This is a genomic window from Amycolatopsis sp. NPDC004747 (genome assembly GCF_053601335.1).
In genome coordinates, this window is record NZ_JBSGBQ010000041.1 from 1 (window position 1) to 88,175 (window position 88,175).

At 71.7% G+C, this 88,175-nt stretch carries 85 protein-coding genes, 1 tRNA gene and 1 pseudogene; 53 read left to right on the plus strand and 34 right to left on the minus strand.

The genetic code is table 11. The features are described 5' to 3' along the window. Positions 1-177 precede the first annotated feature (177 nt). Genes ACWEGE_RS40855 through ACWEGE_RS40865 form a run of 3 tightly spaced genes read right to left on the minus strand, consistent with a single transcriptional unit; the run spans position 178 to position 1,914 of the window. Positions 178-1,065, minus strand: a complete 888-nt coding sequence (locus ACWEGE_RS40855) for a VOC family protein (RefSeq protein WP_449665862.1) — start codon at positions 1,063-1,065, stop codon at positions 178-180. Continuing rightward, positions 1,058-1,582: an RNA polymerase sigma factor gene (locus ACWEGE_RS40860; protein ID WP_449665863.1), complete on the minus strand. Its 525-nt coding sequence runs from the start codon at positions 1,580-1,582 to the stop codon at positions 1,058-1,060. The genes ACWEGE_RS40855 and ACWEGE_RS40860 overlap by 8 nt, the downstream gene beginning before the upstream one ends. Continuing rightward, positions 1,579-1,914, minus strand: a complete 336-nt coding sequence (locus ACWEGE_RS40865; RefSeq protein ID WP_449665864.1) for a hypothetical protein — start codon at positions 1,912-1,914, stop codon at positions 1,579-1,581. The genes ACWEGE_RS40860 and ACWEGE_RS40865 overlap by 4 nt, the downstream gene beginning before the upstream one ends. Before the next feature lie 85 nt (positions 1,915-1,999). On the opposite strand from ACWEGE_RS40865, the gene ACWEGE_RS40870 reads away from it, so the two are divergent. Beyond that, positions 2,000-2,851 (plus strand): helix-turn-helix domain-containing protein, encoded by an 852-nt coding sequence (locus tag ACWEGE_RS40870; protein WP_449665865.1) that lies wholly within the window; start codon positions 2,000-2,002, stop codon positions 2,849-2,851. 18 nt (positions 2,852-2,869) lie between these two features. Continuing rightward, positions 2,870-3,067 carry a DUF397 domain-containing protein gene (locus ACWEGE_RS40875; protein WP_449665866.1) on the plus strand — a complete coding sequence of 66 codons (198 nt, stop codon included), beginning with the start codon at positions 2,870-2,872 and terminating at the stop codon, positions 3,065-3,067. Here the strand turns inward: ACWEGE_RS40875 and ACWEGE_RS40880 are convergent. Further along, complete coding sequence (locus ACWEGE_RS40880) at positions 3,033-4,457, minus strand: MFS transporter (protein WP_449665867.1); 1,425 nt, start codon at positions 4,455-4,457, stop codon at positions 3,033-3,035. The genes ACWEGE_RS40875 and ACWEGE_RS40880 overlap by 35 nt on opposite strands. Before the next feature lie 102 nt (positions 4,458-4,559). Between ACWEGE_RS40880 and ACWEGE_RS40885 the strand changes: the two genes are divergently transcribed. From ACWEGE_RS40885 to ACWEGE_RS40905, 5 genes are all read left to right on the plus strand, one after another. Continuing rightward, the gene (locus ACWEGE_RS40885) at positions 4,560-5,399 is read left to right on the plus strand and encodes a helix-turn-helix transcriptional regulator (RefSeq protein WP_449665868.1); all 840 of its coding nucleotides are present in this window, start codon (positions 4,560-4,562) and stop codon (positions 5,397-5,399) included. A gap of 66 nt (positions 5,400-5,465) precedes the next feature. Next, positions 5,466-6,572 carry a sensor histidine kinase gene (locus tag ACWEGE_RS40890; RefSeq protein ID WP_449665869.1) on the plus strand — a complete coding sequence of 369 codons (1,107 nt, stop codon included), beginning with the start codon at positions 5,466-5,468 and terminating at the stop codon, positions 6,570-6,572. Further along, complete coding sequence (locus ACWEGE_RS40895; RefSeq protein ID WP_257922838.1) at positions 6,569-7,237, plus strand: response regulator; 669 nt, start codon at positions 6,569-6,571, stop codon at positions 7,235-7,237. Before ACWEGE_RS40890 ends, ACWEGE_RS40895 begins: the two co-directional genes overlap by 4 nt. A 204-nt stretch (positions 7,238-7,441) precedes the next feature. Next, complete coding sequence (gene gmd / locus ACWEGE_RS40900; protein WP_449665870.1) at positions 7,442-8,437, plus strand: GDP-mannose 4,6-dehydratase; 996 nt, start codon at positions 7,442-7,444, stop codon at positions 8,435-8,437. After that, the gene (locus ACWEGE_RS40905; protein WP_449665871.1) at positions 8,434-9,348 is read left to right on the plus strand and encodes an FkbM family methyltransferase; all 915 of its coding nucleotides are present in this window, start codon (positions 8,434-8,436) and stop codon (positions 9,346-9,348) included. The genes gmd and ACWEGE_RS40905 overlap by 4 nt, the downstream gene beginning before the upstream one ends. Positions 9,349-9,352: 4 nt before the next feature. Here the strand turns inward: ACWEGE_RS40905 and ACWEGE_RS40910 are convergent, their stop codons facing one another. The 6 genes from ACWEGE_RS40910 to ACWEGE_RS40935 form a co-directional block, all read right to left on the minus strand. Then, the gene (locus tag ACWEGE_RS40910; RefSeq protein WP_449665872.1) at positions 9,353-11,728 is read right to left on the minus strand and encodes a glycosyltransferase family 4 protein; all 2,376 of its coding nucleotides are present in this window, start codon (positions 11,726-11,728) and stop codon (positions 9,353-9,355) included. Beyond that, complete coding sequence (locus ACWEGE_RS40915; RefSeq protein ID WP_449665873.1) at positions 11,725-12,861, minus strand: hypothetical protein; 1,137 nt, start codon at positions 12,859-12,861, stop codon at positions 11,725-11,727. Before ACWEGE_RS40915 ends, ACWEGE_RS40910 begins: the two co-directional genes overlap by 4 nt. Positions 12,862-12,885: 24 nt before the next feature. Continuing rightward, on the minus strand, positions 12,886-14,163 hold the full coding sequence (locus tag ACWEGE_RS40920; RefSeq protein ID WP_449665874.1) for an alginate O-acetyltransferase AlgX-related protein: 1,278 nt from the start codon (positions 14,161-14,163) through the stop codon (positions 12,886-12,888). Then, entirely contained in the window at positions 14,160-16,538 is a 2,379-nt protein-coding gene (locus ACWEGE_RS40925; protein ID WP_449665875.1) for a glycosyltransferase, read from the minus strand. Before ACWEGE_RS40925 ends, ACWEGE_RS40920 begins: the two co-directional genes overlap by 4 nt. A gap of 1 nt (position 16,539) precedes the next feature. After that, positions 16,540-17,760, minus strand: coding sequence for a hypothetical protein (locus ACWEGE_RS40930; protein ID WP_449665876.1), 1,221 nt, complete (start codon positions 17,758-17,760; stop codon positions 16,540-16,542). A gap of 108 nt (positions 17,761-17,868) precedes the next feature. Next, positions 17,869-19,041, minus strand: a complete 1,173-nt coding sequence (locus ACWEGE_RS40935; protein ID WP_449665877.1) for a hypothetical protein — start codon at positions 19,039-19,041, stop codon at positions 17,869-17,871. A gap of 215 nt (positions 19,042-19,256) precedes the next feature. Here ACWEGE_RS40935 and ACWEGE_RS40940 point away from each other — a divergent pair, with 215 nt between their 5' ends. The 4 genes from ACWEGE_RS40940 (at position 19,257) to ACWEGE_RS40955 (ending at position 22,958) form a co-directional block, all read left to right on the plus strand. Beyond that, positions 19,257-21,038 (plus strand): hypothetical protein, encoded by a 1,782-nt coding sequence (locus ACWEGE_RS40940; RefSeq protein ID WP_449665878.1) that lies wholly within the window; start codon positions 19,257-19,259, stop codon positions 21,036-21,038. A gap of 98 nt (positions 21,039-21,136) precedes the next feature. Further along, positions 21,137-21,760, plus strand: coding sequence for a hypothetical protein (locus ACWEGE_RS40945; RefSeq protein WP_449665879.1), 624 nt, complete (start codon positions 21,137-21,139; stop codon positions 21,758-21,760). A gap of 223 nt (positions 21,761-21,983) precedes the next feature. After that, positions 21,984-22,523: a DUF2716 domain-containing protein gene (locus ACWEGE_RS40950; protein ID WP_449665880.1), complete on the plus strand. Its 540-nt coding sequence runs from the start codon at positions 21,984-21,986 to the stop codon at positions 22,521-22,523. Between the two features lie 33 nt (positions 22,524-22,556). After that, complete coding sequence (locus ACWEGE_RS40955) at positions 22,557-22,958, plus strand: immunity 7 family protein (RefSeq protein ID WP_449665881.1); 402 nt, start codon at positions 22,557-22,559, stop codon at positions 22,956-22,958. A gap of 243 nt (positions 22,959-23,201) precedes the next feature. On the opposite strand, the gene ACWEGE_RS40960 is transcribed toward ACWEGE_RS40955, so the two are convergent. Beyond that, positions 23,202-23,274 (minus strand) — tRNA-Gly (locus tag ACWEGE_RS40960). A 187-nt stretch (positions 23,275-23,461) separates the two neighbouring features. On the opposite strand from ACWEGE_RS40960, the gene ACWEGE_RS40965 reads away from it, so the two are divergent. The 11 genes from ACWEGE_RS40965 (at position 23,462) to ACWEGE_RS41015 (ending at position 35,199) form a co-directional block, all read left to right on the plus strand. Then, on the plus strand, positions 23,462-25,066 hold the full coding sequence (locus ACWEGE_RS40965) for a sigma-70 family RNA polymerase sigma factor (RefSeq protein WP_449665882.1): 1,605 nt from the start codon (positions 23,462-23,464) through the stop codon (positions 25,064-25,066). 128 nt (positions 25,067-25,194) lie between these two features. Continuing rightward, positions 25,195-25,635: a DUF983 domain-containing protein gene (locus tag ACWEGE_RS40970; RefSeq protein ID WP_449665883.1), complete on the plus strand. Its 441-nt coding sequence runs from the start codon at positions 25,195-25,197 to the stop codon at positions 25,633-25,635. A gap of 12 nt (positions 25,636-25,647) precedes the next feature. Then, positions 25,648-26,508, plus strand: coding sequence for an Fpg/Nei family DNA glycosylase (locus tag ACWEGE_RS40975; RefSeq protein ID WP_449665884.1), 861 nt, complete (start codon positions 25,648-25,650; stop codon positions 26,506-26,508). Positions 26,509-26,607: 99 nt separating this feature from the next. Beyond that, entirely contained in the window at positions 26,608-27,933 is a 1,326-nt protein-coding gene (locus ACWEGE_RS40980) for a sensor histidine kinase (RefSeq protein WP_449665885.1), read from the plus strand. A gap of 19 nt (positions 27,934-27,952) precedes the next feature. Beyond that, positions 27,953-28,798 (plus strand): S49 family peptidase, encoded by an 846-nt coding sequence (locus ACWEGE_RS40985; protein ID WP_449665886.1) that lies wholly within the window; start codon positions 27,953-27,955, stop codon positions 28,796-28,798. A 157-nt stretch (positions 28,799-28,955) separates the two neighbouring features. Further along, a complete protein-coding gene (locus ACWEGE_RS40990; RefSeq protein ID WP_449665887.1) occupies positions 28,956-30,341 on the plus strand; it encodes a glycoside hydrolase family 16 protein in 1,386 nt (461 codons plus the stop codon). 82 nt (positions 30,342-30,423) lie between these two features. Beyond that, a complete protein-coding gene (locus ACWEGE_RS40995) occupies positions 30,424-31,257 on the plus strand; it encodes a LytR/AlgR family response regulator transcription factor (RefSeq protein WP_043788731.1) in 834 nt (277 codons plus the stop codon). A gap of 14 nt (positions 31,258-31,271) precedes the next feature. Continuing rightward, the gene (locus tag ACWEGE_RS41000; RefSeq protein ID WP_449665888.1) at positions 31,272-31,805 is read left to right on the plus strand and encodes a hypothetical protein; all 534 of its coding nucleotides are present in this window, start codon (positions 31,272-31,274) and stop codon (positions 31,803-31,805) included. A 30-nt stretch (positions 31,806-31,835) separates the two neighbouring features. Further along, entirely contained in the window at positions 31,836-33,626 is a 1,791-nt protein-coding gene (locus ACWEGE_RS41005; RefSeq protein WP_449665889.1) for a sodium/solute symporter, read from the plus strand. Positions 33,627-33,799: 173 nt separating this feature from the next. Further along, the gene (locus tag ACWEGE_RS41010) at positions 33,800-34,159 is read left to right on the plus strand and encodes a rhodanese-like domain-containing protein (RefSeq protein ID WP_043791039.1); all 360 of its coding nucleotides are present in this window, start codon (positions 33,800-33,802) and stop codon (positions 34,157-34,159) included. 2 nt (positions 34,160-34,161) lie between these two features. Further along, a complete protein-coding gene (locus tag ACWEGE_RS41015) occupies positions 34,162-35,199 on the plus strand; it encodes a DUF4328 domain-containing protein (RefSeq protein ID WP_449665890.1) in 1,038 nt (345 codons plus the stop codon). On the opposite strand, the gene ACWEGE_RS41020 is transcribed toward ACWEGE_RS41015, so the two are convergent. After that, a complete protein-coding gene (locus ACWEGE_RS41020; protein WP_449665891.1) occupies positions 35,196-35,786 on the minus strand; it encodes a TetR/AcrR family transcriptional regulator in 591 nt (196 codons plus the stop codon). The two genes, ACWEGE_RS41015 and ACWEGE_RS41020, sit on opposite strands and share 4 nt — an antisense overlap. A 95-nt stretch (positions 35,787-35,881) precedes the next feature. Here ACWEGE_RS41020 and ACWEGE_RS41025 point away from each other — a divergent pair, with 95 nt between their 5' ends. Together ACWEGE_RS41025 and mca are read left to right on the plus strand one after the other, a co-directional pair. Continuing rightward, entirely contained in the window at positions 35,882-37,231 is a 1,350-nt protein-coding gene (locus ACWEGE_RS41025; RefSeq protein WP_449665892.1) for a DHA2 family efflux MFS transporter permease subunit, read from the plus strand. After that, positions 37,228-38,070, plus strand: a complete 843-nt coding sequence (gene mca, locus ACWEGE_RS41030) for a mycothiol conjugate amidase Mca (protein ID WP_449665893.1) — start codon at positions 37,228-37,230, stop codon at positions 38,068-38,070. Before ACWEGE_RS41025 ends, mca begins: the two co-directional genes overlap by 4 nt. Positions 38,071-38,224: 154 nt before the next feature. Here mca and ACWEGE_RS41035 read toward each other — a convergent pair whose 3' ends face one another. After that, positions 38,225-39,391, minus strand: a complete 1,167-nt coding sequence (locus tag ACWEGE_RS41035) for a cytochrome P450 (protein WP_449665894.1) — start codon at positions 39,389-39,391, stop codon at positions 38,225-38,227. Between the two features lie 53 nt (positions 39,392-39,444). Here ACWEGE_RS41035 and ACWEGE_RS41040 point away from each other — a divergent pair, with 53 nt between their 5' ends. The 4 genes from ACWEGE_RS41040 (at position 39,445) to ACWEGE_RS41055 (ending at position 42,748) form a co-directional block, all read left to right on the plus strand. Continuing rightward, positions 39,445-40,326 (plus strand): DUF5926 family protein, encoded by an 882-nt coding sequence (locus ACWEGE_RS41040; RefSeq protein ID WP_449665895.1) that lies wholly within the window; start codon positions 39,445-39,447, stop codon positions 40,324-40,326. A 524-nt stretch (positions 40,327-40,850) separates the two neighbouring features. Further along, the gene (locus ACWEGE_RS41045; protein ID WP_449665896.1) at positions 40,851-41,204 is read left to right on the plus strand and encodes a DUF952 domain-containing protein; all 354 of its coding nucleotides are present in this window, start codon (positions 40,851-40,853) and stop codon (positions 41,202-41,204) included. Positions 41,205-41,414: 210 nt separating this feature from the next. Further along, the gene (locus tag ACWEGE_RS41050) at positions 41,415-41,927 is read left to right on the plus strand and encodes a SigE family RNA polymerase sigma factor (RefSeq protein ID WP_449665897.1); all 513 of its coding nucleotides are present in this window, start codon (positions 41,415-41,417) and stop codon (positions 41,925-41,927) included. Beyond that, on the plus strand, positions 41,924-42,748 hold the full coding sequence (locus ACWEGE_RS41055; protein ID WP_449665898.1) for a hypothetical protein: 825 nt from the start codon (positions 41,924-41,926) through the stop codon (positions 42,746-42,748). Before ACWEGE_RS41050 ends, ACWEGE_RS41055 begins: the two co-directional genes overlap by 4 nt. Before the next feature lie 81 nt (positions 42,749-42,829). Here ACWEGE_RS41055 and ACWEGE_RS41060 read toward each other — a convergent pair whose 3' ends face one another. The 3 genes from ACWEGE_RS41060 to ACWEGE_RS41070 all read right to left on the minus strand — a co-directional run bounded on the left by ACWEGE_RS41060 (position 42,830) and on the right by ACWEGE_RS41070 (position 45,574). After that, positions 42,830-43,384, minus strand: a complete 555-nt coding sequence (locus ACWEGE_RS41060) for a ferritin (protein WP_449665899.1) — start codon at positions 43,382-43,384, stop codon at positions 42,830-42,832. A 149-nt stretch (positions 43,385-43,533) separates the two neighbouring features. Beyond that, complete coding sequence (locus tag ACWEGE_RS41065; RefSeq protein WP_449665934.1) at positions 43,534-44,721, minus strand: arginine deiminase; 1,188 nt, start codon at positions 44,719-44,721, stop codon at positions 43,534-43,536. 40 nt (positions 44,722-44,761) lie between these two features. Continuing rightward, positions 44,762-45,574: a CPBP family intramembrane glutamic endopeptidase gene (locus tag ACWEGE_RS41070; RefSeq protein ID WP_449665900.1), complete on the minus strand. Its 813-nt coding sequence runs from the start codon at positions 45,572-45,574 to the stop codon at positions 44,762-44,764. A gap of 22 nt (positions 45,575-45,596) precedes the next feature. Here ACWEGE_RS41070 and ACWEGE_RS41075 point away from each other — a divergent pair, with 22 nt between their 5' ends. Continuing rightward, positions 45,597-46,058: a PPOX class F420-dependent oxidoreductase gene (locus ACWEGE_RS41075; protein WP_003076947.1), complete on the plus strand. Its 462-nt coding sequence runs from the start codon at positions 45,597-45,599 to the stop codon at positions 46,056-46,058. Here the strand turns inward: ACWEGE_RS41075 and ACWEGE_RS41080 are convergent. Beyond that, on the minus strand, positions 46,050-46,844 hold the full coding sequence (locus tag ACWEGE_RS41080) for a DUF2470 domain-containing protein (protein ID WP_449665901.1): 795 nt from the start codon (positions 46,842-46,844) through the stop codon (positions 46,050-46,052). The genes ACWEGE_RS41075 and ACWEGE_RS41080 overlap by 9 nt on opposite strands. A 150-nt stretch (positions 46,845-46,994) precedes the next feature. On the opposite strand from ACWEGE_RS41080, the gene ACWEGE_RS41085 reads away from it, so the two are divergent. Next, positions 46,995-48,020: a hypothetical protein gene (locus ACWEGE_RS41085; RefSeq protein ID WP_449665902.1), complete on the plus strand. Its 1,026-nt coding sequence runs from the start codon at positions 46,995-46,997 to the stop codon at positions 48,018-48,020. On the opposite strand, the gene ACWEGE_RS41090 is transcribed toward ACWEGE_RS41085, so the two are convergent. Next, positions 47,987-48,238 carry a hypothetical protein gene (locus tag ACWEGE_RS41090; protein ID WP_449665903.1) on the minus strand — a complete coding sequence of 84 codons (252 nt, stop codon included), beginning with the start codon at positions 48,236-48,238 and terminating at the stop codon, positions 47,987-47,989. The genes ACWEGE_RS41085 and ACWEGE_RS41090 overlap by 34 nt on opposite strands. 202 nt (positions 48,239-48,440) lie before the next feature. On the opposite strand from ACWEGE_RS41090, the gene ACWEGE_RS41095 reads away from it, so the two are divergent. After that, positions 48,441-49,694, plus strand: a complete 1,254-nt coding sequence (locus ACWEGE_RS41095; RefSeq protein ID WP_449665935.1) for an MFS transporter — start codon at positions 48,441-48,443, stop codon at positions 49,692-49,694. On the opposite strand, the gene ACWEGE_RS41100 is transcribed toward ACWEGE_RS41095, so the two are convergent. The 3 genes from ACWEGE_RS41100 to ACWEGE_RS41110 form a co-directional block, all read right to left on the minus strand. After that, positions 49,642-50,379 carry a hypothetical protein gene (locus ACWEGE_RS41100; RefSeq protein WP_449665904.1) on the minus strand — a complete coding sequence of 246 codons (738 nt, stop codon included), beginning with the start codon at positions 50,377-50,379 and terminating at the stop codon, positions 49,642-49,644. The two genes, ACWEGE_RS41095 and ACWEGE_RS41100, sit on opposite strands and share 53 nt — an antisense overlap. Beyond that, the gene (locus ACWEGE_RS41105; protein ID WP_449665905.1) at positions 50,379-52,187 is read right to left on the minus strand and encodes a substrate-binding and VWA domain-containing protein; all 1,809 of its coding nucleotides are present in this window, start codon (positions 52,185-52,187) and stop codon (positions 50,379-50,381) included. The genes ACWEGE_RS41100 and ACWEGE_RS41105 overlap by 1 nt, the downstream gene beginning before the upstream one ends. An 80-nt stretch (positions 52,188-52,267) precedes the next feature. Then, positions 52,268-53,440: a homogentisate 1,2-dioxygenase domain-containing protein gene (locus ACWEGE_RS41110; protein WP_449665906.1), complete on the minus strand. Its 1,173-nt coding sequence runs from the start codon at positions 53,438-53,440 to the stop codon at positions 52,268-52,270. An 85-nt stretch (positions 53,441-53,525) separates the two neighbouring features. Here ACWEGE_RS41110 and ACWEGE_RS41115 point away from each other — a divergent pair, with 85 nt between their 5' ends. Together ACWEGE_RS41115 and ACWEGE_RS41120 are read left to right on the plus strand one after the other, a co-directional pair. Beyond that, positions 53,526-54,380: a hypothetical protein gene (locus ACWEGE_RS41115; protein ID WP_449665936.1), complete on the plus strand. Its 855-nt coding sequence runs from the start codon at positions 53,526-53,528 to the stop codon at positions 54,378-54,380. Continuing rightward, positions 54,377-55,018 carry an IclR family transcriptional regulator gene (locus tag ACWEGE_RS41120; RefSeq protein ID WP_449665907.1) on the plus strand — a complete coding sequence of 214 codons (642 nt, stop codon included), beginning with the start codon at positions 54,377-54,379 and terminating at the stop codon, positions 55,016-55,018. The genes ACWEGE_RS41115 and ACWEGE_RS41120 overlap by 4 nt, the downstream gene beginning before the upstream one ends. On the opposite strand, the gene ACWEGE_RS41125 is transcribed toward ACWEGE_RS41120, so the two are convergent. Further along, the gene (locus tag ACWEGE_RS41125) at positions 55,015-55,671 is read right to left on the minus strand and encodes a DUF998 domain-containing protein (protein WP_449665908.1); all 657 of its coding nucleotides are present in this window, start codon (positions 55,669-55,671) and stop codon (positions 55,015-55,017) included. The two genes, ACWEGE_RS41120 and ACWEGE_RS41125, sit on opposite strands and share 4 nt — an antisense overlap. 56 nt (positions 55,672-55,727) lie before the next feature. Beyond that, entirely contained in the window at positions 55,728-56,315 is a 588-nt protein-coding gene (locus ACWEGE_RS41130; protein WP_449665937.1) for a TMEM165/GDT1 family protein, read from the minus strand. 187 nt (positions 56,316-56,502) lie between these two features. On the opposite strand from ACWEGE_RS41130, the gene ACWEGE_RS41135 reads away from it, so the two are divergent. The 5 genes from ACWEGE_RS41135 to ACWEGE_RS41155 all read left to right on the plus strand — a co-directional run bounded on the left by ACWEGE_RS41135 (position 56,503) and on the right by ACWEGE_RS41155 (position 64,953). Beyond that, a complete protein-coding gene (locus ACWEGE_RS41135; RefSeq protein WP_449665909.1) occupies positions 56,503-57,462 on the plus strand; it encodes a S41 family peptidase in 960 nt (319 codons plus the stop codon). Positions 57,463-57,542: 80 nt separating this feature from the next. Further along, positions 57,543-59,012, plus strand: a complete 1,470-nt coding sequence (locus ACWEGE_RS41140; protein WP_449665910.1) for a cytochrome ubiquinol oxidase subunit I — start codon at positions 57,543-57,545, stop codon at positions 59,010-59,012. 228 nt (positions 59,013-59,240) lie between these two features. Beyond that, positions 59,241-60,248, plus strand: a complete 1,008-nt coding sequence (gene cydB, locus ACWEGE_RS41145) for a cytochrome d ubiquinol oxidase subunit II (protein WP_449665911.1) — start codon at positions 59,241-59,243, stop codon at positions 60,246-60,248. Next, a complete protein-coding gene (gene cydC, locus ACWEGE_RS41150; RefSeq protein WP_449665912.1) occupies positions 60,245-63,463 on the plus strand; it encodes a thiol reductant ABC exporter subunit CydC in 3,219 nt (1,072 codons plus the stop codon). Before cydB ends, cydC begins: the two co-directional genes overlap by 4 nt. Before the next feature lie 59 nt (positions 63,464-63,522). After that, positions 63,523-64,953, plus strand: a complete 1,431-nt coding sequence (locus ACWEGE_RS41155; RefSeq protein ID WP_449665938.1) for a histidine kinase — start codon at positions 63,523-63,525, stop codon at positions 64,951-64,953. A gap of 241 nt (positions 64,954-65,194) precedes the next feature. On the opposite strand, the gene ACWEGE_RS41160 is transcribed toward ACWEGE_RS41155, so the two are convergent. Continuing rightward, complete coding sequence (locus tag ACWEGE_RS41160; protein ID WP_410562524.1) at positions 65,195-65,821, minus strand: response regulator; 627 nt, start codon at positions 65,819-65,821, stop codon at positions 65,195-65,197. Positions 65,822-66,105: 284 nt separating this feature from the next. Here ACWEGE_RS41160 and ACWEGE_RS41165 point away from each other — a divergent pair, with 284 nt between their 5' ends. Together ACWEGE_RS41165 and ACWEGE_RS41170 are read left to right on the plus strand one after the other, a co-directional pair. Beyond that, a complete protein-coding gene (locus ACWEGE_RS41165; protein WP_449665913.1) occupies positions 66,106-66,591 on the plus strand; it encodes an excalibur calcium-binding domain-containing protein in 486 nt (161 codons plus the stop codon). After that, positions 66,588-67,238 (plus strand): class F sortase, encoded by a 651-nt coding sequence (locus tag ACWEGE_RS41170; protein ID WP_449665914.1) that lies wholly within the window; start codon positions 66,588-66,590, stop codon positions 67,236-67,238. The genes ACWEGE_RS41165 and ACWEGE_RS41170 overlap by 4 nt, the downstream gene beginning before the upstream one ends. Here ACWEGE_RS41170 and ACWEGE_RS41175 read toward each other — a convergent pair. Next, positions 67,208-69,466 (minus strand): helicase-associated domain-containing protein, encoded by a 2,259-nt coding sequence (locus tag ACWEGE_RS41175; RefSeq protein WP_449665915.1) that lies wholly within the window; start codon positions 69,464-69,466, stop codon positions 67,208-67,210. The two genes, ACWEGE_RS41170 and ACWEGE_RS41175, sit on opposite strands and share 31 nt — an antisense overlap. 14 nt (positions 69,467-69,480) lie before the next feature. After that, complete coding sequence (locus ACWEGE_RS41180) at positions 69,481-70,296, minus strand: excalibur calcium-binding domain-containing protein (protein WP_449665916.1); 816 nt, start codon at positions 70,294-70,296, stop codon at positions 69,481-69,483. Positions 70,297-70,403: 107 nt separating this feature from the next. Here ACWEGE_RS41180 and ACWEGE_RS41185 point away from each other — a divergent pair. The 3 genes and pseudogenes from ACWEGE_RS41185 to ACWEGE_RS41195 all read left to right on the plus strand — a co-directional run. Next, positions 70,404-70,757: pseudogene (locus ACWEGE_RS41185) on the plus strand (3'-5' exonuclease); the annotation flags it as partial. 95 nt (positions 70,758-70,852) lie between these two features. Beyond that, positions 70,853-71,863, plus strand: a complete 1,011-nt coding sequence (locus tag ACWEGE_RS41190; RefSeq protein ID WP_449665940.1) for a 3'-5' exonuclease — start codon at positions 70,853-70,855, stop codon at positions 71,861-71,863. 51 nt (positions 71,864-71,914) lie between these two features. Continuing rightward, positions 71,915-72,250: a DUF3024 domain-containing protein gene (locus ACWEGE_RS41195; protein WP_449665917.1), complete on the plus strand. Its 336-nt coding sequence runs from the start codon at positions 71,915-71,917 to the stop codon at positions 72,248-72,250. Here ACWEGE_RS41195 and ACWEGE_RS41200 read toward each other — a convergent pair. Next, positions 72,247-72,564, minus strand: a complete 318-nt coding sequence (locus ACWEGE_RS41200) for a nucleotide pyrophosphohydrolase (protein WP_449665918.1) — start codon at positions 72,562-72,564, stop codon at positions 72,247-72,249. The two genes, ACWEGE_RS41195 and ACWEGE_RS41200, sit on opposite strands and share 4 nt — an antisense overlap. Positions 72,565-72,699: 135 nt before the next feature. On the opposite strand from ACWEGE_RS41200, the gene ACWEGE_RS41205 reads away from it, so the two are divergent. The 3 genes from ACWEGE_RS41205 to ACWEGE_RS41215 all read left to right on the plus strand — a co-directional run bounded on the left by ACWEGE_RS41205 (position 72,700) and on the right by ACWEGE_RS41215 (position 76,705). Further along, a complete protein-coding gene (locus ACWEGE_RS41205; RefSeq protein WP_449665919.1) occupies positions 72,700-73,620 on the plus strand; it encodes a nitrate- and nitrite sensing domain-containing protein in 921 nt (306 codons plus the stop codon). A gap of 88 nt (positions 73,621-73,708) precedes the next feature. Further along, positions 73,709-75,034 carry a hypothetical protein gene (locus ACWEGE_RS41210; protein WP_449665920.1) on the plus strand — a complete coding sequence of 442 codons (1,326 nt, stop codon included), beginning with the start codon at positions 73,709-73,711 and terminating at the stop codon, positions 75,032-75,034. A gap of 165 nt (positions 75,035-75,199) precedes the next feature. Further along, entirely contained in the window at positions 75,200-76,705 is a 1,506-nt protein-coding gene (locus ACWEGE_RS41215; RefSeq protein ID WP_449665921.1) for a hypothetical protein, read from the plus strand. A gap of 4 nt (positions 76,706-76,709) precedes the next feature. Here ACWEGE_RS41215 and ACWEGE_RS41220 read toward each other — a convergent pair whose 3' ends face one another. The 3 genes from ACWEGE_RS41220 to ACWEGE_RS41230 form a co-directional block, all read right to left on the minus strand. Continuing rightward, positions 76,710-76,865 (minus strand): hypothetical protein, encoded by a 156-nt coding sequence (locus ACWEGE_RS41220; protein ID WP_449665922.1) that lies wholly within the window; start codon positions 76,863-76,865, stop codon positions 76,710-76,712. 220 nt (positions 76,866-77,085) lie between these two features. Further along, positions 77,086-78,018, minus strand: coding sequence for a type I pantothenate kinase (gene coaA, locus ACWEGE_RS41225; protein WP_360277318.1), 933 nt, complete (start codon positions 78,016-78,018; stop codon positions 77,086-77,088). A 114-nt stretch (positions 78,019-78,132) separates the two neighbouring features. Next, positions 78,133-78,753, minus strand: a complete 621-nt coding sequence (locus tag ACWEGE_RS41230) for a macro domain-containing protein (protein ID WP_449665923.1) — start codon at positions 78,751-78,753, stop codon at positions 78,133-78,135. A 98-nt stretch (positions 78,754-78,851) separates the two neighbouring features. On the opposite strand from ACWEGE_RS41230, the gene pheA reads away from it, so the two are divergent. From pheA to ACWEGE_RS41245, 3 genes are all read left to right on the plus strand, one after another. Then, entirely contained in the window at positions 78,852-79,760 is a 909-nt protein-coding gene (gene pheA, locus ACWEGE_RS41235) for a prephenate dehydratase (RefSeq protein WP_449665924.1), read from the plus strand. Continuing rightward, positions 79,757-80,374 (plus strand): histidine phosphatase family protein, encoded by a 618-nt coding sequence (locus tag ACWEGE_RS41240; RefSeq protein ID WP_449665925.1) that lies wholly within the window; start codon positions 79,757-79,759, stop codon positions 80,372-80,374. The genes pheA and ACWEGE_RS41240 overlap by 4 nt, the downstream gene beginning before the upstream one ends. A 117-nt stretch (positions 80,375-80,491) precedes the next feature. Continuing rightward, a complete protein-coding gene (locus tag ACWEGE_RS41245; protein ID WP_449665939.1) occupies positions 80,492-81,130 on the plus strand; it encodes a DUF4232 domain-containing protein in 639 nt (212 codons plus the stop codon). Positions 81,131-81,162: 32 nt separating this feature from the next. Here the strand turns inward: ACWEGE_RS41245 and ACWEGE_RS41250 are convergent, their stop codons facing one another. The 4 genes from ACWEGE_RS41250 to ACWEGE_RS41265 all read right to left on the minus strand — a co-directional run bounded on the left by ACWEGE_RS41250 (position 81,163) and on the right by ACWEGE_RS41265 (position 84,490). Continuing rightward, positions 81,163-81,639 carry a hypothetical protein gene (locus tag ACWEGE_RS41250; protein WP_449665926.1) on the minus strand — a complete coding sequence of 159 codons (477 nt, stop codon included), beginning with the start codon at positions 81,637-81,639 and terminating at the stop codon, positions 81,163-81,165. A 40-nt stretch (positions 81,640-81,679) separates the two neighbouring features. Continuing rightward, positions 81,680-82,945 carry an MFS transporter gene (locus ACWEGE_RS41255; protein ID WP_449665927.1) on the minus strand — a complete coding sequence of 422 codons (1,266 nt, stop codon included), beginning with the start codon at positions 82,943-82,945 and terminating at the stop codon, positions 81,680-81,682. 166 nt (positions 82,946-83,111) lie between these two features. Then, on the minus strand, positions 83,112-83,462 hold the full coding sequence (locus tag ACWEGE_RS41260; protein ID WP_449665928.1) for a metallopeptidase family protein: 351 nt from the start codon (positions 83,460-83,462) through the stop codon (positions 83,112-83,114). Further along, entirely contained in the window at positions 83,462-84,490 is a 1,029-nt protein-coding gene (locus tag ACWEGE_RS41265) for a septum formation family protein (protein ID WP_449665929.1), read from the minus strand. Before ACWEGE_RS41265 ends, ACWEGE_RS41260 begins: the two co-directional genes overlap by 1 nt. A 95-nt stretch (positions 84,491-84,585) precedes the next feature. Between ACWEGE_RS41265 and ACWEGE_RS41270 the strand changes: the two genes are divergently transcribed. The 4 genes from ACWEGE_RS41270 to ACWEGE_RS41285 are packed head-to-tail and all read left to right on the plus strand — an operon-like array spanning position 84,586 to position 87,765. Next, positions 84,586-85,182, plus strand: a complete 597-nt coding sequence (locus ACWEGE_RS41270; protein ID WP_449665930.1) for a hypothetical protein — start codon at positions 84,586-84,588, stop codon at positions 85,180-85,182. Beyond that, entirely contained in the window at positions 85,183-86,349 is a 1,167-nt protein-coding gene (locus ACWEGE_RS41275; RefSeq protein ID WP_449665931.1) for a glutathionylspermidine synthase family protein, read from the plus strand. 37 nt (positions 86,350-86,386) lie between these two features. Then, a complete protein-coding gene (locus ACWEGE_RS41280; RefSeq protein WP_449665932.1) occupies positions 86,387-86,836 on the plus strand; it encodes a DUF350 domain-containing protein in 450 nt (149 codons plus the stop codon). A 23-nt stretch (positions 86,837-86,859) separates the two neighbouring features. After that, complete coding sequence (locus ACWEGE_RS41285) at positions 86,860-87,765, plus strand: haloalkane dehalogenase (RefSeq protein ID WP_449665933.1); 906 nt, start codon at positions 86,860-86,862, stop codon at positions 87,763-87,765. Positions 87,766-88,175 lie beyond the last annotated feature (410 nt).

Consider the following 88,175-nt stretch of genomic DNA (forward strand, 5'->3'; position numbering starts at 1 on the left):
GGCACGATTGCGCGGCGGGCACGGCTCTCTCACACGATCATGGGACTTCGACAATCACATGATCAACGAGAGCCGTGCCCGCCCCGCAACCAGGTCAAAAGACTTTGCCGGGGCCCTGCCGGAGAGGGTGAGGGCTTGAGAGCTGAGCCAGACAGGCCGCCGAGAATTCGGCGAGTTTCACCTCCCGGGCTTCTCCCACAGCCAGAACTCGATGCCCTGGTTGTCGGTGCAGTCGGCGGTGGTCCCGTACGGGTGGGTCTCGACCTCGCCCGCCTGTCCGCCCTGCTCCCGCACCCGCACGAGAGCCGACGCCAGGTCGTCCACCGCGTACATCAGCTTCCAGCCCACCTGCCGGTCCCCGGCCCAGAGCCCGCCCTCGAGCCCCGGCCCCGAGAACCCCCACGCGTCCGTCGTCGAACCCGGGGTGAACTGCCAGCCCAGCACCGCGCCGTAGAACGCCTTCGCCGGCGAAGCTTCCGGTACCTGGAACGTGAAGTACATGGCCTCGCCGTGGCGGGCCGGGCGGGGGCCGGCGGCCGGGGTGGCCGCCTGGGACACCAGCCAGCGCTGGCCGAACGGGTCGCGGAACGAGCCGCCGCGGCCGTACGGCGAATCGGTCACCTCGCGGATCAGCGTCGCGCCCAGCTCCAGGGCACGGGCCACCGAGACGTCGACGTCCGGCACCTCCACCCGCACCGACGCGCCGCCCTCGCGCGGGGCCACGTGGCCGATCTCCGGGTACTCCTCGGCGAGCATCAGCACCGCGTCGCCGATGGCCAGCTCCGCGTGCCCGACCCGGCCGTCGTCCATCAGGATCGGTTCGCCCCGGCGGACCGCGCCGAAGACCTCGACGTAGAAGTCGAGGGCCGCGCGGGCGTCGGGCACCGCGAGGTAGGGCGTCAGCGAGCGCAGCGACGCGGCGGCAGCGGGTGCCTCTGAGGTGGTCGTCATATCGGCTCCGTTCAAGATGGCGCGACGCAGGTCGTCGCGCAGTTCGGCGGCGAAGTCCGGGTCGGGCGCGACCCGCTCGGAGGGACGGCGAAGCGCGTCGAAGGGCTCAGGCACCGCGACCCTCCTTTTCTTCGTAAGCGCGCCGGAACGCGGCACGGGCCCGGACGAGCAACGCCTCGGTGGCGTGCACGCTGCGCCCCAGGTGGCCGGCGACCTCGGGGACGCCGAGGCCGTCGACGTACCGCAGCGTCAGCGCCGCCCGGTGGTGCGGCCCCAGCGATTCGAGCACCTGTCTCGCGCGCAGGGCGTCGAGCTGCTCGTCCCACGGGTCCTCGACGTCCGGCTCGCTGTCGTGCACGAGCCGCAGTCCGCGTTCCTCACGTTCCTTGCGCCGCCAGTGGTCGGCGAGCTTGTGCCGGGCGACGCCGATCAGCCACCCGGTGCTCACTGGAGGTGCGTACTCCTTGCGACAGGCGGCGACCGCCCCGAGGAACGTCTCGGACGTCAGCTCCTCGGCGAGCGTGCGGTCACCGCACCGGGACAGCAGGTACCCGTAGACCTCCGGCAGCGCGGTTTCGTACAGCCCGAGCAGCGCGAAGGCCGGGTCCGGTCGTACCCGAGGTTCCGTCACACCTTCATAGTCGTCCGGCGGCCGGGTTTTCCGACGGGTGAACTTCCGGGATTTTCCGGCGGCCAGTTCACCCGGACGGTGACAACGTGCTCCCGCCGTTCCGGGAAGAGCCGGTAGATGCTGACGACGAACGTGCCGGGCCGCGCCCGCTTCCGGAACAGGTAGTCATGTGCGCACGCGGTCCCGTACCGGACGGTCCAGCCCCGGTACCGATCACTGCGGTGCTCCAGGACGAACCCCATGTCGTCGACGAGCTCGGTGTATTCGAGCACCCGCTCCCGCCCGGCTTCACGCCGGTACTCCAGCTCGTGCGGATAGCCGTACCTGTCCATGACCAGCACGTTCTCGCCGCGAATCCGGGCGACACGGCTCGCATGCGGGAATCCCGGATCGGATTGCCCACCTTACGATTCGTGGTTGACCGACAGCGAGGGGTGTTCCATGGACCGGCCGGCCAAGCCGAACTACCGGCGCCGCCAGCTCGGCCGCACCCTGCGCAAGCTACGGGAGGCGGCCGGGCTCAGCCAAGAGGACGCCGGCCGCCCGCTCCGGTTCTCCACTTCGAAGATGAGCCGAATCGAACAGGGGTACATCCCGGGCTACAACGACTTTCTCGCCCTGCTCGACCGCTACGGAATCATCGCCTCGGACTACGACGAGTACGTGCGGATGTTCGACTACGCCAAGGAGAAAGGCTGGTGGCACGCATTCGGGCTGAGCGACCGCGGGTTCGTGAGCGTGGAGGCCGAGGCTTCGCGGATCCGCAACTACCAGCTGGGTTTCATCCCCGGGTTGCTCCAGACCGAGCCGTACATGCGCGCGACCTTCGCCGGTGCTCGGGACCCGTTCGAGGGGAGCAAGTTGGAGGCTGAGATCCAGGTTCGGCTGCGCCGCCAGCTTCGGCTGGTCGATTCCCCGCGGCTGGAGCTGCATGCGGTGATCGACGAGTCGGTGATTCGTCGCGAACCCTGCGATGTCGCGCAGCTGCGCCACCTTCTCGACGCCGGGGAACTGCCGAACGTCCGCTTGCAGGTTCTCCCGCAGGCCGCGGGATCGCATGACGGGCTGTACAGCAACTTCATCATCGCGAGCTTCCCCGACAAATCCGAACCGGACTTGGCTTACGTCCAGTACGGATTCGGATCGCTGCAAGTCGAGAAGGATGCCGAGGTGCGCGCTGCTAGCCTGATGTTCGACCATCTCGCCGATCTGGCACTGGACCAGGAAGACTCGCGTACGTTCATCGCCGGGGTCCTCGCCGAGATGTAAACCGACGGAGAGGCGACCGTGGACTGGCGTAAGAGCAGCTACAGCGGCGGGTCCGGCAGCAACGATGATTGCGTCGAGGTTGCCTTCACCAGCGCCACCATCGCCACCCGGGACTCGAAAGCCCCCGCGGCCGGGGCACTCGAAGTGCCGCCGGCCGCGTGGTCCGCCTTCCTCGCCGCCGTCACACCCGCGGGTCCGGCAGCCGCCGTCCGGTGATCGCGACCACCACCGCCAGAACCGCCACCACGCCGATCACCAGCGCGAATGCCTCGCGCGAACCCAGCGATCCCGACAGCGCCGCGTACAAGCTCCCCAGCGTCGCCACGCCCAGGGCCAGCGACGTCTGCTGATTGGTCGTCATCACGCCGGACCCCACTCCCGCCAGGTCCGTCGGCACGTGGGACAGCACGATCCGGAACAGCGTCGTCATCGCCAGCGCGTTCCCCACGCCGATCGCCACCATCGACGGGGCCAGGTCCAGGATCGTCACGTGTGGCCACGCCGACAGCGTCGTGCACAGCAGCGCCACCATGCCCAGCGCCGTGATCGCGCCGCCCACCGGGACGACCTTCTGGCCGTACCGCGCCACCAGGCGGCTGCTCAACATCGACACCGTGAAGTACGCGACCGCCAGCGGGGTCAGCGCGCCGCCCGCGCCCAGTGGGCCGAAGTGCAGGCCCTCCTGCAGCGTCATCGCGAACACGAACATGAACGAGCCGAACGCGGCGAAGAACGGCACGGCCACCATCAGCCCGCGACGCACGCTCGGCAGCCGCATCACCGTCGGGGGCAGCAGCGGGGTTCCGCCGAGACGCTCCAGCCGCCGCTCGACGTGCACGAACGCCGCCGCCGCGAACGGAAACAGGGCCAGCAGCGCAATGGTCCAAACCGGCCAGCCCAGTGCGCGGCCCTCCATCAGCGGAACCAGCAACGACAGCAGCGTCACGGCCAGCAGTGCCGTACCGAGCCGGTCGACGCCCAACGGGTTGTGCGCGCGGCTTTCCGGCAGCTTGCGGGCCAGCACCAGCACCACCAGGCCGATCGGGACGTTCACCAGGAAGATCGGCCGCCAGCCGGTGCCCCACAGGTCGGCCGCCACCAGCCCGCCGCCGAGCAGCTGGCCGACCACCGTCGAGATGCCGCCCGTCGCGCCGAACAGGCCGAGCGCGCGCGACCGCCGCTCGCCCGAAGTCGTCGCCTGGATGATCGACAGCACCTGCGGCAGCAGCAGGGCCGACGCCGCCCCCTGCGCGGCGCGGGCCACCACCAGCGTGCCGGCCGTCGGGGCGATGCCGCAGGCCAGGGACGTCAGCGTGAACAGCCAAAGGCCCGCGATGAACAGCCGCCGCCTGCCGAACGAGTCGCCGAGGCGGCCGCCGACCACCAGGAGCACCGCGTACGCGATGCCGTAGGCCGCCACCACCAGCTCCAAGGTGGCGGTGGACGCGTGGAGGTCGGCATCGATCGTCGGCAGCGCGACGTTGACGATGAAGAAGTCGATGATCGGCAGTGCCGCCCCCAGCAGCACCGTGACCAGGCCGGCGGGGGTCAATCCCGGCCGGGCGAGGGCGCCGGTGGTGCTCGGCGCAAGGGAGGTCGTGGTCATGAGTACTACGATCGGCCCGCCGGGAAACTGGTACCAGTTGTTGTTTATCCAGGTACCGGCCACTACCTGGTACCAGGTTCCAGGGCGTGTCATCCTGGCACCATGACCACCGCCGTCGATTCCGGCCTTCGCCGCCAAGAGCTGGCGAGGTTCCTGCGCAGCCGTCGCGAGCGGATCACGCCCGAGCAGGTCGGCCTGCCGATCGTGGGCCGCCGCCGGACGCCGGGGCTGCGCCGCGAAGAGGTCGCGCAGCTCGCCGGCGTCGGGGTCACCTGGTACACCTGGCTCGAGCAGGGCCGGGACATCAACGCGTCCGAGCAGGTCCTGCAGGCGATCGCCCGCACCCTGCGGCTCGACCCGCACGAGCACATCCACCTCTTCCGGCTGGCCGGAGCACCCGAGCCGGAAAGGGAAAAGGACTGCCAGGTCATCACGCCGGCGATGGAGCTCATGCTGAAGAAGCTGGAGCCGTACCCGGTCGCCATCCGCAACGCGCGCTGCGACCTGCTCGGCTACAACCGGGCCTACACCTGGCTGATGGGTGACGTCGACGCCATCCCGTTCGGCGACCGCAACACGCTGGTCCAGTGCCTGCTCAACCCCGAGTGGCGCAAGCGGATGCTCGACTGGGACGCGAACATCCCGCGCGTGATCGCGTCCTTCCGCGCGGCGATGGCGGACCACGTGGCCGAGCCGGCGTGGAAGCAGCTGGTCAAGCGGCTCAAGGCCGAGTCGCCGCTGTTCGCCGAGCTGTGGCCGCACCACGACGTCAACTCGGAACCGATCCGCACCAAGCGGTACCTGCACCCGGACGTCGGGCTGCTGCAGTTCAACTTCACCTACCTCTACTACGGCCGCCGGTCCGAGATCACCATGTCGACCTACACCCCGGCCGACGAAGAAACCGCGGCGAAGCTGCCGCTCGTGTTCGACCGAGACTGACGACGTACGCCGGCCGTGCGCTCCGGGACGGACGCGCGGACCGGCCGTGACCGGTAGTTTCGCCGCATGAGAAGGCCTCCGTGGGCAGGACGCCTGGCGCGCACCGTCGTCGTCGGGGTCTTCGTGATCGGAGCGACCAGTGCGTCGTCGCGGTGGCAGCCCGGGGCGTCGCCGCTGACGCCGCTCGGTTTCGCGTGGCTCGCCGCCACCGTCCTCACGCTGCTGCTCGTCCACCGCTTCCCGCTGACGCTTTTCCTGGTCGCGTCCGCGTCCGCGTTCGGCTACTACGCCTCCGGTCTGCCAGGCGGGCCGGTCATCCTGGTACCGACCGTCGCGTTGTTCGTGCTGACGCGGCAGCGTGGACCGCTCACCGCCGGCATCACCGGCGCCTCGGCGCTCGCCGCCGCCTACGTCGTGCACGTCGTCATGACCAGGTCGTTCGCGTTGGAGACCGGAGTCGCGTTCATCGTCGTCTGGCTGATTGCCGTCATCGGGGTCGGGACGGCCGTCCGGTACCAGCTCGACGCGCTCGCCGCCCGCCGCGAACAGGCCGACGAGCACCGCCACCGGCTCGCCGAGCAGGAGCGGCTGCGCATCGCCCGCGAGGTCCACGACGTCGTCGCGCACAGCCTGGCGATGATCAACGTCCAGGCGGGGGTGGCCGCGCACGTCGCCGACCGGCGGCCCGAGCAGGCCAAAGAGGCACTGCTCAACATCAAGGCGGCCAGCGCCTCCGCGCTCAACGACCTGCGCGCGACCCTCGCCGTGCTGCGCTCGGGGCAGGACAAGGCGCCCGCGCCGAGCCTCGCCCAGGCCGGCGAGCTGCTGGACCACGCCCGCGACGCCGGGCTCACGGTCGAGGTCCACGGCGAACCCGGCGACCTCCCGGCGCCCGTCGACGCCGCCGCCTACCGGATCCTCCAGGAGTCGCTGACCAACGTCGTCCGGCACGCCGACCAGGCGAACCACGTCGAGGTCCGGTTCCAGCGAAAACCGGGGACGTTCACGCTGCGGGTGCGCGACGACGGCCGCGGCACCACCCAGCCGGCCCCGGGCCACGGCCTGCGCGGGATGGGCGAACGCGCCGCCGCGCTCGGCGGGCGGTGCACCGCCGGGCCGGTCGAGAGCGGTTTCGAAGTGTGCGTCGAGCTACCGATCGAGGGGGAAGCATGATCCGCGTGCTGCTGGCCGACGACCAGGTCCTGGTCCGCGCCGGGTTCCGCGTGCTGCTGGAGACCGAAGACGGCTTCGAGGTCGTCGGTGAGGCCGGCGACGGTGAGCAGGCGGTCGCCGGTGCGGTCGAGCACCGGCCGGACATCGTCGTGATGGACGTCCGGATGCCCGGTGTCGACGGCCTCGAAGCCACCCGCCGGATCACCGCGAACCCGGACCTGGCCGGGACGAAGGTGCTGGTGCTGACCACGTTCGACGTCGACGAATACGTCTACGAAGCCCTGCGTGCCGGCGCCAGCGGGTTCCTGCTGAAGGACACCGAGCCGGTCGAGCTGCTGCGTGCGCTGCGGGTCGTCGCGAGCGGGGAGGCGCTGCTGGCGCCGACGGTCACCCGGCGGCTGATCCAGGAGTTCGTCGGCCGCCCGGAGAACCGGCGCATCGACACCAGCGCCGTCCGCGAGATCACCGACCGCGAACGCGAGGTGCTCGGCCTGGTCGCGGGCGGGATGTCGAACGACGAAATCGCCGCCCACCTGGTCATCTCGACGGCGACGGCCCGCACCCACGTCAGCCGCATCATGACGAAGATCGGCGCGCGCGACCGCGCCCAGCTGGTGGTGCTGGCCTACGAATCCGGGCTCGTCACACCGCGTCGCCCCGCCTGACCCGGCGCACCACGCGAACCGCGCGCACCAGGAACACCACGGCGAGGACGCCGACCAGGCCGATCCAGATCACGGCGCCTCCTCTCCCGGCCGATGCTCTGCTCAGAGGGCGTCCGGGAGGGGGAGGGCGTTCGCCGACACGGCGGAAGTCACACCTTCGGGCTAACCTGATCGACCGCGTGGTCACCCGGCTATCCTCAGCGGGTGCGTCGTGCGTTGATCACCGGTATCACCGGTCAGGATGGCCAATACCTCGCCGAGCTCCTCCACGAGCAGCAGTACGAGGTCTTCGGCCTGGTCAAGGGGCAGAACAATCCCCGGATCGACATGATCCGCGCGGAGTACCCGTTCGTCGAGATCGTCGAGGGCGACCTGCAGGACCTGTCCAGCCTGGTCGGGGTCCTGGAGCAGGTGCAGCCGGACGAGGTCTACAACCTCGGCGCCATTTCCTTCGTCGCCTTGAGCTTCAAGCAGGCCGAGCTCACCGCGAACGTCACCGGGCTCGGGGTGCTGCGGCTCCTCGAAGCCGTCCGGATGGTCGGCGGCAGCCAGAACAACCCCATCCGCTTCTACCAGGCCTCCAGCTCCGAGATGTTCGGCAAGGTCCGCGAGTCGCCGCAGACCGAGGCCACGCCCTTCTACCCCCGGTCGCCCTACGGCGTCGCGAAGGTCTTCGGGCACGACATCACCGTGAACTACCGCGACAGCTACGGGCTGTTCGCCTGCTCGGGCATCCTGTTCAACCACGAGAGCCCGCGCCGCGGCATGGAGTTCGTCACCCGCAAGGTGACCAACGCCGTCGCGCGGATCAAGCTGGGGCTGCAGGAAAAGCTGATGCTCGGCAACCTCGACCCGCGCCGCGACTGGGGCTTCGCCGGTGACTACGTCCGCGCCATGTGGCAGATGCTGCAGCAGGACGAGCCGGGCGACTACGTCGTCGCGACCGGCCGCACGCACAGCGTCCGCAACTTCGTCGACCTCGCGTTCAAGCACGCCGGCATCGACGACTGGGAGCGGTTCGTCGAGCAGGACCCGCGGTTCTTCCGGCCCGCCGAGGTCGACCTCCTGGTCGGCGACGCCACCAAGGCCCACACCGAGCTGGGGTGGAAGCCGGAGGTCGGGTTCGAGGACCTGGTCGCCATGATGGTCGACCACGACCTGCGGCTCGAAGCCGCGAAGGCCGGGATCTCGCTGCCGTGATCTCCTACGCGCAGAACGCGGAGGACGTCGTCCTGGCCCGGGTCTTCGCCGGCCAGGCCGCCGGCCGCTACGTCGACCTCGGCGCCGGGTACCCGGTGCTGGACTCGGTCACCAAGCACTTCTACGACCTGGGCTGGCGCGGGATCAACGTCGAGCCGGAACCGACGCTCGCCGCCGAGCTCGACCGCGCCCGCCCGGAGGACGTCAACCTGCGGGTCGCCGTCGGGGCCCGGCCGGGAACCACCGTGCTGCACGCGGTCGACGGCCAGTGGGGCCGGTCGACGGTCGACGACTCGCTCGCCGCGCGGTACCGCGAGGACTGGGCGATCCGGGACATCGAGGTGCCGGTCGTGACGCTGGCCGCGCTCCTCGACGAGCACCCCGGGCCGGTCGACTTCCTCAAGATCGACGTCGAGGGTGCCGAGCGCGCGGTGATCGAAGGGGCCGACTGGAGCCGGCACCGGCCGCGGGTCGTGCTCGTCGAGGCGACCGAACCGGGCTCGCCGAAGCCGGCCCACCACGGGTGGGAGCCGATGCTGCTCGACGCCGGTTACCGCTGCGCGCTCTTCGACGGGCTGAACCGCTTCTACGCCCAGTCCGGCGACGCGGACGCACTGGCGGCCCTGTCGGCGCCCGCGAACATCTTCGACGACTACGAGCCGTACGCGGTGGTCCAGCTGCGGGAAGAGGCCCGGCAGAGCCGTCCCGCCGAAGTCGCCTACATCCGGCGGCTCGAGGCAGCCGTCAAAACGGCCGAAGAAGGGCGCGCCGAGCTGGGTGAACAGCTCGAGGACCACCGGCGGGAGCTGGAGCAGGCCCGGCGTCAGGCGGAGGAGACCCGCCGTCGTTCGGCGGCACTGGAACACCGCGTCGCCGAACTGGAAGCCCAGCTCGACGCGCGGCGTTCCTGAAAACTCAGTTCCGCACCTTCACCGGCACGCCGTCGCGGGCCAGCTCGGCCAGCCGCTCGGTCATGATCCGCCCGACCGCCGCCGGGCTGCACCAGTCCCGGATCGCCTCGATGGCCTTCGCGCCCATGCGGGCCCGCAGCCGCGGGCTCGCGGCCAGCTTCCGCAGCCAGCGCGCGGCCTGGTCGACGTCCGGCTCGGCCCACAGCTGGCCGACGGTGTACCAGTCGCCGAACTCGGCGCCGAACCGGTGGTCGTGCTTCGAAATCGGGCGGACGTCGTAGCCGACCACCGCGGCCGAACCCGGCGGCATGAAGTCGATGTTGCCGCCGAACCCGGTCGCCACCACCGCCTTCCCCATGGCCATCGCCTCGGCCATCCCGAGCCCGAACCCTTCCGAGCGGTGCAGTGACGTGTACACGTCACAGGTCGCCAAGAGCGTGTCCATGTCCTCGCGGGACATCTCGCGACGCAGCAGCGTCCCGCCCACCGAGGCGACGGCCGCGCTCAACGCGGTGTCCAGCTCGGGGAAGCGCTCCAGGTTGTTGGCCTTGAGCACCAGGTGGGCCTTCGTGGCGCGGTCCTCGGCCGGGAACGCCCGGCGGAAGGCCTCGATCACCGCCCACGGGTTCTTCCGGGCGTCACTGGAGGACGCGCTGAAGGTGAACAGCACGATCAGGCCGGTCTCGGGCAGGTCGAACTTCGCCCGGTTCCCGGCGATCGCCGGCGCCTGGGGGACCACGCTCGGCACCACGGTGATCGGGATGTCCGTGACCGTCCGGAAGGAGTCCGAGACGAAGGACGAGAGCACCCACAGCTCGTCGATCCCCGGCAGGTGGGGCATCGCGTGCACCGGGGGTTCCGGCAGTTCCCACGCCCACAGGCCGATCGTGTAGCGGTCGAGCGCGTGCTCCGGGATCAGCTGCCACTCGTTGACGTTGACGATCCACAGGTCGACGTCGAACTCCTTGCCGCGGCGCAACGCGGCGACGTCCGGCGGCACCGGGATCGAACGGTAGGGCGCCTGGCTGTTGAACTCGGTGAAGGTGAGGTTCGCGCCGGCCGCGGTGAGGGCCTGGACGTGGCGGCGAGCGGACTCGGAAAGGCCCGTGGTGGCCCGGACGTCGGCGAAGACGTTCACCCCGGGCGGTCGCCGCACCTCGGACACCGGCGCCGCGAGGCTGTGCCCCGCTTCGATCGCCGCGGCGTAGCCCCGCGCGGCGATCGGCCAGGTCGCGTTCTGGCGCACCCATTCGCGCGCGAGCTTGCCGGCCGCGCGCAGCTCCTCCGGCCACAGCACCGCCCGCTCGAGCAGCCGGTACAGCTCCGCGGCTTCGCCGGCCGGGTCGGTCGGCACGGTCCAGCAGAACGACTCGTCGAAGTGGCGGTGCTGCGGCAGGTCGCTGGTGAGCACGACGCGCCCGGCGCCGAACGCCCGCATCATCGTGCCGCTGGTCTCGCCCGCGGTCGGCCAGCGCAGGCTGATCACGGCGTCCGAGGCCAGGACCAGGTCGTCGAACCGGGGCTCGGCAGGCGACAGTTCGACGTGGACGGATTCGGCGAAGCCGCTCCGGTCGATCGTTTCCCGCAGCTGAGCCAGCAGCGACGCGTCGCCGGCGTGCCCGGCGACCAGCAGCCGCGCGTTCGGCCAGCGGCGGCGCAGCTCGACGAAGGCCAGCACCGCCGCGGTGATCCGCTTGTGCCCGGCCAGGCTGCCGAAGACCCCGAACACGACCTGGTCTTCGGTCCACCCCAGCGCCGACCGGACCGGTCCGCGGCGGGCTTCGTCGAGCAGGGTCGCGCCGTGCGGCACCGCGTGCACCGGCACACCCGGGTAGCGGGCCCGCAGGAACTCCGCCGTGTGCGGGTCGTGCACGAGCACCCCGCGGCTGCCGGTGACGAGCCGGCGTTCCATGGTCAGGGTCGCGTGGTCGAGCGTCTTGACGCCGTCCACCTCGATGGCCGGCATGCCGCGGAGCAGGGCCAGGTCGTGCGAGTGGCCCCAGATCGGGCCGTGCGCGTACCGGACCTCCCGGCGGAACTCGTCCGTGTCGACCCCGCCGGCCAGCCCGGCGTGGAGGTCGAGCAGGGAGGGGTCGTGGAGCACGACGAGACCGGGCCGGGCCACGGCCTGCCGGTAGATCCAGGCGTGGACCCCGGCGTGGTTGCCGATCTGGTAGATCGGCAGGCCGCCGGTCTCCTCGTCCGGGCTCAGCAGCGGGACGCCGCTGGGCACCTGGGCCGTCGCCGCGGATCCGGTCACCGCGGCGACGTCCGTCAGTTCGGCCAGCGCCTCGAGCAGGTGGTGGCTGTAGTCCGCGATGCCGCTGGTCTGCGGCGGCAGCGGGCTCCACAGCACGGCGCGGTGGTGTGCGGCTTTCATCGGCGGGCGATCAGGCACAGGCGCTCGTCCAGTCCGTGCGCGGCCTCGGCCGCGCGGACCTCGACCTCGGCGAAGCCGGCCGAATCGGCGAGGAACCGCAGGTAGACGGGGTCCAAGGGCTTGCGGGCGAACGGGTCCAGCCGGAAGTCCGCCGCCGCGTCCGGGCCCGGTGTCTCGACGAGCAGGACGCCGCCGGGCTGCAGCGCGGCGGCGGCCAGGTCGGTGAAGCGGGCGAGCGTGTCCGGCGCCAGGCGTTCGGCGAACCGGAACGCGGTCACCGCGCCCAGCGAACGGGCCGGCTGCCCGGCGAGCGCCTCCAGCGCGTTCTGGGCCGCGACCTCGAAGCCGAGTTTCGCGCAGTGCCGCCTGACCAGCGCGTTGTCCGACGCGGCCGTGTGCGGCAGCCCGGCCGCGCGCAGGACCTCGAGCCATTCGCCCCGGCCGGCCGCGACGTCGAACACGGGTCCGGTGGCGCCGGCGTCCCGGGCGGCGGTGATCAGGGGGAGGTGGTTCCGGCGGGCCTCGCGCACGCGGTCCGCAGGCCCGTCGAGCAGCTCCGAGAGCGCGAGTTCGAGGAACGACTCCCGGTCGGCGACGTCGGCGGCGACGTCCTCCACCGCCGTTCCGGCACGGACCCGGTCGAGCGCGAGGTCCAGCTGCGCGTGGCGGAGCCGGACGTCCGCCGACGCCGAAGCCGAGGCGGCTGCCTGCGCCTCCAGCGCCTTCAGCCGCTGGTCGGTGTCCTGGCCGGTCTCCTCCGTCTCCGCCTGGCGCAACCGCAGCTCGCCCAGCTCGGATTCGAGCCTGCCCAGGCCGGAGTACAGCCGCTGGTTGAGCCCGGCGGTCATGGTCTGGTCGTGCCGGCGCAGCTGCTCGACCTCGTGGGACAGCTGCTGCTGGTTGACCAGGTCGCGCGGGCCCGCCAGCTGGTCCTGGTGGTCCCGGAGGAGCTGGTGGACCGCGTCGAGCGCGTCACGAACGGCGAGGTTGGCTTCGATCTGCCACTTCACCTGGCGCTTCCACAGGAAACGCATCGCCAGGCGGCCGAGCAGGTCGCTCTTGCGCAGCGGCAGGTGCAGTTCGCGGTGTTCGTCCAAGCGGGCCAGTGCGGCGGCCACGCGGTCAGCTGACATGTGGTTTCCCCGGGGTAGGTTCAGTCATCGGGCAAGCTTGCCGGCGATGTTCTGCTGCACCGGCGGCAGCAGGAGCGACACCGCGCCGGAGGCGAATCCGCGTTCGGTCAGCTCGATGACCACGACGTCGCTGCGCTGCAGCAGGTTCCCGATGGCTTCGCCGCCGTCGTGGTCGGCCGTGCTCGTGTGGAGCGCGGTCAGGTCGCCGAAGGCCGCGGCGAGGTACGGGAGGGCGCGGATGGTGAACGAGTCGCCGATCCACGCCGTGCGCAGGCCGTAGGTCCCGTCGCCACTCGTGCTGTCGGTGTGCACGGGGGTGACGTAGTCGTTGGGCATCGGCCGGGTCCGGTCGGTCTTGCCGTCCGGCATCAACGCGTAGTGGGTGCCCTCGGTGACGCCGGTCCGGCCGATCAGCGGCGGCAGGTCCGCCGGCAGCTGCCAGTCTTCCTTCGGCTGCAGCCGCCACTTCGCGCTGATCCCCGGCCGCAGCTTCTCGGCGACCGCGCGGACGGCGGTGATCGCGCCTTCGTCGGACCAGTGCGCGTCCTGCGGACCGTAGAGCGCCTCGCCCTTGCGGTTCGCCCAGTCCTGCATCGGGCCGCGCACGTCGATCATGAAGTCCTCGGCGTCCACCCGGCGCCAGAACTCGTCGGCCACCTTGTCGCGGCAGTCCTTGCCCAGGTAGCTGCCGGGCAGGTGCTGCGGGACCATGCCGATCTTGTCGGGCGCGACGACGACCGCGAACTGCCGTCCCGACGCCTCGACCGCGTCGCGGAAGGCGCGCAGGCGGGCGAACGTGGTGTCCAGGCTGACCGTCTGCACGCAGTGGCTGGTGGCCTCGTCGCCGAGGTAGAGCCAGCCGTCCTTGCCCTCGATGACGTCGGGGAACTGACGCGGGTCCAGCTTGGCCGGCGCGGTGTCGGCGGGCACCTGCAGCGGACCCTGCTGGTTCTCCTGGTGCAGCGGCGGCGGCTCGCCGAACACCCCGCGGCTGATGCCGTCGGCGGCGTGCACCGCCTGCTCGCGGAACACCAGGTGGTCGGTCGTCCACTGGCTCAGCTGCGGGAAGAACGACCAGCCCTGGCCGATGCTCGGGAACGGGGTGAGCTTGCGGTTCTCGAACTCGGACGGCCGCGCGCCGAGGATCGCCGACAGGGCGGGGGTGGCCAGGAAGATCGTCGCGCACACCAGCGCGGTCAGCTGCCTGCGGCCGTGGCGCGGCCGGTACAGCGCGTGTTCGCGCGGGAGGAAGGCTTCGTAGACGGGCGGCATCGTGGGCTTCGGCCCCTGCGTCCTGGTCACGCCGTCACCCCCAGTCTTCTGGCCGCGGCGCGGACCGGCCGGAGCACCCTCCGGGCGCCGGCGACCAGCGGGTGCCGCGGCCGGGGCGCGCGCCCGGCCAGCCAGGCCTGGTGGGCTTCGGTCAGCCGCTCACGCAGCCACGTCGCGGCGGCCGGCGTCGACCGGGTCCGCAGGATGTGCGCGCGGGCGGCCTGCCCCCGCCGCCGGGCTTCGTCGCGGTCGTCGGCGACCGTGCGCATCGCCGCGGCCGCGACGTCGAGATCCGGGTCGGCCCAGCGGCCTTCGGGCTGGTAGGGCGGCCACCCGGGGCCGACGTCGGTCATCGTGGCGGGCACCGGCCAGCCGTGCTCGGGCCCGAAGAACTCGGTCGTGCCCGAGTAGTCGGTGGCGATCACCGGTATCCCCCTGACCATCGCCTCCGCGACGGTGAGCCCGAAGCCCTCGCTGCGGTGCAGCGAAACGTAGGCGTCGGTCCTGGCATACAGGGCGCCGAGTTCGGCCACGGTGAGGTAACGCTCCAGGAGCTCGATCCTCGGGTCACCGCCGATCGCGCGACGCAGCCGCTCGACGGCGGGCGTGTTCAGGTGCCCGTTCGTGGCCTTGAGCACGAGACGGACGTCTTCGCGGCCGGGGAAGGCGCGGTGGAACGCCTCGACGACACCCCACGGGTTCTTCCGGCCACCGGTGGAGTTGAAGTCGAAGATGAAGAGGAACTGCGTCCAGGGAGCCGGTTCCCGCACGGGTTCACCGGGGTCCGGCACGGGCACCGGAATGGTCCGCACCGGGACCGGCGAGTGCGCCGCGATCGCCCGGGTGGCGAACTCGCTGGGCGTCCAGATCTCGTCGACGAGCGCGAACCCGTCGTGCATCGCCGCCGGGAAGTCCTCCAGCTCCCACGCCCACAGCCCGATCCGGTAGCGGTCCGCGCCGGTGTCCGGGTGGGTGTCGAGGATCAGCCGGGTGAAGTCCGAGTTCACGGTGAGCAGGCTGACGCCGAACCGGGGCACGCCGACGTCGTCCGGGGCCGCCAGGCCGGTGCGGACCGAGCCGGACAGCGAGTGCTCCTCGACGACCGACACCATCGGCACGCCGGCCGCGGCGATCGCCCGCTGGACCACCCGGGCCATCTCGCCGAGCCCCAGCTCGGCGGTCAGGTAGCCGGCGACGTTGACGCCGAAGTCGTCCACCGGGGGCACCGGTGACGGCGGCTCGGCAGGCACCGCCCACGCCGGCAGCAGGCCTTCCTCGACCCCGTAGGTGGCGCACCACTGCCGGAAGGCCGCGCGCTGCGCGCCGCGCGGGTGCGGGAACACCGCCTGCAGGTCGACCCGGGCGAGCCAGACCGCGGCGGCCAGCCGGGTCAGCCCGGTGGCGGCGTCCAGCGGCGACGCGGGCTCGGTCAGCCACTGCCGGAACGCCCGGCCGCCGTCGTCGCCGAACGGGTGCGGCGGCAGCTTGCCGGCGACCCGGCCGAGCGGGTCTGGCGTGTCGCGGAAACGTTCCGCGTCGGTGAGCGCGTCGTGGTAGAGCTGCCGCATCACGCTCGTGATCGGGGTGCCGTCGGGCAGCTTGGCGAACGGCGAACCGCCGTGCCCGCCGGTCCCGATGCGGTCGCCGTAGCGTTCGCAGAGTTCGCGCAGCACCGGGTCGGCGGAGAGCCGGACCCGCGGCCGCCGCCGGCAGTCGGCGGTCAGCAGCCACGGCGTTTCCGGGTCGTAGCCGCGGAACGCGAGGAACTTCAGCCCGATCGCCGGGCGCTCGTGCAGGTTCCAGTAGCCGACGGCGAGGCCGGGGTCGCGCACGACGAGGTGGTCGAACACGCCGGCCAGGAGGTCGGGCCACCGCCACGTCGGCTCGGTCCGGTGCGGCGCGCGGCGGCGGGCCAGGTCGGCCCAGTGATCGAGGAACGGCCGGGCGCCCTGGCCGGCGGCGAGGAACCCGTCGAAGACGCCGGGGACGTGCTCCGGTTCCAAGCCGTCCTGCGGCAGCGGTTCGAGCAGGGCCGCCGCGACGACGAGCCCGTGGCCGTCCGCGAGCGCGGCGACGTCTTCGAACGGCGCGTGGACCTCGACGTCCGGGTCGAGCAGGACCACCACGTCCGCCCGGTCCAGCAGGCTGCGCACCAGCAGCGGCCGGAGGACGTCCACGAGGTCCGCGCCGGCGTGGCAGGTGACCAGCCGGTGGTACTCGTCGGGATCCAGGCCGAGCTCGGCGGGCGCCGCTTCGCCGTCGGCGACGAGCACGGTGAAGCCGTGCTCGGGGTGGTGCGCGCGGTAGGACTCGGCGAGCACGTCCGCGACGGCTCGCCGATCCCGGGTGACGACGGTGCAGGCGGCGAACCGTGGCGCGGGATCTCCGGACCGGTTCCCGGCCATGTCAGCCGGTGACGGGCAGCTCGGTCAGCTGCTTCGCGAGGATCTCGTCGAACACCTTCGAGACGGTGGCCAGGTCGGGACCGTCGACGTGGACGCGCACGACGGTCTGCTTGTGCACGTAGTGCACGCGGACCAGAGCCGTGCCGTCCTCCTTGACGAGCTGCATGACCTCCACGCCGGGGGGCGCGGTGCCGGTGTACTTGACGAGCTTGAACTTCACCTGCTGCTCGGTGAGCCCTTCGACGGCGTTCGTCGCGTTGGCCGCGCCGGCCGTCTTGAGGGTGAGCACGACCGCGGTGGCGCCGGAGGGCAGCTTCGACACCGACTGACGCGCGCTGGTCACCTTCGCGTCGTTGAGGGCGTTGTACTCGCCCTCCGTGAGCACGTTGGCGGCCTTGAGCTCGTCGAAGCTCCCGAAGTTGGTCGTCGAGAGGACGTTCCCGGGCAGCTTGGCGATCTCCAGGTCGTCCTTCGGCTTCTGCGTCGGCGACGGCGGCGCGCTCGAGGACTGCGCGACCGGCGGGTTCTTGCCGTCCGAGTTGCCGGAGAACAGGAAGTACCCGCCGACGCCGAGGCCGGCGAGCACGACGACGGCGAGGACGATCACGAGGACCTTCTTGCCGCCCTTGGCCGGGGTGGTCTCGAACGACGGCTCCGGGCCCTGCGCGACCCAGTTCGTGTCGGCCGGGAACTCGGAGCCGCCCCACGGGGTGCTCGTGTCCTGGCTCGGCGCGTTCCAGGGCATCTGCTGCTGGCCCTGCGGCGGGTGGTACTGCGGTGTCTGCTGGGCGGGGAACCCGCCGGAGCCCTGGCCCTGCGGCCGGTACCCGCCGGCGACCGACTGCGGCGGCACGCCCGGCACGACCTGCGTGCGTTCGGCGTCGCCGGGCTGCCCGCCCGGGGCCCAGCCCTGCGGCGCCCCACCCTGGCCGACGGCCTGGGTGCGCTCCCCGCCGCCGAAGGCGGAGTTCACGATCTGGGTCTGGTCCGCCGCGGTGGCGCCCCCGGGCTGCTGCGCCGGGGTGGGCGCGCTCTGCGGCGCGTTCACCGGAGCGATGATCTGGGTGCTCTCCGCCGGGCCGCCCGACGCCGGTGCGGCTTGGGAATCGGCGTTGACGGCCGCGGACAGGACACCGTCCCGGCGCACGCGGTAGTCGTCAGCCGAGATCTGGCCAGCGGCCAGCTCTTCGTCCAACCGGCGCAGTTCCTCCTGCCAGGACAAAACCCGGCCCCCTTTTCGTCAGCGGTTGCCAGCTGAGCCAGCTCACGCATCATTGTGCACTCAGCCCTGCTCACCGGGGCCCGGAGGGTCGTTTCGTGACCAGAGCCCTCAACCGGCGGGCAGGACGCTTTCGAACTGCTTCACGAGCGCGTCCAGCTGGCCGCTCATGCCGGACTGGCCGCGGTAGGGCAGGCCGACGCCGATGATGACGACGTTGCTGCCCGAGCCGTACCAGCTCGTGTTCAGGAACTTGTCCTGGAACCGGCCCGAGACGGTCCGGATCTCGGCCGTCACCGGGCGCATCCCGGACGCCAGTCCCTGCTGGTACAGGGTCTCGACGACGGTCTGCGCGTTCGCGGAACCGCCGGTCGGCACGACCAGGGTCAGGTAGGAGACGTCACCGTCGGTCGACCCCCGGAACACCACTTCCTTCGCCCCGTTCGCGGTGAACAGGTCGGCCGTCGGCTTGGGGAACAGCCCGAAGTCACGAGCTTTCGCGATCGACATCGTGGAGTTGTTCGAGTTGGCCGCGCCCGGGGGCGTCGGCAACCGGTCCTCCAGCGGTTCGGGGCGGACGGCACCCGCGCTCGACTGCGTCACCCGCGACGGCGGCGGGGATGACGCCGAATCGGTGCGCGACCCGAGCCACGCGGTCACCCCCGCGATCATCGCCAGCACGATGAGCACGCCCAGCGAGACGAACAGCCAGGTCGGCCGCCGGTGGGCGGTGGTTTCGTCCGAGCGGTGCTTCCCCGGTGCCTCTTCCGGCTCGCCGGGACGGCCGGGCGCCGGGTGGCCGGCGGGCGGGGTCACCGGCGGGAACCGGCTGACCGCGGACGCGCCGGGCACCTGGCCCTCCACCTGCAGGTAGCGCGTGGGAACGATGTCGGCCGGGCTCGGCGCGGTCGTCAGGTGGTCCGGGAACTCCGGGACGGCGCGGGGAATGGCCGTCGTCTGCGGAACCGGACCCGTCCGCTGCCACGGCGGCGCGGGGGGCGCCGGTGGCTGCGGCTGGTACTGGGCGGGCTGGTACTGCGCGGGCGACGGTGACTCGACCCGCTGCGGCGGCGCAGACGGCGGCTCGTGCTGCGGCGCGGCGGGGTTCGTGCTGTGCCACGAGGTCGGCGCGGGCCGCCGCAGTGGCGAGGGCACCGGTGACGGCACGGTCGAACCCGATGCCCGCGCCAGTAGTTCGTCCCGCTCCTTGCGGTGCGCGGCCGGCTCGATCCGGCCCGTCGCCAGGTCGGCGTCGAGTCGGCGCAGGTCCTCCTGCCAGCTCATGGTTAGACCCCCATCCACCATTCGGGGCGTCAGTTTGGCACGTGTGCGGCCGACCTGCGCGGTTGCAGTTTGAGGTTGATCGGCAACGTAGCGCAAGAGAGGCTCCGGCGGGAGTCTTCCCGGTCACGAACCGGCGCCGGCAGGTCGGGTATCGTCCGGCTGCCCTGGTGACGGCCCCCGCGCGCCGCGCCAGGTGGCGACGAGGGGAGTCGGCGTTGATCACCGAAGAGCTGCCGGGTGCGAACGACGTCACCGGCGGTGTCCGAGACGGACGCAGTGGCCGCGCGCGGATCCGCGAGGGTGGTCTCGCCGTCCTGGCCGGGTTCCTCCTTTCCGCGCTGTTCAACCACCCGGTGGTGCTGCACCCGCGGTCCCTGGTCACCGGGGACCTCGGCGACCCCCTGCTGCAGGCCTGGCAGCTCGCGTGGCAGCACCACTTCGTCACCGGCGGCGGCAGCTTGTGGACCGGCAACACCCTTTACCCGGCGACCGGCAGCTTCGCCTTCTCCGACTCGTTGCTCGGCTACCTCCCGCTGGGGCTGCTCGGCGACGGGCCGTACTCGGCGATCATGCGCTACAACGCCGTCCTGGTCTTCGCGTTCGCGCTGGCGTTCGCCGGCGCGTACCTGCTGGTGCGGCAGCTGGGCGGCAACTGGCAGGCGGCGGCGCTCGCCGGCGTCGTCTTCGCCTGGGCGCCCTGGCGGCTCACGCACACCAGCCACCTGAACATCCTGTCCTCCGGCGGGATCGCGCTGGCGCTGTTCGCGCTGGCCCGTGCGCACGGCTACTCCCTGCGGCACGGCCGCCGTCCCGAGCTGGCCCGGCCGGGGTGGGCGGTCGCCGGCTGGCTGATCGCCGCCTGGCAGGTCACGCTCGGGTTCGCGGTCGGCATCCCGTTCGTCTACCTGCTCGGCGTCATCGGCGTGGTCCTGCTCGTCACGGCGATCCGGGGGTGGCAGCGGTTCGGCACCCGGCTGTTCGCCGCCGACGCCGCCGGCGCGGCCGTGTTCCTCGTGGTCACCTACCTGATGACCATCCCGTACCGGCAGGTGGTCGAGCAGTACGGCTTCACCCGCGCCTGGGACGAGGTGCAGCTCTACTCCCCGCCGCCGCAGGGACTCCTCGGCACGCTGGGCTCGACCTGGCTCTGGCAGGACACCCCGCTGGACCCGCGCACCGGCGCGTTCGCCGACCCGGCCTGGACGGCGCTGCCCGGCGTGGCCGAGAAGCTGCTGTTCCCCGGGCTGGCGGTGTTGCTGGTGGCACTGGCGGGGCTGTTCTTCAGTGTCTGGTCGGTCCGCGTGCGGGTGTGGCTCGGCGTCGCGACGGTCGTGGTCACGGTGTTCGCGCTGGGCTCGCAGTTCTTCGGCGGCGACTACACCTACTACCTGCTGTGGCGGTACGTCCCGGGCTGGGACGCGCTGCGCACGCCGGGGCGCCTGATGCTCTGGGTGCTCCTGCTGCTGGCCGTGCTGGCCGCCGGCGCGCTCACCCGCGCGGCCGAGTGGCTGCGGACCCGCGACACGACCTACGACCAGGGCCGGTTCCTCCAGGCCCTGCTCGTGGTGCCGGTGCTGTTCGCGTTGCTGGAGGGCATCCCGGACCAGGCGCACCCGTCGCCGCCGGGGATCCCGCCGGACGTCGCCAAGTCGTTCCGAACCGATCACCGCCCGGCCCTCATGCTGCCGATCAGCCAGGACCCCGGCGCGTTCAGCGAGTTCGTCTACCAGTTCTGGTCGACCGACGGCTTCCCGCCGCTGGCGAACGGCCACAACGGGCTCCTGCCGCCGAGCTACGGCGAGATCGTCGAAGCGGCCAAGACCTTCCCGGACGCGCACAGCGTCGCCGTGCTGAAGAAGTACGGCATCCAGCAGGTGCTGGTGCTGAAGGTCGCCGCCACCGGCACGCCGTACGAGGCGGCGCTCACCCGGCCGCTCGACGGGCTCCCGCTCACCCGCGCCGAATCGACGGACCTCGTCACGTTCACCGTGCGCTAGTCCCTTCCGTCACCCGTCAGGCCCCGGAAATTGTCGTACATATGTTCTAAAATGGGCGTTGTCCAGGGGAGATGCCGCCCGCGTCCGCGGGTGGCGTGATGGAGGAAGGCAGGGCCATGGCCTACATCACCCTGTCCACGTTCGTGGGCTACAGCGCGAGTTCCGGGCCGTCGCGGTCGTCGTTCGTCCGGCGGCAGCGGCGTCAGTACGAAGATCCGGCGCGGGCGGCGTTCAACTACTACCGGCGGGCGGCCAACGCGGTGCGGTCCGGCCGGGCGGCGAACCAGGACGAGGTGGCGCTGCGCGCGCTCGTCAACGCCGCCGACGAGCGGACGAAGCCGCACTACGCGGCGATAGCCGAGGGCTGGCTGCGGTACCTCGGCCGCCGGTCGCCGCGGCTGGTCGACGTGGGCCGCGGCCGGTGCCGAATCGGCGAGCTCGAGATCGGCGTCAGCCCGCAGCTGGGCCTGCGCAAGAGCGACGGCCGGCGCTACGCGACCTGGCTCTACTTCAAGGAGGAGCCGCTGGCGAAGGCGTCGGCCCAGCTGGCGCTGTGGGTGCTGGAGCAGGCGATGCCGGACATCCTGCCCGGCGGCGAGGCGCTGGTGATCGACGTCCGCCGGGCGAAGGAGTACCAGCTCTCCGCCCGGGACAGGGCGCGGTTGCGGCCGTGGGCGCGCAGCGAGGCGTCGGCGTTCCTCACCCTCTGGGACGCGGCCTGAGCGCCGGGAGGCGCCGGGCGTCCTCCCGGCGCCTCCCGCGCGGCCGCTGAGCTGCGCAGATCGTGCCGGCGGGCGCGCCAGGCCGGGGTGGTGACAACTTGGCGGAACCCACCCGGATGAGTGACACAGCTCGCGGTGGGTGGACGGGGACTGGACAAACCGGAGGCCGAACACGAAGCTTTCGCGTGTTCTTCCGCGCCTGGCCGACTCGAGGGTCTCAACCGTGAATGCTGCCTGGGAAGCCGTCTCCCGTGTCGTAGACGAGCCCGCCTGGTACTGGGTGTACGACAAGCTGGCGTTCTGGCCGAGCACGTACGCCCACGCCTGGCCGGGGTTCAAGGAGCCGGTGCCGTCGCGGACGTGGGACCTGTCGCCCGGGAACCTGGACCGCGCTTCGGCGGAGTTCCGCCTCGGCCCGTACGCGGTCGAGGAGCACCAGGTCGGGACGATCGCGCTGGCCGCGTTCCGCGAGGTCTGCGGCCCGGACGACTGGATGTGGGCGCTGCACTGGCAGCACCAGTCCTACCGCGTCCGCCCGCACCTGATGTCCGGGAGCGCCCGGTGGCCGGTGCCGGTGTTCCCGCGCGCGGACTACCACCTGTTCCTGGCGGCGGACTTCTCGTTCGGCACGCTCGGCCACCCGTGGGAGCGGACGCTGTGCGTGTTCGGCGAGAAGCTGGTCCCGGCCTTCGAGCGGCTGGGTGAAGGCGTGCTGTCGAACGTGCTGCGCCGGGACGGGAAGCCCTCGGCACTGGCCCGCTGAGCGGCTGGTTGATCTCTTGCTACCGTTCTGCGGGTGTTCGAATATCACGGCTGGGTGACCATCCAGGCGACCGCGAGCGGCGATGACGACGCGGCGCTCCTGGAGCGCCTGGTCGACCGCGTGCACCGCGCAATCCGCGACGCGGGCGACTTCGATCTGGTCGACCTCCGCTGGAGCGCGGGGATCCCCATGCTCCACTTCGGCGGTTTCGACAAACACGGCGGCCCGATCGCCCCCGAACTCCTGCAGTTGTTCACCCGAGCGGGCGAACTTGCGCCGGGCTCGTACGGCCTCTTGTACACGTGGGACGACCAGGACCCGGAGAACGACAACAACTTCCGCGTCTACCGAATGGCCCGAGGCCAGGTGACAGAGCGCGAAGACGCCCACCTGACCCCGGTGGCCCCCACAATCCTCGACACCTACGAGCTCTGACCCAAGGCCCCGGAAATCCCGGCGAGCCCGGGCGCCCACCAAAGCCCGAAGCCGGGGCACCAACCAAAGTCTGGCCAACGCAAAGCCGGGGCATCCTCGAATGTCTGGCCAAACCCTCGCCCGGGGTACAGTCCCCAAGTCTGGCGGAGGCACCGTGGGGGGTCCGGGGGGCTCGGCCCCCCGGGTGAAATGGCGAAGGGGCCGTGGTCGGCGCGTTCCGCCGACACGACCCCTTCAACCCCGAGCGGATGACGGGATTCGAACCCGCGACCCTCACCTTGGCAAGGTGATGCGCTACCAGCTGCGCTACATCCGCGTTGTCCTGCTGATGAAGGGAACTCTATACCCACCCCTGAGGCGGCCGGCGACCGGGGTCCCCTCACCCCGGACCGGTGCTTCGGTGTCACAGCTGGCGTACAAGGGGTGACGACGGCTGATTCCCTCCGTATGGTGTCTCCATTCGACCGAATGGGGAGACCTTCGGGGAGGAGGTGCCGGGCCGGATGACCGAGCTGGGCACGGTGCCGCCACCAGCGGCCTCGGAATCCGACGAACAGGCACTGCTGCAACGGCTGCGCAACGGCGAGGACGCCGCGTTCGGGGAGCTGTTCGAGCTGCACGCCGCCGCGGTCCGCAGGCTCGCGCAGAGCCTGGCGGCCGACCGTTCCGAAGCCGAAGACATCACCGCGGAGACGTTCTTCCGCGTGTTGCAGGCCCTCCGCCGGGGCGCCGGTCCCCGTGACTACGTCCGCGCCTACCTGCTGACCGTGGCCCGCCGGGTGTCGTGGGAGTGGCACGGTGCGCGCCGGGACGTCCCGGTGTCCGACGACGAACTGACCTTCCGCGCCGGTGCGGGTGCCGACACGCACGCCCGCACGGCCGAGCACACGCTGATCACCACCGCGTTCACGAGTTTGCCGGAGCGGTGGCGGACGGTGTTGTGGCAGACCGAGGTCGAGGGTGAGCAGCCGGCGATGGTGGCTCCCCACTTCGGGTTGAGCGCGAACGCGACGGCCGCGCTGGCTCGCCGGGCCCGGCAGGGGCTGCGTGCGGCGTACCTGCAGGCGCACCTTTCGGTGAGCCGTGGGCCGGACTCGTGCCGGGCGGTGGTCGAAAAGCTGGGCGGGTTCACCGCGGGCAGCGTGACCGGCGCCGAGGCCGAGCGGATCAAAGCGCACCTGCACGGCTGTCCGTCGTGCCGGGCGACCCAGGACGAGCTGCGGGACGTCTGCTCGTCGCTGCGGGCGCACGCCGGGGTGCTGGTGCTGCTGGTGCCGGCCGCCGCGTCGCTGGGTGGCGGCGGGGCGCTGGCCGGGCTCGGGGCGACGATCAAGGGCGTGCTGGTCGGTTCGAAGGTCAAGATCGGGCTGGCGCTGGCGTCGACCGCCGCGGTGGGCGCGGTCGGTGTCGCGGCCGGGCCGGTGCTGTTCGCCTCCGGGCCGGTGCAGGAAATCGGGTTGCCCGGCGGGGCACCCGAGCTGGTCGTGGTGCCGCCGTCGGAGACGCACCACCAGCCGCCGCCCCAGGCGCCGCCGGAGCCGCGGATCGGGATCGGCGTGCTCAACGGCCGCGGTGCCCCGGTGGCGGCCCCGGCCCGGTCGAAGGGCGGGGAGCAGCAGGTCGCCGCGAACGAAGTGCCCGAGCTGCCGGTGGCCGGGGACGTCCCGGTCGCGGTCGTGGGCGGTGCCGCCGCCGGTGACCAGCCGGCCCCGCGCGAAGACCTGGCGTCCTCGCCGCTGGTCGAATCCAGCCACCAGGCGTCGTCGCCGCGGCTGGATTCGTCGAGGCCGGTCATGACGATGACCACGGAGTCCTCGGACGCACCCGCGCCGGAGGACGCCGACGCGCCCGAGCTGTCGCCGACCGGACGGCCGGGCAAGCCGGTCCCGTCGTCGGACCAGCCGCCGGACCAGTCCGGGAAGCCGGTGCCGAAGGACGACGAGACCGCCACCACGGAGCCGGACGCCTCCGCTACGGAGTCCACCACGACGGAGTCCCCCACGACGGTGACGCCGACTTCGGAGAAGCCGTGCCCGAGCAGCGCGTCGGCCGTCACCGGGTCGGGCGAACCGGCGGACGCCGCTCCGGCGCCGCCGACGAGCTCTTGATCAGCGGCGATCGGCTCTGCCGGGCGAGATGTCCGGTTCATCCCTCGCGCGGGTGAGCCATCGCGAGGTACCGTTCAGTTGTTCACGCTTGAGACGCTCACCCTGCGGGCGCCCTGGGAGGCAACTGAATGAACCGGCTGGTACGCGGCGAAGACGGCCGCGACTGGGTGGTCCGTGCCCAGATGGAATGGCGCGCACCGGCGACGGCCGACGACTTCGAACACGACGTCGCGGGCACCTACGGGCCCGGGATCGCGATGATCGTGGTCACCGCGCTGCTGGCGGTGATCCTGGTCGTGTGGACGCCGGACCAGGTCAACGTCCCCGCGTGGGTGCTGCTGGCGCTGCTGCTCGTGGTGCTGTTCTTCCCGCTGCGGTGGATCCTGCGCCGTCCGTGGACCGTGGTCGCGGAGACCGAAGGTGACGTGACGGGGGACCGGCCGTCCGAGCGCTGGGTCGGCACCATCCGCGGCATGTTCACCGTGCAGGGCGAGGTCAAGAAGATCTCCAAGACCATCCAGCGGCACTCGCTGCCGGACTTCGACGGGCCGCTTCACCCGGTCGAGTAGGACACTGGAGCCATGCCCGAGCTACCCGAGGTCGAAGCACTGGCTCACCACCTGCGCGAGAACGCCGTGGGCCGGACGATCTTCCGCATCGATGTCGCATCGCTGAGCGTGCTGAAGACGGCGACCCCGCCGTGGACCGAGCTGCACGGCCGCGAGATCACCGGCGCGACCCGGCACGGCAAGCACCTCGACGTCGTGGCCGGCGACCTGCACCTGGTCGTCCACCTGGCCCGGGCGGGCTGGCTGCGCTGGTCCGACGGCCTCGCCGCGGCGCCGCTGAGGCCGGGGAAGGGCCCGATCTCGCTGCGGGTGCACCTCGAGTCCGCCACCGGGCCCGGCTTCGACCTCACCGAAGCGGGCACGAAGAAGGGCCTCGCGGTGTGGATCGTCAAGGACCCGCAGGAGATCGCGAGCGTGGCGCGGCTGGGGCCGGACGCGCTCGCCGTGGACGCCGCGCAGCTGCGTGAGCTCTTCGCCGGGAAGAACACCCGGCTGAAGTGGGCGCTGACCGACCAGTCGCTCCTGGCCGGGATCGGCAACGCCTACTCCGACGAGATCATGCACCGCGCGAAGCTCTCGCCGTACGCGACGATCGGCAAGCTCGACGAAGGCGCGCTGGAAACCCTCGCCGAGGCGATCCACGAGATCGAGTCCGACGCCGTCGAGCGGTCGGTGGGGCAGAAGGCGGCCCGGCTGAAGGGCGAGAAGCGGTCGGGCCTGCGGGTCCACGCGCGCACCGGGCTGCCGTGCCCCGTCTGCGGCGACACGATCCGCGAAATATCCTTCGCCGACAAGTCGTTCCAGTACTGCCCGACCTGCCAGACCGGCGGCAAACCGCTCGCCGACCGGCGGATGTCGCGGCTGCTGAAGTAGCCGCTCGCGGACGCTGGGTAGGGTCTCCTCTACCCTCGGTCAGCACAGTTGGACAGAAAGTGGGATCAGGCCTTGCACCCGGTCGGTCGAGCGCAGAGCATGGACGCCGTGTCCGGGTTCCCGCTTGCGCAGATCGTCCCGTGGGGTCTTGTGGTGCTGCTCGTCGCCACGGTGATCGTGCTGCTCGTCAAGCAGCGCCGTCCGGCCAGCGTGGTCGAGGACGCCATGCTGCAGGCGGTGCACCGGATGTCGAAGGCGGCGCCGAACCTGCGTGCCGGCCTGGACGAGGACGCCGCCGACAAGATCACCACGCAGCTGCTGCAGATGCTCGACTGCGTCGCCGTCGGCATCACCGACAGCGAAGGCACGCTGCTGTCCTGGGACGGCGAGGCGAACGAGCACTACGTCGACCTGGTCGAGGCGATCGGGGCGGCGATCCGCAAGCACCGGCGTGAGGTCGTCGCGCACGACCGGATGCCGTGCAACCACCGCGGCACCTGCCGGATGAAGACCGCGGTGATCGTGCCGCTGCTGGTGGAGGGCGAGACCGAGGCGGCGCTGATCGTCGTCGGCCGTACCCGCGGGCGCCTGGTGCAGATGGCCGACGCCGTCGCCCAGTTCGTCTGCACCCAGTTCGAGCTGTCCCGGCTCGACGAGTCGAAGCAGCAGCTCCAGCAGGCGGAGATCAAAGCGCTGCGCGCGCAGATTTCGCCGCACTTCGTCTACAACGCGCTGAACACGATCTCCGCGCTGATCCGCACGGACCCCGAAGAGGCGCGAGAGCTGCTTCAGGACTTCGCCGACTTCACGCGCTACTCGTTCCGGACGTCGGGCATGTTCACCTCGCTCGCCGAGGAGCTGCGCAACATCGACCGCTACCTGACGATCGAGAACGCCCGCTTCGGCGGCCGGCTCGAGGTGCGGATGAAGATCGCGCCCGAGGTGCTCAGCGTCGTCGTGCCGTTCCTGATCATCCAGCCGCTGGTGGAGAACGCGGTCAAGCACGGCCTGGCCAGCAAGCCCAGCGGCGGCTGCGTCACGGTGATCGCGCAGGACTACGGCACCGAGGCGCTGATCAGCGTCGAAGACGACGGCATCGGCATGGACCCGCGGCGGCTCAACGACCTCAAGAGCGCCCACCGCACCGGCGCGCACGTCGGGCTCGGCAACATCAACCAGCGCATGCAGCAGGTCTTCGGCAGCGACTACGCGGTGATGGTCGAGACCGCGCCCGGCGCCGGCATGAAGGTGACGCTGCGGGTGCCGAAGTTCGTCCCGGGCGTCCGGCCCAACATGCCGGACTACAGCTCCGAAGCCGACACCGGCGAGGCCGACGTCCCGGCCCAGGGCGGCCCGGCCCAGCTGAACGGCGCCGAGGTCAACGGCGTCAACGGCACCCGTTCCGGCATCCTCCCGATGAGCTGAATCCGGATAGCCTGGCTGCATGAGCGTTACGGACAAACTGGCTTCGCGGATCCCGGTGCTGGCCGACCGCGTCGAGCGCAAGGACGTCGTGGCCGTGGTGAAGCTGCACGGCGTGATCACGCCGTCGCCGTCGCCGCTGGCCAGGGGCGCGATCAACCTGGCGGCCGTCGAATCGGCGCTGACCAGGGCGTTCGGCCACGAGCGGCTGAAGGCGGTCGCGCTGCTGGTGAACTCCCCGGGTGGCGCGCCGACGCAGTCGGGCCTGGTCGCCGAGCGGATCCGCCAGCTGGCCGACGAGAAGAACGTGCCGGTGCTGGCGTTCTGCGAGGACGTCGCCGCCTCGGGCGGCTACTGGCTGGCCTGCGCGGCCGACGAAATCTACGCCCACCGGACGTCGATGGTCGGCTCGATCGGCGTGATCAGCGGCGGCTTCGGCTTCACTGGCCTGCTGGAACGCTTCGGCATCGAGCGGCGCCTGCACACGGCGGGCGCGAACAAGTCGCGCCTGGACCCGTTCTCGCCGGAGAAGCCCGAAGACGTCGAGTGGTTGAAGAAGATGCACACCCAGCTCCACGAGCTGTTCGTGAACTGGGTGAAGGAGCGCCGCGGCGACCGGCTGACCGACTCCGAGGACCTGTTCACGGGTGACGTCTGGCTCGGGGCGAAGGCGGCGGAGCTGGGCCTGGTCGACGGCCTCGGCAGCCTCCGGCAAATCGTCACCGAGCGCTACCCGGACGCGGAGATCTCGGTGGCGGAGCCGAAGAGGCCCCTGCTCGCCCGCCTCGGCATCGGCGCGCCGGCAGCGGCGTCGGCGGTGCTGGACGCGGTGACGCAGAAGGCGGCCTGGTCTCGCTTCGGCCTCTGAGCCCGATGTCCGATTCGAGCACTTCCGGGCAGTCTTTGTGACCTGAATCACTCGACTTCGGTAACGCCTCTGGAATCGCCGCGGGGCGTCGGGTCTCCTTGTCGACGGGCTTTGTTGTGAACGGCAACAAATCCGGTCGACAAGGAGGTCGTCCCCGATGCCCCACTCCCGCAGACTCGCCCTCGGTGCGGTGCTCGGCGCCGCGCTCATCGCCATCCCCCTCACGATGCCCGCCGCGGCGTCCATCCCGCCGCCCGAATCGGGCTGGACCACGGTCTTCGCCGACGACTTCACCGGCGGGTCCGGGGCGCTGCCGTCGAGCTCGAACTGGATCATCGACACCGGGCACAGCTACCCCGGCGGCCCCGCCAACTGGGGCACCGGCGAGATCCAGAACTACACGGCCGACACGGCCAACCTCGCCCAGGACGGCGCCGGCAACCTCCGCATCACGCCGTTGCGCGACGGCGCGGGCAACTGGACCTCCGCGCGGATCGAAACCCAGCGCACCGACTTCAAGCCGCCGGCCGGTGGTGTCATGAGGATCGAAAGCCGGATCCAAATGCCGAACGTCACCGGCGCGGCCGCGCTCGGCTACTGGCCCGCGTTCTGGGCCCTCGGCGGCCCCTACCGCGGCAACTGGTGGAACTGGCCCGCCATCGGCGAGTTCGACATCATGGAGAACGTCAACGGGATCAACTCCGTCTGGGGCGTCCTGCACTGCGGCGTCAACCCCGGCGGCCCGTGCAACGAGACCACCGGGCTGCCGGCGAACCGCGCCTGCCCGGGCAGCAGCTGCCAGTCGGCCTTCCACACCTACCGCTTCGAATGGGACGCGAGCACCAGCCCGCAGGTCCTCCGCTGGTTCGTCGACGGCCAGCAGTTCCATTCGGTGAGCCAGAACCAGCTCGACGCGACGACGTGGGCCAACATGACCTCCCACCAGGGTTACTTCGTGCTGCTCAACGTCGCCATCGGTGGCGCGTTCCCGAACAACAACTCGGGTACGACGACGCCGGGGCCGGGTATCGTGCCGGGCCGCCCGATGGTCGTCGACTACGTCACGGTGACCACCCGCGGCGGTGGCGGCACGACGACCCCGCCGACCACGACCACGCCGCCGTCCGGTGGCGGGAGCGCCTACAGCACCATCCAGGCCGAGTCGTTCGGCCAGCAGTCGGGCGTGATCACCGAGGCCACGACGGACACCGGTGGCGGGCAGAACATCGGCGCGGTGGCCAACGGCGACTGGGCGCTCTACCCGAACATCGACTTCGGCGGCAGCGCGGCGACCAACTTCCAGACCCGCGTCGCGTCCGGGGCGGCGGCCGGCGTGAGCGGGCTCGTCGAGGTGCGGCTCGACAGCCGGTCCAACGCGCCGATCGGCAGCTTCGCGGTCGGCAACACCGGTGGCTGGCAGAGCTGGCGGACCGTGCCGGCGAACATCAGCTCGGTGACCGGCGTGCACAACGTGTATCTGACGTTCACCAGTGGTCAGCCCGCGGATTTCGTGAACCTGAACTGGTTCACCTTCGTGCATTGAGAGGAGGGACCCGCGGCCCCGGCCGCGGGTCTTCCCACATCAGGCAGACGGGGGCTGGACATTGCACTCGGCAATGGGCAGGATGCGTTTCACTGTGAGTGCTCACGATGACACCCGGAAGCTCGTGGTCCTGGCCGTGGACGACGAGCCGAACGGTCTTGACGAACTCGTCCACTGCCTGCGCAACAGCCCGCACGTGGCGAAGGTGTTCCCGGCGATCGACGCCTCCGAGGCGCTGCGGTTGCTGTCCACCGACGACCCGCGGCTGCGCGAGCGCAAGGACCGCGGCCTGCCGATCGTCGACGCCGTCTTCGCGGACATCGACATGCCCGGGCTGTCCGGCATGGAGATGTCCCGAGTCTTCGCCGCGCTGCGGCCGTCGCCCGCACTGGTGTTCGTCACCGGGCACGCCGAAGAAGCCGTCAACGCGTTCGACCTCGGCGCCCTCGACTACGTGCTCAAGCCCTACCAGCAGGATCGCCTCGACCGCGCGATCACCCGCGTGCTGGACAAGCTGGCCGCCGCCGCGGCGCCCCCGCCCGGTGCGATGGGCGGCGAGCCGGTCAAGAACGACGACGAGGTCATCCCGGTCGAGCTGGCCGGCACCACCAAGCTCATCCCGCGCTCGTCGGTCCGCTGGGTCGAGGCGCAGGGCGACTACGCGCGGCTGTTCACCACCGAAGGCAGCCACCTGGTCCGCATCCCGCTGGCCCAGCTCGAAGAGCGCTGGGAGAAGGCCGGGTTCGTCCGCATCCACCGGTCGTTCCTGGTCGCCCTGCCGCTGATCACCGAGCTGCGCATGGGCCAGGGCGGCTACCAGGTCGTCATCGGCAACGAGGAGAAGGTGCTGCCGGTGAGCAGGCGGCACACCCGCGCGCTGAAGGACCGGCTGGTCGGTTCGGGCCGGAACGGCTGAGCCAGGACCGGCCCATGACCGACGACTTCTACGAGCGCCGCGCGAACGGCGTCCGCGAACCGGATCCGACCCTCGGCAGGCGCGGCCCCCGGCACCGGCCGCTGCCGCAGCCCGCCGACCGGGCCGTCGTCGAGCACCTGCCGCCACCGCCGGAGAACGAGCCGCCGCCGAAGCCGGAACACCACGCGAAACCCAAGCGCGAGCGGGTGATCCTGGCCGACCCGCGCCGCGGTGCCGGCACCCTGCGGGCCCGGGTCGAGCTGGAGGAGCAGACCAGCTGGGGGAAGCTGCTCGTCCGCGACCACCTGGTGAAGGTGCAGCTGCGCACGGCGTTGCTGCTCGCCCTGCTCGTCGCCGGCGTCTTCGGCTCGCTGCCCGTGCTGTTCTACCTGGTGCCCGGGTTTTCCGGCGCCAGCCTGCTCGGCATCCCGGTGGCCTGGCTGATTCTCGGCGTGCTGCCGTTCCCGTTCCTGTTCGGTGTCGGGATCTGGTACAACCGGCTCGCCGAACGCAACGAACGCGCGTTCGTGGACATGATCGAAAACTAGTTTCGCACTCACTCGTGCGAGGATCCTCCCGTGCAGTTGAACCCGTGGGCCTTGACCGGCATCGTGCTGGTCGCCGTGGTGACGCCCTACCTCGGTCACCGCTCCTCGCGGTCGGCGACGAGCACGCACGACTTCCTGGTCGCGCGGCGCACCGTGCGGTCCCGCCGCAACGCCGCCGCGATCTCCGGTGAGTACCTGTCCGCGGCGTCGTTCCTCGGGATCGCCGGGATCGTGCTCAAGGACGGCGCCGACGCCCTGTGGTTCCCGATCGGGTTCACCGCGGGGTACCTCGCGCTGATGCTGTTCGTGGCGGCCCCGCTGCGCCGGTCCGGCGCCTACACGCTGCCCGACTTCGTCGAAATGCGGCTCGGCTCGCAGGGCCTGCGCCGGTTCTCCACGGCGTTCGTCGTGTTCATCGGGATCCTGTACATGGCCCCGCAGCTGCAGGGGGCCGGCCTGACCCTGGCGACGGTCGTGCCCGTGCCGGCCTGGGCGGGCGCCATCGCGGTCATGGTCCTGGTGGCGTTCAACGTGATCTCCGGCGGGATGCGGGCGATCACCGTGGTCCAGGCCTTCCAGTACTGGCTCAAGCTGTTCGCGATCGCGGTGCCCGCGTTCGTGCTGTGCATGGTCTTCTTCACCGGCGGCGGCCCGGACGGGTTCCGGCCGCTCGGCTCGCCCGCGCCGCCGGTGTTCGTCACCGACACCACGGTGGACGTGCAGACCGACGTCACCCTGCACGTCACCTCGGACACCTACCTCTACGCCTACGGCCGCACCGACAACGGCCCGGCGGCCGGGCAGACGCACTGGACGCCGCTGGCGCCGCACACGGTGTCCGAAGGCACCAAGCTGAAGTTCGTGGCCGGCACGCCGGTCCCGGTGGTCAGCGATTCCATCGCGGACAACGCGGACTGGCTGCACCCCGGCTCCGGCAGCCTCACCGACCTGCTCCAGACGTACTCGCTGATGTTCGCGACGTTCCTCGGCACGATGGGCCTGCCGCACGTGCTGGTCCGCTTCTACACCAACCCCGACGGCAAGGCCGCGCGCCGCACGACCGTGCACGTCCTGCTGCTGCTGGGCCTGTTCTACCTGTTCCCGACGCTGCTGGGCGCGCTGTCGCGGATGTACGTCCCCGAGCTGCTGGTGACCGGCAAGACGGACGCGGCGATCCTGCGGCTGCCCTCGGCGATCCTGCCCGGGATCGGCGGCCAGATCCTCGGCGCGGTCACCGCGGCGGGTGCGTTCGCCGCCTTCCTGTCCAGCACGTCCGGCCTGCTGGTGAGCGTCGCCGGGGTGGTCTCGACCGATCTGCTGCCCGGCCGGGTGCGGGACTTCCGCGTGGCGGCCGGGCTGGTCGCGCTGTTCCCGATCGCGCTGGCGGTCGCGCTGCGGCCGGAGGACATCTCGCTGTCGATCGGGCTGACGTTCGCGCTCGCCGCGTCGACGTTCAGCCCGCTGCTGGTGCTGGGCATCTGGTGGCGCAAGCTGTCCTGGCCGGGCGCGCTGGCCGGGATGTTCGTCGGCGGCGGCCTGGTGCTGACCGCGCTGGTGGTCAACGTCGTGAGCGGCTACACCGGCGGCTGGGCGCCCTGGTTCGTCAACCAGCCCGCGCTGTTCACCGTCCCGGCCGCGTTCGTGACGACGTACCTGGTCAGCCGCGTCACCGGCTACGGCCGCCCGGAGCACGTCCACGACATCATGCTCCGGCTGCACGCCCCGGACCCGCTCGGCTTCATGCGGGACAGGGCCGTCGCGCGGTTCGGCCAGGCCGAGGAGAAAACCCGCGTCGCCGGCCGCGGCCGCCACCGCAAGTAACCCGTGTCGCCCCTCCAATCACGCGTGATGCCCTCCCAATCACGCGTGATGCCCTCCCAATCACGCGTGATGCCCTCCCAATCACGCGTGATGCCTTCCCAATCACACGAGATGCCCGGAACCGCACGGGTGACCCGCTACCTCACGCGCGGGCAACGCCTCCGCATGGCAGCATGGAGATCGTGGTGAGCCCTGCTGAACTGCCGACCGCCGAGGTCCGCGACCTGCCCAAGGACGGCCTCGTGCTGCTCGACGTCCGCGAAGACGACGAGTGGGCCGCCGGGCACGCGCCCGGCGCGGTGCACATCCCGATGGGGGAGCTGCCCGCCCGCGTCGGCGAGCTGGCCGACCTGCCCGACGACCAGCCGATCCACGTGATCTGCCGCAGCGGCGGCCGGTCCGCGCGGGCGGCCGCGTGGCTGAACCAGAGCGGCTGGGACGCGGTGAACGTGGCCGGCGGCATGGGCGCGTGGCAGCGCGAAGGCCGTCCGATGGTCGGCGAGCACCCCGGCATCGAACCCGAAGTGATCTAGCCTTGCACCCGGGGCAGCCTCCCGCCGGGCAGCCGTACCCGCCCGGGTACTGGCCGCGCCAGGCGCCGCCGCCGACCGCCCAGCAGCTGCAGGGCCGGACGCTGGCCGCCCAGCCGGAGCCGTACCCCTACCACCGCCGTCCGGTGCACCGGCCGAGGCTGCGCTGGGTGGCAACCCCGCCGCCCGGCGCGTGGCCACGCCGCCGCGCCGTGGCGCCCGAGCCGTACCTCGGCCCGCCGTCGTACCCGGTGCCGCCGCGCTGGGGCTTCCCGAACCTGGTCTGGCGGCGCCCGACGTCGGTGCCCGGCACGGCCTCCGACGAGCTCCGCCCGATCGACCGGGTGCCGGTGCTCAGCCGCAGCGTGGTCGTCGTCCTCTTCGCGTTCGCGGTGCTCGCCGTGGCCGCCGCGGGTGCGGAAACCTGGCGGTACGTCCTGCTCGTCCAGGGCCGTGAAGCCGCGCTGTCCCGCTCGGTGGTGGCGTTCTCCGACGGCTTCGTGCTCACCGCCGGCCTGCTGGCTTCGATCCTCGCGCTGCTGCCCGCCGGGCTGTCGCTCTGGTGGCTGCTCGTCGCGCGCCAGGCGGCGGCGGACGTGTCGGGCGACGACCCGCCGCGGCCGGTGTGGCAGGTGCTGGTCGGCGTCCTCGTCCCGGTGGCGAACCTGCCGCTGGCGCTGTCGGTCGTCGGCGAGCTGGAACACGCCGTGCTGGGCCGCTCGCGCCACGACCGGCCGAAGCCGTCGCGCCAGGTGCTCGGGTGGTGGGGCACCTGGCTGCTGAACTGGATCCTGCTGGGCGTGTCGATCTTCTGGCGCTTCCGCGACGACGTGCAGTCGATGGCCGACAGCGTCGTCATCGTCGCGCTGACCGACCTGTCCGCGGCCGCGCTGGCGGTGATGACGGCCCTGGTCGTGCGGCGGTTCTCCGCGCTGCTGGCGCCGTCGGACGCGCTGGCCGTGCGTGAGATGCGCGTGCTGAAGGTCCAAGGCGCGCCCGAGCCGGAACTGCGGGCTTCGCGGCCGGCCGGCGCGGCGCGCTAGTAGCGGCCGAAGACCGGTTCGAGCTGGTCGAAGGCCTGTTCCGCGATCGGCCAGAGTTCGTCGACGATCGTCTTTTCGTTCTCGAGCGTCCGGTCGAAGACCTCCTGGAAGAGCACGCGCAGCACCGTCGCCAGGTGCGCGGCGGCGAGCGTGGGGGTGAGCTCTTCTTCGGGGTGGCGCCGGATGAGGAGGTCGATGAGCGCCGTCTCGCGCTCGCGGTGCATCTCGTGCAGCGCGTTCGTCAGGACCGGGCTTTCCTTGATCATCCGGACGAAGCCGGGGCCGGAGAAGCCGACCAGCGCGTGCTCGGCGCCCAAGGCCTCGAAGTAGAGCTCGCGCGTGTCGTGGAAGACGCTGTCCCGGATCAGGGCGGCGGGCCAGGACGCGAAGTCTTCGCGGATGTCGAAGACCAGGTCCTCCTTGCGCGGGAAGTGGTTCGTCACGGTCATCTTGGCGACCCGCGCCTCGGTGGCGATGTCCGCGATCGTCACGTCCTCGAAGCCGTTGCGGATGAACAGCCGGGTGGCCACGTCGGAGATGGTCTTCCTGGTTTCGTGCTTCTTCTGGGCCCGCAGTCCCTCACTCATGGCGTCACTCTACTGGGTCGGACCCAAAATTGTGCTTGACCCAATGAATGGGTCGGACCTAATCTGAGGTTCGACCTAATGAACTGGGGGTGGGCATGACAACGGCAGTCCGGCCCGATGCGGCGCTGTGGCGGCTCGGCGGTGTGCTGATCATGGGTGCGGTGCTGTCGATCCTCGACGCGACGATCGTGACCGTCGGGATCGGCTCGATCGCCCGTGACCTGGACAGCCCGCTGACCACGGTGCAGTGGGTGGCGAGCGCGTACCTGCTCGCGGCCTCGGCGGCCATCCCACTGTCGGGCTGGTTGACGGACCGGTTCGGCGGCCGGGCGGTGTGGCTGGCGGCGGTGGCGATCTTCACCGCGGGCACGCTGCTGTGCGGCTTCGCCTGGTCCGCGCCTTCGCTGGTGGCCTTCCGCGTGCTGCACGGGCTGGGCGGCGGGTTGATGCAGCCGGTCGGGCAGGCGGTGTTCGCGCAGGAGGCGGGTCCGGCGCTGGGCCGGATGATCGGCGTGATCACCCTGCCGGCGGCGGTCGCGCCGGTGCTGGGCCCGATGCTCGGCGGGGTGCTGGTGGCGGACCTCGGGTGGCGCTGGATGTTCTTCGGCGTCGTCCCGCTGGGCGTGGCGACGTTCCTGTTCGCGCGGCGGCTCCTCCCGGCTCCGCCACCGGGCGGCCCGAAGGCTGCCCTGGACGTCCGGGGAATCGCGTTGCTCTCGCCCGGGCTCGGCGCGTTCGTCTACGGCCTCGCCGAGGGGGTGGCCGTCGCCTGGGTGGCCGGTGCCGCGCTGTTGCTGGCGTACGGCGTCCACGCTTCCCGGGTGGCTTCGCCGGTGCTCGAGCTCGCGTTGTTCCGGAACAAGGGGTTCGCGGTCGCCAGTGCGAGCACGTTCCTGCTGGGGGCGTCGCTGTACAGCTCGATGCTGCTGCTTCCGCTGTACTACGAGCAGGTCGAGCAGGCGAGCCCGGTGCGGGCCGGGCTGCTGCTGGCGCCCCAGGCCCTCGGCTCGGCGGCGGTCATGCTGGCCGGCGGCCGGCTCCTGGCGCGGTTCGGGCCACGCCGCCTGATGCTGGCCGGGATCGCGCTGTCCCTGCTGGGCACGGTGGCGTTCACCCGGCTCGGCTCGGCCCCCGGGGGCGCGCTGCTGACGCTGTCCCTCCTGATCCGCGGCATCGGACTGGGCGCGGCAACGGCCCCGGGCATGACGACGCTGTACGGCTCGCTGGAGCGGTCCCGCATCCCCCGGGCGGCGAGCGCGTTCAACGTGGTCAACCGCATCGGCGGCTCGTTGGGCACGGCCCTGCTGGCGGCAGTACTCCACCACGAGCTGACGGCCACCGCCCCGGCCGCGGCGGCGTTCGGCACCACGTTCACGTGGGCACTCGCGCTGTCGGCGCTGACCTTGATCCCCGCCCTTTTCTTCCCCCGAAGGAGCACCCGGTGACTTTCCGCCTGTTGAGCGTCCACGCCCACCCGGACGACGAGTCCAGCAAGGGCGCGGCCACCCTGGTGCACTACGCGGCCAAGGGCGTCGATGTCCTGGTGGCCACCTGCACGGGCGGCGAGCGCGGCGACGTCCTGAACCCGGCCCTGGACACGCCCGAGACCTGGGCGAACCTCCCGGCGATCCGCCGAAGCGAGATGGCCGCGGCCGCCGAGATCCTGGGCGTCCGCCAGCGTTTCCTGGGCATGGTCGACTCGGGCTTGCCCGGCCCCGGCGAGCCGCTGCCCGAAGGCTGTTTCGCGGCCCTGCCGCTGTCCGAGGCGGCGGCGCCGCTGGTGGCCCTGATCCGCGAATTCCGCCCGCACGTGGTGATCACGTACGACGAAACGGGCGGCTACCCCCACCCGGACCACATCCGCACCCACGAGGTGACACTCGAAGCGTTCACCGCGGCCGCCGACGCCTCCCGCTACCCGGGCACCGGCTCACCGTGGCGCCCCCAGAAGCTGTACTACCAGGCAACCCTGAGCCGCGCCTGGTTCCAGGCCCTCCACGACGCCACTCTGGCGGCCGGCTTGGAGTCATCGATGGCCGAAGTCCTGAGCGAACTCCCACCCGACAAGCTCCCGGTCACCACGAAGATCCGCTGCGAAGCCCACTTCTCCACCCGCGACCGCGCCCTCCTGGCCCACGCCACCCAGGTAGACCCGGCCCACCCGTTTTTCGCCCACTCACGCGAAATCGAACGCCAAGCCTGGCCCCACGAGGACTACCACCTGGCCCACCCCACCCCCGGCCACGCCCAGGAAGACGACCTCTTCACCGGAGTAACCCCATGAACCCCCGTGTCGTCCTCCCAGGTACGCGTGTCGTCCGCCCAAGTACGCATGTCGTCCATCCAGGTACGCGAGTTCCGCATTCGAGCACGCGAGTTCCGTCCCAAATCACGCGAGATCCGCCTGGAAGCACGGCAAACCGGGGCGGGCGACCGCGTCACACAGTGACCCGAAGCTCCCGCAATCCGCGGATCACGAACTCCGGCCGCCGCGGCGGGGTCTCGGCCAGCCGCAACCCCGGCAGCTTCTCCGCCAGCGCACTCAACGCGGCGGCGATCTCCACCCGAGCCAGAGGAGCACCCACGCAGTAGTGGATTCCCAGACCGAACCCCAGATGGGCGTTCGGCGTCCGGCCGATGTCCAGGCGGTCCGGCTCGTCGAACACCTTCGGGTCGCGGGCCGCGGCGCCCAGCAGCGCGCCGATTTTCTGGCCGCGCGGAACAACATGTCCGCAAATCGACACGTCCTCGGTCGCCGTTCGCTCGAACAGCTGCAGGGGCGCGTCGAAACGGATCAGCTCCTCGACACACGAATCCAGAAGGGCAGGTGATTCCAGCAGGCGCTCCCACTGGTCCCGATGCGTCAGCAGGGCCGTGATGCCGTTGCCGAGCACGTTGACCGTCGCCTCGTGGCCGGCCATCAGCAGCAAGACCGCCGTGGCCACCAGCTCGTCCGGGGTCAGCTCGCTGCGGAGGAGGTCGCTGATGATGTCGTCGCCGGGCGAAGACGCGCGGGCGGCAGCCACCGACCGGATGTACGCGACGAACTCGGCCGCGGCCTGCTCGGCCGCGTCGCGTCCTTCCTCCGGCAAGCCGTACTCGTACATCTTCACGATGGCGTTCGACAGCTGGACCATCCGCGGCCCGTCGGTGCCGGGGACGCCCAGCAGCTCGGCGATCACCGCGACCGGCAGCGGCTGGGCGAGGTGCTCGAGGAGGTCGGCACTGCCGTCGGCGGCGATCGCGGCCGCCAGGTCGTCGACCATGTCGGCGGCGAGCGTTGCGACCATCGGGCGCAGCCGTTGCACGTGGCCGCGGCCGAAGGCGCCGGCGATCAGGCGGCGCAGGCGGGTGTGCGCCGGCGGCTCGTTCTCCAGGAGGGAGTTGCGGTGCAGCAGGTTGAACGAGGCGAACCGCTCGAGCGGCTGGGCGTCCTGCCAAATCCGGCCAAGGCCGCGGTGGCGCAGCACCGCCGACGAAGCGGCGTGCGACACCGCGATGGCGATGCCGAGCCCTTCGTGGAAATGGACTTCGCCGCGTGCGCGCAGCGCGGCGAACGCCGGGTACGGGTCTTCCAGGAACGCGGGATCGCGGGGGTCGAACACGTCGCGAGACTAACCCTTCGATAGCGTCTGAAGCCGAGCCAGAGGAGGCAGCAGTGGGCAAGGGCGCGCGCAAGAAGGGTCCCAAGCAGGCGTCGGACCGCAAGCCGAAGGTGCGCGACGTCTTCGTCGGCCAGCCGTTCGAAGGGCTGGCGGCGGAGCCCGAGCTGATCGCGCTGCGCGAGTTCGTGCCGTCCGCGACGGCCCAGCTCACCCTCGCCGACGGCGGTGACGTCACCCTCGGGACCGTGCTGCCGATGGCGGCCGCCGCCTTCGTGCGCTCGGACGGCCGTCGCTACCTCGGCCTGCAGGTGCAGACCCGCTCGTCCGACATCAGCCGTGACCTCGGCCGCTCGCTGAAGTGGCTGCTGGACGCCAAGGAGGGTGACGTCCTCGGCGTGCCGGACACCACCACCCCGCCGTCGGCCGACGAGCACGCGCGGCTCCAGGACTTGCTGACGCCGGGTGCCGAACTCGACGTCACTCTGCACACCGACTTCGCCTGGTGGCTGCCCGAGGACGCGGACGCCACCGGTGACGTCGCCGTGTCGCTCGAGCGCGCGAACGCCGCCATCATGCCCACCGAGCGGCTCGGCTCGGGCGCCTACTGGGTCCTCGCCGGCGAGAAGGCGCACCTGCGCTGGGTCCGGCCGGAGCCGGAGAACCTGCTGCTCCAAGCCCTCGCCCGGCTCTCCGCGGCCGGCGAGCTCGGCCTCGGCGAAGGCTCGCGCTACGCGGGTTCCTTCCGCGCACACGGCCTGCTCGTCCCGGTCTGGGACCTCGACCCCGAGGCCCACGCCCGCGAGTGGGCGGACGCGAAGGACGCCCTCGGCACCCGGCTCGAGACGGCGCTCAAGTCGCTCGACGACGAGCCGCTCAACGCGACCGAGCGCCGCGCCCGCGACGGCCTCATCGGCCGGCAGCTCACCCTGCGCTGACCCACCGCCCGCCGCCCGAACCGCACCGCCGGCGGCCGGACACCACCGGCCGGCGGCCCGCACCGCACCGGTCGGCGGCCACACCGCGCCGGCCGGACCGCACCAGCCAGCGGCCGGACGCCACCGGCTGGCGGCCGGACCGCATCGGCCGGCGCCCGGACCGCATCAGCCGGCGCCCGAACCGCACCGGCCGGCGCCCGAACCGCACCGGCCGGCGCCCGAACCGCACACGCCCGCGGCCGGCGCCAGCGGTCGGCAGCCGGACCGCACCAGTCGGCAGCCGGACATCACCGGTCCGCGACCGAACCGGTCGCCGAGACGTGGTGGCAACCGGCCGGCGACCCTGCGTAGCCCGGCCACCGAAGCCGCACCAAGCCGCGGGCGGCCCAGCGCCAGCCCGCGCCGCGCCCACCCGGCAGCGCCTCGGCGACCCTCCCTCCACACCACTCGATGAGCGTTCAACCAGGCATTATGTGGCGCACGAGACACCGCCGCCGGTTCGTGCCGGTGGGACGATTCTCTGCGTGATACTTCACATCTGTGGGGCGGCCGAGTGGGCCGAAGTGGGCGAGGGCGGAGAGTACCGGGATCCGTCCCTGGAAGAAGTCGGGTTCATCCACTGCTCCGACTTCGGCACGGCGACCCTGCCGGCCAACATCCGGTTTCGCGGCCGCACCGATCTGGTGCTGCTCGAGATCGACCCCGCGAAGGTCGATGCGCCGGTCCGCTGGGAAGACGGCCTGCCGCCGCACCCGGAGGGGATCTGGTTCCCGCACGTCTACGGGCCGATCCCGCACGCCGCTGTCGTCGGCGTGCACGAATTCCGTGAGTCCGAGGGCGGCGGTTTCCGGCTGCCCGACTCACTCGCCCACCGCTGACGTGGGCAGACCGTCACCCGGCCGACCAAGAACGAATTCGGCGGGCAACGCGGGCAACCTGAGGGGGCTGTGATGCGTGTTGGGGAGGAAAGCGAGCCGGCTTCCGGCTACCCGAGCCCGATGGGAGGCGATACGGTGACCGCTGCGGCACCCGTCTTCACCGGGGGAGAAACCTGGGTGACCAGCGCAGGCCGAGGGAGGGCCGCCACGTTGGCTGGCGAATTCGTCGACTTCGGCGACTTCGTGCAGGCCACCCTGCCCGGTTTGCTGCGGTACGGCCACGCGCTCACCGGCAACCCGCACGACGCCGCGGACCTGGTGCAGACCGTGCTCGAGAAGATCGGTTCGCGCTGGTCCTACGTCCACGAGAAGACCGGCGACCCGCTGGCCTACGTCCGCCGGTCGATGGCGAACGCGCACGTGAGCCGCTGGCGGCGGACGCGCCGCGAGAACCTCGTCGCGGACCTGCCGGACACCAGCCCGCACGTGCCGGCCGACCCGTTCGAGCACGAGCCGCTGTGGCGTGCGTTACGAACGCTGCCGCCGAGACAACGGGCCGTGATGGTGCTGCGTTACTACGAAGGTCTCTCGGAAGCGGAGATCGCCGGTGCCCTCGGGATCACCCAAGGCACCGTGAAGAGCCAGGCCAGCAAGGCGATCACGTCGTTGCGGATGAAGCTGAAGTCGGCCGACGGCGAAGGCGAAGGGAGTGGTGCGGGTTGAACATCTCCGAGGACGAACTGGAGCAGCGCCTGCGCGCACTGTTCGCCGACGAGCGGCTGGACCTGCCCCCGCCGCCCGACGCCGGCACGGTCATCGTCACGGGTGCGCGTCGACGTCGCCGTCGCCGCCACACCGTGCAGGCCGTGGCCGGGGTCGCGGCCGCCGTGGTCGCCGTCGCCGGTGGGCTCACCGTGTTCCGCCTCCACACCGAGGACGGCACCGCGGCGATGTCCGCCGACGGCACCACGCCCGGCACCAAACCCCCCGAAAACCTCACGCAGGGCCGGCCGCCGGAGCCGTCGACGCCCGCGCCGACCGGCACCCAGAGCATCCAGGTTTCCGCGCCGCCGGGAGCGCCGACGTCGCCGTCGCGACGCCCGTCGGCCTCCTCGTCGCCGTCCACGCTCGCCGAGGTGACCCGCGGGCCGCTGCTCGCGGCCGACGGCTTCGGCAAGCTCAAGCTCGGCATGACCGAGGCCGAAGTGGCCGCGCAGACCATCACGCTCAGCAACGCGCAGGCCGGGGCCGGCTGCACCGTCTACAAAGCACAGGGCAGCGGGCTCCCCGCGCCCGCGAGCATCGTCATTTCGAAGGCGGCCGGGCTCATCGCCGTCACGCCGGACGTGGCCGCGCACACCGCCGAGGGCATCGGCGCCGGGTCGACGAAGGACCAGATCCTCGCCGCCTACCCCGCGGCCAAGGCCGAAGCCGGCAGCGTCGTCGCCCCGGCCGGGGCCGCGGCCGAATACCGCTTCCGGCTCGACGAGACCGGGGTCGTGCAGACGAGCCTGACGAGCGCCACCCAGGACTGCGCCGGCTGAACGCGGAAACCCGGGCTGTCCGCAGGGGGAGAGCCCGGGTTTCCGATTCGCCGCCACCGCGGCGGAGGCGTTGCGAACGCGTCAGAGCGCGCCGCCGGCCACCGGCGGCATCTGCGAGTCGGTGCCGCCGTCGCCGACGGACTCGCGGTACAGGTGGTTCTCGACCTCGAACAGGTTGCCGTTCGCCCGCTTGACGACGTTCAGCAGCGTGTTCATCTGCGAGATCTCTTCGACCTGTTCCTTGAGGAACCACTGCGTGAACTGCTCGCTGATGTAGTCCTCTTCGGCGCGGGCAGCCTTCGCCATCGCGGAGATGTCGGCCGCGACCTCCTTCTCCTGCTCGAGCGCGAGCTCGATGAGCTCGGTGACGCCGGAGAAGTCGTTGCGCACCTCCCCGGTGCCGGGGATTTCGACGTGGTGATCGCGGTCGAGCATGTACTGCACGAGCGCCATCGCGTGGTTGCGCTCCTCGACGGACTGCTTGTAGAAGTGCTTCGCCAGCTGCGGAAGGTCCTCGGCGTCGAACCACACCGCGAGCGCGATGTACTGCTGGGACGCGTTGAACTCGTTGTGGATCTGCGCCTGCAGCAGTTCGTAGAACTTCGAGCGCGGCTCTTTATTCTTGATGAGGGCCATGGAGATCAGAATAGATCAAGTTTCGCGGGAAAGCCACTCGGGACTGGTGATCTGCCCCCTATTAGGGTTACCATTCCTAAGAAGACTAACCTTATTTAAGTAAGCCTTCCCTAAATTGCTGCGCGCATTTAGGGAAGGCTTGCTTCATTTCAGCGCAGGGGATCGCGGCGGATCGGGCAGGACATGCACCGCGGCCCGCCCCGGCCGGATCCCAGCTCCGAGCCGGCGATCGGCAGCACCTCGATGCCGGCCGCCTCCAGCCGCTCGTTCGTCTCGACGTTCCGCTCGTAGCCGACGACCACGCCGGGCGCCAGTGCGAGCGTGTTGTTGCCGTCGTCCCACTGCTCGCGTTCGGCCGTCACCGGGTCCAGTCCGGTGTCGATGACGCGCAGCCGGTCGATCTCCATCGCTTCGGCCGCGGCCACCAGGAACGGCGCCGGGCCGGCGACCTTCACCCCGCCGTCGCCGGTCGGGCGCAGCGTGAACGCCGTCAGCGAGTCGCGCGCGAGCGGGTACATCACCACCGCGTCGGCGTCGACCATCGTGCACACCGTGTCCAGGTGCATGGTCGCGCGGGACTGCTCGATCGGCACCGCCAGCACGGTGTGCGCGATGCCGTCGGCGAACACCGACCGCGCGAGCGACTCCGCGCCGGCCGCCGTCGTCCGCTCGCCGACGCCGATGGCGAGCACGCCCGGCGCCAGCAGCATCACGTCGCCGCCCTCGATCGGCGCCGAATGGGCGCCGTACGCACGGGCGGCGTGGCGGAACTGCGGGTGGTAAGCGTAGATCAGGTCGAGCACCGCGGTCTCGCGGCGGCGCGCGGGCATGTTCAGCGACGAAATCGCCACCCGGTCGGCGATCCACACCGACGAGTCGCGGGTGAACAGCAGGTTCGGCAGCGGGTCGACGGCGAAGTCGTGCGGATGGTTCATCATCCGCACCAGCGACGCGCCCTCCGCGGACGGCAGCTCCTCGAACGTCATCCCCGCCATCAGCACCTCGGCGAGGCCCGCCGCGTCCACGCCCGAAAGGTGGGAACGCAGCGAGTCGGCCAGGTCGCCGCCGAGCCGCCGGTCGTCGACCGCCGCGTGCACGCCCGCCGCGTGGGCCCGGTCGTCCTCCAGGGCCGTCCGGAGCGCGTCGGCCAGCAGCAGGACGCTCACGCCGCGGCCGCGCAGCACCTCGGCGAACGCGTCGTGCTCGTCCTGGGCCCGGTCGACCCACGGGATGGAGTCGAACAGGAGCTGGTCGTTGTTGCGGGGCGTCAGCCTTTTGAGCTCGTTGCCGGGCCGGTGCAGCAGCACCGCGCGCAGGGGTCCGACTTCGCTGTCCACCCGGGGAGGTGCCGTTTCGTCGATCACCCCCGAAGCCTAGTCAGGGTAGCCAGGAAACGTGACCCTTGAGCAGCGAGTATCCGACGAACGACACGAAGTCGAACAGCGTGTGCGCGGCGACCAGCGGCCACAGCCGGTTGGTCTTCTGCCACAGCCTGCCGAACACCAGGCCCATGAGGAAGTTCCCGACGAACCCGCCGAACCCCTGGTAGAGGTGGTACGACCCGCGCAGCACCGCGGCGCCGAACAAGGCGGTGTTCTCCCGGACGCCGAGCTGCCGCAGCCGCGTCAGCAGGTAGCCGATCACCAGGACTTCCTCGGCGAAGGCGTTGCCGAACGCCGACAGCGTGAGCGTGATCGGCCGCCACCACGTATCGCCCAAAGTGGACGGTTGCACCGCCAGGCTGAACCCGAGGTGGTAGGAGACGAAGTAGAGCGCGAGGCCGGGGATTCCGATCGCCGCGGCCAGTCCGAGCGTCAGGAGCGTGTCGTAGCCCGCCGACCGGCGGTCCAGCCCCAGCCGGCTGATCTTGATGCCCGCGCGCCACAGCAGGTACAGCCCGAGCGCACCCCAGCCGACCAGCTGTGCCGCCGACAGCAGCTGCTTGAGCAGGTCGATCAGGCTCGCCGCCGCCTGCGGGACGTTCAGCTGCACCTGCTGCTGGGCCAGCGGCACCGGCCGCAGCAGCGAGTCCACAAGGGACAACAGGCTGCGCACCCCGGACAGGCCGAGCGTGATGCCGAAGACGATCAGCAGCTCGAGCTTGATCGCCCGGCGCTCGGCCGGGTCCTCGACCGTGGCGGGGAACTCGGGGCGGTCCGGCGCCAGCCACGATCGCGCGGTGAACGTCATGACCGCACGCTACCTTCGGGGTATGCCGAGGAGCATCGCCACCAACGAAACCGTCGACCGCGCCGCGCTGGTCGAATTCCTGTCGACCCGCCACCGCGCGATCCTGCTCACCACGAAGGCCGACGGCGGCCCGCAGCTCTCGCCGGTCACGTGCGGCGTCGACGCCGAGGGCAGGCTGGTCGTCTCGACCTACCCGAAGCGCGCGAAGGTCGTGAACGTCAAGCGCAACCCGAAGGTCTCCGCCTGCATCCTGTCCGACGAGTGGAACGACCAGTGGGTGCAGCTGAACGGCACCGCCGAGGTGCTGGACATCCCGGATTCGGTCGAGCCGCTCGTGGAGTACTTCCGCGCCATTTCCGGCGAACACCCGGACTGGGACGAATACCGCGAGGCCATGGTCAAGCAGGGCAAGAGCATCATCCGCGTCACGATCGAGAGCTGGGGGCCGATCGCGAAGGGTGGCTTCCCCGCCGAACTAGCCTGACCGCCCGCGCAGGAACGGGCAGCCGACCAGCCGGCGCAGCTCCGACGCGAGCTGCGCCGGGCTGTCGACGGACTTCGAGAACGCCAGCCGCACGTCGTGGTCGCCCTCGTCGGACTCGACGCGCAGCCGCAGCCCGAACCGGTCGAGCCCGAGCGGGCGGATCCGGCCGCCGCGCAGCCCCGCCGGCAGGTGCTTCGCCAGCTGCTCGACCACGTCGGAGTGGTCGCTCTCGAGGTGCCGCAGCCACTGGGCCTCGTAGTCGTGGAACGGGTCGGGCGGGGCGGCACTGAACACGTGCGGGCGCAGCGAGTGCGTGCCTTCGGCGTCGGCGAGCACGAGCGAAGCGGGCGTCAGCCGCAGCAGCGTGACGCCGTGGCCGACGTCGAGGAGCCGCTCGTCCGGCCGCGACTCGGCGATCGCCACCGCCCGCGCGCGGGCCGAAACCGGGGACAGCGGCCGCAGCCAACCGGTGATCCACAGCAGCCCGCGGATCGGTTCCCGCAGGTCGACCGGGGCCTGGTCGGCGAGCTCGACCATCACGGCCAGCTCGCCGCGCTGCGTCTGCTTCGCCGCGTGGACCATCGGGTGGTCGTCGGGCAGCAGCACGCTGACGCTGCCGCTGTGGTGCACGTGGTGCAGGACGGGCACGACGCGCTCGCCGTCCAGCTCGGTGCGATCGCAGGTGGGCAGCAACGACGCGGGGCCGTTGCGGGTCGCGATCGTCTTGGCGCGCTCGGCGGGGTTCGGCGCCGGCGGGCGGCGGACGGATGTGGGTGCCTCGGTCACGGCTCACCTCCTACTTAGGTGAGCCTAACCTGAATTCGACGGTCTGGGTAGTCGGGATGGCACCTCGTTTCCGTTCACCGGCGCATCCGGTAACGCCGGTGCCCACTTTGCCGAAAAGGGGGTGACAACCCGACCCCATGGGGGTTCCGCGTGCCGATCGTCCCGGTCCCCAAGCGCGTCCGCGCTTTCGAACTCGACCCTGCCATGCCCTCCGGCGCCCTGCCGATCTTCGGCGAGTACCTCGACCGCCTCCGCCGCAACGCCGCCAACCAGCGGCTGCTGTCCTGGTTCCTCCTGGCCTTCGGGGTCGCCCAGTTCTTCACCGGAGCCGGGGTGGCGCTGCCGATCGGCATCCTCGCGCTGGTGGGCTCGGTCGAGGCGTGGTGGCGGTACCGCGCCTACGTCCGGGTGCCGGAGACCCGGCTCAAACGCGAGGCCTTCCGCCAGGTGGACATCGCCGACGGCGGTCTGGTCGCCGCCGGCCGGTCGGTCGGGGTGCGGCTGCTCGACGGCCGGTGGCTGCGGGTCCGGCTCGACGAGCCCTACCGGCTGCTGCTGGCCACGCACCGGCGGGTGTGGCTGCTCGGCCGCGGCCCCAAGGTGTTCGTCGGCTTCCCCGGCGTGATGCGGGTCCGCCGCGCCCGGATCTCCGACGCACCGCCGGCGGGCGCGACAGCGGTGTCGCCGGCGGCCGGCGGGTATTCGCCGCGGCTCGACCCGGTGCTGGGCGCCCACCGGCGCCGCATCGCCCGCGACCACCGCGCACTGGCCGCGTTCCTGCTGGTCTTGGCCGGGTTCGCGGGCTGGGTCCGGCTCGGCTTCCCGGCCACGGGCTGGCTCACCTGGACGCTCGCGGGCGCGGCCCTGCTGACCGCGCTGGCGGCGGCGGCCCGTTCGGTCGCCTACCACCGCCCCCTCCCGGCGGACCACTGGACGGAGCTGCGCGCGGTGCTGGACGGCCCGGTCCGCATGGGACCCCGCGGCGCCCGGCTGAGCGGCTTGACGATGCTCGCGGACGGAACGGTGGTGGGCTTCCGCATGCCCACGGCCGACCCCTCGATGGCGGCGAACGTCGCAGCCACCGGCCGGCTGTGGATAGCGGGCGTCCCGCGGCCCGGCGGAGCGACGGCGGGCGTGCCGGGCTACCCGGTGCTGGGCACGGTCTGGCTCGGCTGAGCGGCCCAGCCCGGCCGCCACGCCCCGGCGGCGGGTTCGTTCTTCGCGAGGTGCCGCCGCAGGGCCGCGAACTCGGCGTAGTAGGCGCCCCACTCGGTCCCGGGCACGACGCCGGGCAGCCGGATCCGGTGTCCGGCGAGCTCGGCCGGGGCCACCGAAGGCGCTTCGGCCAGCGGATGCGCGGGGCCGCACGGCAGCTGGATCGGTTCGTCGAGCACCCACCGCGCATCGAGGTCACAACCGCCGCCCGATGACGTCGACCCGCAGCGGCCCACCGCACACCGACGCCAGCGCTCGCCGCTCGGCCAAGAGCAGCACGCGAGCGTGTGGCAGGCCATCGGGTCGCACCACGGTGGGGCAGCTTCTCCGCGGCATGTCGGTTGCCCCGCGCGGCCGTTGCCCGCTTTGATCTGCGGCGTGATGCGCGGGCGGTCGCTCGGACCGCGGTTCAGGTGGCTCTGGTCGGCTTACGCCGTGAGCGCGTTCGGGACGTGGCTCGGCTTCGGGGCCTTCCCCATGCTCGCGATCCTGGTCCTGCACGCCGGGCCGACGGCCGTCTCGGCGCTGGCCGCGATCGGGCCCGCCGTCGGTGCGCTGGTGGCCCTGCCGCTCGGCCCGTGGGTCGACCACCGCCGGAAGCGGCCGGTGATGATCGCCATGGACCTCGTCCGGTTCGCCGCGCTGGTCAGCGTGCCCGCCGCCTACGCACTCGGCCTGCTGAGCTTTGCCCAGCTGCTCGTGGTCTCCGTGGTCGTCGCCGCGGCGGACATCACCTTCACCTCCGCGAGCGGTGCCTTCCTCAAGGGCCTGGTGCCGCCCGAAGACCTGCTCGTCGCGAACGGCCGGTTCGAGTCGACGAACTGGACCGCCACCGCGCTCGGGCCGCCGCTCGGCGGGGCGGCGTTCGCGCTGTTCGGGCCGGTGACGTCGGTGGTCGCCAACGCCGTCAGCTTCCTGCTCTCCGCGCTCGGGATCCGCGCGATCGGCGGCGGCGAGCCGCGCCCGCGCACCGCCACCCGGCTGCGCGTGCGTGACCTCGCCGACGGCTGGCGCTTCCTGCTGGCGCACCCGGGACTGCGGCCGCTGCTGCTCAACACCATGGTGTTCAACGGCCTGGTCATGGGCGCCGACTCCCTGCTCGCCGTGCTGATGCTGGGCCGGCTCGGGTTCCCGCCGTGGCAGTACGGGCTCGCGTTCGCCGTCCCGTGCCTCGGCGGGCTCGCCGGGTCGCGGCTGACCCCGCGGCTGGTCGCGAAGTTCGGGCGGCACCCGGTCCTGGTCACCGCCGGCGCGCTCCGGGCGTGCTGGCTGGTCGCCTTGGCCTTCGTCCCGGCCGGCACCGGCGGGCTGGTGTACGTCATGGCTGTCGAACTCGGCCTGATCGTCAGCTGCAGCGTGTTCAACCCGGTGCTCGCGACCTACCGGCTCGAACAGCTCCCGGCGGACCGGGTCGCGCGGACGCTGTCGGCCTGGTCGATCAGCACCAAGGCGGCGATCGCCACGCTGACCGCGCTCTGGGGGCTGCTCGCCGGTATCACCGGGCCGCGCACGGCCATCGGGATCGCCGGGATCCTCGTGCTGGCGACGCCGTTGCTGCTGCCTCGACGTGACCGGAAGCCGCCTAACCCAGCGACTTCCGCGTCGCCTGCTCGGTCTCCAGCACGCCCTGCCTGATGCCCTCCAGCTGGTCGCTCAGCTCGCGCACCGCTCCGGTGTCCACGGCGACGTCCGTGGTCGCCGCCGTCAGCTCGGCCACCCTCGCCACCAGGCTGTCCAGGCCGAGCGCGCCGGACTGGAGCTGCGCCAGCAGCTTGTCGCGGGCACCGGACAACCGCCGGTGCACGTCCGCCTGTGCCTGGACCGCCGTCAGCGCCTGCTCGAGATCGCCGCGGACGTCCGGGTTCGCCGTGCGCAACTCGCGCTGCAGGCGACGTCGTTCGTGCGCGACGGCGTCCGGATCGACCCTGGCCAGCGCCTGACCGGTCGCCGACGCGCGGCCGGCCAGGCGGCTGAGCGTCGAGAGCGTCTCCTCGACCACCGGTTCCATGTCCGCGACGCGCTCGGCGAGCGGGCCGGCGGCCAGTGACGCGCTGAGCGAGGCGAAGCCGTCCGCCGCGGCCGACGCCCGGCGCAGCCAGCTCTCCTCGGCCGAACCGGGCGCGACGTCCAGCACCCGGGCTTCCCGCGGCTGAGGCGCCTTCTCGCGGGTTGCCACAGCCACGCCCGCCCGCGCGGCGAGCACCGCCACGCCCACCCCGACGGCGGCGACGACCGGCAGCTGCACGGCCCACGCCACCCCGGCCGACGTGGCGGCGAGCAGCAGCCCCCACGGTTCGGCGAGCTCACGGGCGAACTTCATCAGAAGTTGGAAATCACGGAGGTGAACACCTGGTTGATCGAGTCCGGTTTGGACGAATCGTACTCCGAACCCGCCGTCGCCTCCGCGATCTGCTTCAGCACGCCCTGGTCGGCGTCCGAGCCGTAGGCGATCGTGAACAGGCGGACCGTCTCCGCGTTGCCCTCCGGCCGCAGCTGCGGCAGCAGGTGGTCGATGTCGACGCCGCCGGAGTCCTCGTTGCGGCCGTCGGTGAGCACCACGACCGCGTTGATCGCCGCCGGGTCGAGGTGCGTGTTCATGTACTGGTAGGCGGCCAGCGACGAGTCGTACAGCCCGGTGCCGGACTGCGGTGTCAGTCCGCTCAGCCGCATCGCCAGTGTCTCCTTGCCGCTGGTGCCGAGCGCCTGCACCGGCAACAGTTCCTGGTAGTCCTTGTCGCCGTCGAGGTGGGTCGAGAACTGCCAGAGCCCGACCTGGTCGCGCGGCACGAACTGGCCGAGCGAGTCGATCGCGGCCTGCTTCGCGAGGTCGATCTTGCTCTTGCCGGTGCCCTTCACCTCGTCACCCATCGAGCCCGAGACGTCGACGACGAGCAGCACGTTCGCCTTCTTGCGCAGGTCGGTCCAGGAGGCCAGCAGCTTGGACAGCACCGGCGGCGACGGCGGGCGCAGGAAGGTGATCTTCGCGTCCGGCTGGACGCCGTTGGCGGTGGTCGCCTGCGGGCCGGGCTTGCCGTCGAACGACCGGAAGCCGAGCGCGGCGAACTTCGCCTGCGTCTCGTCCTGGCGCAGGTACCCCAGGAAGTCCGCGGCGACCTGCTTGCGCGTCGCGTCCGCCCAGTTCAGCGTGACGAACGGGTGGTCGGAGTTCAGCGTCCCGTCGCCCGGGTAGATCGCCACCAACGGCACCCTCGGCGGCCCGTGCTGCCCGACCTTGGCCGGGTCGTTCGTCGGGTTGCCCTGGTTGTAGCCGATCAGCGAGTTCTCCTCGACGGTGACCGCCGAGATGTACGACAGCGCCGCGCCCTTGTCGTCGGCCTTCTGCAGGTTGGTCAGGAAGGTGAGCGTGGTGTCGCCGTAGTGCACGATCGCCTGCTCGATGTTCGTGACGAACTGCTTCGCGTCCGGCTTGTCGAGCGCGGCCGCGGTGAGGTCGGACGACGTGCCGGTGGCGGCGTAGTAGGCACCGATCGTCGCGTTCAGGCCCGACGTCGAGATGTTCGGGTTCGTCTTGCCGAGCCGGAACTTCCCCCACTCGGGGTGGCCGTACTTCGCCCAGCCCGCCGGGTCGGTGGCCAGCCCGGCGAGGTCCTTCCAGCCGATCGCCTTGCCGGGCCAGCCGAGCGCCTCGGCCATCGGCTTGGGCATCGCGACGACCAGCGGCGCGTTCGCGACCGACGGCGGGTCGCCGTCCGGCACGATCGAGGCGGTGTCGCCCTTAGCGTTGACGCGCAGGAGGTTGACCCAGCCGCTCGCGGCCGGCGTCCAGACGTCCGGGCGCGGCCCGTCGGTGGCCTCGTTCCAGCCGTTCGCCAGCGCCTGCATCGCCACGCCCGAAGACTTGGATTTCACGACCACGTCGACGCAATGGCCGGCGACCGACCGTCCGGAGTAGGCCTTCGCGGCCTCCTGGACGATTCCGGCCTTCTCCGGTGAAGAAGCGATGTTGAGCGCGATCGCGTCCGCGCCCGAACATTTCGGCGCGTCGGCCTCGTCGCTCGAGCCGCTGGTCCAGTACCGGATGCCGATGATCAAGGCGATGGCGACCACGATCGCGGCCAAGAACGGGAGAGCTTTTCCTCTGCGTCGCGCTGGTTGGGAATTGATCATCGAATCCTCCCCGTTCCGCCACCCGGAAGTTCATTATCCGGGCGCCGGAACGGGGATGGGACGGTATTTCCGAAACTTGACTATGACTTAGGGCCGCGGCGCGACCACGTCCACGCGTAGCCGGGGTCTTCCGAGGCGTCGGCGGCTTCGCCGAGCTCCAGCGGGGCGAACGTGTCGACCATGACGGCGGTCTCGTCGAAGAACTCCGCGCCGATCGACGCCTCCGCCGCGCCCGGCTGCGGGCCGTGCGTGAAGCCGGACGGGTGCAGCGAGAGCGAGCCGATGCCGATCCCCGAGCCCTTCCGGGCCTCGTAGTTGCCGCGCACGTAGAACATCAGCTCGTCGGAATCGACGTTCGCGTGGTTGTACGGCACCGGGATCGCGCCCTCGTGGTAGTCGACCTTCCGCGGGCAGAAGGAGCAGACGACGAAGTTCGGGCCCTCGAACGTCTGGTGCACGGGCGGCGGCTGGTGCACGCGGCCGGTGATCGGCTCGAAGTCGTCGATGTTGAACACCCACGGGTACAGGCAACCGTCCCAGCCGACGACGTCGAACGGGTGCGTCGCGTAGGTGTAGCGGGTCAGCCCGGCGCGGTGCCGCACGAGCACCTCGACGTCCTCACCGTCCTCCAGCAGCGGCTCCTCCGGTCCGCGGATGTCGCGCTCGCAGTACGGCGAGTGCTCCAGGAACTGGCCCTTCGCCGACAGGTAGCGCTTCGGCGGCCCGATGTGGCCGCGCGCCTCCAGCGTGAAGAGGTTGACCTCGCCGTGGGGGACGACCCGGTAGGTGCACGACGTCGGGATCACGACGTAGTCGCCGTCGCCGACCTCCAGGCGGCCGTAGATCGTCTCGAAGGTCGCTGAGCCGCCGTGGACGTAGAACAGCTCGTCGCCGGCCGCGTTGCGGTACAGCGGGCTGGGCGTGGTCGCCGTGACGAACCCGATGGTGACGTCGTTGTTGCCGAACAGCCGTCGCCGGTCGGTCACCGCGTCCGCCTCGCCGCCGAACTTGAGGTCGCGGGTCTGGAAGGCGCGTGGCTTGAGCGGGTGGTTCGGGGTGAGCGACCCGCGGTCTTCCTCGACCGCGACGGCGTCGACGATCGCCGTCGGCAGGCCGCGGTGGTAGAGCAGCGCGGAGTCCGCGGAGAAGCCCTCGACGCCCATCAGCTCTTCGGCGTAGAGGCCGCCGTCCGGCTTCCGGAACGCGGTGTGCCGCTTGTGCGGAAGCTCGCCTACTCGCCGGTAGTAAGGCATCGACGTCCCCTTCTGACGTGTTCGTTGTGCGAACGATTTTGTCCTGATGTCGTACGCTACTAGCGTGTCAGTCGTGTCAAGCGCTGTGGAACTCACGCCCCCCGGCCCCCGTGGAATTCCTCCCCTGTTCGCGAGGCTCGTCGACGACTCGGCGCTGTTCCCTCCGGGCGATGCGGCCATGCCCGAAGCGCTGCGCGCGCACTTCGCCAGCCGGGAGTCCGAACACGCCGGTGTACTGGGGGTTTTCCTCTGCCAGGCGTCCCGGCTGCCGGAGCTGATCACCGAGCTGATCAAGATCAAGCCGAAGCAGCCGCTGCCGCTTTCGCTGATCATCGACACCGGCCTCGGCGGCGTCCCGAAGGCCATCTCGATCGTCGAATCGCGCAGTGAGCTGCTGGCGCTGCGGATGGTCGAGATGCCGGCGCCGTCGGACGTCGACGAGGTGTGGCTGGAGCGCGTCTCGGAGTTCGTCCCCGAGGACGTCATCCGGGTGGTCGAGCCACGGCGCGGCGTCGGCTGGCTCGACGGCGTCCGGAAGGTGATCGAGCACGGCAGCTGGCCGAAGATCCGCTGCGGCGGGCAGGCGGGCGAAAACTTCCCCAGCGTCGACGAGGTGGCGGACTTCCTCGCCGTCGTCAGCGGGTCCGCCGGGGCGTCGTTCAAGGCGACCAACAGCCTGCACCGCGCGGTCCGGCACACCGACCCGGACACCGGGTTCGTGCACCACGGCTTCCTGAACCTGCTCGTGGCCTCCGCGCGCAGTCTCGCCGGCGGTGACGTCCGGGGGGCCCTGGAGTCGACGGACGCCCAGGCGCTCGCCGAGGAGGCCCGGGCGCTGTCCGAGCCGGCCGCGAAGGCCGTGCGAGCGCTCTTCGCGTCCTACGCGGCGGCGACGTTCGAGGAGCCGGTCGCCGACCTGGGCGAACTCGGCTTGCTGTGACCAGCCGGGAGGGGTCGCTGACGCTCGACCGTGGCTTGGCGCTGCTGCAGGCAGTGGCCGACGCCGGTGGCGACGCGGCGACCATCTCCGAGCTGGCCGTGGCCATCGGCGCCAGCCGCGCGGCGGTCTACCGGCTGCTCGTGCCGCTGTCCGAGCGCGGGCTGGTCTGGCGCGACGGCACGAAGGTCCGGCTCGGCGTCGGGCTGCTCCGGCTGGCCGGGCAGGTGCTCCCGCAGCTGCGGGACGCGGCCGGCCCGGTGCTGCGCGAGCTGGCCGAGAAGGTCGGCGCGACTGCGCACCTGTCGGTCGCGCAGGGGACGCAAGCGCTTGCGGTGGCCGTCGTGGAGCCGTCGTGGACCAACTTCCACGTCGCTTACCGGGTGGGCAGCCGGCACTCGCTCAATGCCGGCGCGGCCGGCAAGGCGATGAGCCTGCGGCCGGGCGGCGACGGCTGGGTGACGTCGACGGGCGAGCTCGAGGCGGGCGCGTCCGGCGTCGCGGCGCCGGTGCGCGGGGTGCCGGGCCTGCGGGCGAGCGTCGGCGTCGTCTCGATGGAGCCGCTGAAGGCGGCCGAGGTGGGCCCCCAGGTCGTCGCGGCCGCCACCCGGCTCGCCGAAATCCTGAAGACGGACGGCTAGGGCCGCGAGACCGCGACCAGCGGCCGGACCATCGTCAGCAGCAGGGCGACGTCGACGGTGAACAGCAGGCGTTCGAACAGGCCCAGCGTGACGTCCTGCTGGGCCGGGCCGAGGACGAGCGTCAGTACGAAGCCGGCGAGCACCACGCCGACGCTGGCGAAACTCGCCGTGGCCAGGCGCCGGATGGTCGTCCGGCGCGGCTCCCACGGGCAGCGCTCGCGGCCCTTCTTCGTCAGCACCAACGCGGCGGCGGGGAGCGCGATGAACGCCGTCAGGGCGGCGATGTTGTGCACCTGCCCGGCGAGCGAGCGCGCCTGTCCGTCCGGGTCGACGGGAACGAGCCCGCACACCAGGAGCCCGGCCGACCACACCCCGAGCAGCAGGCAAACCGCGGTGGTGCCCGGGCGGTGGGCCTTCGCGATGCCGGCGAGCAGTGCCACCGAGCCGAGGGACAGCGCCAGGCACATGACGCTGAACAGGGGAGCGGCCGAGGACGTGCCGAGCCTGCCGTAGACGTACTCCGACAGCGTCTGCCAGATCGGGCTGACCTGGCCCGACAGCCGCAGGTGCAGGTCGATCGAGATGGCCACGGCGACGCCGATGCCGCCGAGCGCGACCCGGCCGTGCAGCGGCGAGACGGCGTGCGAGTTCACCTGGTGCTCCCCCTTTCGTTTCCGAAAGGTTACCGGGTGAACCTGTGAGGCAGTCGTCAGAAGGCGAGCTGGACCAGGGCGAACGCGGCGAACCCGGCAAAGGCGAACCCGGCGCAGCGCTGGATCAGCTTCGGCCGGATCCGGCTGCGGATCTTCGCGCCGATGAACACGGCCAGCCCGGCGACCACGACGAGCGCGGTGAAGGCGCCGACGCCGACGGCGAACGGGTTGCCGATGCGGGCGGCGAGGCTGGCTGTCGCGAGCTGCGAGGCGTCGCCCCACTCTGCGGCGAAGAGCACGCCGAACGACGTCATCGCCGAGCGCGTGAAGGACGCCGGCGACGGGCCGGTGCGCGAAGCGTCTTCGCCTGCTTCGTCGGCTTCGCTGAATCCCTCGCGGAGGAGCATGAAAGAGCCGACGCCGAACATCGCGGCGACCACCAGCGAAAGAACGACGTCCGGTAACAACGTCAACACGCTGCCGAACGCGACCGCGATGACACATTGCACGGCGAACGCGGCGCACACCCCGGCGAAAACCGGCCAGCCGCGGAAACGGGTGGTCAGCACCAGGGTTGCGACGAGCGTCTTGTCCGGCAGTTCCACGGCGAGGACCAGGCCGAACGCGCTGATCAGCGCCACCATCGCGGCAGTCATGAGATTTCTTTCGCCCCTTTCACTGCAACGATAAAGGGGCGTTCAGTAAAACCGCAAGCTGATGGCTGGTGCGAATTTGACTGATCGGCGGCCATGAATTTGACACCTCGGGGTGGCACACAATTTTCTTCGGTGCACCGAATTTCCGGTTGTGGCCTGCGGTAGGTTCACCGGCATGGGGTCACTGGCGCGTGCTGCGCAGGTAGAAGAGGTCATCCGCCGGCTGGAGGCGCACTACGTCTTCCCGGACGTCGCCGCGAAGGTCGCGAAGGTGCTTCGCACACGCCTGGACGAAGGCGCGTACGCGGACCTCGGCGAGGCGGAATTGGCGACGGCCGTCACCACCGACCTCCAGTCGGTGAACGACGACAAGCACCTGCGGCTGCGTCACCACCTCGACCCCGTCGCCGTCGACGGTGACGCGGAGCACGCGTCCGAGGACTTCCGGCGCGCGGGCGAGCTGGAGAACTTCGGCGTCGCGGCGGTGCGCCGGCTGCCGGGCAACGTCGGCTACCTCGACACGACCATGTTCTACCCGATCGACCTCGCGGCCCCGGCCTTCTCGGCGGCGATGACGCTGGTCGCGCCGGCCGACGCGCTGCTGATCGACGTCCGGCGCAACCGCGGCGGCGATCCGGAGACCAGCGCGTTCCTGCAGAGCTACCTCGTCGACGAGCGGACCCACTACCTCGACTTCTACGAGCGCGACGGCGATCGCGTGACCCAGATGTGGACGCTGCCGTACGTCCCGGGGCCGAAGGTCGGCGGGACCAAGCCGATCTGGGTGCTCACCGGTCCGGTGACGTTCTCCGGTGGCGAGGACCTGGCCTTCTCGCTGCAGCGGCAGGGCCGCGCGAAGACCGTCGGCGAAGTGACGCGGGGCGGCGCGCACCCCTGCGACCGGTACAAAGTGGACACCTACCTGGACGTGACCGTGCCGATCGCCCGCTCGTACGACCCGGAAACGGGGGAGAACTGGGAGGGCGTCGGCGTGACGCCGGACATCGCGGTCGACGCGGACAAGGCGTTCGACACCGCGTACGCGCTGGCGCTGCGGCACGTCCTCGAGCTGGGGGACGCGGGCCCGCGGCGGGTCGTGGCCGAGGAGGCGCGGAAGGCGCTCGACCAGCTGTAGTCACCCGGGACGTTGGTCCTGGCCCGGACGGGACCAGTTGATCTGGCTGGTCCCCCGGGCCGGGGGGCAGGCTGGACCACGTGGAGGTCCTTGAGCTAGCGCGGTGGCAGTTCGGCATCACCACCGTCTACCACTTCCTGATGGTCCCGCTGACCATCGGGCTGTCGATCCTGGTCGCGGCGATGCAGACCGCTTGGGTCCGCACCGGCGAGCTGCGGCACCTGAAGATGACCAAGTTCTGGGGCAAGCTGCTGCTGGTCAACTTCGCCATGGGCGTGGTGACCGGGATCGTGCAGGAGTTCCAGTTCGGGATGAACTGGAGCGCGTACTCCCGCTTCGTCGGCGACGTCTTCGGCGCGCCGCTGGCGATGGAAGGGCTCGTCGCGTTCTTCGTCGAGTCGACGTTCCTCGGCCTGTGGATCTTCGGCTGGGACCGGCTGCCCAAGAAGGTGCACCTGGCGTGCGCGTGGGCGTTTTCGCTGGCCACGATGGCTTCGGCGTACTTCATCCTGGCCGCGAACTCGTGGATGCAGCACCCGGTGGGCGTGACGTTCGAGAACGGCAAGCCGACCATGAACTCGATCTGGGCGGTGCTGACGAACAACACGGCACTGGCCGCGATCCCGCACACCCTGGCCGGCGCGTTCTCGGTGGCGGCGGCGTTCCTCGTCGGTGTCGCGGGCTGGCACCTGTGGCGCAAGCGTGCTCATGAAGACGTCTGGCGCTCGTCGCTGCGGCTCGGCGGCTGGGTCGGCGTGGCGGCGTTCGCGGTCCTGGCGATCACGGGTGACACGCAGGGCAAGCTGATGTTCGAGCAGCAGCCGATGAAGATGGCGTCGGCGGAAGCGCTGTGCCACACGGAAAAGCCGGCGAGCTTCTCGATCATCGCGATCGGCGACGTCTCGGGCGCGAACTGCGAGGACGTGAAGACGTTCAACGTGCCCGCGCTGCTGTCGTTCCTGGCGCACAACGACTTCACCACCGAGGTCAAGGGCGTGGAGAACCTGGTCACGGAGTACCAGGCGAAGTACGGCACGAACTACCCGGACGACCCGGCCCTGGGTTCGCTGGCGGGCAAGCCGATCGACTACGTGCCGAACCTGCCGGTGACGTACTGGGGCTTCCGCATGATGATCGGCTTCGGCGCGGTCTCGGCGGGCATCGGCCTCCTGGCCCTGTGGCTGACCCGCCGCGGCCGCATCCCGGGCAGCCGCTGGTTCCCCTGGCTGGTGCTGGGAGGCATCGCGACGCCGTTCCTTGGCAACAGCGCGGGCTGGATCTTCACGGAGATGGGCCGTCAGCCGTTCGTGGTGGCGCCCAACCCGACCGGCGTGGACGGCGTGTGGATGTTCACCGCCCAGGCTGTTTCCCGCCTCACGACGGGCGAGGTCTGGACCTCCCTGATCGCCCTGACCACGGTGTATGCCGCCCTCGGCGTGGTGGAGCTGTACCTGATGCGCAAGTACATCCGCGGCGGCGTCGACGCGGTGATGCCTCCGAAGAAGGACTCCGACGAGGCCGAGGGCGACACGCTCGCCTTCGCGTACTGAGGAGGTCGAAATGACAAAACCGCAGCTCAGCGGCTGTGCAGCAGTACCAGACTTCTCAAGAGCAGCCCCCGCCCTTCCCGGGGGGCGTCCCCGAACCCAGTGTATCGGGGTGGTCACTCTCGCGGGTTACCCACAGCAAATCTGTGGACAACTCGACCCGTTGTGGATAACTCACGGCCACCGGGTCGCGGGGAGCCCGAAGCGTCCGACCGGTGTGGTAGGTGCCCGATGACCCTGGAAATCGTCTGGTTCGTCGTCATCGCCTTCTTCTGGCTCGGCTACCTCTTCCTCGAAGGGTTCGACTTCGGCGTCGGCATGCTGCTGCCCGTCCTCGCGAAGGACAACACCGAGCGGCGCGTCATGGTCAACACCATCGGACCCGTCTGGGACGGCAACGAGGTGTGGCTCATCGTCGCCGGCGGGGCCATGTTCGCCGCCTTCCCCGCCTGGTACGCCGGGCTGTTTTCGGCCGCCTACCTGCCGCTCCTGCTCGTGCTGCTCGCCCTCATCGGCCGCGGCGTCGCCTTCGAGTACCGCGGCAAGGTCGACTCCGACCGCTGGCGGCGCAACTGGGACCGCGTCATCGTGACCGGCTCCTGGATCCCGCCGCTGGGCGTCGGTCTCATCCTCGCCACCACCGTCCTCGGCCTGCCGCTGGACGCCGACGGCAACCGCGCCGGCTCCGCGTTCGCCGCCGTCCGCTGGGACACCCTGCTCGGCGCGGTCGCGATCGCCGCCTTCTCGATCGCCCACGGCGCCGCCTTCCTCGCCCTCAAAACCAGCGGTGACCTGCGGGAACGCGCGCGCACCCTGGCGCTGAGGCTGCTGCCCGTCGCCATGGTGCCGATGGTCGCGTTCCTCTCCGTCGTCCAGTGGCGCTCCGGCACGCTGTGGACGTTGCTCGCGTTCGGGATCAGCGCCGTCGCCGCGGCGGTCGCCTGGCTGCGGCTGCGCGCCGACCGCGACGGGCAGGCGTTCGCCGCGCTCGGCGTCGTCATCGCCGGGGCCGCGGTGGTCATGTTCGGGTCGCTGTTCCCGAACGTCCTGCCGTCGACCCTCGACGTCGCCAACACCCTCACCATCGAGGGTGCCGCCTCGAGCCCGTACACGCTGACCGTGATGACCTGGGTCGCCGTCTTCGGCGCCCCGGCCGTGCTGATCTACCAGGGCTGGACGTACTGGGTGTTCCGCAGGCGCATCGGCACCCAGCACATTCCGGCGGTCCACGCACCATGAGCAAGCTTCCCGGGCGCGCAACCCTTCTCGCCTCGGAGTCCACAGTGGACTCAGCGCGGCCGGGAAAGGGCCCGCTCGGCGCATTGCCGGCCCTCGTGCCTGCCGTGCGCCGGGCGCTGGCCCTGGTGGGCTTCCTGTCGTTCGTCAACGCCGCCGCGCTGGTGGCACAGGCATTCCTGCTCGCCGACGTCCTCGCGGCGATCGTCGGAGCAGGTTCCGGGGGACGCACCGCCCAGCTGGCCGCGCTGCTCGCGCTCGTCGCGACGCGCGCGCTGACCGGCTGGGCGGTGCGCACGGTCTCCGCCCGCGCCGCCGCGACGGCGCACCGCGAACTGCGCGCGAAAGCCGTGGACCACGCGCTGCGCCTGGGCCCCGAGTGGATCGCGCAGCGCGGCCACGGCGAGCTCACCGCGCTCACCACCCGCGGCCTCGACGCGCTCGACGCCTACTTCCGCGAATACCTCCCGGCCCTGGTGACGGCGGCCGTCGTGCCCCTCGGCGCCGGCGCGGCGATCCTGTTCGCCGACTGGCCGTCCGGCGCGATCGTCGCGCTGACCGTGCCGTTGCTGCCGGTGTTCGCCATCCTCGTCGGCAAGTACACCGCCGACCGCGTCGCCGGCGCGACCGACGCGACGCACCGGATGTCCGAGCGGCTCCTGGAGCTCGTGCGCGTGCTGCCGGTGCTCACCGCGTTCCGCCGCGCCGCCGCGCAGGCCGAGACGGTCCGGCGGCTGTCCGAACGTCACCGCCGCGCGACGCTCAAGACGTTGAAGGTCGCCTTTTCCTCGGCGTTCGTGCTCGAACTGGTAGCGACGCTGTCGGTGGCGCTGGTCGCGGTGGTGATCGGCGTCCGGCTCGCCGGCGGGCACCTGCCGCTGGCCATCGGGCTCGGCGTGCTGATCCTCGCGCCGGAGTGCTACCAGCCGCTGCGCGCGGTCGGCGCCGCGTTCCACGCCAGCGAGGACGGCGTCGAAGCGGTCCGGCGCGTCGCCGACCTGCTGGTGATCCCGGTGCCTGCCGCCGGGACCGCGGTGCCGGCGCGGGGCGAACTGCGCGTGTCGTCCCTGCGCGTCGCGCGGCGCGGCGGGTTCGCACCGGACGGCGAGTCGTTCGCGGTCCGGGCCGGCGAGACGGTCTGGCTCCGCGCCCCGAGCGGCGGCGGCAAGTCGACGACGCTCTCGGCCCTGCTCGGCTTCGTCCCGGCGCACGACGGCGCCATCACGGTCGGCTCGACGGACCTCGCCGACGCCGACCTCGTGCGCTGGCGCGAACAGGTCGCGTGGGTCCCGCAATCGCCGGTGTTCACCGGCGGGACGGTCCGCTCGGAAGCCGGCCCGGACGCGCCGCTCGCCGAACTCGGGCTGGCCGGGCTCGAGGACCGGCCCGTTTCCCAGCTGTCCGTGGGCCAGCGTCAGCGCGTCGCCGTCGCCCGGGCGCTGAACCGGGTGCGCCACGGCGCCTGGTTGCTGCTGCTCGACGAGCCGACGGCCCACCTCGACGAGGCAGGCGCCCGCCTGGTGCTCGACGCGGTGCAGCGCGCGGTCGACGACGGCGCCGCGGCGATCATCGCGGCCCACGAGCGCACCGGGGCGGTCGACCTGCCGCCCGAGGTCGCTCCCGCCACCGCGACGTCCACTGTGGATACTGCGTTTTCGCCGCTGAGCCGGCGCGCGCTCCTCGACGGCCGGCTCTTCGGCGGCGCCGCGCTGGGCGCGCTCGCGCTGCTGGCCGGGGTGGCGCTGACGGCGACGTCGGGCTGGCTCATCGCCAAGGCGTCCCAGCAGCCGCCGATCCTGACGTTGACGGTGGCGGTGGTCGGCGTCCGCGCGTTCGGCCTCGGCCGCGCGGGCCTGCGGTACGTCGAACGGCTGGTCACGCACGACGCCGCGTTCCGCATCGCCGGCCGCGTCCGCGTGCGGCTGTGGAATTCGCTGGTCCGGCTCGGACCGGCACGCGGCCTGCGCGCGGGTGAGGGCCAGCGCCGGCTGGTCGCCGACGTCGACACCGTGCGCGACCTCCTGCCGCGGGTGGTGTCGCCACCGCTGGTGGTGGCGCTGGTCGCGGCCGGAGCGATCGCCGTGCAGACGTGGGTGCTGCCGCCGGCGGGGTTGGCGCTCGCGGCCGCGGTGGGTCTCGGGCTGTGCGCGCCTTGGGTCGCGCTGCGGGTGGAGCGCCGGGCGACGTCGGCGCTGGCGGACGGCCGCCGTGAGGTGGCGTCGCGAGTCCTGGTGCTGTTCGAATCGGCGGCCGAGCTGCTGGCGTTCGGGAAGGCGGCCGGTCACCGCCGCGCACTCGCGGACGCCGACACCCGCTTGGTGACGCAGGCCCGCCGGCAGGCGTTCGGCGCGGGCGCGGCGGAAGCCCTGGTCACGCTGGCCTGCGGAGCGGCGATGGTGGTCAGCACGGCGTTCGCCGCCCAAGCGGTCGCGGGCGGGCGGCTCGACCCGGTCCTGGCACCGCTGCTGGCCTTGGTGCCGCTCGCGCTGGCGGAGGTGCTGGCGCTGCTCCCGCCGGTGGCGCAGCACTGGGACACGCTGCAGAGCGCGCGCCGCCGTCTCGCCGACGCGCCGGAAGTGCCGACGCCGCCGGTTCCGGGGACGGGGGTCGCGCTGCGCGGCGCGGACCTCGGCTGGCCGGGCGGCCCGCTGGTGCTGCACGACGTGAACGTGGATCTCGCGCCGGGCACCTACGCGGCGGTGGTCGGCCCGAGCGGGGCGGGCAAGTCGACGCTCGTCGCCGCGTTGCTGGGATTCCTCACGCCGCGGCGTGGCGAGGTCGCGGTCCCGGAGGCGGTGGCGTGGGCCCCGCAGGAGCCGATGCTCGCGGCGACGACGATCGCCGAGAATCTCCGCCTGGCCGACCCGACGGCGACCGAGGAGGAGCTGCGCGCGGCGTTGCGCGGCGCGGCGCTCCGGGAGCTGTCGACGGACACGCTGCTCGGCAGCGGCGGCAGCGGACTGTCCGGCGGCCAGGCCCAGCGGGTGGCGCTGGCGCGGGCGCTGCTCGGGGCGCCGTCGGCGGGGTTGGTGTTGCTGGACGAGCCCACCGCGCACTTGGACGAGGCGACGGCCCAGGCGGTGCGCGCGCACCTGCGGGAGGCGCTGGCGGGCCGGACGGTGGTGCACGTGACGCACCTCGCCGAGGAGGCGGCCGGAGCGGACGTGGTCCTCGAGGTCCGCGACGGGCGGGTTGTCACGCGGGTGCCGGTGCCGTGATCGATTTCCCCTGTGTCCTTGGCGCGCCGCCACCGCGCCGCGCGATAATGACGGAACTCATGGATCCGACGCTTGCCGCGCGGGCACTGTCCGCAGCCACCGAGATCACGAGCACCGCCCTGTCCGGCGACGACCCGGGAGCGGTGCTGGACACGGTCGTGGCACGAGCGGCCGAACTGGCCGACGCCGACCTGGGGCTGGCGATGGTGAGCACCGAGGACGGCCGGGTGGTGGTCGAGGCCGCGCATTACGCGACGCCCGCCGAGCCGAACACCGGCTCCGCCGCGCTCGCCGCGCTCGCCGGCGATGCGCGCCCCACGGGTTCAAGTGGCCCGGAATCAGCTGCGCCCGCCGACTCCAGCGCGACCGTTGGGGACTTCGACGGCCCGGAGTCACCTCCGCCCGGCGCCTCCAGCGCGACCGGCCCGGCCGCGCCTGCCGGCGATGCGCGCCCCGCGGGGGCTGGGACACGTCCGCTCGGCAGCTCCGGCGTGACCGGCCCGACCCCGCCTGCAGGCGATGCCCGCCCCGCGGGGGCTGGTGCCGCTGCCGGGGAGTCGCTGCGGGGGCTTGCCCTTCCCGCCGACTCCGCGGCTGGGCAGGTGGCTCGTGGGGGCGAACCCGTCTCCAGTGAAGACTTCACCGTCGATCCGCGGACCGCTCCCTTCGTGCCCGCCGAGCTGCATGGCTATGGGCCCTTTGCCGCTGCGCCGTTTGGGTCTGGGGGGCGGGTTCTCGGGTCGCTCACCGTCTACCGGAAGCGGGGGCGGGAGCCCTTCTCCGCCGGGACCGTCGAGATGCTCGTTGCCTTCGCCGCCCAAGCCGGGGTTGTCCTTGCCCTTGCCGAAGGCGCCAACGCACGCCACCGTGTTGCCCTCTACGAAGAGCGGGAGCGCATTGCCCGGGAGCTGCACGACGTCATCGTCCAGCGGCTCTACGGTGCCGGGATGCAGCTGGACCGGGTGCGGCGCAACATGCGCAAGCGGTTCGCCCAAGCCGATGGGGCTCGGCTTTCCGACGCCATCGACCAGCTCGACCAGACCATCGAAGAAATCCGTGGCACCGTGCGCGCGCTCAGGTCACCGGAGCCTCGCCACGACACCGGCACGCCCACCGACCTCGCCGAGTCGGCGCGCGGCGAGGTTCGCATCGCCGGCGAGCTGCTCGGCTACCCGCCGACCCTGGAGCTGTCCGGCGAATTCGCCGACATTCCCGCGGAACGCGCCGACCACATCCGCGCGGCGCTGCGCGAAGCACTGTCCAATGTGGTCCGGCACTCCGGCGCCAGTGAAACCCGCGTGACGCTGACCAGGGATTCCGGCGGCGTCAAACTCCGCGTCCGGGACAACGGTTCCGGCGTTCCCCAGGGCGTCGCCACCCGCGGTCTGCGTCATCTCGCCGAACGCGCGGACGCCGCGGGCGGGAAGTTCTTCCTGAACTCCTCACCCAGCCTCGGCACACTCGTCGCGTTCGACCTGCCGCTCGACTGATCCCTGCTGCGACTCATCCTTCTCGGGTCATCCAGCCTCCCTTCCACGCCCTCGGCGATGATCTTACCGGCTCGTCGAACATATATTCGACTCACTTCCGGGTGAATCTCTACCTGAAAAGGCGTGGCTGACCGTGACGAAACCCTAAAAAGGTCGCAGCGAACGGCGGATTGCGGCCGCGCCGACCACTCCGGCCGCGCCAACCACCGAGCCGTGCCGAACGCGCCGAACGAACCCGCCGTTACTTCTCGCGCCGCGCGATCCAGGCGGCCGCCTGCGTCCGCCGCTGCATGCCGAGCTTCGCGAGCACCGACGTGACGTAGTTCTTGACCGTCTTCTCCGCGAGGAACAACCGCTCGGCGATCTCCCGGTTCGACAGCCCCTGCCCGATCAGCTCGAGCACGTCCCGCTCGCGCTCGGTGAGCGTCGCCAGCTCGTCCGTCGGCGGGTGCCGCATCTTGTCCAGCACGCGCGCGGTGCTCACCGGGTCCAGCAGCGACCGGCCGGCCGCCACCTCGCGGACCGCGTTCACCACGTCCTGCCCGCGCACCTGTTTCAGCAGGTAGCCCGCGGCACCGGCCATGATCGCGCCGACCATCGCCTCTTCGTCGTCGAACGCGGTGAGCATCAGGCAGGCCGGCGGGTTCGGCTTCGACCGCAGTTCGCGGCAGAGCGTGATGCCGTCGCCGTCGCCGAGGCGGACGTCGACCACCGCGACCTCCGGCTCGACGTGCATCGCCACTGCCAAGGCCTCTTCGACGCTGCTCGCTTCGGCGACGACCTCGATGTCGGGCTCGTCGCCGAGGAGGTCGCGCAGGCCGCGGCGGACCACTTCGTGGTCGTCGACGAGCAGTACCTGGATCGGCATACCCCGAGGTTACGGGGTGCGCGGGCACCGCGGTGGCGGCCGGTCGGCACCGTCACACGTGAATTACCTCAAAGGTGTGACCGCGGGCCCGTAACATTCCGGCCGGTATGCATTCCTGTCTCATAAAACCGCAGGTCGAAGCGGAACCGGTGAAGAATCACCAATCGCGTCGCTCTTCGTGGAGTGCTGGCATTCCCGGAATTGCGGAATCGTCCGTAACGGCACCGACGAGGCCGCGATAGTAACCACGCAATCGCCCCGGATCCCGTTCGGAAGGAATTCCGTTGTCCCTGTTTCGCCGTGCCTTGACGACGGCTGCGGCCGTCGCCGGGTTCGCTCTTCTCGGCCCCGTCCCCTTCGCCTCCGCGCAGCTCTCGACGCCCTTGACCGGCGACCTGGACTGCAAGAACTTCCAGTACCAGGAGGAAGCCCAGGACGTCCTCGACGCCACCCCGGGCGACCCCTACCACCTGGACGACGACAAGGACGGAATCGCCTGCGAAGCCCTCCAGCACCGGCCGAAACAACCGGCCACCACCACCTCGGCGGCGGAACCGACGGACAAGGCGGAAAAGGCGGCCCCGAAGACGGCCACCAAGAAGCCCGCCGGCCCGGGCCACCAGGTGAAGGTCAAGCCGGTCGGCGGCGTCGCCACCGGTGGCGGTGAGCCGGACGACGAGGTGCCCGGCTTCCTCGTGCTCAGCGGCACGCTGCTCGCCGCGACCGTGTCCGGCGGGATGGTGCTCTACCTGCGCCGGCGCCCGAGTTGAGGCACCCGCGCCTGTGGCCCGCGGTCACGGCGGTCGTCGCCGCGCTCGGCGTGGTGCTGGCCGTGGCCCTCGTCCTCGTCCTGTCGCCGAAGGCGCCACAGGAGGTCGCCCCGCCGAGCCCGGCCGCCACGAACCCGGCGGGCACCGCCAGCATCGCGCACTCCGCGGCAACGACCGCCGACGGCCTCCCCGCGGCGAAGCCGGCGTCCCTGACCATCCCGGCGATCGGCGTGCGGGCCGAGGACATCAAGGACCTCGGCCTCACGCCGGACGGTGCGCTGGAAGTCCCGGGTGACGCCACGACGGTCGGCTGGTTCACCGGCGCGCCGTCGCCCGGCGAGGCCGGCCCGGCCGTGCTGGCCGCGCACGTCGACTACAAGCACGTGCCCGGCGCCTTCGCCCGCCTCAAGGACCTGCGCGCCGGCGAGCAGGTCAGGGTCGGCCGCGCGGACGGCCGGATCGCCGTGTTCACCGTCTACCGCGTCGACCGCTACCCGAAGGCCGGCTTCCCGACCGACGAGGTCTACGGCGACACCCCGGATCCCGAACTGCGGCTGATCACCTGCGGCGGGGCGTTCGACCGGGAGAGCGGCAACTACCTCGACAACGTCGTGGCCTACGCGAGGCTCACCGCCGTCGAGGCCTGAGCCAGCTCGATCCCCGCCAGCTCGAGCCGCCGGTACGTGCGTTCCCCGAGCGACCAGACGTCCAGGACCTCGCCGTCGAGCTCGGGGTAGGCGATGACGAGGTGCTCGCCGCGGTACGCGATGTCGACCGGCAGCCCGGCTTCGAGCTGCCAGCAGAGCTGTTGCTGCCGCGGCGTGAGCCGGCCCGCGTAGCGGTCGCTCATCGCCCGCGCGAGCTGCCCGCGCAGCAGGACCGGGCCGCTCGGCGGCGCGGCCAGCAGCCGCTCGGCGTGGCCGGCGGGATCGGGTGGCAGCTCGCCGGGCTCGGGGTCGCGGACGGCCACCGTCGGCTCGGCCTGGTCACGCGCGGGGAGCACGACGCTGCCGTCCGCGGCGTGGCGGGTCGGCGCGTAACCCGCTTCGCGCAACGCCTCCAGCGTGCGAGATGCGTCCACAGTGGACGTCAGCACGGTCGGGGCCACCGCACGCAGGCCGAGCTTGGCCAGCTTGCGGTGCGCGGCGAGCTCGGCCAGCACCGCGGGTTCGCCGACGACGACGCTCGCGACGTCGATCACCTGCGCCTCGCCGTGCCGCCGGGCGACGTCGTTGACCAGGTACTCCAGCGGTTGCGGCAGGTCACCCGCGGCGACCGCACGCAGGTCGTCGAGCAACCCGGCGGTGGTGGCGCCCTGGTCGAACGCCCGCCGCACGGACGACGGCGAGAACCGCCAGCTGGTCGCGGTGCCCTGTGCTTCGCGGTCGGCGACGCGGTCGAGCAGCGCGGCGAGCCGCGCGTCGGGCGAGCCCGGGACGATCGCGGTCAGGTCGGTGCCGAACAACGCCGTCGTGCGCGCCCGGGAGACCAGCTCGTCGGTGACTTCGACGAGCCTTTCCGGGGCGAGCAGGGCGCGTCCGGCCGCGGTCGCCGCGCCGTGCGCGAGGACGCCGAGCAGTTCCGCCTCGGCGAGCGCGTCCCGGACGTGCCCGGCCAGGTCGTCGGTCGGCAGCATCGGCGCGTGCCACTCGGCGAGCCGGGTCAGCGCGGCCACGTCGAGCGCGTCGCCGGGCGCGAGCCGCGCCGGCAGCCGCACGACCAGGCGGCGCACCAGCGCGTCGACGTCGACCTCGAACTCCGGTGGTGCCGGGTCCCACCAGGTGGTCAGCAGCAGGCGGTAGAGCAGGGCGGGCGACGGCCGGGCGAGGTCCGGGTCGGGCGCGAGAGTGGGCGCGGGTGCCTTTTGGCCGCGGCGGGGCGGCTGCGGCTCGTCCGCCAGCAACAGCCCCGCCTGCGCGGCGAGGTCGATGGCCAGCTCGATCTCCGCCGGGGTGGCCCCGGTGTCCTTGGCGAGCTTCTTGACCAGCCGCGCCCCGATCGTGCCGTCCTTGAGCAGCGGCAACGGTTCCGCGGCCGCCAGGTCGAGCACCGCCGACACGCGGTCGAGCAACCGCAGCGCGGCCGCCGCCGACGTCGCTTCGGCCGCTTCGGCACCGGTGTGGGTGACGGCGTACTCGGGTTCCACCGGGGTGAACGGCAGCTGGTGGTCCGGGCCGCGCAGCGCCAGCGACACCTCGATCGGCATGGTGACGGTGCCGAAGTAGGTCCCGAACAGGAAGCCGTGGTCGAACGCCCAGCCCGCCGGCGCCACGCCCTCGACCTCGGGAACGCCGCCGGCCATGTCCAGCAGCAGTTTTCGCGTCTGTTCCGGCGCGGCGGCGAACAGCTCGCGGACGCGCTCGCCGTCCCGGAAGAAGCGGACGAGCTCGGGTTTCCGTGCGGTAGCGGGCAGGCCGAGTGCCTGCGCGAGCTTCGCCAGCCGGGTCGTGCCGAGTTCCTCGAGCACGCCGGCGACGGGCCGGCCGAGGCCTTCGGCGCCGAAGCCGGTGCGGTGCAGCACTTCCGGCAGCGTGATGCCGTCCTCGTCCCGCCACAGCAGCGCGCGGTCGGCGAGCTCGTCCACATAGGACTCGACGTCGGCGGCGCCGAGCAGCCGGGCGACGTCCGCGGCGGGCGCCGGCCGCCGCCCGATCGCGTAGCAGAGCTGGACCGCCCGCAGGACCTGCACCAGCGGCAACGGCAACGCGAGCAGCGCGGCATCGACCGACTCGGCCGAGGCGAGCCGCGCGGCGACGACGTCCAGCCGCCGCGGCCACGGCTCGTCCAGCACGTCCGGCCGGTGGGCCAGCACCTTCGCCAGCGCGTCCGTGTCCAGGCCCGCGAGCCTGCCGAGCAGTTCGTCGGCGGTCGTCATCGGCCCAGGCTAGATCACCGCTCGCAGGCGACGCCGTCACCGTCGCGGTCGAGCCCGGACCGGTAACCCGGTTCGCCGCGGTACAGCGGTGCCGCGCCGGCGGCCTTCGCCTCGGAGCAGTTCGCGTAGTAGGCACTGCGGGCCGGGGCTTCCTCGGTGGGCTCCACGGGCGGCGGCGGGGGAGCCGCCTTGGTGGCCGGGGTCGGCTTCGGGGCGGGCTTCGGCGCCGAGGTGGGCGTCGGCACCGGCACCGGCGTGGGTGCCGGCGCGGGCGCGTCGACGGTCCCGTTGCACGGCGGTCCCCACAGGCCGCCGGCGGCGGCCTTCGCCGCGGTTTCGGCGGCGGCGAGCGCGGGCGACGCGGCGCCGGCCGCGTACTTCAGATAGCCCTTTTGAATCGCCAGCGTCGCGTAGTCCTGCCCGTCGGGCAGGGTCAACGCAATACCCTGCGCGGTTTCCGCGCCGAGTGTGACGGCTTTGCCGGAAAGCGTCGAAGTGGCCCAGCCGAGTGATTCCGCCGCGTAGCAACCGGTGTCGGCGACCGGGGCGAGCACGCCGAGGACGTGCACCGTTTTGCTGGTCCCGTCACTGCCGACGACCACGACGGTCGCCCCGTCCGTCACGGTGCCGACGGTGTAGGTGACGACCACCGGCGTCGGCGTCGGGGACGCAGTCGTGCTGGTGGGCGGGGGTGTCGAGGACACCGGAGCGGCGGCGGTCGTGAGCTTCGGCTCGGGTGCCTCGCCGAAGACCGCGCCGAGCACGAACAGGACCGCGAACGCGGCCAGGACGATCTTCAGCCAGTTCGGAAAGCGCTTCTTCGGCTGCATGCGGGATTTCCTCGTTCCTCGAGCGATGTGCCGACGGTGTACTCGGGAAATCTCCCGCCGTCGTTACGCGCCGGCTCGTGATCGACCACCAGTCGTTATCCGGCGGAATGTTGCCGTTACGATCACGTCACGAACCACGCGTGCACGCCGAAAAGGTGTCACAACGGCGGAACGGGAAACGACCTGCGGACGTGATCGAATCCCTCCCGCTGCTGGCCGACGGCGGCCACCCGGCCCGCGGCCTCGACTTCACCGCACTGGAAATCCGGACCACCGGCCTGCGGCCGGGGCGGATCGTGGAGCTGGCCGCGGTGCGCGTCCACGCCGACGGCTCCCTCGCCGGCGAGCTGTCGACGCTGGTGAACCCCGGTCCCGGGGTGCTGCCCGGTCCGGCGCTGGTGCACGGCATCACCCGCGGCGAACTCGACGGCGCGCCGTCGTTCGGCGAGGTGCTGGGGCCCCTGCTCGACCTGTGTGCCGGCAGCGTGGTCGTGGCCCACGACCTCGCGTTCGCCGACGCGTTCCTCGACACGAGATCGGCGCCCTCGGGATCCGGATGCCCGTCCTGCCGGGCGTTTCGGCGACGGCGGCCGCCCGGTCGGTGCTGCCGCTGCCGAACTACCGGACGGCCACCGTGGCGCACGCGCTCGGGGTGCCGACCGGGCCTTCGGCCCGGTCGGGGGCGAGGACGACCGCCCGGCTGGCGACCGTCCTGTTCGGGCGGTACGGCCTGGGGTTCGCGACCCCGCCGGTCTTCCCCGGCCTGCCGCGGCCGGCCGGCGGCCGGCTGCTGCCCCGAGCCGAAGAACGGCTCGCCGAGCCGGGGTGGATGGCCGAGGCCGTCGAGCGGATCCCCGACGGCGGGGCCGGGAACGCCTACCTGGACCTGCTCGCCGGTGCCCTCGCCGACCAGCGCCTGACGGCCGACGAGGTGACGGCCTTGGCCGCGTCGGCGAGCGAGGCCGGGTTGTCCGCCGCGCACGTGCGGGCGGTGCACGAACGGCTGGTGACCGCGCTGCGGGAGATCGCGGAACGGGACGGCGTGGTGACCGCGGCGGAAGCCCGCGAGCTGCGGCAGGTGGCGACCGCGCTCGGCGTCGCCGGCGCCGGTGACCTGCGGCCGACCGCGGGCGGGAAGCCGACTCGCGTGCTGGTGCTCGGCACCGGCGTCGCGGCGGACCGGCTGCGGGCGCGGGTTCTCGCGGAAGGCGTCCAGCTGGCCAAGAAGCTGACCGCGAGCGTCACGCACGTCGTCGCCGACGAGACCGTGTCCGCGAACGAGCCCCGGTTGACGCGAGCCGCCGAGCTGGGCGCCGTGCTGCTCGACGCCGGTGCCGCCCCGGTCGCCCTCGGTTTCGAGCCGCCGCCGTCCGCGCCCGCGGTGCCCGCCGCGAAGCCGAAGCTCGTCGGCGGGCGGATCCTGATGGGGATCGGGCTGCTGCTGATGTTCATCGTCGTCGTCGCGATGTTCGGGGGGACGCCGGTGGGTGCCGGGATCTTCTTCGCCGTGTTCGGAGTCGGGGCGCTGCTCGGCGGCTGGTGGCTTGCCGAGCCCGCGGCGCGCTAGCCGTGCTTGCCCACCTGCGCGCCGGCTGAGCGGGTCCGGTTCACTGGTCACATGGCAATTCCGGAGCTCGCGCTGCGGCAGATCGAACGGTGGTGCGCGCAGCGCGTCCCCGAGCACCTCCAGGACCGGATCCGCGTCGAGTGCCGGACGCGGGGCCGCGCGGTGACCATCGTCGAACGCCGCGCGCCGTGGTCGCCGCAGGCCGGGCCCGAGTGGACCGAGCAGAAGATCGCGCAGCTGCGGTTCGACGAGTTCGGCATCTGGTCGGTCTGGTGGGCCGACCGCAACGGGCGGTGGCTGAGCTACCCGGACGCGCCGGTGGCCAGCACGCCGCCCGCGCTGCTCGCCGAGATCGACCGCAACCCCGGCGGCGTCTTCTGGGGCTAGGCCGGCGGCGGGAAGCGGACCTCGTTGCGGTCGATCTTCGCGTGCGCGGCCGCGGCCAGGTCGACGCCCAGGCGGTCGGCCAGCTGCAGCAGGTACAGCGTGACGTCCGCGATCTCGTCCAGCACCTCCGCCTCCAGCGCGGGGTCCTCGCGCCACGCGTCGGACTCCTCCGGGGTGAGCCACTGGAACAGCGAGGTCAGCTCGCCGACCTCGCCGGAAAGCGCCATCACGAGGTTCTTCGGGGTGTGGTACGGCTCCCAGGCGCGGGCCGCGGCGAAGCCACGCAGGCGCTGGGTCACGTCGTCGAAAGTCACGGGCGCGATTTTGCCCTCGTCGTCACAGTCAGCTAACGGCCGTATGGCGGACTGCCGTTGACCGGTGAATCTCTCACTCAATAGGTTGAATACCGTCGGGATGCTTGCGGGGACCAAGGCAGGGAAGGGAACGTCTTGAAGTACCTGCGATCCGTCCGCGGCCGCATGCTGGGCATCGCGTTCATCCCCGGCGGCGCGCTCGTCGCCGTGGCTGTCGTGATCGCGATTCTCCTGATCCACCAAGCGGTTCGGACGCGGGACATGGCCGTGAACACGGCGGCCGCGGCGGACCGGACGGCCCGCGCGGTGGTCGCGCTGCAGGCCGAGCGGAGCGCGGCGATGGCCGCGCCCGAACAGCGGAGCGCCGCGTACGCGACGTACACCCAGCGGATCGAGTCCGCCATCGCCGGTCTGCGCGAATACGCGCGCCACGCGCCGGACGCCGAGTCCGTCTACCAGCAGACGACCGCCGTCGAGCTGCTTTCCGTCGCCGAAGGCATGGATCGCTCCGATTCCCTCGCTCTGGCCGGGCTGGACAACGTCACGCGGGGCTCGTTCACCTCCGCCGTCGCCTCCTACCGGGCCGAGCTGGCCCGGGTCGTCCCGCAGCTCACCGAGAGTGGCCGGATGGCGTACGAGTCGCTCACCCGTAGCGCCGAATGGAGCAGGCTGGCCGCGGTCGAGAACGCTTTCACCGCCGCCGAACCGCTTCCGGTCCCGGAGCCCACGTGGCGCAGCGCCGCCTACGCCGTGTCCGGACAGCTCGGCCTGCTGTACACGCAGCAGAGCCAGTACGCCGTGCAGCTGACGCTCGACGACGGCCGCCGCACGCTCGCCGGCGCGCTCGCGGCGGGGACGGCGCTCCTGCTGTTCGCCCTGCTCCTGATGGTGGTGGTCCGGCGGCTGGTGGCGCGGGTCCCGGTGCCGGTCGTCCCGATCATGGTGCCGACCGTGGGCGCGGCCATCCCGCGACCCCGGCACGCACGGTCACGAAGGCCGGGGCTTCCGGATCCCTGGCCGCTGAAAGCCGTGTTCGACGACTTGCGACGCCGATGAGCCGGTCACGAAGGGTCACTGATTACTCCGAAAAGAGCACGCGGTTGGCCCACACGCGTGCTGGCGCGCGTCGGGCAGACTGGTGCGCGTGAGTCCCCACTCGGATCTCCGCCCCTACCTGCGCACTTTGGACGCGGAGACGCTGGCGGACCTGCTCCACGCCCAAGCCGAGCGCGATCCCGAGCTGCGGCATTCGCTCGAACTGCGCGCGGCCACCCAGTCCGGTGACGTCAGCGAGGCGCACCGGCTCCTGGACACCGCGGTGACCGACGGGAACGTCGAGTACACCGCGAAGGTCGGCGCGGTCCTCGACACGCTGCAGCGGATGCTCGACGCCGGCAGCCGCGCCGACCTGGCCCCGCTGGCCCGGCGCACGGTCGACGACATCAGCGAGGTGCTGGAGCAGTCCGGCGACCACGCCGGCGACCTCGCCGACCGGCTGGACCGGGCCGTGGAGCTGTACGCCCGCGCGTGCGCCGCCCGGCCGCCGGACCCGGAGAAGCTGGCCGACTGGATCCTCGAGGTCGAGTTCGACGGCCCCGGCCGCCCGGTGATCGACCTCGCCGAGTTCGCGACGGCGCTGGGCGAGCCGGGGCTGAAGCGAATCAAGTCCACTGTGGACGACGTACTCGCGGCGAACGGGCCGGGCCACCGCCGCGACGTGGCCGAACGGCTGCGCGAGCAGCTGGCCGAGGTGCTCGGCGACGTCGACGAGCTGGTGGCGATCCTGTCGGCCAAGCCGCCGCGGGTGGACGTCAGCCTCAAGATCGTCCGGGTGCTGCGGGCGGCCGGGCGGCACAGCGAGGCCATCGCGCACGCCGCCCGGGCGTTGACCCACGACAAGCAACCGCCTCCGCCGGAGCCGGAAAGCGGTACCTCGCGGCGTCGCAAGGACTTCGACGCCAACCCGGGGCAAGAGACGTTCGCGGCTCTCCGCGAGGCCGCGACGGCCGACGGGAAGTGGACGGTCCAGCGCCGGGAAGCGCTCGCTCGCCTGCGCGAACGTGCCGGCGAAGGTGCCGAACAGGCCGACGAGCTGGTCCGCGTGCTGCTCGGCGACGGCCGTCCGGACGAAGCCTGGCGCGCCTGCGTGCGGTTCGGCGCATCGCCGGAGCTCAAGCTCGAGCTGGCCGAGCAGCGCGCGGCCGAGCACCCGGCCGAGACGATCCCGGTCTTCCGCGAACACGTCGACGAGCTCATCGAGCGCAAGGACCCGCAGGCGTACCAGGAGGCCGCGCGCCGGCTGAAGCTGTTGCGCACCTTGCACAAGCGCGCCGGGACGCCGGACGAATTCACCGCCCACCTGGCCGCGCTGGTGGAAAACCACCGGCGGAAAACCCGCCTCATCACGGAAATCCGGGCCGCCAGGATCGCGCTCCCGAAACCCGTAACCTCCTCCCGCACCCCTCGTTGACCCGGGAGAACCGGTGATACACGTGCACCGGGACATCGTGAGCGCGCCAGGCGTCGCGGTGGCCCAGTTCCGTCGCCCCGGCTCGGCGCCTCCCCGCCGGGCCCGCGGCGGGACCCGCGCCAGGGCCACCGCGACCCGTTCGCGGTGAGGTGAAAACATGAGGCCATGAGCCCGGTCAGTCGCGCCCGCAAGAGGCAGCCGCAGCCCGTCACGCACAGCGTGACCGGCCTGTTCAAGGACGTCCTGAACGACTTCTCGGCGCTGGGCGCCGACCCCGCGCCGGTCGACGTCGAACTGCTCGCCTCCGAAGTGCTCGGCCAGTTCCGCGACCTGCCCGTCGAGGACGGCGAAGAGCCGCTCGGCCTGGAGCTCATCGCCTTCGCGCAGCGCAAGATCACGCCCGGCGCCGCCGCGCTGCTGGCCGCGTTGAAGGTCGTCGCGGAGACCGACGTCGAGCGCAAGGCCGCCGACGCCGGGCTGCAGGTCGTCCTCGGCCGCGGCATCCCCGAGCCCGCCTTCGCCACCGGGCTGGGGCAGGTCACCGCCGGCGAGTGCTGGCGCACCGGCGACGTCTACGGCGACGAGTCGTCCCTGCTCTGCGTCTTCGCCCACGGCGACCAGGCGTACGGCCTGCTCGCGCTGCTCGACTACACCGAGGGTGGCCGGGTACGGGACCTCGTCGTGATCGACGGGCCGGCCGATGTCGTCGCCGAGATGCGCGAGCAGTCCGACGCCGACCCGGAGCTGGTGCTCTTCGAGGCCGTCGACCCCGCCGAGGCCCACCGCCTGATCGCCGACGGCCTCGCCGCCACCGACCACCTCGACGAAGCCGACGTCAGCGAGGACTACGCGCGCTTCCACGCGGTCGCGCTCACCTGGTGCCGCGCGCTGCCGGAGCCCGCGCTGGTGCCCGAGGTGGCCGAGTGGTCCGAAGCCGAGCGCGCCGCCGTCGTCGAGCAGTTCGTCGCGGCGAGCGGTGAGGACGCCGATGCCGCCCGCGCGATCGGCAGCCTGCTGCTGGAGCACGGCCTGCGCACCGACCCCGGCAACCCGCTGCGCGTCGGGCCCGAGAAGATCGCCCGCTTCCTCGAGGGCCTGCTCGGCGAGGAGTACGAGCTCGACGCCGACCACGAGGACGCCGTCGAGCCGGTCGTGCTGGCCTGGGTGCAGTGGACGGGCGAGCGGGCGCACCTGACCGAGACCGCCATCGCCGCCCTCGACGAGGCCGTCCAGGACTACCTCAGCGAGTACGCCGACGACGACTCGCCGCTGGAGCGCTACTTCGCCGACACCGACGACCTGTCCCCGACCGAGCTCGCCGACGCGCTGGAGCGCCGGATGTTCGCGGTGCCCTCGACGACCACCGAGATCGACGAGGAAGAGGTCGACCTCGACCCGAAGGATCCGGAGCAGCGCCGCGCGCTCGTCATCGCCGAGGCCGACGAGGACGAGGAAGAGCAGCGGCTGATCCTGCGCGCGACGATCGTCGACCAGCTGTGGGACAACGAGCCCGCCGAGGTCTGGCCGGCCGTCGAGCGCCTCCAGGAGGGCGAACTCGACCGCGACGAGATTTTCGAACAGCTCATCGACGCTCTGGAAAACAGCCTGCTCGACGCGGAAAACCTCGAATACGACGCCGACGCCTACCTCGAGGCGCTGGCCGAGCTCTGACGGCTCAGGGGAGGGGGCCTGCCGGTTCGGCGGGCTTTGCCTTGCGGCGGCGCTCCTGGAGCCGGTCGTCGAAGTCGACGGCGAACGTTCCGGCGGCCATCGCGATCAGCAAGACCAGACCGAGCACCGCACCGACCCACGTGAGGACCATCGTGAACATCGTGGGCCTCCTCCCCAGCTCAGAGCCGTTTTCCTGACTTCTTCAGGGTCGCTTTCACAAGCCGCCGGGGGTATCGGCCAACCGGTTACGGCTGAACGGCCCGCCTCGGCCGAACGGCCGGTTTCCGGCGCGGAGAGTCGCGATCGCGCGACGAATCGTGGCCGCGCACTCGCTCAGCGTGCGAATGCGCGGCATGTGGGTGACGAGGTGCGTGAGCGGGTCAGAGCTTGCGCAGGCGGACCCGGTTGATGGCGTGGTCGCAGTCCTTGCGCAGCACCAGCGTCGCCCGCGGCCGGGTCGGCTTGATGTTCTCCATCAGGTTCGGCTCGTTGATCGAGTGCCACAGGTGCCGCGCCTCGGCGCGGGCCTCGTCGTCGGGCAGGCCGGCGAAGTGGTGGAAGTGCGACGCCGGGTCGGCGAACGCCGTGTGCCGCAGCTCCAGGAACCGCTCGATGTACCAGCGCTGGATGTCGTCGGTGTGCGCGTCGACGTAGATCGAGAAGTCGAACAGGTCGGACACCATCAGCCGCGGCCCCGGCTGGAGCACGTTCAGGCCCTCGACGATCAGGATGTCCGGCTGCTGCACCACCTGCTCCTGGCCGGGCAGGATGTCGTAGGCCAGGTGCGAGTACACCGGCGCGGCCACCCGCTCGGCGCCCGACTTGACCTCCGTGACGAACCGCAGCAGCGCGCGGCGGTCGTAGCTCTCCGGGAAGCCCTTGCGGTGCATGATCCCGCGCCGCATCAGCTCGGCGCGCGGGTACAGGAAGCCGTCGGTGGTGACCAGGTCGACGCGGGGGTGGTCGGGCCAGCGGGCGAGCAGCGTGCGCAGGAGGCGGGCGGTGGTCGACTTGCCGACCGCCACGCTCCCGGCGATGCCGATCACGAACGGGACCTTCGTGCCGCGGGAGTCGTCACCGAGGAACGTCGTGGTCGCTTCGTAGAGCCGCTGGCGCGCGGCGACCTGGAGGTTGATCAGGCGGGACAGCGGGAGGTAGACGTCGGCCACCTCGGCCAGGTCGACCTGCTCGCCCAAGCCGCGCAGTCGCAGCAGCTCGGCCGCCGTCAGCGGCAGCGGCGTCGAACTCCGCAGTTCTTTCCATTGTTCCCGGTGCAGCTCGACATACGGGCTGAGTTCGCGGACCCGGGTCATCGCACACTCCTCCGGCCGTCGCCTGCACTGGCGGACGTTCACCTGCCTGGTCAACGGTAGGGCTTGCGGCCGGTTAAAGCGCTGTGATGTAGTCCACCCCCTAACCGGGGTTGATCACCCAGCGTCACGATTTCCGAAGACCTCGGACCAGGCCGCGGCGACCTGCCGGGCACAGGTCGCGGGGGCGACGCCGCCGACGCCGGTACCGAGCCCCGGCATCGCGATCGTCTCGACGAACTCCCGCACCGGGCCGTGGTCGAGCCGGCCGTCGCGCCAGGTCAGGAACACCGCACGGGCGGCGAGGTACGGGTGGACGGTGTCGGCGGGCAGCCGTTCGCCGGGCTCCCGCATGGTCGGCGCGCTGATCAGCCACTCCGGCTCGGCCTCGCCGGTCGGCACCACCACGGCGTCGCCGATCGGCAGCTCGCCGCCGTGGAAGGCCAGGACAGCGCTGCGCACGCTCTGCTCCACGCCCGGGAACGCCTGCGCGTAGACGGCGTCGATGCCGCCGCGCATCCAGCCGTAGGAGTTGGCCGGGCTGACCACAGCCTGTGCGACGACGTCGAGCACCGACCCGCGGTGCACCCGGACCCGGCCGGCCAGCTTCTGCGCGGCGGCGGTCCAGGCATCGGCGAGTGGTTCATCGACGGCGCACAGCACCAGCTCCGGTGCGCGAGGGGCGACCGGCGGCTTGGCGCCCTCACGTCCGGCGTGCGTGCCCGATTCGGCGGTCACGCCCTCAGCATCGCAAAAAATGCCACCCGGCGTAACCGGTTCCCGTACCGGCTGTCCGAGTGAATGTCGCCACGGCCAGGCCCCGTAGCCTGGGAGCTGTGTCACGGATCGCATACTTCGGCCCGCAGGGGACCTTCACCGAACAGGCCGCGCGGGTGCTCGCCGCCGGCGAAGAACTGATCCCGGTCGAGACCGTCCGGCTCGCGATGACGGCCGTCCGCAAGGGCGAGGCGGACGCGGCGTGCGTCCCCATCGAGAACTCCGTCGAAGGCGTGGTGCCCGCCACGCTCGACGCGCTCAGCGAGTCGACCCCGCTGGTCGCGGTGGCCGAGACCATCCTGCCCATCCACTTCAGCGTGCTGACCCGGCCCGGGACCGCGGAGATCCGGACCGTCGCCAGCCACCCGCACGCGCTGGCGCAGGTCCGCGAGTGGCTCGAGACGAACCTGCCGGACGCGCGCGCGGTGGCGTCGTCGTCGACGTCCGCCGCCGCGGTCGGTGTGCTCGAAGGCGACTTCGACGCGGCGGTCTGCGCGCCGGTCGCCGTCGAGCACTACCCCCTCGAAGTGCTGGCCACCGAGGTCGCCGACGTCACCGACGCGGCAACGCGGTTCCTGCTGGTCAGCCCGCCCGGCGACCTGCCGGAGCCCACCGGCGCCGACCGGACGTCGGTGGTCGCCGCGGCCGCGAACCGCACCGGCACCCTCGCCGAGCTGCTCACCGAGCTGGCCAGCCGCGGCATCAACCTGACCCGGCTCGACGCCCGGCCGACGCGCAGCAACTTCGGCGAGTACCGCTTCTTCATCGACTTCGAGGGCCACGTGGCCGAGCCGCGGGTGCTCGACGCGCTGACGGCGCTGCGCCGGCACTGCCGCAACCTCCGGTTCCTCGGCTCGCACCCGCGTGCCGACGGGACCCGCACCACGATCGAGCCCGGGTTCGGCAACGACGACTTCGTCGAAGCGGCGGTGTGGGCCGACGCCGTCCGCAAGGGGGACCTGGCGTGAGGCTGCTGCTCATCCGCCACGGGCAGACCGACGGGAACGTCCGTGGCGCGTTGGACACCGCCCTGCCCGGCCCGCCGCTGACCGACCTCGGCCGTCGGCAGGCCGACGCGCTCGCGGCGCGGCTGGCGGAGGAGCCGCTGGTCGCGGTGTACGCCTCGCAGGCGACCCGCGCCCAGCAGACGGCCGCGCCGCTGGCCGCGCGGTTCGCGCTGGACGTGCAGGTGGTCGACGGGGTGCACGAAGTCGTCGCGGGTGACCTCGAAGGGGCGACGGACCACGCGTCGATCCGGACGTACATGGAGACGGTCCGGCGCTGGACGCTCGGCGAACTGGCGCCGTCGCTGCCCGGCGGCGAGAGCGGCACGAGCGTGCGCACCCGGATGCTGGACGCGGTCGGCCGGCTGCGCGCCAAGCACGAGCAGGCCGACCCGGACGGCGTGATCGCACTGGTCAGCCACGGCGGCGCGATCCGGCTCGCCGCGGAGTGGCTGGCGCCGAACGTGCACGCGGACGTCGCCAACGCGGCGCTGATCCCGAACACCGGGCTCGTGGAGCTGACGGCCCGGCCGGACGGCGAGTGGCGCTGCCTCACTTGGGTGGACACGCCGCTCTGAAGGTATCGAACGTGTGATCCCGTCACGTTTAGAACACGTTTGGTGGGGAATTTACGAAAGCAGCCAACCCGCCCGCGACCCGGTGCGTCTACCTCGTAGCACCACACCAGGGAGGCGATTGACATGAAGCTTTCACGGTTGTTCCCGGTCGTCGCGGCTTCGGCGGGCGTCCTCGCGCTGTCCGCCTGCGGCGGTGGCGGCACCACGAACGCGGCGAGCAGCTCGACGCCGTCGACCCCGACGTCGCCGACCGCGACCACCACGGTCACCACCGCCACGCCGACCACCGGCTCCACCCCGGCCGAGCCGCCGTCCGCCCAGCCGGCGGACAACGGGCTGTGCAAGTCCGGGGACGTCAAGCTCGCGCTCGGCCAGGGCGACTCGGGCGCCGGCTCGACGTACCGGCCGCTGCTCATCACGAACGCCAGCGGGAAACCCTGCACCATCCAGGGCTTCCCCGGCGTGTCCTACGTGGCCGGTGCGGACGGGCACCAGGTCGGCAAGGACGCCTTCCGCGAAGGCACCAAGGGCAACGCCGTCAAGCTGAACCCCGGCCAGACCGCGGCCGCCGACATCCAGTTCGTCAACGTGCGCAACTTCGACCCGGGCACCTGCGAACCGACGCCGGTCAAGGGCCTGCGCATCTACATGCCGCAGGAGACCGCGTCGAACTTCGTGCCGAGTGACGGCACCGGGTGCGCGAGCACGAAGATCCCCGGCAACCAGCTCGCGGTGAAGACGGTCCACCCCGCCTGACCACCCTCGACGGACGGGCTTCGCCCGGCGGTTCAGATCCGGCCGCAGATCTCCTTGGCTTCGGTGAGGTGCCGCTGTCCGGAGATGTCGTTGAAGTGCAGGCTGAGCACCATCCGGCTGACGCCGTCGATGTGGTCGGCCAGCGGCTGGTAGTTCGCGTTCACCTGGGCGGCGGCCGCGGACAGCTCGCGCGCGGCCATCATCCGGTGCAGCCGCTCCGAGCTGAGGCTCGGTGTCAGCGACGGCTGCGCGTCGCGGCTCGTGTCGGGCAGCTCGCCCACGCGGTCGAGCGCCTGGCACGCCGCGACGGCGTCTTCGAGCGCGCCCGCGTGCACTCCGGACAGTCCCCAGAGGAGCCCCAGCACGCTGCCGCCCAGCACGAACCCGGCCACCGCGCACAGCACGAGCAACCGGCGTGACGGCGGGGGCGGCTTGGGCTCGGCCTCCTCCGAAGGCTCGTCGAAGTCGGGATCGGCGTCGGTGCCGGTTCCCGGGTCCACGGTGCGCATGACCTGCCTCCTCACCACCTGGGTGAGGAGCTATTTCAGCTCACAATCCCGGGTCGTGGTGTGTCAGCGCCGCGGCTGAGTCCGATTTGTCACCGAGGGAGTGGCGCCGCAGCGCGCCGAACGCGAATGCGGCGATCACCAGCATCGCCGCGCCCGACACGGCGAACGTCCGCGCGGCCGAACCGAGCCGTTCGGTCAGCACGCCACCCAGCAGCGCGCCGAGCGGGATCGCGCCCCAGACGACCGTGCGCCACACCCCGAGCACCCGGCCGAGCAGCTCGCCGGGTACCAGCGTGTGCCGGGCCGTGGCGAGCACGACGTTGACCGCCACCACCGCGGCCGCGAAGAGGCCGAACAGCACCGCGGCCGCCACCGGCGAGCGCACCAGGCCCATCCCGCCGAACCCGAGCCCGCAGCAGACGATCCCGCCGGCGACGACCGGGAGCCGGCCGGTCGCCCGCACCAGCCGCGGGGCGGCACCGGCGCCGAGCAGGCCGCCGATCCCGCCGGCGAAGGCGAAGAACCCGAAGGTCGCGTCGGACAGGTGGAGGTCCTCCAGCGCGTACAGCACCAGCTGCGCCTGCGCGAGTTCGCTGACCAGGCTGAGCAGCCCCGCGACGACGACCAGCCGCAGCAGCAGCGGGCGCCCGCGCAGCCAGCGCAGGCCGTCGGCGAGCTCGGTGCGGAGTCCCGCCGGCCCGGCCGGCGCCTCGGCCTTGCCGCGGTAGGTGCCCGCCAGCCCGAGCAGCACGGCCGCCGCGATCGCGAAGCCCGCGGAGTTGAGGACGAACGGCAGGGCGGCGAAGAGCGCGAACGTCAGGCTGCCGACCGGGCCGCCGAGGAACGTCTGGCCGACGATCTCGCAGGCCTGCAGCTTGCTGTTCGCCGCGTCGAGGGAACCGTCGCCGACGACCGCCGGGATCAGCGCGTTCGCCGCGCTGTCCGCGATGGTCTCGGCGGTCCCGATGACCAGCGCGGTCAGGTAGACCAGCCAGATCGTCATGCCGCCGGCGGCGACGAGCACGGCCAGCGCGCCGACGGCGGCCGCCCGCACGGTGTTCGCGACGATCATCGCGCGGCGCCGGTCGATCCGGTCGACCAGCGCCCCGGCGACCGCCGCGAACAGCAGCCAAGGCAGGAACTGGGTGGCGGACAGCCCGGCGATGAGGACCGGGTCGCGGGTCAGTGTCGTGGCCAGCAGGGGCAGGGCCACCTTGCCGATGCCGTCCCCCAGGTGGGACGCCGCGCTCGACGTCAGCAGCCAGGTGAGTCTTCGGCCACCGCCGTCGTTCCGGGCTTCGTTCACTGTGCCTCCCCGCACGAATCGATGCCCAACGACTTCGGGTACGAGGATAACCGCGGTGATGGCGGCGCGTGGTCACGTTGTCACTACTAGTGAAACTCGCGACAGTTTCCGGTGGCAAGCGCGGAATTCGGTGGACTGTCCTGGTGGGACGGGGGAATCCGCCGGGTCAGCCCCAGCCGAGCTCGTGCAGCCGGGCGTCGTCGATGCCGAAGTGGTGGCCGAGCTCGTGCACGACGGTGATCAGGACCTCTTCGACGACCTCGTCCTCGTCCTCGCACATGGCGAGGATCGGCTGCCGGTAGATCGAGATCCGGTCCGGCAGCACCCCGCCGTAGGACGACGTCCGCTCGGTCAGCGCGATGCCGTGGTAGAGCCCGAGGATGTCCGGCGCCTCGTCGTTGAACTCCTCGACGAGCACGACGACGTTGTCCATCGCCTTCGCGAACTCGCGCGGCACCTCGTCCAGGGCTTCGGAGACCAGCTCCTCGAAGCGTTCCCGGCTCATCTCGACCGGCATCAGCCGCCCTGCTTCGCCGTCGAAGGTGCGGGGTTCGGCGTGGCCGGGCCACCGCCGCCGTCCGACGGCGGGCCGCCGTCCTGGGGCTGGCCGCCGTCCGGGCCCGCCGGCGCGGCCTTGATGCTGCCGGTCACCGCCTGCAGGCCGCTCTTGTCGGGCAGCACCGAGGCGACCTTGCAGTTGACCTTGCTCGAGCCGGCGTCCCAGCTCTCCTGCTCCCGCAAGTCCCAGGTCAGGATCAGCTTCTTCGCGTCGAGGTCGGCGCCGCCGGTGTAGCTGCCCGCCGCCTTGTTGCACTCGGTGTCGAGCCAGGCCTTCTGGTTGTCCTGGGAGGGGTAGGAATCCTTGAAGTTCGACTTGAGGTCCAGGGTCGCGACGATCTCGTACGAGTGCGGCTTCGTGCAGTCGGTCGGATCGCCGACGCCCTTGCCGAGCAGTGCCAGGCAGGTGCCCGGCTCGAAGACCGGCGACTGGTCCTGGTCCTTGGCCGGCCCGGTCGTCGGCAGCAGCTTGCCGCCGGGGGCCGCCCACTGCAGGCCGCACCGCAGCTGGCGGTCGCCGTCTTCCCACTGCGACGGCGTCGGGCGGAGCAGGTTCGTGGTCAGCTTGCCGTACGGGTCGAGCTTGTGCCCGAGGTAGGGCTTCACGTCCGCGGTGCACTTCTGCTGCGCGATCTGCTGCCACTGGTCCAGCGAGGGGACGGGCGCGCCCTCCGGGAACTGGGCGCCGATGTCCACCAGCGTGGTCACCTCGAACAGGTGCGGCTGGGTGCAGGCCACCTTGCGCGCGTCGCTCGCGTCCGGGTTGTCCCAGGTCAGGCAGCTGCCCGGGGGTGAGTGGAAGGCTTCCTGGGCCGCCGCGGACAGCCGGCCGGCGCCGCCGCCCGCCCCGCCGGCGAAGCCGCCGCCACCGGTGAACAGGACGCTGAGCGCGAGCGCGATGAGCGCGCCCGCGAAGATCCCGCCCATCACGACGCGGGTGCGCAGCGTCTGGCTGGCGGTGGGGAACCGATCGGCGCTGGAAGACATCGCACTCCATGATGCCCGCGCCGCGCATGACGCGCGCGGTCCGGGTGGTTAGGGTGGTCACGGTTTCCGCGGTGGCCGGTGATTACGGAGCGCACATGACGCAGGACAACAATACTGGGGACCAGCCGCCCCCCGAGCCGCCGAAGCGCGGCTCGATGAGGTTTCAGGACTCCAACACCCAGCCCCGCCAGCCCTCGCTGGCCGAGCAGCGGGCCCGTCAGCAGGCGCTCGCCCAGGAGGAGCGCAACGAGGAGCTGGCCCGCCAGGCCGACGCCAAGGCGGCGACCCGGCGCAAGATCCTGATCGGCAGCGGCGTCACGGTCGGCCTCGTCGGCCTGGTCGCGACGTTCTACACGGTGGCGAAGACCGAGAACGTCACGGCGGTCTGCACCGACGCCGGCGGGGTCGTCCAGAACGACGACTACTGCGACGACAACTACGTCACCAGCCACGGCGGCTACCACAGCGGCGGCTTCCTGTTCCTGCCGATCCCGGGCGGCGGCTACAACAGCTACCGCTACAACTACGGCGGCACCGGCGTGATCGGCCAGCGGGTCTCCGGCGGCACGTACGACGCGCCGTCGGCCCGCACCAACGTCACGACGAAGACCGGCAAGTCCGTCCAGCGCGGCGGGTTCGGCATCAGCGGCAAGAGCGGCAGCGGCGGCAGCGGCAAGAGCGGGGGATCGTAGGTGTACCGGGACCGGCGTGAGCCGCGGCGCGACTGGCAGCGGATCGTCGAAGAGCAGGGGCTCGTCTACGGCACGCCGGCCCGCGACAGCAGCGGCCGGGTGCGGCCGTACTGGGACGAGTCCGTGCACTACGTCTTCGACATGGACGAGGTCCTCTCGCTCGAGGCCGACGTCGAGCTGCTGCACTCGATGTGCCTGGAGGCCGTCGACAACGTCGTGACGACCGAGGGCTACCAGCGGTTCGGCATCCCCGAGTGGGTCTGGCCGCACATCGCCGAGTCGTGGAAGCGGCAGGACCCGCACGTCTACGGCCGGTTCGACCTGCGCTACGACGGCAAGTCGCCGGCGAAGCTGCTGGAGTACAACGCGGACACGCCGACCACGCTGCTGGAGGCGTCGCTGCTGCAGTGGCACTGGAAGACCGACGTCTTCCCGGACGACGACCAGTGGAACTCGATCCACGAGAAGCTCGTCGAGCGGTGGTCGGTCCTGCGGGACAAGCTGCCCTCGAACGAGCTGCACTTCACCTGGTCGGCGGCCGACCCGTCGGGCGAGGACAACGTCACCACGGCGTACCTGCAGGAGACGGCGGCCGAGGCGGGGCTCGACACGGTGGGCCTGGCGATCGAGGAGATCGGCTGGGACCCGGTGCTCAAGCGGTTCGTCGACCTCGAAGAGGCGCAGATGGCGACCGTGCTGAAGCTGTACCCGTGGGAGTGGGTGGTCGACGAGGAGTTCGGCCGCCACGCCGTCGAGTCGCTGCCGCGGACGCTGTGGATCGAGCCGCTGTGGAAGATGATCCTGTCGAACAAGACGCTGCTGGCGATCCTGTGGGAGAACTACCCGGGCCACCCGAACCTGCTCCCGGCGTTCGCCGACGACCCGGGCATCCTCACCGAGTACGTCCGCAAGCCGAAGCTGGGCCGCGAGGGCGCGAACGTCCAGATCGTCGCCACCGGCTACGAGACCCAGACCGACGGCGTGTACGGCGCGGAAGGCTTCGTCTACCAGGCGTTCGACCCGCTGCCCGAGTTCGACGGCTACCGGCCGGCGCTGGGTGCGTGGATCGTCGGCGACAGCTCGGCGGGCCTGGGCATCCGCGAAACCGGCGGCCTGGTCACCGACGACGGTGCGGCCTTCGTCCCACACCGCATCATCGAATCGTGATAAAACACCCCATCGCTGACCTTCCGGGAGAAAACTCGTGACGACCCTTGCGCTCTCCGACACGTTCGGCTCCGACCTCGTGCGGGGGATCGGCGCGATCCTGCTCTACGGCGTCATCGGCCTGCTGCTGATGTTCGCCGGCTTCTACGCGATCGACTGGACGACCCCGGGCAAGCTGTCGAAGCTGGTCACGCAGGGCCTGCCGAACGCGGTGATCGTGACGGCGTCCGGGATGCTCTCGATGGCGTTCATCGTCGTCGTGGCGATCTTCAACTCGGCCAGCGACCTCACCGAGGGCCTGATCACCTCGCTGGTCTACGGCCTGCTCGGGATCATCGTCCAGGTGATCGCGGTCCGGCTCCTGGAGTGGGCGACCCGCATCGACGTGGCCTCGACGATCGAGAGCGAGAAGTTCGCGCCGGTGAGCATCGTCGTCGCGGCGGCGCACCTCGGCCTGGGTCTCGTGGTGGCGGTCGGCATCTCCTGACGTTCGCCACTACCGTGGGGTCCGTGCGCCTGCTGAGGACACCGGACGACCGGTTCACGGACCTGCCCGACTTTTCGTACGAGCCCCGTTACGCGGAGCTGGCGGACCCCCACGGCGGCCGGATCAGAGTGGGGTACGTCGAGGCGGGCCCGGCGGACGGCCCGGTGGTGCTGCTGCTGCACGGCGAGCCGAGCTGGTCGTTCCTGTACCGCAAGATGCTCCCGGTACTGGCGGCGGCGGGCCTGCGCGCGATCGCGCCGGACCTGGTGGGTTTCGGCCGCTCCGACAAGCCGGCGAACGTGGCCGACCACAGCTACGCCCGCCACGTCGAGTGGATGCGCGGGTTCGCGTTCGACGCACTGGACCTGCGCGAGGTGACACTGGTCGGCCAGGACTGGGGCGGCTTGATCGGGCTGCGGATGGTGGCGTCGTCGCCGAGCCGCTTTTCCCGGGTGGTGGCGTCGAACACGGGCTTGCCCACCGGCGACGTCGACATGCCGGCGGAGTGGCACGCATTCCGGTCGGCGATCGAGAAGGCCCCGGTGCTGGACGTGGCGCGGTTCGTGCAGTCGGGCTGCCGCACACCGCTGTCACCGGAGGTGCGGGCGGCTTACGACGCACCGTTCCCGAACGAGATGTACAAGGCGGGCCCGCGCGCGATGCCTTCGCTGGTGCCGTACCGCCCGGACGACCCGGCATCGGCGGCGAACCGGGAAGCGTGGAAGACGTTGACGGAACTGGAGATCCCGTTCCTGGTGGCGTTTTCGGACGGCGACCCGATCACGGGCGGGATGGCACCGATCCTGCGGCGCTCGATGAGGGGTGCGCAGGGGCTGGAGCACCCGGTGATCGGGGGAGCGGGGCATTTTCTGCAGGAGGACAAGGGCGAGGAGCTGGCCGAGCACGTGGCGCGGTTCGTGCGCGGGTGAACTGAGCAGCCCCCGATTTCCAGGCTAGCGGAGGGGACCGACGGAATCGGCGACCTACGAGTCGGTTGTCCACAGGGTGGGGCGGCAGCAGCGAGTTGTCCACAGAGGACACCTAAACCGCCGGCCGGGTGCGCAAGGCAACCAACGACGTCACCAGACCTCCCCCGCCCCTCATCCCAGCTATCTCTTCAGCCGAGCGGCGGCTGAAACTCCTACCGGAGGGGCGGGGGAGGTCGGACCCGCTCTGCCGCGGCAGGGCAAAGCCGCGGCAGAAGCAGAGAAGGCGGCGAAAAGTCTGCCGCGGCTCTAAAGATCGTCCTCGCCGGACGGGCAATACCGCTAAGTTAGGGGTGTCCAGGCGGGGCTGGGCTGTGACACGCGCTGCGCGTATCCGTTGTCTGAGTGGATTT

Bases quoted from the DNA above. Each gene is read 5' to 3' on its own strand.
- ACWEGE_RS40865 (WP_449665864.1), bottom strand. From the start codon at position 1,914: ATGGACAGGTACGGCTATCCGCACGAGCTGGAGTACCGGCGTGAAGCC.
- ACWEGE_RS40880 (WP_449665867.1), bottom strand. From the start codon at position 4,457: ATGACCACGACCTCCCTTGCGCCGAGCACCACCGGCGCCCTCGCCCGG.
- ACWEGE_RS40885 (WP_449665868.1), top strand. From the start codon at position 4,560: ATGACCACCGCCGTCGATTCCGGCCTTCGCCGCCAAGAGCTGGCGAGG.
- ACWEGE_RS40890 (WP_449665869.1), top strand. From the start codon at position 5,466: ATGAGAAGGCCTCCGTGGGCAGGACGCCTGGCGCGCACCGTCGTCGTC.
- ACWEGE_RS40895 (WP_257922838.1), top strand. From the start codon at position 6,569: ATGATCCGCGTGCTGCTGGCCGACGACCAGGTCCTGGTCCGCGCCGGG.
- ACWEGE_RS40910 (WP_449665872.1), bottom strand. From the start codon at position 11,728: ATGAAAGCCGCACACCACCGCGCCGTGCTGTGGAGCCCGCTGCCGCCG.
- ACWEGE_RS40915 (WP_449665873.1), bottom strand. From the start codon at position 12,861: ATGTCAGCTGACCGCGTGGCCGCCGCACTGGCCCGCTTGGACGAACAC.
- ACWEGE_RS40925 (WP_449665875.1), bottom strand. From the start codon at position 16,538: ATGGCCGGGAACCGGTCCGGAGATCCCGCGCCACGGTTCGCCGCCTGC.
- ACWEGE_RS40935 (WP_449665877.1), bottom strand. From the start codon at position 19,041: ATGAGCTGGCAGGAGGACCTGCGCCGACTCGACGCCGACCTGGCGACG.
- ACWEGE_RS40945 (WP_449665879.1), top strand. From the start codon at position 21,137: ATGGAGGAAGGCAGGGCCATGGCCTACATCACCCTGTCCACGTTCGTG.
- ACWEGE_RS40965 (WP_449665882.1), top strand. From the start codon at position 23,462: ATGACCGAGCTGGGCACGGTGCCGCCACCAGCGGCCTCGGAATCCGAC.
- ACWEGE_RS40970 (WP_449665883.1), top strand. From the start codon at position 25,195: ATGAACCGGCTGGTACGCGGCGAAGACGGCCGCGACTGGGTGGTCCGT.
- ACWEGE_RS40975 (WP_449665884.1), top strand. From the start codon at position 25,648: ATGCCCGAGCTACCCGAGGTCGAAGCACTGGCTCACCACCTGCGCGAG.
- ACWEGE_RS40980 (WP_449665885.1), top strand. From the start codon at position 26,608: ATGGACGCCGTGTCCGGGTTCCCGCTTGCGCAGATCGTCCCGTGGGGT.
- ACWEGE_RS40985 (WP_449665886.1), top strand. From the start codon at position 27,953: ATGAGCGTTACGGACAAACTGGCTTCGCGGATCCCGGTGCTGGCCGAC.
- ACWEGE_RS40990 (WP_449665887.1), top strand. From the start codon at position 28,956: ATGCCCCACTCCCGCAGACTCGCCCTCGGTGCGGTGCTCGGCGCCGCG.
- ACWEGE_RS40995 (WP_043788731.1), top strand. From the start codon at position 30,424: ATGCGTTTCACTGTGAGTGCTCACGATGACACCCGGAAGCTCGTGGTC.
- ACWEGE_RS41000 (WP_449665888.1), top strand. From the start codon at position 31,272: ATGACCGACGACTTCTACGAGCGCCGCGCGAACGGCGTCCGCGAACCG.
- ACWEGE_RS41010 (WP_043791039.1), top strand. From the start codon at position 33,800: ATGGAGATCGTGGTGAGCCCTGCTGAACTGCCGACCGCCGAGGTCCGC.
- ACWEGE_RS41020 (WP_449665891.1), bottom strand. From the start codon at position 35,786: ATGAGTGAGGGACTGCGGGCCCAGAAGAAGCACGAAACCAGGAAGACC.
- ACWEGE_RS41025 (WP_449665892.1), top strand. From the start codon at position 35,882: ATGACAACGGCAGTCCGGCCCGATGCGGCGCTGTGGCGGCTCGGCGGT.
- ACWEGE_RS41060 (WP_449665899.1), bottom strand. From the start codon at position 43,384: ATGGCCCTCATCAAGAATAAAGAGCCGCGCTCGAAGTTCTACGAACTG.
- ACWEGE_RS41070 (WP_449665900.1), bottom strand. From the start codon at position 45,574: ATGACGTTCACCGCGCGATCGTGGCTGGCGCCGGACCGCCCCGAGTTC.
- ACWEGE_RS41075 (WP_003076947.1), top strand. From the start codon at position 45,597: ATGCCGAGGAGCATCGCCACCAACGAAACCGTCGACCGCGCCGCGCTG.
- ACWEGE_RS41095 (WP_449665935.1), top strand. From the start codon at position 48,441: ATGCGCGGGCGGTCGCTCGGACCGCGGTTCAGGTGGCTCTGGTCGGCT.
- ACWEGE_RS41100 (WP_449665904.1), bottom strand. From the start codon at position 50,379: ATGAAGTTCGCCCGTGAGCTCGCCGAACCGTGGGGGCTGCTGCTCGCC.
- ACWEGE_RS41105 (WP_449665905.1), bottom strand. From the start codon at position 52,187: ATGATCAATTCCCAACCAGCGCGACGCAGAGGAAAAGCTCTCCCGTTC.
- ACWEGE_RS41110 (WP_449665906.1), bottom strand. From the start codon at position 53,440: ATGCCTTACTACCGGCGAGTAGGCGAGCTTCCGCACAAGCGGCACACC.
- ACWEGE_RS41130 (WP_449665937.1), bottom strand. From the start codon at position 56,315: ATGGTGGCGCTGATCAGCGCGTTCGGCCTGGTCCTCGCCGTGGAACTG.
- ACWEGE_RS41135 (WP_449665909.1), top strand. From the start codon at position 56,503: ATGGGGTCACTGGCGCGTGCTGCGCAGGTAGAAGAGGTCATCCGCCGG.
- cydB (WP_449665911.1), top strand. From the start codon at position 59,241: ATGACCCTGGAAATCGTCTGGTTCGTCGTCATCGCCTTCTTCTGGCTC.
- cydC (WP_449665912.1), top strand. From the start codon at position 60,245: ATGAGCAAGCTTCCCGGGCGCGCAACCCTTCTCGCCTCGGAGTCCACA.
- ACWEGE_RS41155 (WP_449665938.1), top strand. From the start codon at position 63,523: ATGGATCCGACGCTTGCCGCGCGGGCACTGTCCGCAGCCACCGAGATC.
- ACWEGE_RS41160 (WP_410562524.1), bottom strand. From the start codon at position 65,821: ATGCCGATCCAGGTACTGCTCGTCGACGACCACGAAGTGGTCCGCCGC.
- ACWEGE_RS41175 (WP_449665915.1), bottom strand. From the start codon at position 69,466: ATGACGACCGCCGACGAACTGCTCGGCAGGCTCGCGGGCCTGGACACG.
- ACWEGE_RS41180 (WP_449665916.1), bottom strand. From the start codon at position 70,296: ATGCAGCCGAAGAAGCGCTTTCCGAACTGGCTGAAGATCGTCCTGGCC.
- ACWEGE_RS41190 (WP_449665940.1), top strand. From the start codon at position 70,853: ATGCCCGTCCTGCCGGGCGTTTCGGCGACGGCGGCCGCCCGGTCGGTG.
- ACWEGE_RS41195 (WP_449665917.1), top strand. From the start codon at position 71,915: ATGGCAATTCCGGAGCTCGCGCTGCGGCAGATCGAACGGTGGTGCGCG.
- ACWEGE_RS41215 (WP_449665921.1), top strand. From the start codon at position 75,200: ATGAGCCCGGTCAGTCGCGCCCGCAAGAGGCAGCCGCAGCCCGTCACG.
- ACWEGE_RS41220 (WP_449665922.1), bottom strand. From the start codon at position 76,865: ATGTTCACGATGGTCCTCACGTGGGTCGGTGCGGTGCTCGGTCTGGTC.
- coaA (WP_360277318.1), bottom strand. From the start codon at position 78,018: ATGACCCGGGTCCGCGAACTCAGCCCGTATGTCGAGCTGCACCGGGAA.
- ACWEGE_RS41250 (WP_449665926.1), bottom strand. From the start codon at position 81,639: ATGCGCACCGTGGACCCGGGAACCGGCACCGACGCCGATCCCGACTTC.
- ACWEGE_RS41260 (WP_449665928.1), bottom strand. From the start codon at position 83,462: ATGCCGGTCGAGATGAGCCGGGAACGCTTCGAGGAGCTGGTCTCCGAA.
- ACWEGE_RS41265 (WP_449665929.1), bottom strand. From the start codon at position 84,490: ATGTCTTCCAGCGCCGATCGGTTCCCCACCGCCAGCCAGACGCTGCGC.
- ACWEGE_RS41270 (WP_449665930.1), top strand. From the start codon at position 84,586: ATGACGCAGGACAACAATACTGGGGACCAGCCGCCCCCCGAGCCGCCG.